Below are 109,479 nucleotides of genomic sequence, written 5' to 3'. Positions count from 1 at the left end.
GGAAAACAGCCCGTGCAGATAGCTGCCCGTCACGCGGCCATCCGCGCTGATGGCCCCGTCGGGGTCGGGGACATGGGCAAAGGGGCGTGCGCAGTCCGGGCCGTCGGTGCGGCCCATGTGGATCTCGTATCCCGACACGGGCTGGCCCAGGGCGGTGCCGGTCACGCGGGTCAGCCGCTTGTCGGGGGCCATGACGGTGGTCACGTCCAAAAGGCCCAGCCCCGCCACCTGCCCTGCCACCCCGTCCGCGCCCGACGGATCGTCGATCGTCCGGCCCAGCATCTGATAGCCACCGCAGATGCCCAGCACATGCCCGCCGCGCCGGTGATGCGCGGCCAGGTCGATGTCCCAGCCCTGCGCCCGCAGGAAGGCCAGATCGCCCAGGGTCGATTTCGTGCCCGGCACGATCACCAGACCGGCGTCGCCGGGGATCGCCTGTCCCGGCGCCAGCATGGTCAGGCGCAGGCCGGGTTCCGCCGCCAGCGGGTCCAGGTCGTCGAAATTGGCGATGCGCGACAGGGTCAGGCAGACGACATGCAGCCCCGTCCCGCCACTGGCGCGCAGATCGACCGCATCCTCCGCCGGAAGGCGGTGCGCGTCCGCGAACCACGGCACGACGCCGAAGCCGCGCCAGCCGGTGCGCGCCTCGATCATGCGGTAGCCGTCGTCGAACAGGCGCGGGTCGCCGCGGAACTTGTTGACCAGGAACCCGCGGATCATCGCGGCGTCGCCAGCGTCGATCACGGCTTGGGTGCCGACGATCTGGGCGATGACCCCGCCGCGGTCGATGTCGCCCGCCAGCACGACGGGCACCCCCGCCGCGCGGGCAAAGCCCATGTTGGCGATGTCGCGGGGGCGCAGGTTGACCTCGGCGGGGCTGCCCGCCCCTTCGACGATCACCAGGTCATGGGCGGCCGACAGGCGGGCAAAGCTGTCCAGAACCCCACCCAGCAGGCGAGGCTTCAGCCCCTGGTAATCGCGCGCCTCGGCCCGGCCGATGGCGCGGCCCTGCAGGATCACCTGCGCGCCGCGGTCGGTCTCGGGCTTCAGCAGGACCGGGTTCATGTCGGTATGCGGCTCCAGCCCGCAGGCGCGGGCCTGCAGGGCCTGGGCGCGACCGATCTCTCCGCCGTCGGCGGTGACGGCGGCATTGTTGGACATGTTCTGCGGCTTGAAGGGCGCGACGGACAGGCCGCGGCGGGTCGCGGCGCGGCACAGGCCCGCCACCAGCATCGACTTGCCGACATTCGAGCCGGTGCCCTGGATCATCACCGCAACCATCGGACACTCTTGCTTGCCATCACCCTGACAGGTGACTAGATAGGCGCGTCCGCAAATGAAAGGCCGAAAGCCGTGGAAAACGTCATCCTGACCGTCCATCTGATCCTGGCAGTGATGCTGGCCGGGGTCGTCCTGCTGCAGCGTTCCGAAGGGGGCGGGCTGGGCATGGGCGGCGGTGGCGGTGCCGGTGGCGGCGTCATGTCGGGCCGCCAGGCGGCCAACGTGCTGACCCGGGTGACGTGGATCCTGGGCGTGGCGATCTTCGCGACCTCGATCGCTCTGACGATCCTGGCGGCGCGCCAGGCCAACAACAGCTCGATCATGGACCAGTTCGGCGGCCAGGCCCCGACCGAGGCACCGGCGACCGGACTGCCGGGTCTGCCGGCCTATACCCCGCCGCCCTCGACCGCGGGCAACCCGCTGACCCCGCCCAGCCCCGATGCGGCGACCGACGCCCCGGCGACCCAGGCCCCCGCGACGGAGGCCCCGGCGACAGACGCGGCCGTGACCCCGGCCCCCGCGGCCCAGACCCCGGCAGAGGCACCCGCGACGGCACCCGCCGACGCGCTGACCCCGCCTGCCCCCGACGCCCAGGCACCCGCCGCGACGGCCCCGGCGGCGGCGCCCGACGCCGCGGCGGAACCCGCCACCCCGGACACCGCGCCCGCACCGGCGAACTGACGACAGACACCACTGCGGGGGGCGCCAGGCGCCCCCCTTCCACTTGCGGTCCGTTGCGGCCACGGGGCGAATCGGTTATTTCGTGGGTCCCGTGATCGTCGTCATTCGGACGGCCCGCTAAGACAGAATTGCACATCACGGGGGCCTCATGGCGCGTTACATCTTCATCACCGGCGGCGTCGTATCCTCGCTTGGCAAGGGGCTGGCTTCGGCGGCGTTGGGGGCGCTGCTGCAGGCGCGGGGGTTCACCGTCCGGCTGCGCAAGCTGGACCCGTATCTGAACGTCGACCCCGGCACGATGAGCCCGTTCGAGCATGGCGAGGTCTTCGTCACCGATGACGGGGCCGAGACCGACCTGGACCTGGGCCATTACGAACGATTCACCGGCGTCGCCGCGCGCCGCACCGACAGCATCAGCAGCGGGCGCGTCTATTCCAACGTGCTGGAGAAGGAACGCCGGGGCGAATACCTTGGCAAGACCATCCAGGTGATCCCGCACGTCACCAACGAGATCAAGGACTTCCTTGCAATCGGCGACGACGAGGTCGACTTCATGCTGTGCGAGATCGGCGGCACGGTCGGCGACATCGAGGGCCTGCCCTTCTTCGAGGCGATCCGCCAGTTCATCCACGAGCGGCCGCGCGGCGAATGCATCCTGATGCACCTGACCCTGCTGCCCTATCTGGCCGCCAGCGGCGAGCTGAAGACCAAGCCGACCCAGCACAGCGTCAAGGAGCTGCAGTCCATCGGCCTGGCCCCCGACGTGCTGGTCTGCCGCTCGGAACACCCGATCCCGGAAAAGGAACGCGCCAAGATCGCGCTGTTCTGCAACGTGCGTCCCGATGCGGTCATCCCGGCCTATGACCTCAAGACCATCTATCAGGCGCCCCTGGCCTATCACCGTGCGGGTCTGGACCGGGCCGTACTGGACGCCTTCCAGATCAGCCCCGCGCCGCGCCCCGACCTGTCGCGGTGGGAGGACGTGATGGACCGGCTGGAGCATGCCGAGGGGCAGGTGAACATCGCCATCGTCGGCAAGTACACCCAGCTGGAGGACGCCTACAAATCCATCGCCGAGGCGCTGACCCATGGCGGGATGGCCAACAAGGTCCGCGTCAAGGCCGACTGGGTCGACAGCGAAAAACTGGAGGGCGAGGGCGCGCATCTTCTGGACGGTTATCACGGGATCATCGTGCCCGGCGGCTTCGGCGAACGCGGGACCGAGGGGATGGTCGCCGCCGCCCGTTATGCCCGTGAGAAGAAGGTGCCCTATCTGGGCATCTGCCTGGGGATGCAGATGGCCGTGATCGAGGCCGCGAGGAACCTGGCCGACATGCCCGACGCGGGTTCCGAGGAGTTCGACCACGAGGCCGGGCAGACGCGGTTCACCCCGGTCGTCTATCACCTCAAGGAATGGGTGCAGGGGAACTATACCGTCAGCCGCAAGGTCGGCGACGACAAGGGCGGCACCATGCGCCTCGGCTCCTACACCGCCGTCCTGTCCCAGGGGTCGCGGATTTCGGACGTCTATGGCGGCGCAACCGAGATCGAGGATCGCCACCGCCATCGCTATGAGGTCGACGCGACCTATCGCGCGCAACTGGAGGCCGCGGGCCTGCGCTTTTCGGGCATGTCGCCCGACGGCAAGCTGCCCGAGGTCGTGGAATATGCCGACCACCCGTGGTTCATCGGCGTGCAGTCCCACCCCGAGCTGAAATCCAAGCCCTTCGAACCCGCGCCCCTGTTCGCAGGCTTCGTCCGCGCGGCGATGGAGGAAGGGCGGCTGGTCTGACCGCGCCCGCGCCCGACCCGGACCGGCTTGCCGCCGCGCTGTCCCTGACGGCGCGGCGGTATGCGTTCGCGCGGGTCGAACCGGTGGCCGGGCATCCGCTGGCCGGGTTCTTTCGCCGCGACGTGGCGGCGCTGGCGCGGGCGGCGGTGGCCGGGCGTCCCGAACGCCTGCTGGTGCGGGCCAGCACCGGTGCGCCGGGTTGGGCGGCGGTGCCTTGGGTCGCGTGGTTCGCGCCGCATGTGACGCGCAGCATGCGCCACGGGCTTTACGTCGCCTGCTTCGTGAACGCCCCGGACGAACGGATCGTGCTGTCGCTGCAGCATGGCGCGGCGGACGCGCTGCGCGAGCATGGCCACGACGCGGGCCTGCGCCATCTGCGCGACCGGGCGGCACGCACGCGGGACGGCCTGCCGGGACACGGCTTTGACACGAGGCCCATCGCATTGGGGTCGGACGCGACGCTGCCGCAGGGCTATCAGGCGGGCTGCGTTCTGTCGCGCAGTTGGGATGCGGCTGCGCCCGATCCGGAGGGGTTCGACAGGGCGCTGATACGGATGCTGGACCTGTATCGCGCGCTGGTCTAGCGGGTGCCTGCGCGGCGGGTGGACAGGATCAGGTTCGTCTCGGATGTCATGACGCCGTCCAGGTCGCGGATGCGGCGCAGGACGTCGTCCAGTTCCGACAGCGACCCCGCCGCCAGGTCCACGATCAGATCCCACCGCCCGTTCGTCGAATGCACCGCCGTCACCTGCGCCATCGCGGTCAGGCGGGCCATGATGCGGTCTGCGCCCCGCCCCTCGATCCCGATCAGCATCAGGCCGCGGACCGGCGCATCCTGCGCATCGGCGCGGGTGATGGCGGTGAAGCCCAGGATCTCCTGCCGCTCCAGCAGCCGGGCCAGGCGCAGGCGGACGGTCGCGCGGCTGACGCCCAGCCTGTCCGCCAAGTGCAGCACAGAAGCGCGCCCGTCTCGGCGCAGCTGCGCGATCAGCGCCTGATCCAGATCGTCCACAATGGCACCATTCCCCGTCAATATGGGCAATGATCCCGCCATTCCTGCTGCCTGTCCAGTTGAAACCGACCCATATCGCGCAGCATCATGGACGAAACCCTGCAGGAGAAGACCGATGACCCCGCCTTCGCGCCAGGCGCTTGTTCCCTTTGTCAGCGTCGATCACATGATGCAGCTGGTCCATCACGTGGGCATCGAGCCGCTGCTGGTCGAACTGGCCGACGCGATCGAGGCCGACTTCCGCCGCTGGCCCGATTTCGACAAGACCCCCCGCGTCGCCAGCCATTCCGACATCGGCGTGATCGAGTTGATGCCGACATCCGACGGACAGCATTACGGGTTCAAATACGTGAACGGCCATCCCGGCAACATGCGCCAGGGGCTGCAGACGGTCACCGCCTTCGGCGTGCTGGCCGATGTCGCGACCGGCTATCCGCTGCTGCTGTCCGAGATGACCATCCTGACCGCGCTGCGCACCGCCGCGACCAGCGCCATGGCCGCCCGCTGGCTGGCCCCGCACGATTCGCGGGTGATGGCGATGATCGGGAACGGCGCGCAGGCCGAGTTCCAGGCCCTGGCCTTCAAGGCGATCTGCGGCATCACCGAGGTGCGCCTTTACGACGTTGATCCTGCCGCCACCGCGAAATGCGCGGCGAACCTGGCCGGGCGCGGGCTGCGCGTCGTCCCCTCTGCCAGTGCCGAGGAGGCGATCCTGGGCGCGCAGATCGTGACGACCTGCACCGCAGACAAGCAATATGCGACCATCCTGTCGGACAACATGGTGGGCGCGGGCGTGCATCTGAACGCGGTCGGCGGCGATTGCCCCGGCAAGACCGAGCTGCACCGGGACATCCTGCTGCGCGCCGGGATCTTTGTCGAATACCCGCCCCAGACCCGCGTCGAGGGAGAGATCCAGCAGCTGGACCCCGACCATCCCGTGACCGAACTGTGGCAGGTCATCGCGGGCCACGTGCCCGGCCGCACCCACGCCGACCAGGTCACCCTGTTCGACAGCGTGGGATTCGCGATCGAGGATTTCAGCGCCCTGCGCCACATCCACAAGCGCCTGCAGGGCACGGGGCTGTTCCTGGACCTGGACATGATCGCCGATCCCGACGACCCGCGCGACCTGTTCGGTATGCTGTGTCGCGCAGCACCCCGGCAGGACGCCGCCTGATGTGATCGCCTGCGGCACGATCGCGAATTGCGAAGCCGCAGGTTCCGCCTTAGCTGATCGGCATGTCCATCCAGATCACCCGCCCCATCGGCCCGATCCTGCTGCTTGACGACGTCGCCCTGGGGCGGATGTCGCTGTCGGCCCTGTTCATCATGCCGGGCGATCAGTCCCCGGCCCCGGTCGCCGCGCCCTCAGGTCCGGTCGCGCCTGTGGCGCTGGCCCGCTATGACGGCGCCACCGTCTGGCGGGCGCGATTCGCGCTGCCTGCGGACCGGGCCTCGACCTATGACTGGGACGGCCAGCGGTTCGAGGTCGCGGGCGATCTGACCGGGGACCTGCGGCTGGCCTATGTCTCGTGCAACGGCGAGGAGGTGGGCGACATGGACCGCGAGGGGTCCGAGCGCAACGCCATGTGGGCGCGCCTGCGCGACGATCACCGCCGCGCGCCCTTCGCGCTGCTGCTGCATGGTGGCGATCAGGTCTATGCCGACGAGGTCACCGAGGGCCACCCGCTCAGCAACGACTGGCCCGACCGCGTCCCCGACAGCCCCGCGCCCGACGCGCTGGACGGCCTGCGCGCGCATCTGCGCCAGCGGTTCTTCGACCGCTATGCCGCGCTTTATGGTGCGCCCGAGCTGGCTTGGCTTGCCGCACGGGTGCCGTCGCTGATGCAGTGGGACGATCACGACATCTGCGACGGGTGGGGCTCGCTTCCCCGGTCGCGCACCGAATCGGCGGTGGGACAGGCGCTGTTCGCCGCCGCGCGCGACAGCTTCCTGCTGTTCCAGCACGGCACCGTGGCGGGCGATCTGCCCGCCCGCTTCGCCGACCCGCAGGGCGGGCATCTGGGATGGGTGATCAACGCGCCCGGCCTGCGGCTGCTGGCGCCCGACATGCGGTCCGAACGCACGCGGCGCGACATCATGGGGCCGGCCGGCTGGCAGATGATGGACGCGGAGGCGCGTCGCCAGACGCAGGGCCGCACCATGCTGATGTCCAGCGTGCCGTTGCTGGGGCCCCGCATGTCGATCCTGGAATCGCTGATGGTGGCCATTCCGCGGATGCAGAAATACGAGGACGACCTGCGCGACCAGTGGCAAAGCCGCACCCATCGCGACGAATGGCGCCGCATCCTGCGCCTGGTGCGCGACATGGCGCGCCGCGACGGCCATGACGTGACCGCCCTGTCGGGCGAGATCCACCTGGCCACACGGGCCGAGATGGACCTGGGCGGCGGGCTGCACCTGCATCAGCTGGTGGCCTCGGGCATCGCGCATCGCGCGCCGCCAAAGGGCTGGGCCCGGTTTCTGGGCGCATTGGCCTGGCTGGGAGAGGACCCGCTGCCGGACCATCCGATCCGCATCCGGCCCCTGCCCGGACAGCGCCACCGCTACATCGCGCAGCGCAACTTCCTGGTGCTGGACCGCCGCAAGGGCGCATGGCAGGCGGCCTGGGACCTGGAGGACAGCGGGCGTACCCCTGCCCTGCCGCTCTAGAACGACAAAGGCCGCCCGATGGGGCGGCCTTTGGCTCTCGGATCATGGTGCCGCAGAAGGGACTCGAACCCCCGACCCCATCATTACGAATGATGTGCTCTACCAGCTGAGCTACTGCGGCATTCTGGTCATGGCGCGCGGATAGCATCTTCGCGCCATGACGAAAAGGGGTCAGCTGCGAAAAATTCGCATCACCGGATCAGCGCCGTGCGCGGGTGTCCGTCCAGTCCGCCGCATCCGTCGGTTCGACATCGGGGCGGACCATGACCGGTTCCGTGGCCGGGGTGGCAGCCTGCTCCGGTTCCGGCAGCGGCGCGGGCTGTGGTATGGGCTCTGGTTCGGTGACCAGCACAGGCTCGGGCGTGGTCACGGTCGAGGACGGCTCGTCGATGACCCGATAGTCGCTTTCGCGCGGGACCATGCCGGGGGCGACGACCGCCTGCTCGACCCGACGCGGGGCGGGCTTGCCTTCGGGCTCTGCCGGGCCGGGCGGGTGCGGCTGCACGGGTTCGGTCAGGTCAGGCACGTCATCGGCGGGCTTGGGCGCACCGACCAGTAGCGGCAGCATCTCGGCCCCGGTGGCCGATGTCGTGCTGTGCCGCGTCTCGGGTTCGCGCCAGGTCAGCGTGTCAAAGCCGCCACAGCTGTCGCAGACCGGGGCCCAGGCCTGCATGACATTGTGGCACTTGTCGCAGCACCACTGGGGTCCACGCGATGCCGACAGGGCACGGGTCAGCCAGCCACGCACGACGCTGTCATCGGCGCCCTCGCCGCGTTCGACGGCAGCCATGATCGACAGGGTCCGCACGGTCGGATGCTTTTCCGCCAGATCGCCCAAGGCGCGGCGCGCGCCGGGAAAGTCCTCTGCGGCCAGCAGCAGTTCGGCCTTCAGCAGGCGGGTTTCCTCGTGATCGGCGTTCTTCTTGATCAGCGCGTCAAAGCGGCGCAGGCGGGCAGCCGGGGTCTCGTCCGGGACGATCTCGGCATAGGCGGCCGCGACGTCGGGATGCGGACGCACCGACCAGGTCTTCTCCAGGATCCGCGAGGCGTTGCGGTAATCCTTCTGCGCGACATAGCTGCGCGCGGCCAGAACGGCGGCGGGGACCAGGTCCGGCGACGCCTTGGCGGCCGAGATCGCCGCCTCGCGCGCGCTGATGGAATTGCCGTGCGCCAGCACGTCGCTGGCCTCCTGCAGGGCCAGGACGGCATCACGGCGCAGCGCCACGTCCTTGGGCAGGTCGCCCTGCGTGCGCTTGTCCCTCAGGGTCTGGCGGGCACCCTTCCAGTCCTGTTCCCGGGTCTGCAGGTCCAGCAGGGTGTCTTGAACCTCCTTGTGGCGCGGCTTCAGTGCATAAGCCTTCTGCGCCAGCAGCAGCGCCTTGTGGGTGTCACCCTCGGCCAGCTTCTGGCGCATCAGCCCGCGAATGCCCACAAAGCGGGTGCGGTCGTCGTCCAGCAGCGTGCGATAGATGCCGATGGCCTTGCCGGTGTCGCCCGACGTCTCGGCCGCCTGCGCGGCCAGAAGGTTCGTCAGATGCGGCTGGTTCAGGTACTTCGCGGCCTTGGCGGCCTTGTCCTGCGCCAGCTTCCCCTCGCCCGAGGCGACGGCCAGCATGCCCTCGCCAAAGGCGGCATAGCCCTTGCGCTCGCGCGAGCGGGCGAAATGGCGGTTGATGGCGGTCTCGTCGCCCACCAGGAACCGCAGGACGGCCAGTGCCAGTCCCAGCAGCTTGAAGATCAGCCATGCGGCGATCATCAGCACGAACAGCGCCACCAGCGCCTTCAGCGGCGATAGCGCGTATTCGATGCCGCCATATTCGATGCGCAGCACCTGCCCGGTTTCGGACAGTTGGACCGCCCCCAGGGCCAAGGCCAGGACGACGGCAAAGAAGAACAGAATTTTGAGCAGTGACAACAGCATCGGGCGGCCCTCAGTTCGTGCCCGAGGACAGGTCGGACAATGCCGCCCGTGCCTGGGAATAGGCGGTTGCGCGGGACAGCCAGTCGGCCATCGCGGGGGCTGCCGTGGCGGGCTCCGGCAGGGCCTGCATCTGCGTCAGCGCGGCGTCAATCCGGCCCGCCTGCACGTCGGCATCGGCCCGCGACAGGATCGCGTCAGCATCGTCGCCCTCGCGCGGCTCGACCGACCGGGCGCCCGTCTGGGCGCGCAGGAAGTTGGTCAGCAGGTTCCCCTCGCCGCTGGCGCTGGTGTCACGCAGGCTGGCGCGCAGCGCGGCACGCGCGGCCTCGGGGAAATCGGCCTGCAGTTCGGTCAGGCTGGGCACCTGCGCCTGCAGTGCTTCGGGCGTGTCCAGCCCCGCACCTTCCAGCGCTTCGCGAGCCTGGTCGGGCGTCACGCCCGCGTCCAGTGCGGTCTGAAGCGCGGCGATGGCGGCCACGGCCTCGGCCCGGCGGGTGCTTTCGGTGGCGGCACTCTGCAGCTCCTCGGCCTGGGCGCGGGTCTGGTCCAAGCTGGATTGCGCCTCGGCGGCGGCTGCCTCGATCTGCTGCTGCAATTCGGCTGCGGCCTCGGGGTCGAAGGCCGGGCGGGCCGCCAGTTCGTCCAGGCGGGCCTGCTGTTCGTCCAGACGGTCGCGCAGGGCGGCAAGCTCCTCCGTGCCAGCAGCCGGCGTCGCGTCGCCATCGGCCTGCGGGGCATCCGCTTCGGGGGCGGGCTGACCAAGGGCCGCGACCTGCTCCTCCAGCGCCTCGATGCGGGGCATCAGATCGTCGGGCACGCCACCGGCAGCCGGGGCCGCGGCGATCGCCTGTTCGGCGGCCTCGCGTCCGGCCTGCGAGGCTGCGTCGATCATCGCCTGATCGTCACCCTGCTGCGCCATCGGCGCGGCAGGCACCCAACCCGCGGGCAGATGCGGCAGCGCATAGATCGTGGCGGCGGACCCCAGCCCAGCCGCGACGACGCCACCCAGAACCACGGGCCAGAAGCCGGTCTTGCGCACCGGCGTCGCCGCTTTCGCAGGCGTCGTGTGCGGGGGCACGCTGTCGGTCTTGGGCTGATCGGATTTGGGCTGATCGGATTTGGGGGCGAAGGGGGTGTCCTTCGGCGCAGCTTTTGCACGCGTGCCGGGCGCGGGCTTCTTCTCTGCCGCGGGCATGGTGTCGGTGCCGTCGCCCACCAGGGCCGACGACGCGGGGCGAACTTCTCCGGGCTGGCCCGCCTGCGCGGGGGTGCCTGCGCCGACGGGCGCGTGGTCGATCACGCCGACATGGGCAGGGATCTTACGGATCTCGGGTCCGGTAGTGGATTCGTTGGCCGGGGACTTGTCCCCGCGGATGGTGTCTTTCGGTGTCTTCACGTCCCTGTCCCCGTCTTGTGCCCGTATGGATGGCGGTCGCGCGGCACATGCGCCGGCCGCAGCCTAATCAGCGCGGGCTGAACGCTCAACCCGCCCATCTCAGCTTTGTTCCGCAGCCAGCATCGCGCGGATTGCCGCATCCATCGCCCGCCCTGACGGCTGGTCGGCGACCGCCCGGCGCGCGGCGGGCGCGGTCCAGGCCGCGGCCGCGGCATCGCTGATCGCGACCAGCCACAAGGGCGCCCGCGCCCCCGCCGCCATCCCCGCCAGAAGCCGCGCCGATCGCGGCGAATAGACCGGCACCACCACCGGGCGCGCGCCCATCAGCGCCGCGCGGGCGCGGGCCGTCAGGGGCTGGGGCCGCTGGTCATAGACGACGATTCCCGGCACGGCCAGCCGCTGTGCCAGGTGCCGCCCATGCGGATGGACCAACGGAACCGGACTGGCAGCGATCAGGGGCACCAGGCTGTCGGCGGTGCCCCCCCCCTGGATCACCGCGAATCCCGCGTCGCGCGCCACTTGGCCCGTGCGTTCACCGACGCAGATCGCGGGCCGGCCGCGCCCCGGCCCCGCGGACGCCACCGCATGGGCCGAAGTGAAGACCAGACCCGGCGCCTGTGCCAGGGCCGCGCCGTCATGGTCCACCGGCACGATCTGCAGGATCGGTGCCACGATGACATCCGCGCCGATCCGCGCGGCGGTACGCTGGGAATCGTCGCCCGGGCGGGTCAACAGCAGGATCGGGCGGGGCGCGGGCGGCATTGGCATCCTGTCGGGCGGGTGTTACGCCCCTGTGGGTACGCGTCCCCCCTCATCCGGGCAAGAGCCATGACCGAGACGATCTTTCTGGGCATCGAAAGCAGCTGCGACGACACCGCCGCCGCGGTGGTCACCGGCGACCGGCGCATCCTGTCCAGCGTGGTCAGCAGCCAGTCCGACCTGCATGCCGATTTCGGCGGCGTCGTGCCCGAGATCGCGGCCCGCGCGCATGCCGAACGCCTGGACCTGGTCGTCGAACAGGCGCTGGCTGATGCCGGGCTGGGTCTGGACGCGCTGACGGGCGTCGCGGTCACCGCCGGGCCCGGCCTGATCGGCGGCGTGATGGCGGGCGTGATGTGCGCCAAGGGCATCGCCGCGGGCACCGGCCTGCCGCTGGTGGGAGTGAACCACCTGGCAGGCCACGCCCTGACCCCGCGTCTGACCGACGGGATCGACTATTCCTATCTGATGCTGCTGGTGTCGGGCGGGCATTGCCAGTTCCTGCGCGTGGACGGGCCGGACGCCTTCACCCGCCTTGGCGGCACCATCGACGACGCGCCCGGAGAGGCCTTTGACAAGGTCGCGAAACTGCTGGCCCTGCCGCAGCCCGGCGGCCCGCATGTCGAGGCCGAGGCGGCAGGCGGCGACGCCCATCGCATCTCCCTGCCCCGCCCGCTGCTGGACCGCCCCGGCTGCGACATGAGCTTTTCGGGGCTGAAGACCGCTGTGCTGCGCGCCCGCGACACGCTGATCGCGGATCAGGGAGGCCTGCGCGCCGCCGACCGGCGCGACCTGTGCGCGGCCTTCCAGTCGGCCGTCGCCGATGTGCTGGCGGAAAAGTCGCGCCGCGCGCTGGCGCTGTCGCCGGTGCCGGTGCTGGCCGTCGCCGGGGGTGTCGCCGCGAACGGCGAGATTCGCGCGGCGTTGGAACAGGTCGCGACACGCGCCGGCGCGCGTTTCCTGGCCCCGCCCCTGCGCCTGTGCACCGACAACGGCGCGATGATCGCATGGGCCGGGATCGAGCGGTTCCGCATGGGTCAGCGTGACGACATGACGCTGTCGGCGCGCCCGCGCTGGCCGCTGGATCAAGGCGCCGCGCCCATGCTGGGCAGCGGCAAGCGGGGGGCCAAGGCATGATCGGCATTCTGGGCGCGGGCGCCTTTGGCACGGCGCTGGCCGTGGCGCTGACCGCCAACGGGCCGGTGACCCTGTGGGGCCGCCGCATCGACTGGCAGGGGGAAAACCCGCGTCTGCCCGGCGTGGCCATGCCCGATGCGGTGACCGTGACGCAGGACCTGGACGCCGCGCTGGCCTGCGACACGATCCTGCTGGCGCTGCCCGCGCAGGCCCTGGGGTCGTTCCTGGACGAACAGGGCCCGCGCCTGGCGGGCAAGGCTCTGGTCAGCACCGCCAAGGGGATCGACCTGCACCATCTGACCGGGCCGTCCGCGCTGATCGCGCAGGCGGCGCCCGATGCGGTGGTCGCGGTGCTGACCGGGCCGTCCTTTGCCGCCGACATCGCGCGTGGGTTGCCCACGGCGCTGACGCTGGCCTGTGCGGACGGGGCCGCGGCGCAGGTGCTGCAGGACCGCCTGTCGACGCCGGTCCTGCGGCTTTACCGCACGACGGACGTGACTGGGGCCGAACTGGGCGGCGCGCTGAAGAACGTGATCGCCATCGCCGCGGGCACGGTGATCGGCGCGGGCCTGGGCGACAGCGCGCGCGCCGCCATCATCACCCGCGGCTTTGCCGAGATGACGCGGCTGGCCATCCATCTGGGCGCGCGGCCCGAGACGCTGACCGGGCTGTCCGGCCTAGGCGACCTGACGCTGACCTGCACCTCTGCGGGGTCGCGGAACTTCCGGTTCGGCTGTGCGATCGGGTCGGGATCGGCCTGGGACAGCGCCACCACCGTCGAAGGTGCCGCCACCGCCCGCGCCTTGGCGCTGATGGCGGCGCGCGACGGGCTGGACCTGCCCATCGCCGCGATGGTCGCCCGCCTTGCCGAGGGGCGCGTTTCGGTGGAAAAGGCCATGGACCACCTGCTGAGCCGACCCCTAAAGGAGGAATGATGCCACTGTTCGCCGTGATCTGCCGGGACAAGCCCGGTGCGCTGCAAGTCCGTCTGGACACCCGCGACGCCCATCTGGCCCATATCCGCGACAGCGGCATCGTGGCGATGGCCGGTCCCCTGATGGAGGACGGGCAGATGTGCGGATCGCTGGTCGTCCTGGACACCGACGATCTGGACGCCGCGCAGGCCTGGGCCGCGGCCGATCCCTACAAGGCGGCGGGGCTGTTCGCCTCGGTCGACGTGATCGCCTGGAACAAGGTCATCGGCTGATGGCGCATTGGCTGTTCAAGTCCGAACCCGACGTCTTCGGCTGGGACGACCTGGTCGCCCGGGGCGACGCGGGGGAGCAATGGGACGGGGTGCGCAACTATCAGGCGCGCAACAACATGCGCGCGATGCAGGTGGGCGAACTGGGCCTGTTCTATCATTCCAACATCGGCAAGGAGGCCGTGGGCATCGTCGAGGTGATCGCCCTCGCCCATCCCGACACCACCGCGTCCGACCCGAAATGGGAATGCGTTGACATCCGCGCGGTGCGCAAGCTGCCCCGCGCGATCAGCCTGGACGAGGCCAAGGCCGAACCCCGGCTGCGCGACATGGTGCTGGTGAACAATTCGCGCCTGTCCGTGCAGCCGGTCAGCGATGCGGAATGGGCGGTGATCCTGGAACTGGCGGGCGACCGGGGCTGACGGCGTCGGTTGCGGCGCGCGACCGGCCCGCCAAGGCGCCGGATCGCGGCCGCGCTGCGGGCACACCCCGTCCCCGCGATGGTTCCGGGCTTCTGCCCTCGCCCCAGCATAGGGGCGCGCGGGGGCGGCTGGCAAAGGCCGAACGCGTCCAGTTTTACGCGTTTGCGCTTCAATCCCGGGCGGTCGCGCGCTAGGGTCGCGGCCGTTCCCATCCCTGCACATCCCCTTGGAGGTCCCATGTCCCAACGTCTGCATCTTGTCTTCGGAGGAGAGCTGGTCGACCCGTCCAGCACCAAGTTCCGCGACCCTTCGCAGATCCACATGGTCGGCATCTTCCCCGATTACGACAGCGCCTTCGCCGCCTGGAAATCCGAGGCGCAGCGCACCGTCGACAGCGCCCATACCCGCTATTTCATCGCCCATCTGCACCGCCTGCGCGACGAGGAACGCGCCGTCAGCGCGACCGAGGAACTGGGCGACTGATGGCCACGGCGGGGTCCGGGCTGGGCCAGCTGGGGCTGTGGCTGCATCTGCGCGGCCGCCGCGGCGACGGCCCCGCCCTGCCCGCCATCCCCGCCGGCACCGGCCCCGCGCTGGCCATCCACACCAGCGCCGACGCCCTGCGCGCCGAACCCCAGATCCTGGGCCGCCTGTCGCGTGCGCGGCCCGGCCTGCGCCTGGTGCGCCTGTCGGCCCAGGGACCGGACGATCCGGGCGACGACCCGGCGCTGGTGTCGCAGGTGCTGGACCGGGCACGGCCGCGTGCCGTCCTGCTCTTGGGCACTGACCTGCCGCCGGCGCTGATCGCGGCCGCCGTCGCGCGCCAGATCCCGGTCATCCTGGCCGAATTCCGGCTGACCGGCAACGATCTGGGCTGGGGCCTGCATGCCCGGATGCGTCGCCAGCTGCTGTCGCAGATGCGGGCGGTGATGGTCTGCGACGCGACCAGCCTCGATCTGGCCCGGCGCATGGGCCTTGGCGCGGGCGATCTGGCGATGACCGGCCCCGTATCCGAGATCCGCGAACCGCTGCGCTGTTCGGAAACCGAACGGGCATCGATGGCCCAGCAGATGAACGGCCGCCACGCGTGGTTCGCGGCCAGCCTGCCCCCGGCCGAGGAACAGGCCATCCTATCCGCCCATCAGGCCGCCTTGCGCCGGTCGCACCGGGCCTTGCTGATCATCGCGCCCGATGATCCAAGGCGCATCGACGGCCTGGCCCGCGACATCGAGGCCTGCGGCCTGACCGTCGCCCGCCGCAGCGAGGACGAGGATTTCGGCGACGAGATCCAGGTCCTGCTGACCGACGGCCCGACCGAGATGGGCCTGTGGTACCGGCTGGCGCCCGTCAGCTTCATGGGCGGCACCCTGTCGGGCGACGCCGACGCGATGCGCCACCCCTTCGAACCCGCAGCCTTGGGATCGGCCATCGTGCACGGGCCGCAGGACGGACCGCATGCGACCGAATGGCAGCAGCTGACCGGCGCCCATGCGGTGCGTCAGGTCCGCACCGCGGACGACCTTGCCCAGGCCGTCACCGAACTGACCCAGCCGGAAACCATCGCCACGCTGGCCAGCAATGCCTGGATGGTCAGCACCGGCGGCGCCGATGTCGCGATCCGCATCGCCGACCGGGTGATCGCCGCCCTTGACCCTGTCGAAAGCCCCGCCCCATGACGATGACCCGCGCCCCCGGCTTCTGGTTCCGCACCCCACCCACCGCCACGGCCCGCCTGCTGGCGCCCCTGGGGGCGGCCTATGCCCGCGCCACGGCCCGCCGCCTGGCGCAGGGTGTGCGGGCGCGGGTCGGCGTGCCGGTCATCTGCGTGGGCAACCTGAACGCGGGCGGGACCGGCAAGACGCCCACGGTGATCCACCTGCAGATGGCGCTGGCCGCGCGCGGGGTGGCGGCGCATGTCGTCTCCAAGGGCTATGGCGGGTCGGCCACGGGGCCGCTGCGCGTGGACGAACGGCGCCACGACGCGGCCCTGACCGGGGACGAGCCGCTGCTGATGGCGGCGTTCGGCCCGGTCTGGGTCGCGGGCGACCGCGTGGCGGGGGCGCGGACCGCGGCGGCCGACGGCGCGCAGGCGATCATCCTGGACGACGGCTTCCAGGACCCGGCCTTGGCGCATGACTTGGGCATCGTCGTGGTGGACGCGGCCAAGGGGTTCGGCAACGGGCTGTGCATCCCCGCAGGTCCGCTGCGCGAGCCGGTGGCCGTGGGGCTGGCGCGGGCCGACCTGCTGCTTTCCATCGGACCGGATGCGGCGCAGGCGGGGTTTGCCCCGCCCCCCGGCGCGCCGGTACATCTGCGCGGTCAGCTGGCACCGTTGCAGATGGGGTTCGACTGGCGCGGCCACCGGGTGCTGGCCTTTGCCGGCATCGGCCACCCCGAGAAGTTCTTTGCCACCTTGACGGGCTTGGGCGCCCAGATCGTCCGGGCCGAGGCGCTGGACGACCATCAGCCCTTCACCCCGGCGCTGTTGACCCGGCTGGAGACCGAGGCCCGGCTGGTCGGCGCGCAGCTGGTCACCACCGAAAAGGACGCGGCCCGCCTGCCCCGTCCTTTCCGCCCCAAGGTGATGGCGCTGCCCGTGCGGCTGGCCCTGGCTGACGACGCGCCGCTGACGGCCGCGCTGGACCGGCTGTTTGAAATCGCGCCCGCGATGCCGATATAAGGGCGAACGATGCCCGAAAGGATCACCATGTCGCCCACTGCCAAAAGCCGGCTGAGCTTTTACCTGCTGCTGCTGCTGACGCTGTACGCGGCCCTGGCTGGCGCGGGCTGAGGGGGCATCATGTCGCAACGTTTCGGCGGGCGCTTTTCGCCCGACGCGCAGCCGGGGACGCGCCCGGGCGCATCCCTGCCCCCCACCCCCCGCCACCCGCACGAGGGTCGGCCCAAGTGGATCACCCTGGCGGCGACGCCCTTCCTGCTGGGGGCGTTCTTCCAGGGGGCCACGGGGATGGTCACCGACCTTGCAGCCTTCGGCCTGGTTGCCAGCGGCATGGTCCTGACGCGCGAGGGGCTGGTCGCGCAGGCGACCTATGCCGCGCGTCGCGTGGCCAAGCGCCCGGCCATTCCGCGCAAGCTGTTCGGCGGCGTGCTGGCAGGGATCGGTCTGGGCCTGGGGGCCGCCGAACCGGGGGTCTGGGCCGAGGCCGGGTTGATCGGCATGGCCGGTCTGGCCCTGCACCAGCTGTCCTTCGGCCTGGACCCGTGGCGCGACAAGACCGCGGCGGGCGTGGACAGCTTTCAGCAGGATCGCGCACAGCGCATGATCGACGAGGCCGAGGGCCATCTGGACCAGATGCGCGACGCGATCGCCCGCAGCGGCGACCGCCGGCTGGTGGCGCGCGTCGCGATGTTCGACGCATCCGTGCGGCACCTGTTCGACCGGGTGCGCGACAATCCCGCCGGGCTGGCATCCGCGCGGCGCTATCTGGGCGTCTACCTGATGGGCGCGCGCGACGCGACGATCCGCTTTGCCGACCTCTATGCGCGGACGCAGGACCAGAAGGCGAGGCGCGACTATGAGGTGTTCCTGGACGATCTGGAAAAGGACTTCATCGCCCGCGCCGACCGGCTGATGGACGGCGACCGCGATGCGCTGGATGTCGAGATGTCGGTCCTGCGCGACCGGTTGGCCCGCGAGGGGCTGACCGGCGCCGCGACGCGCGTCGACCCCGCCGAACGCCCCGCCCTGCAAAGCGCCGAGGCGCAGACGCTGGACGATCTGCTGCGCACCCCGTTCCCGGGACAGAAGGTCCCGCGCGACTGATGCCCCGCTTTGCCCTGCAGGTCGAATATGACGGCGCGCCCTTTGCCGGATGGCAGGCGCAGGCCGACCAGCCCAGCGTCCAGGGCGCGATCGAAGCCGCGCTGGCGCGGCTGGACCCCGGGTTCGCCACCCGCCGCATCGCCGCCGCCGGGCGCACCGATGCGGGCGTGCATGCCACCGGACAGGTGGCCCATGCCGACCTGGATCGCGAATGGGACCCCTTCCGCCTGTCCGAGGCACTGAACTGGCACCTGAAGCCCGCGCCCGTCGCCATCCTGCGGGCGGCGCGGGTGCCGGATGATTTCCACGCCCGGTTCTCGGCCGTGGAGCGGCGCTATCTGTTCCGGCTGGTGGCGCGGCGGGCGCCGCTGACGCATGGGCGCGGACAGGTGTGGCAGGTGCTGAACCCGCTGGACGTGGATGCGATGCGGGCGGGCGCGGCGCATCTGGTCGGGCATCACGACTTTACCACGTTCCGGTCGTCGATCTGTCAGGCGAAAAGCCCGGTGAAGTCGCTGGACGAGATCAGGATCGAGGTCGCAGACATCCCGCAGGGATACGAATACCGCTTTCACCTGCGCGCGCGATCCTTCCTGCACAACCAGGTCCGGTCCATCGTGGGGACGCTGGAACGGGTCGGCGCGGGATCATGGGCGCCGGAACGGGTGGGACAGGCGCTGGCGGCGCGCGACCGGGCGGCCTGCGGGCCGGTCTGTCCGCCCCACGGCCTGTACCTGACCGGGGTGGGCTATCCCTGCGACCCCTTCGACGGGCCGATCGGCAGGTAGGACTGACCGCGACGGCGACGGCGCGGGCGTTCGTCGCGGCGCGAGATCACGATCTTGAGCGTGTTCCACAGGATCCACAGGTCCAGCCGCAGGCTGCGATGGCGCTGATAGATCAGGTCGATCTTCAGCTTGGCCGGCAGGCAGCGGCGGTAATAGGCCATCTCGGTCGCCTCGGCCGACTTGCAGCGGGCCAGGATGCGGTCCTCGTGGCGGTGATAGATCAGCGTGGCCAGCCCGGTGACGCCGGGGCGCGAATGCAGCACCTGGGCATAGACGGCGGGAAAGCGTTCGACATATTCGCGCAATGGCGGGCGGGGTCCGACAAAGCTCATGTCGCCGCGCAGGATGTTGAACAGCTGCGGAAGCTCGTCGATGCGCGACCGGCGCAGGAAGCGGCCCATCGGCGTGATGCGCCACGCCTTGTGCGCGCCGGTGGCCCCGAAATCGTCCTCCTCGCACAGCATGGTGCGGAATTTCCACTGCGTGAAGGGCTGGTTCGGGGCGCGCATGCGGTGCGCGGCATAAAGGATCGGCCGGCCCTGCAGCAGCAACAGCAATCCCGCGACCGTCAGCATCACGACCGACAGCGGCACCAGCAGGATCAGCACCAGGATCAGGTCGAACGCGCGCTTGGAGACCGGCATGGGATTGACGCCGGGAGCCCGCGCCTCGCCGATGAACCATGCCATCCGGGGCGCGCTGAGCGGTCCCAGATGCGCGGCATCGGCCTTTTCCCAATCATGGTGGATCGTCACGACACCGTCCGCATTGCACATTTCACGCCAGTCAACCTCATCGCGACTAGCACGACATGCAAGCATTGGAAACGGGTGCGGCGCTTTCCTGCGCACTGACTTGCGCGGGCATGGCACTTCGGCCACTGTCGGGGCGAAAGAGGCGGAGGCCCGGCGACACGATGCGGAAATTTCTGGTCCTTCTGGACGACAGCAGGGAATGCCTGAACGCGATGCGCTTCGCCGCGATGCGCGCGGCCAAGTCCCAGGGGGCGGCGGTCGTGATCCTGTCGGTCATTCCCGCCGAGGAGATCCAGCACGGATTCGGCGTGGCCGACGTGATGCGCGCCGAGGCCCGCGAGCGGATCGAGGCGCATTTCGAGGTCTTTGCCAAATGGATGCGGTCGCGCCCCGGGGTCGAGCCGGAGCTGGTCATCCGCGAGGGCGACACCGCCGAGGAGCTGCTGGCCCAGATCACCGAGGACGGAGAGATCGGCGTGGTCGTGCTGGGCCTGTCCTCGGACAAGAGCAGCACCAACCCGGTCCTGACGCGGCTGATGCGCGATCCGACCGCCCTGCCCTGCGCCATTTCGCTGGTGCCCGGCGATCTGTCCAAGGAGCGGCTGGAGGCCATCACCTGAGAGCCCCGGCGGCTTGACCCAAGCGCCCCGGATCGCCATATCGGGATCAAAGGAGCGCCCCCATGTTCATCCAGACCGAGACGACGCCGAACCCCGCAACGCTGAAATTCCTGCCCGGAGAGACGGTGCTGGGCAGCGGCACGGCCGATTTCCCGACCCCCGAGACCGGGGCCGCATCGCCCCTGGCGCGGCGAATCTTTGCGGTGGACGGCGTGACCGGCGTGTTTCTGGGCCGTGATTTCGTGACCGTCACCAAGGCCGACCAGGTGCCGTGGGATCACCTGAAGCCGTCCGTCCTGGGCGCGATCATGGAGCATTTTCAGTCGGGCGCCCCGGCGATCGAGGGCGCGGCGGCGGACACGGGCGGCCATGTCGCCCATGAGGCCGGCCCGGACGCCGAGATCGTGGTGCAGATCAAGGAACTGCTGGATACGCGCGTCCGCCCGGCGGTTGCGCAGGACGGCGGCGACATCACCTTCCACGGTTTTGATCGCGGCATCGTCTATCTGCACATGCAGGGGGCCTGCGCGGGCTGCCCGTCCTCGACCCTGACGCTGAAGATGGGGATCGAGAACCTGCTGCGTCATTACATCCCCGAGGTCGTCGAGGTCAGGCCCGTTGCCTGACCGGATCACCTCCGATCCAGTGGTCCTGGGATTCGATACATCGGCCGCGCATTGCGCGGCCGCTTTGCTGCGCGGCGATGCGGTCTTGGCGGCGGTCCATGAGGACATGACCAAGGGCCAGGCGGAGCGCCTGATGCCGATGCTGGAGGAGATGCTGGCCGGCGCGGGCCTGGGCTGGGGCGACCTGGACGCGATCGGCGTGGGCACGGGGCCGGGCAACTTCACCGGCATCCGGGTGGCGGTGGCGGCGGCCCGCGGACTGGCCCTGTCCCTGGGCATCCCCGCCATCGGGGTCGAGGCGCCCGAGGCGCTGGCCTGGGGCCTGCCGCGGCCCTGCCGGGTGGTGATCGCGGGGCGGGGCGACATGGTCATCTGGCAGGACTTTGCCGAGGGCGCGGAGGGCCGGCCGCAGCAGACTGCGGCCGGCGCGCTGCCGCCCGGCCCCGCGCAGGCTGCGCCTGCGACAGGAATTGCCGAGGGTGTGGCGCGCCTGGCCGCGGCCCGCGCGCATCTGCCGCAGCCCCGCCCCGCGCCGGTCTATCTGCGGCCGGCGGACGCGGCGCCCGCCCGCGATGCGCCCCCGGTGATCCTGGCGTGACGCCCGAGGATCTGGCCGCGCTGCATGCGCGATGCTTCGACAGCCCGCGCCCCTGGTCGGCCGACGAGTTCGCCAGCCTTCTGGCGGGTCGTGGGACGTTCCTGCTGGAGGCGCCGCACGGTTTCCTGATGGGGCGCGCCATCGCCGGCGAGGCCGAGTTGCTGACCGTGGCCGTGGACCCGCAGGCGCGGCGGGCGGGCACGGGCCGCGCGCTGGTTGCCGCATTCGCGGGCAAAGCGGCGGCGATGGGGGCCGAGGAGGCCTTTCTGGAGGTCGCGCATGACAACCTTGCGGCACGGCGGCTGTATCAGGCCACGGGATGGCTGGAAGCGGGCGTCCGGCGGCGATATTACGGGCCTGCGATGGACGCGATCGTGATGCGTCTGACGCTGCGTGCGACCCAAGAAGGCGGTTGACCGGACCCCGTGCGATGCGCCCTAATCGGGCGATCAGCGGGCCCGTTGAATCGCCCGCGAAAAACAGGATGAGGTTCCTTTATGTCCCTGATGAAATCGCTGCTGGCGGGCTCGGCCCTGGCCGTGCTGTCGACCGGCGCGGCGCTGGCCGATCCGGCGCTGATCTATGACCTGGGCGGCAAGTTCGACAAGTCGTTCAACGAGGCGGCGTTCGGCGGCGCGCAGCGTTGGGTCGAGGAGACCGGCGGCACCTATCGCGAGCTGGAGATGCAGTCCGAGGCGCAGCGCGAGCAGGCGCTCCGCCGCTTGGCCGAGAGCGGATCGAACCCCATCGTCATGACCGGCTTCGCCTTCGGCGACGTGCTGACCAAGGTCGCGGGCGACTATCCGGACACGAAATTCGCCATCATCGACATGGTGGTCGAGGCGCCGAACGTGCAGTCGGTCGTCTTCACCGAGGAGCAGGGCAGCTATCTGGCCGGCGTAATGGCCGGGATGGCGTCCGAATCCGGCACGGTCGGCTTCATCGGCGGCATGGACATCCCGCTGATCCGCAAGTTCGAATGCGGCTTTGCCCAGGGGTTCAAGTCGGTCCAGCCCGAGGGCTCGGTCGTCAGCAACTATACCGGCACGACGCCCGCGGCCTGGAACGACCCGGTCAAGGGCGGTGAGCTGGCGCGCGCGCAGAAGTCGCAGGGTGCCGACGTGATCTATGCGGCCGCGGGCGGCACCGGCATCGGCGTGCTGCAGGCCGCCGCGGACGAGGGCATCCTGGCCATCGGCGTGGACAGCAACCAGAACGCGCTGCATCCGGGCAAGATCCTGACCTCGATGGTCAAGCGCGTGGACAACGCGGTCTTCGACGCCTTCACCGCGGGCACCGACCTGGAGCCGGGCGTCAAGGTCATGGACCTGGCCGCGGGCGGCGTGGACGTCGCCATCGACGAGAACAACGCCGAGCTGGTCACCGCCGAGATGCAGGCCGCCGTGGACGAGGCCAAGGCCGCCATCGCCTCGGGCGAGGTCACGGTGCACGACTTCATGACCGACAACGCCTGCCCGGCCTCGTAATGACCGCCGCAAGCGACATGATGGGGGGGCGGTCGGCGACGGCCGCCCCCGCTGCCATCGAGCTGCGGGGCATCTCGAAGGCGTTCGGGGCGGTTCAGGCGAACCGCGACATCAGCCTGTCGGTGCCGCGCGGCACGATCCACGGCATCATCGGAGAGAACGGCGCGGGCAAGTCGACGCTGATGTCGATCCTCTACGGCTTCTACAAGCCCGACGAGGGCCAGATCCTGGTGGGCGGTCAGCCGATCACCATCAGCGACAGCCAGACCGCGATCCGCGCGGGCATCGGCATGGTGTTCCAGCATTTCAAGCTGGTGCAGAACTTCACCGTGCTGGAGAACATCATCCTGGGCGTCGAGGATGGCGCCCTGCTGCGCCCGTCCCTGTCCAAGGCGCGCGGCGTCCTGAAGCGCCTGGCCGCCGAGTACCAGCTGAACGTGGACCCCGACGAGGTGGTGGAAAACCTTTCCGTCGGGCACCAGCAGCGGGTCGAGATCCTCAAGGCGCTGTATCGCCAGGCCGACATCCTGATCCTGGACGAACCCACCGGCGTGCTGACGCCCGCCGAGGCCGACCATTTGTTCCGCATCCTCAAGGGGCTGCGCGACGAGGGCAAGACGATCATCCTGATCACGCACAAGCTGCGCGAGATCATGGAGATCACCGACAACGTGTCCGTGATGCGCCGCGGCGAGATGGTCGCCTCGGTCCGGACCGCCCAGACCAGCCCCGAACAGCTGGCCGAGCTGATGGTCGGTCGCAAGGTGCTGCTGAACGTGGACAAGCAGCCCGCGCGCCCGCAGGCCCCGGTCCTGGAGGTGCGCGGCCTGACCATGGTCGATGCCGAGGGGGTGGAACGCCTGCGCGGCATCGACCTGGACATCCGCGCCGGAGAGATCCTGGGCATCGCGGGGGTCAGCGGCAACGGCCAGACGCAGCTGCTGGAGATCCTGGGCGGATACCCGGAAAAGGGCGCCAGGGTCACGGGCGACGTGCGCATGAACGGCGCCGCCCTGCCCCTGACCGGGTCGGGCTGCGATGCCGGTCAGCGCCGCCGCGACGGCGTGGGCCACATCCCCGAGGACCGTCAGGTCGAAGGCCTGATCATGGATTTCGCCGCGTGGGAGAACGTGGCCTTCGGCTGGCACGACGCGCCCGAGTTTAACAAGGGCTGGCTGATGGACAACGACGCCATCCGCCGCGACGCCCAGGCCAAGATGGAGCGGTTCGACGTGCGCCCGCGCGACTGCCATCTGGCGGCGCGCAACTTCTCGGGCGGGAACCAGCAGAAGATCGTCGTCGCCCGCGAGATCGAGCGCAATCCCGACCTGCTGCTGATCGGCCAGCCCACGCGCGGCGTCGATATCGGCGCGATCGAGTTCATCCACAAGCAGATCGTGGCGCTGCGTGACGCGGGCAAGGCGATCCTGCTGGTCAGTGTCGAGCTGGACGAGATCCTGGCCCTGTCCGACCGCGTGGCCGTGATGTTCGACGGCCGCATCATGGGCGAACGCCTGCCCGCACAGACCACCACCGGGGAACTGGGCCTGCTGATGGCGGGCATCACCGACACCAGGAACGTCCCCGACGATGCGGGCATCCCGCCGGGAACCGCCCATGACCTGCCGGAGGGACGCGCCTGATGGACAAGATGCCGAAATGGGCGGACGTCATCCTGACGCCGCTGATCTCTCTGGTGCTGGCGATGGGCATTTCCGCGCTGGTGATCCTGGCCATCGGGGAAAGCCCCTGGATGGCGCTGACCACGATGGTCGAAGGGGCGCTCGGCTCCAGCTATGGCTGGGGCTTCACGCTGTATTACGCGACGAACTTCATCTTCACGGGGCTGGCGGTGATGGTCGCCTATCACGCCGCCCTGTTCAACATCGGCGGCGAGGGGCAGGCGGCGATGGGCGGCCTGGGGGTCGCGCTGGTGCTGCTGTTCCTGCCGCTGCCGCATTGGGCGATCGCCCTGCCGGTGGCGATGCTGGGCGCCGCGGCCTTCGGGGCGGCCTGGGCGTTCATCCCCGCGATCCTGCAGGCGAAACGCGGCAGCCACATCGTGATCACCACGATCATGTTCAACTTCATCGCCGCGGCCACGCTGAACTATGTGCTGGTGAACCAGCTGCGCCCGACGGGCAGCATGGACCCGGCCTCCGCCCGCTTCCCCGAGGCCACGAACCTGCCCGCGCTGACCGACATCGCGGCGGGCATGGGCTTTGAATGGGGCCGCAACACGCCGGTCAACGTGACCTTCCTGGTGGCGCTGGCGGCCTGCTTCCTGGTCTGGGTGCTGATCTGGCGCACGCGGCTTGGCTATCAGATCCGCGCCTTCGGCAAGTCCGAACCGGGCGCGGTCTATGCGGGCATCAACCCGGTGCGCATCACCGTCATCGCCATGCTGATCTCAGGCGCGCTGGCGGGGATGATGGCCATCAACAACGTGATGGGCGAATCCGAACGCCTGGTCCTGAACGCGGTCGAGGGTGCGGGATTCATCGGCATCGCGGTCGCGCTGATGGGTCGCAACCACCCCTTGGGCATCCTGCTGGCGGCACTGCTGTTCGGCTTCCTGTATCAGGGTGGCGGAGAGCTGGCGCTGTGGACCACCATCCCGCGTGAGCTGATCATCGTCATCCAGGCCCTGGTGATCCTGTTCACCGGCGCGCTGGACAACATGGTCCGCATGCCGCTGGAACGGTTGTTCCTGACCATGAAACGGACCAGCCGGGGGGCGGTGAAATGAACATCCGCGACTCGCTGATCGCAATGATCGTCCTGGCCATCTGCCTGGTCTGGGCCTTTGCCGACGGCGCCGCCGCCCAGCAGGGCATCGGCAGCGCGCTGCGCCTGATGACGCCGCTGCTGCTGGCCTGCCTGGCGGGGCTTTATTCCGAACGCGCCGGGGTCTTCGACATCGGGCTGGAGGGCAAGATGCTGATGGCAGCCTTCACCGCCGCATCGGTCGCCTACATCACCGGCAGCGCATGGCTGGGCCTGGCCGCGGGCATCGCCGGGTCGCTTGCGCTGTCGCTGATCCATGGCCTCGCCTCGATCACCTTCATGGGCAACCAGCTGATCTCGGGCGTGGCGATCAACTTCCTGGCCTCGGGGCTGACGGTGCTGGTCGGACAGAACGCCTTCGGGCTGGGCGGGCGCACGCCGGCCCTGACCGGTGCGGGGCGGTTCAACCCGATCACCCTGCCCGGCGCCGAGGCGCTGCGCGATGTCCCGGTGCTGGGCCCGATCTATTCAGGGCTGATCTCGGGGCAGACGATCCTGGTCTATGTGGCCTTCGCACTGGTGCCGATCACATGGTGGGTGCTGTACCGCACCCGGTTCGGCCTGCGCCTGCGCGCGGTGGGGGAAAACCCCGCCTCGGTCGATACGGCGGGCGTGTCTGTCACACGTCTGCGCTATACCGCGGTGGCCATCGCAGGGGTGCTGTGCGGCATCGCGGGCGCCTATCTGGCGACCGGCCTGTCGGCGGGCTTCGTCAAGGAGATGACCGCCGGGCGCGGCTTCATCGCGCTGGCAGCGCTGATCTTTGCCAAGTGGCGGCCGTGGCAGGCGCTGTTCGCGACCTTCCTGTTCGGCCTGCTGGAGGCGATCGCCAACCTCTATCCGAACCTGGACCTGGGGATCATCACGGTGCCGTCCATGTTCATGAACGCGCTGCCCTATATCCTGACGGTGGTGATCCTGGCCGGTTTCGTCGGCCGCGCCATCCCGCCCCGCGCCGGAGGAGAGCCCTATGTCAAGGAGCGCTGAGCTGGCCGCCCTGATCCGCGACCGCGCGGGTCAGGAGGCGCCCGAATACGGCCTGATCCTGGGGTCCGGTCTGGGCCATCTGTCCTCCACGGTGGACGGCGTGGCGATCCCCTATGACGACCTGCCGGGCTTTCCCCATGCGGGCGTGTCGGGCCATGTGCCCCAGCTGGTCATCGGCCAGCTGGAGGGGGTGCGGGTCGCGGTCTTCGGGGGGCGGTCGCATTACTATGAATCCGGGCGGGCGGACGCGATGCGTCTGCCGCTGGAGGTGCTGGCGGCCCTGGGATGCGACAAGCTGATCCTGACCAACGCCGCCGGGTCGCTGCGCCCCGACATCCCGACCGGCGGGCTGATGCTGCTGAACGACCACATCGCGTTTGCCGGCACCAACCCCCTGATCGGAGAGGCGACCGACGCGCGCTTTGTGCCCATGACCGACGCGCATGACGCCACGATGCGCGCGGCCCTGCTGGCGGCCGCCGAGGCCGAAGGGGTGGAGCTGCCAGAGGGCGTCTACTGCTGGTTCTCGGGGCCCAGCTTCGAAACCCCGGCCGAGATTCGCGCCGCCCGCACGCTTGGCGCCGATGCCGTGGGCATGTCGACGGTGCCCGAGATCATCCTGGCACGGTTCCTGGGCCTCAGGGCGGCGGCAATCTCGGTCGTCACCAACATGGGGGCGGGGCTGTCCGATGAATCGATCAGCCACGACCACACCAAGGCAATGGCCCCCCTGGGCGCGGCCAAGCTGGAAACCGTGCTGCGCCGTTTCCTGAAGGATCAGGCCAGGTAGCGGGCGAACCAGTCCAGCGTCCGCTGCCACGCCAGTTCCGCGGCCTCAGGGTCGTATCGCGGCGTGGAATCATTGTGGAAGCCGTGGTTGGTGCCCGGATAGACATGCGCCTCATAGGTCTTGCCGGCCTCGGTCAGCGCGGCCTCGTAGGCGGGCCAGGTGGCGTTGACGTTGTCGTCGATCTCGGCGAACTGGAACAGCAGCGGCACCTCGATCTTGGGAACGTCCGCCACGGGGGCCTGCCGGCCATAAAAGGGCACCGACGCGCCCAGTTCCGGATAGGCCACCGCCAGCGCGTTGCACACGCCCCCGCCATAGCAGAAGCCCACCGCGCCGACCTTGCCCGTCGACTGCTCATGCGCCATCAGATGTTCGGCCCCCGCAAAGAAATCGTTCATCAGCAGGGTCGGATCGACCTCGGCCTGCAGGGCGCGCCCCTCCTCGTCATTGCCGGGATAGCCGCCCTTGGAGGTCAGCCCGTCCGGCGCCAGCGCCAGATAGCCCGCCTTGGCCAGGCGCCGCGCGACATCCTCGATGTAGGGGTTCAGGCCGCGGTTCTCGTGGATCACCAGCACCGCGGGCCAGGGCCCCTCGCCCGCCGGGGCCACATGATAGGCACGAACCTCGCCATGCCCCTCGGGCGACGGATAGGTCACGTATTCGGGCAGGATGTCGGGGTCGGTAAAGCTGACCTGCTGTGCCAGCGCATAGTTCGGCCGCAGCATGTTCAACAGCGCCAGCGCCGTGACGCCGCCGACCGCGAACTTGCCAGCCCGGTCCAGGAACTGCCGCTTGGTGATGCGGCCGTGGGCATAGAAATCGTACAGCTCCAGCAGTTCCTGCGGGAAATCCTTGGCACTCATCCGGGTCATCGCGCTCTCCTGACATGGGGTCGCAGTCAGACTAGGCCAGCCCGCCCCCCTGCCCGATCACAAATCGGCGACCGCCCTGCGCGCGGGGCCCGCATCCGCCGTCCGCGACGAACCGCCCGCGGTCATCCGGGCCAGCCCCGCCTCGACCAATCCGGTGGCGGCGTCCAGGTCGGACAGGTCGTCCAGTGCGACGATCTGTCCGCGCCCGTCGTCATGACGCGACCGGTGCTTGTCATAGCGGGGGTCGTAATGATCGCGCAGCAACCCCTCGGACAGATGCTGCCACCGGCCCTGGGCCAGCGCCTGCCGCCAGCCCTCGACACGCTCGGCGGGGTGCAGGGGGGCCATCAGGTCCAATATCGCGGCAACGCGCGCGGGATCGTCGACCATGTCGCGATAGGTCGCGGCGGTAAACGCCGCGCGCGCGGCGACCGGCACCTGCATCTGCAGGCGGGGCGCGGCGCAGATCGCCTGCCACATTGCCTTGGGGACGGTGATCTGGCCGATGCGGCTGCTCTCGGCCTCGATCAGCAGGGGGCGGGCGGGATCCAGACGCTCCAGCGCGACGGCCAGGCGTCCTTCGAACATTTTCTGGCTGGGCTGGCCCTCGGGGTGGCCGCCGAACAGGCTGCCGCGATGGTTGGCCAGCCCCTCCAGGTCGATCACCTGATGGCCGCGCTGCGCCAGCCGCTGCAGGATAGCGGTCTTGGCGCTGCCCGTGTTGCCGTCCAGCACGATCACCGGGGCCGCGATCGGACCGTTCTGCACCCGGTCCACGACCAGCGACCGCCATGCCTTGTAGCCGCCCTGAACCCGCGCCACGCGCCAGCCGATCTGGCTCAGGATCGTGCCGAAGCTGCCCGAGCGCTGCCCACCGCGCCAGCAATAGACCAGCGGCTGCCACGCGCCGCCCCGATCGGCCAGCGGCCCCTGCAGGTGTCGCGCCGCATTGGCCGCGACCAGCGCCGCGCCCAGCTTGCGGGCGTCAAAGGGTGACACCTGCTTGTAGATCGTGCCCACGCGGGCGCGTTCCGCATCCGACAGGACCGGCAGGTTGATCGCTCCGGGCAGGTGATCCTCGGCGTATTCCGCCGGGGCGCGGACATCGATGATGTCGTCGAACCCGGCCAGAACCGGGTCCGCCGCGCTGGCAAGCGTCAGATCCAAGATCAGAAGACGTAGACGGGCGTGCCGATGGGCACCTGGTCGAACAGGCTCATCACGGCCTCGTTGCGCATGCGCAGGCAGCCGTTGGAGACCGCCCGCCCGATCGATCCGGGATCGGTCGTGCCATGGATGCGGATGGCGGTGTCGTTGCCCCGGTCGTCATACAGGTACAGCGCCCGCGCCCCTAGGGGGTTCTGCGGACCGCCGGGCATGCCGTCGGCGTATTTGGCATAGGCGCCGGGGTTGCGTTCGATCATGTCGTCGGTCGGGCGCCAGCTGGGCCATTCGACCTTGCGGCCGATCGTGGCCTTGCCCTTCCAGACCAGTTCGGCCGTGCCGACGGCGACGCCGTAGCGGACCGCCTTGCCCGGTGCGACCACGTGATACAGGAAGAAATCGCGGCTGACGACGACGATGCTGCCGGTCTCGAAATCGTCCCGGATCTCGACCTCGATGGGGGCATAGGGATCGACCGCCGCCTCCTGGGCGCCGGCCAGCGTCGGGGCCAGGGCGGGTGCGGCCACCAGCAGGGCGGCCAGAGAGATCATCTGACGACGGTTCATGGCGCAGTTCCAATCGGTTTGCTTTTCCCCCGGATACAGCGAAACGCCCCCGGCCCGCAACTCACGAGGCCGTTCGGCCGCCTCGCGGCCTTGACCGCGCGTCCCCCGCGCCACATCTGTCACCCATGACACAAGCCGCAGCCCCGATCCCCGCCGATGGCCTGCCCGTCACCCGCCTGGCCATCCAGGGCATGAGCTGCGCGGCCTGTTCGGGACGCGTGGGCCGCGTGCTGTCGGCCCGCCCCGACGTGGCGGATGCGCAGGTGAACCTGGCCACGCACCGCGCCCAGGTCAGCCACGATCCCGCCCTGACCCCGCAGGCCTTGGCGCAAATCGTGACGGATCTGGGCTATCCCGCGACCGTCATCGCCGACCGCGCGCCACCACCCCCGGACGAGGCCCCGGCCCTGCGCCGCGCGGCCCTGACCGCCGCCGCCCTGACCCTGCCCGTCGCGGTGGTCGAGATGGGCGGCCATCTGGTCCCGGCCTTCCACCACTGGCTGCATGCGCTGGTTCCCATGCGCGCGTTGTGGGTCGTGCAGATGATCCTGACGCTGGCGGTGCTGGCAGGACCGGGGCGGCGGTTCTTCGGCACGGGGCTTGCCGCCCTGCGCCGCGGCGCCCCCGAGATGAACAGCCTGGTGGCGCTTGGCGCGGGCACGGCCTTTGCCTTTTCCGCCGTCGTGACCCTGGCCCCCGGCCTGGTCCCCGCCGCCTCGCGCCAGGTGTGGTTCGAGGCCGCGGCGGTGATCGTCACCCTGATCCTGACCGGCCGCTGGCTGGAGGCGCGCGCCAAGGGCCAGGCCGGCGCCGCGATCCGCGCACTGCTGGCCCTGACGCCCGATCACGCGACGGCGCTGCGGGACGGGCATCCGGTGCGTGTCGCGGTGGCCGACCTGCAGCCGGGCAATCTGGTGCAGCTGGCACCCGGCGAACGCATCGCGCTGGACGGCGTGCTGACCGAAGGCGCGGGCCATGTCGACGAATCCATGCTGACGGGCGAACCCGTCCCGGTGCTGCGCGCGCCCGGCGACACGGTGACCGGCGGCACGGTCAACGGCGCGGCCGCGCTGACCTATCGCGTCACGGCCACGGGGCCGGACACCGTGCTGTCGCGGATCGTGGCCCTGGTCGAAGAGGCGCAGGCCGCCCGCCTGCCGGTGCAGGCGCTGGTCGACCGGGTCACGCGGATCTTCGTTCCGGTGGTGATGGGCCTGGCGGTGCTGGCCTTTGCGCTGTGGCTGACCTTTGGTCCCGACCTTGCGCATGCGGTCGTGGCGGCGGTGTCGGTGCTGATTATCGCCTGCCCCTGCGCGATGGGCCTGGCGGTGCCGATGTCGATCATGGTGGGCAGCGGGCGCGGCGCGCGGCTTGGCATCCTGTTCCGCCAGGGCGATGCCCTGCAGAAACTGGCGGGCGCGCGGGTGGTGGCCTTTGACAAGACCGGGACGCTGACGCAAGGCCGCCCCCGCGTGACGCAGATCTGGACCCACGGCATCGACCGCGACGCGGCCCTGCGCCTGACCGCCACGGCCGAGGCCCGATCCGAACACCCCCTGGGCCGCGCGATCCTGGCCGAGGCAGGCGGCATGACGCTGCCCCCGGCGCAATCGGTGACCGCCCTGCCCGGACGCGGCCTGACCGCCACGGTCGAGGGGCGGTCGCTGCTGATCGGCAACGCCTCCGCGCTGCAGGCGGCGGGCATCGTGCCGGACGCCGCCCTGATCCGCCATGCCGATGCCGCATCGACCGATGGCACGACCCCGGTGCACCTGGCCGCCGACGGCCGCCACGTGGCGACATTCGCGCTGGCCGATCCCGAACGCCCGGAATCCGCCGCGGCCATCGCCGCCCTGCGCGACATGGGTCTGCGGACCCAGATGCTGTCGGGCGACCTGCCCGCCACGGCGCAGGCCATGGGCGCGCGGCTTGGCATCGACCGGGCGCAGGGCGGGCTGACCCCCGACGACAAGCTGACCGCGATCCGCGCGATGGGGCCGGGCACCGTCTTCGTAGGTGACGGCATCAACGATGCGCCGGCGCTGGCCGCCGCCGACACGGGCATCGCCATCGGCACCGGGACCGACATCGCCATCGAGGCCGCCGATGCGGTCCTGATGGCGGGCGATCCGCAGGGCGTCGCCCGCGCGATCCGCCTGTCGCGCGCCGTGATGCGCAACATCCGCCAGAACCTGTTCTGGGCATTCGCCTACAATGCCGCGCTGATCCCGGTTGCCATGGGCGCGCTGGTGCCCTTTGGTGGGCCGCAACTGTCGCCCATGCTGGGGGCCGGCGCGATGGCGCTGTCCTCTGTCTTCGTGGTGACCAATGCCCTGCGCCTGAGGACTGCCGCATGATCCTGACCCGCCGCCACCTGTTGACCGCCGCCGCCGCCGCCACGCTGGTCCGCCCCGCCCAGGCACAGGCGCTGCCGCGCATCCTGTGCTTTGGCGACAGCCTGACCGCCGGTTTCGGCCTGGGCCCGACCGAGGGGCTGGTCCCGCAGCTGTCGGCCTGGCTGGCCGATGCAGGGCGCCCGGCGGACCTGATCGATGCGGGGCTGTCGGGGGACACGACCTATGGCGGCCGCGTGCGGATCGAGCTGTCGATGCGCCGCCACCGCCCCGATGCCGTCATGGTCGAGCTGGGCGGCAACGACATGCTGCGCCGCTGGCAGCCCGCCGATGCCGAGGCGAACCTGGACGCGATCCTGCAGACCGCGGGCAGCGGCGGGCGGCCCCTGCTGCTGGTCGGCATCCACGCCCCGGCGGGCCAGCCCGACTGGCGCCGCGCCTGGAGCGGGATCTGGCCGCGTTTGGCCGAACGCCACGGCGCGCTGCTGCTGCAGGATCTGTATGCGCCGCTGGCACAGGTGCCCGCGACCGACAGGGCGCCGCTGCTGCTGCGGGACGGGGTTCACCCGTCTGCCCAGGGCGTGACGCTGATCGTCCGGCACCTGGGTCCGGTGGCCGCCCAACTGGTCGAACGGGCGGCCTGAGGCCCTCAGTGGCCCTGATGGTCGCCGTGGTCGTGATCGGCGGGGGCGGCATCCTCGCGCTGGTTGTCGACGACGACCTGCACCTCCTCGGTGCCGCAATCGCCGAAATCCATCGACAGGGTCAGCGTGTCGCCATCGGCCAGCGGTTCGGCCAGGCCCAGCATCATGATGTGGTCGCCGCCGCGGTTCAGGGCGTGGGTCTGACCGGCGGCGACGGCGATCCCGTCCTCGATCCGGGTCATCTTCATGACGCCGCCTTCCTCGACATGGGTGTGCAGCTCGACCCGCTCGGCCGCGTCGGACGACACGCCCTGCAGGGTGCAGGCGACCTGACGGTGGTTTTCCAGCTGCATGAAGACCGCGCCCACCTTGGGGTTGGTGCTGCGCGCATAGGCGTCGTTGGCGTGCATGCCGTCATGGGCAAGGGCGGCCACCGGGGACAGCACCGCGACGGCGGCCAGGATCGACAGTTTCATTCGGCAAGGTCCTTGGATGGGGCCGGGGCGCGCACAGGCCGCACCGCACGGGCCGGGGGTTCCGAACATGCAAAAGCCCCGCCGGAACGGCAGGGCCATGCATCATCCGACGATCATCGGATCAGGCGGTCGCGGCAGCCGATTCGGCCTTGACCAGGTCGCGCTTGATCTTCTGGGCGCGGTCCGACAGCTCGGTGTCCTTGGCTTTGGCCAGGAAGGCGTCCAGGCCGCCACGGTGATCGACCGAACGCAGCGCCGCGGCCGAGATGCGCAGCGAGTAGCCGCGGCCCAGCTTTTCGGACAGCAGCGTGACCTCGTTCAGGTTCGGCAGGAACCGGCGACGGGTCTTGTTGTTGGCATGGCTGACATTGTTACCGCTCATCGGGCCTTTGCCGGTCAGTTCGCAGACGCGCGACATGGTGTGTTCCTTCGTCTCAGCTGTGCGGGCGGGGGGTCCGTCCCAATGTGAAAAGGCGCCGCGAGGCAGCGCCCGGAATTCCGTTCGCGGGTGGCTACCGCATGAGGGGCGCGTCGTCAAGCCTTGTCAGGTGATTCCATAGCCGCGCTCCAGCGCGATCAGGCGCTCCTTGCGCCACAGGCCGCCCGCATATCCGGTCATGGTGCCATCTGTGCCGATGACCCGGTGACAGGGCACGACCAGCGCCAGCCGGTTCGCCCCATTGGCCGCCGCGACCGCGCGGACGGCGGTCGGATGGCCGATGGCCGCGGCAAGCTGCGCATAGCTGCGCGTTCGGCCCGCGGGAATCGCCTGCAGTTCCTGCCAGACGCGGGTCTGGAACGGCGTGCCGCGCAGGCGCACCGGCAGGTCCAGCCGCCCGTCGCTGCCCGCGAAGAACCGGGCCAAAGCGGCCTCGGCCCGGTCGGTCACCGCGGTGCGGCCCAGCCCGATCCGCCCCCCCACCATCACCGACAGCCGCCGCAGCCCCTGGGACAGCGCCTTGCGGTCGGTGAATTCCAGCAGGTGCAGGGCGTCGTCATCGGCGATGGCGATCATCCCGCCCAGGGGCGTATCGATCCAGTCCGCGCGCAGGTCCGCGGCCCCCCGCATCTGGTGCGGCGCATGCCCGAACAGGCGTGCAAAGGCCTGCCGGAACCCCGATGCCGAATCGAACCCCGCGTCCAGCTGTGCGTCGATCATCCTGCCTCCTTGCGTCAATGTGGTCAGGCCCGCGCGCAGTCGTGCCGCGCGCGCCAGCTGCAGAAAGCTGGTGCCCAGATGCTGGCGGAACAGCCGCCGCACGGTCGAGGGGTCATGGCCCAGGGCGGTCAGGTCCGCCTCGGACCAGCGGCGGGCGGGGTCGGCGGCCAGCGCCGCGCCCAACGTGGCGACCAGCGGCGGCACCTGCCCTTCGGGACGGCAGCGCAGGCAAGGGCGAAACCCCGCGGCCCGCGCGGCGGCGGCATCCGCGAACCAGCGGCAGTTGTCGCGCCGCGGCTTGCGCGCCGGGCAGCTCAGCCGGCAAAAGATCCCGGTCGAGGTGACGCCGACCAGCGCCCGCCCGTCATATCCCGGATCGCGCGCCAGCAGCGCGGCATACAGATCGTCATGGTCCGGCATCGCCCCCTCCTGTGCGGACCGGTCTAGCCGATTCGCGGACAGGGCGCGGCGCGTTTTCGGGCATTTCATCGCGGCTGCCGCAACCAGTCCAGCATCTGGCGCGCCGCCTCGACCGGGGGCAGCGCGCCTTGGGTGACACGGGCGCCCAGATCACCGATGCGCACGCGGGCGTCCGGGGCGTCCAGCTGCGCCAGCAGCCCGCCCTGCAGTTCGGCCATGAACCAGTCGCGCGCCTGTTCGGCCCGGATGCGGTCGAAATGACCGGCCTCGCGGCGCCAGTCGGCCAGATGGCGCATGCAGGACCAGGCTTCGGGCAGGCCCGCGCCGGTGGTCGCGCTGACCGGCATGGCCTTGGGAAAGCCGTCGGGGTCCTGCGGGCGCTTGCGCAGCAGGCGCAGCGCGCCCGCGTAATCGGCCACCGTCCGGCGCGCGGGTGGCAGCAGGTCGCCGTCGGCCTTGTTCACCAGGATCAGGTCGGCCATCTCCATGATGCCGCGCTTGACCCCCTGCAATTCGTCGCCGCCCGCAGGCGCCAGCAGCAGGATGAACAGGTCCGACATCTGTGCGACCAGGGTTTCGGACTGGCCGACGCCCACCGTCTCGATCAGGACCACGTCATGGCCCGCGGCCTCGCACAGGCGGATCGCCTCGCGCGTGCGGCGGGCGACGCCGCCCAGATGTGCGCTGGAGGGGCTGGGCCGGACATAGGCGCGCGGGTTGCGCGACAGAAGCTCCATCCGCGTCTTGTCCCCCAGGATCGAACCGCCCGACCGGGTCGAGGACGGATCGACCGCCAGCACCGCGACGCGCAGCCCCTGTTCGGTCAGCATCGTGCCGAACGCCTCGATGAAGGTCGACTTGCCCACCCCCGGCGTGCCTGACAGGCCGATGCGCAGGGCCGTGCTGTCGGGCAGCGCCGCGATCAGGCGGCCTGCGCGGTCGCGATGGTCGGGGCGGGTCGATTCCACCAGGGTGATCGCGCGCGACAGCGCCCGCCGATCGCCCCGCAGCAAGGGTGTCAGAAGATCGTCCGTCGTCATCGCCGCCTTGTCCCGCTTTGCGCGAGACACTGGACCAGGCAACGCCGGGGGGCAACCCCGTCGACCTTGTGCCATGGGCCGGCAAGGCGTAATCTGGCGCCATCCCGCGTGGAGGTCCCGTCATGCCCATCCTGTCCCGCCGCACCGTCCTGATGGGCGCCGCGGCCGTGATGCTGCCCCTGGGGGTGCGGGCTGCGCCGCCGTCGGGCTGGCGGCTGATGATGGTCGAATCGCCCGCCTGCCACCATTGCCGCGCCTGGCATGCCCAGATCGGGCCGGGCTATGCGGCCTCGGCCGCGGGGCGGGCTGCGCCGATCCTGCATGTCGACGTGGATGGCCCCTATCCCGATGGGCTGGCACTGGCACGACGACCTTGGATCACGCCCACCTTCGTGCTGCTGTCGGACGGATCCGAGGCGGGCCGGATCGAGGGTTATGTCGGCCAGCGCTATTTCTATCCCGTGCTGGAGGAGATGATGCGCGGTGCGGGACTGACACTGGGCGCGTGATATTCCCGCGGTGGCGGCGCGCCGGGCTTTCTGTCGCTGTCGGCATGCGCTAGTCAGGCACCCAGACAATTTGCGAAGGTGCCGCCATGCATGACATCCGTGCGATCCGTGACAATCCCGATGCCTTCGAGGCGGCGCTGAACCGCCGCGGGCTGACCGGCCTGACCGCGCAGATCCTGTCGTTGGACGAGGCCCGCCGCGGTCGCATCGCCGCCGCCGAGACCGCGCAGGCTGACCAGAACAAGGCCAGCAAGGACGTGGGCGCAGCCAAGGCGCGGGGCGACGACGCCGAGTTCGAGCGTCTGCGCGCGCTGGTCGCCACGACCAAGGCCGACATCGCCCGCATGCAGGCAGAGGCCGCCGATCTGGACGCGCAGCTGCGCGACCTACTGCTGGGCATTCCGAACCTGCCGCTGGACCGTGTCCCCGAGGGCCGGGACGAGGACGACAATGTCGAGCTGCGCCGGTGGGGCACGCCTGCGGCCCTGGACTTTGCCCCGGTCGAGCATTTCCAGATCCCCGGCGTCGTGCCGGGCATGGATTTCCAGACCGGCGCCAAGCTGTCCGGCAGCCGCTTCGTCGTGCTGAAGGGGGCGGTCGCGCGCATCCATCGCGCACTGGCGCAGTTCATGGTCGACCTGCATGTCGACCAGCACGGGCTGGAGGAGACCTGGACCCCCGTCCTGGTGCTGGAACAGATGATGCTGGGCACCGGCCAGCTGCCCAAGTTCGGAGAAGACAGCTATCTGACCCGCGAAGGGTACTGGCTGATCCCCACATCCGAGGTGACGCTGACGAACACCGTGAACGGCGACCTGCTGGACCAGGCCGCCCTGCCCCGCCGCATGGTCGCGCACAGCCAGTGCTTCCGATCCGAGGCAGGCAGCGCGGGCCGCGACACCACCGGCATGCTGCGCCAGCACCAGTTCGAGAAGGTCGAGATGGTGTCGATCACCGACGCCGATACCGGTCTGGCCGAACATGACCGCATGACCCGCTGCGCCGAGGCCGTGCTGGAGGCGCTGGAGCTGCCCTATCGCACGATGATCCTGTGCACCGGCGACATGGGCGCGGGCGCGCGCATCACCCACGACCTGGAGGTCTGGCTGCCCGGACAGGACCGCTATCGCGAGATCAGCAGCGTCAGCTATTGCGGCGACTATCAGGGACGGCGGATGAACGCGCGCTATCGCCCGGCAGGCGGGGGCAAGCCGGAATTCGTGCACACCCTGAACGGGTCCGGCCTGGCCGTCGGGCGCGCGCTGATCGCGGTGCTGGAAAACGGCCAGCAGGCCGACGGATCGGTCCGCCTGCCCGCGGTCCTGCACCCCTATCTGAAGGGCGCGACCACGCTGACTGGCCAGGGATCGCTGGCCTGACACCCCGATTGCGGACGGCGCGAAACTGCCGCAGGCCGGCGCGCGTTGGCCTGCATGACACGGATCGGTTCAGTCTTGCATCTGGTGGTCGCCGCGATCTTCGTCATCTGCGGCGTGATCTTCGCGATGCAGCCCGATGCGCGCATCATCACGGACGCGGCGCGTCTGGCGGCGCCGCTGCTGCCGCCCGTCGCGCCGACCAGCATCGCCATTCCCCACCTGTACCTGAACCCCGACAACCTGTTGATGTGGATGCTGCTGATCGCCGTCTGGATGATGGTGATGCTGGATGCCGTCGGACAGTGGATCGACCCGTCTGATGACGAGCCGATCCGCGCGGGCCGACCGCGCGTGTGGCCGATGCTGCTGGGGGCGCTGGTCCTGGCATCGGTCTGGCCACTGCTGATCGACAATCCGGGCGTGCTGACCCTGGCCTCCGTGGCCGGGGCCGTCGCCGCGACGGTGGGCGCCCGGCGCGCGGCGGGTCGGCATCGCCCCGCAATCGGCTTTCTGGCCGGATGGGCCACTGCCCTGGCCTCGGCCGCGCTGGCGGAGCTGACCGCCGTGCAGTTCGGCCTGTCCGCACAGATCGTGTCGGCCGTGGCGATCCTGCCCGCCGCGGCCCTCGGCATGGCCGCGCAGATGTGGATCGGCCCAAGCGTGGGCTATTCCGTGGCGCTGATCTGGGCATTCTGCGGGCTGGCCATCTCGACCATGGGCAGCGATCCCATGATCGCGCTGGCCGCGATCATCGGGATCAGCGCGATGGCCACGGTGCTGATCCGCGCGGCCAGCTGAGCCGGGTCAGCTGCCCTTGGGTTTCTGGCGATGCTTGTGCTTGGACAGCGCACCAGACTGCACGATCTTGGTAGCCTTGGCCTTGTAGGGGTTCTCGCCGCCCTGATCGCGGAAGAACAGGCGGATCGGCGTGCCGGGCATGTCGAAATCGGTCCGCAGCCCATTGATCAGATACCGCTGATAGCTGGTGGGGATCTGGTCGGTATGTGTCGATTTCACGATGAACGCAGGCGGACGCGTCTTGACCTGCGTCATGTAGCGCAGGCGGATGCGGCGGCCGCCGGGGGCCGGGGGCGGATGGCTTTCGGTCATCGCACCCAGCCACTGGTTCAGGCGGGCGGTCGGCACGCGGCGGTTCCAGACCTCATGCGCCTTGATGACGGCGTTGTGCAGGCGGTCCAGCCCCTTGCCGGTCTTGGCCGACACGGTGATCAGCGGCGCGCCACGCAGCTGCGGCAGCAGCTTTTCGAAACTGGCGCGCATCTCGTTCAGCTTGTGGGACTTGTCGTCCTCTGTGTCCCACTTGTTCACGGCGATGACGACGGCGCGGCCCTCGGTCTCGGCGAAATCGGCAATGCGCAGATCCTGGGTCTCGAAGGGGATCTCGACGTCCAGCAGGACGACGACGACCTCGGCAAAGCGCACGGCCCGCAGGCCGTCGGCCACCGAGAGCTTCTCCAGCTTCTCGGTCACGCGGGCGCGCTTGCGCATGCCGGCCGTGTCGAAGATGCGCATGGGCGTGCCCATGAAGTTCGTGGTCACGCTGATCGAATCGCGGGTGATCCCGGCCTCGGGGCCGGTCAGTAGGCGGTCCTGCCCCAGGATCTTGTTGATCAGCGTCGACTTGCCCGCATTGGGGCGGCCGATCACGGCGATCTGCAGGGGACGGGCCTCGGACGGGCGCCAGTCCTCGGAACCCTCGCCCGATTCGGCGTCCTCCTCGGACAGGTCCAGGTCTGTCACGGCCTCGATCGGGGCGGGACGCTCGGCCTCGATCCGGTCGGCCAGGGGCATCAGCACGCCATAAAGGTCGTCCATCCCCTCGCCATGCTCGGCCGAGATGCGCAGGGGCTCGCCCAGGCCAAGGGCATAGGCCTCCATGGCCCCCGCCTCTCCGGCGCGGCCCTCGGACTTATTGGCGGCGACGATGACGTGCTTGGCGCGGCGGCGCAGGATCTCGGCGAAATACTCGTCGGCCGCGGTGATGCCGATGCGCGCGTCGACGACGAACAGGCAGATGTCGGCCTCGTCAACGGCGCGTTCGGTCAGGCGGCGCATGCGCCCCTGAAGGCTGTCATCCTCGGCCATCTCCAGGCCCGCGCTGTCGATCACGACAAAGCGCAGGTCGCCAAGGCGGCCCGCGCCCTCGCGGATGTCGCGGGTCACGCCGGGCTGGTCATCGACCAGCGCAAGTTTCTTGCCAACCAGGCGGTTGAACAGGGTGGACTTGCCCACATTGGGCCGCCCGACGATCGCAAGGGTGAATGTCATCTGAACGCATGCAACTGGCCGTTGCGCGCAACGACGTAAAGGGTTTGACCGGCGACCACCGGGGCCGATGCCGCCCCACCGGGGATCGCCACCTGACCGACCAGCGCGCCGGAGGCGGGATCGAAGCTGCGCAACATGCCATCGCTGGAGGCGATATGCAACCGCCCCCCGGCCAGCACGGGACCGTAATGCGCGTGGACCGCATCCTGACGCCGCACGCGCTGCGTGGTGTAATACGGCAGGGGCTGGCGCCAGACGACGCCGCCCGTCGCCGCATCCAGCCGGACCAGCTGGGCCTGGTCGTTCACGGCAAAGACCGACCCGCCCGCGACGACGACCGGGCTGTTGGCGCCCTCGTCCGCGGTCCAGTCGTTCAGGCCGGTCGACAGCTCGACCGCGCTGATGCGCCCGGAAGAGGTGCCCGAATAGACGCGCCCGCCCGCGATCACCGGATCGCCGGTCACGTCACGGACCACCGCGATGGCGCGTCCGGGACGGGTGCCCGCGATCTGCGACGTCCAGTTGGTCAGGCCCGACTGGCGGTCCACCGCCACGATCTGCCCCGACGAGAACGGGAACACCACCGTGTCGCCCTGCACGGCCGGGACCGACACGCCCATGACGCCCGACCCCGACGGCGTGCCCGCCGCCTGCCACAGCACGCGCCCGTCGCTGGCGCGCACGGCCCAGCCCACGGCGTTCCGGGCCGCGACATAGACCACGCCGTCCTGCACGGCCGGGCCGCCGCCGATAGAGGCCTCGACCCGCTGGCGCCAAAGCACGGCGCCGCTGGCCGCGTCCAGCGCGACCAGTTCGCCGAAACCGGTGGTGACGAAGACGCGACCGCCCTCATAGGCCAGACCTCCGCCCGAGGCGCTGTCGACATTCTCCAGCGCGGGCGTCACGTCGGTGGACCAGGCGCGCCCGCCGTTCAGCGCGGTCGCGGTGACGCGGGCGCGGCTGTCCAGGGTGAAGACCCGGCCCGCCGCCACGACGGGGTCGGCGGTAATGCGGTGACGACGGGTTTCGCCCTGGCCGATCGATGCGGACCACAGGGCCGTGCCGCCCGCGCCCAGGGCCAGATGGCCCGGCGCATGGGCGGCGTTGCCGCCGCGATGGGTCCATTCGCCGTTGGTGACCGGGGCGGACAGGGACAGCGCGGTGCCGGTGATGCCCGCCGCACCCTCGACCGCGGGACCGTCGGCCGAGATGACGGCCAGGGGGTCCAGGCGCTCTCCGGGCAGGATGATTTCGCGGTCGCCGCAGCCGGCAAGTCCCAGTCCGGCGGCCATCGCCAAGGTCAGTCGCAGCATGGCGGTCATCCCTGTCTCTCAGTCCGTTATTCGGTCGGTTCGGGCGTCTCGCCCAAGGCGATCATCATCTCGGACAGGCGACGACGCAAGGCCTCGGTCAGGCCGTCCTTGTCCTGGATCTGGCGGATCAGGGTGATCGCATCCTCGGGGCGCCCGGCACCGATCAGGGCCACGGCCTTCTGTTCCAGCGCCAGCAGCTCGAACGGTGCACCGGCGCGCGACAGGCGGGTCAGGATGGCGTCGCGTTCGGCCGCATCCATCTGTGCGCCCTGTGCCATCACCAGCTTCAGCTGCGCCAGCTCTCCCAGCACGCTGTCGGGCTGGGCATCGGCCACGCCCTGCAGCGCCTGTGCGCGGGCATCGGGATCGGTCTGCGCGCCCGCGGCCAGCAGCCCGGTCAGCGCCTGCCGCCCGGCCGAGCCGCGCGGATCGACGGCCAGAACGGCGGCGGGGTCGTTCTGGGCCTCGGCCGCCAGGATCGCATCGCCCCAGGCCTGCGCCGCGGCGCGGTCCTGGGCGGCGCTGTATTCGCGCCAAGCGGTAAATCCGACCACCGCCACGATCACCAGGACCACGATCCAGCCGTAACGGCGCATCGCCCCGTACAGGCGGTCGCGCCGCAGCTCTTCGGTGACTTCGTCGATGAAGGTGTCGCTCTGGTTGGCCATGCCCGCCCTGCCGATCTGTCCTGTGTTCCCGTGGTCTTATACCGCGATGGGCGGAAATGCCAATGCCGGCGCGGGCGCCACGCAAAAGGCCCGCCACAGGGGGCGGGCCTTTCGATCGATGCGTCAGACCTCACATGCGCGAGGCGACGTTCTCCCAGTTCACCAGCTTGTCCAGGAAGTTCTCCAGGTACTTGGGGCGCGCGTTGCGGAAGTCGATGTAGTAGCTGTGCTCCCACACGTCGCAGCCCAGCAGCGCCGTCTGACCGGTGCACAGCGGGTTCACGCCGTTCTCGGTCTTGGTGATCTCCAGCCTGCCGTCGGCATTCTTGACCAGCCAGACCCAGCCCGACCCGAACTGGCCGACGCCGGCCTCGGCGAACTTCTTCTTGAACTCCTCGACGGAACCGAAGCTGTCCTTGATCGCGGCTTCAAGGTTGGCGGGCATCGGGCCGGGGTTCGGGCCCATCATCTCCCAGAACTGGGCGTGGTTCCAATGCTGGCTGGCATTGTTGAAGATGCCGTTCTGCGCCACGGCGCCCTTCTGATAGGTGCCCTTGACGATATCCTCCAGCGACTTGCCTTCCCACTCGGTCCCGGCCACCAGCTCGTTCAACTTGGTGACATAGGCGTTGTGGTGCTTGTCGTGGTGATACTCCAGCGTCTCGCGCGACATGCCGCCGGCTTCCAGGGCATCGTGCGAATAGGGAAGATCGGGAAGGGTGAAGGCCATTTTGCGGTCCTTTCGAAAGGGTTGGTTCGGCTCGGCGCGAACGGTCGCGCATTCGGGGGACCAACGCAAGGGGTGGACCGGGGTTCCGATCCCCCCTTGCGCCAAGGTGGTCAGCGCGGCGCCAGCTGGCTGCCCGGCATGGCCGCATTGGTCAGGATCAGCGACAGGTAGTCCGCTGTCGAGCGAAAGCCGATCACGCGGAACCCGCCGTCCACCCGCCAGAAGGCTGCGGCGGTCTGCGCCATGCGCGTGCGGCGCAAGACGCCTGACGGCAAGGCCGCGGCATCGACCGGGGCGAGTTTCGCGATCACGTCCGCGGCATGGGGGCCCATCACGTCAAAGACCGCACGGGCATCCGACACGTCGGCCACCAGCCCGTGTTCACCCGTCAGCGCCTGCGTCAGGTCCGACAGCGCGGCGGAAAGGTCCGATGCGGGCAGGATCAGCAACAGCTCGTCCGGCGACATCCACGCCATGGTGCGGCTGCCGTCGGTCACGGTGCCGGTCGCGTCGGGGATGGCCAGGCCCGCGGCCTCGGCCAGGGCGTCGCCCGCGCGGTCCAGATCGGCCCGGATGGTGATCATGCCCAGGCCCGCGACGGGGGTGATGGTAGCCAGCGCTTCAGCCATTCTGACGGCTTCCTTCCTTGTCGTAGAAGACCGGATCGACGATCCGCGCCTGCATCACCGCACCGTCCGGCATCGGGAAATCCAGGACCTGCCCCATGCGGGCCGGACCGTGGCGGACCAGGCCCATCGCGATGGGCTTGTCCAGCGTCGGCGAGTGATAGCTGGAGGTGATGCGCCCCTGGGTCTTGCGCTGGCCGTTGCCGTTCGTGCCGTCCGCCACCGCATAGGCGCCGTCGGGTATGACCTTGCCGGACAGGCTCTCCAGCCCCACCAGCTTCCAGCGGGTGCCGTCGGTCATGTGGCTGCGGCGTTGGGCGCGCTTGCCGATATAGTCGGCCTTCTTTTTGGATATCGCCCAGTCCAGCCCCAGATCCTGGGGGATGATGGTGCCGTCGGTCTCGTCCCCGATCATGATGAAGCCCTTTTCGGCGCGCATCACGTGCATGGCCTCGGTCCCGTATGGGGTGATGCCCAGATCGCGGCCGACCTCGTGCAGACGCTCCCACAGCTCCAGCCCGCGATTGGCGGGCACCGCGATCTCATAGCTGAGCTCACCCGAGAAGCTGATGCGGAAGATGCGGGCGGGGATGCCCGCGATGTCGCCTTCGGCCCATTGCATGAAGGGCAGCGCCTCGGCCGACAGATCGATGCTGCCCGGCAGGCGTTCCAGCAGGGCGCGGGCCTTGGGTCCGGCCACGGCGATCTGGGCGAACTGTTCGGTCAGGTTGGCGGTATAGACCTTCCAGTCCCACCATTCGCATTGCAGCCAGTCCTCCATGTGCCCATGGATGCGGTCCGCGCCGCCGGTGGTGGTGTGGCACAGCCAGGTGTCGTCGGACAGGCGCGCCACGACGCCGTCATCCATCAGGAAGCCGTTCTCGTTGCACATCAGGCCATAGCGGCATTTGCCGACCGGCAGGGTGGACATCATGTTGGTGTACAGCATGTCCAGGAACCGCCCCGCATCGGGCCCCTTGACGATGATCTTGCCCAGGGTCGAGGCGTCCAGCGTGCCGACGCCGGCCCGCACCGCCAGGATCTCGCGGTTGACGGCGGCGTGGCGATCCTCGGTCGCGCGGGGATAGGCATAGGGGCGGCGCCAGTGGCCCACCGGCTCCCAGCTGGCGCCGTTGCGGTCGTGCCATGCGTGGATCGGCGTCTTGCGCAGCGGCTGGAAGGCCTCGTCCTTGGCCTCGGCCGCGATGGTGGCCAGGGTCAGCGGCGTGTAGGGCGGACGGAACGTGGTGGTGCCGGTCGCCTGGATGGGCTGGTTCAGCGCGTTGGACAGCACCGCCAAGCCGTTGATGTTGGACAGCTTACCCTGGTCGGTCGCCATGCCAAGCGTGGTATAGCGCTTGGTGTGCTCCACGCTGGCATAGCCCTCCTGGGCGGCCAGTTCGACATCGGTGACCTTCACGTCGTTCTGGAAATCCAGCCACATCTTGGCGCGCAGCTTGTAGGGCGCGCGGGCGGGCATGACCCAGACAGGCATGGTCACACCCGCAGGGCTTTCCAGATCGCCGGCGCAGTGCAGATCACCATTGGCGGCCCCCACGACGGTCACGTTGCCCTGCCCGTCCGCACCCAGGGGCGGGCGGTCGGGGTCGGGGCGGAACATCGATTGCGCCTCGTCCCAGGTCAGCTTGCCGCCGCAATGCGAATAGAGATGCACGACCGGCGACCAGCCGCCCGACATGGCCACCACGTCACAATCGACGGTCTGGCGCGGCGCGCCGTCGCCTTGGTGGTCACACAGCACCACTCCCTCGACATGCTTGCCCCCCTTGACCTTGGCGACGGCCGTGCCGGTCAGGACGGTGATGCCCGCGGCCCGCGCGGCCTGGGGCAGCGCCCCGTCGGCGGTGGGACGGGCATCGATGATGGCCGGCACCTCCAGCCCCGCGGCATGGGCCGTCAGGGCGGTGCGATAGGCGTCGTCGTTGTTCGTGACCACGACGATGCGCCGCCCCGGTGCCACGGCGTAATCGGTGATGAAGTCGCGGACGGCGCTGGCCAGCATCACGCCCGGCACGTCGTTGCAGGCAAAGGACAAGGGACGCTCCAGCGCGCCGGTCGCAGCGATCACCCGGCCCGCCCGGATGCGCCACAGGCGCTGGCGGGGAATGCCCTGGTTCGGGTCGTGATCGGCCAGCGATTCCCGCGCGATCAGATAGCCGTGGTCGTAAAGGCCGGTGGCCATGGTGTTGCTGCGCAGGGTGACGGTGTCACGGCCTTGCAGGTCGGCCAGCAGCGCGTCGATGGCGGCCTGTCCGCCGTCGTGGTCGGTGGGCGTGCGCCCGCCCCAATGGGCGCCCTGTTCCAGGACCAGGACCGTGCCGCCCGCCAGTGCCGCGTCGCGTGCAGCGGTCAGGCCCGCGATGCCGCCGCCGACCACGACCGTATCGGCAAAGCCGTAGGCCTGTTCATAGCGGTCCGGATCGGGGTCGGTCGGTGCCCGGCCCAGGCCCGCGCTGCGGCGGATGATCGGTTCGAACAGGTGCTTCCAGAAGGGGCGCGGATGGATGAAGGTCTTGTAGTAGAAGCCCGCCGGAAAGACAGGCGACAGCCAATTGTTCACCGCGCCCACATCGGCATCCAGGCTGGGCCAGCAGTTCTGGCTGCGCGTGACCATGCCGTGGGTCAGGGGCGTGGTGGTGGTGCGCTGGTTCGGTTCGAACCGGCCGCCCTGGCCCAGGCCCAGCAGCGCGTTCGGCTCCTCGGCGCCCGAGGCCAGGGGACCGCGTGGGCGGTGATACTTGAAGGACCGGCCCATCAGCATCTGGCCGTTGGCCAGAAGCGCCGAGGCGATGGTGTCGCCGGTCAGCCCGCGCAGGTGGCGGCCGTCAAAGCGGAACGGCACCTGCCAGGCACGGTCGATGCGGCGGCCACCGGCGGGCAGTCGGAAGGGGGGCGTGTGGGTCATTCGGCGATGCCTTCGGCGGGGGTCCAGTCGGGTGTCCAGTCGGGGCGGACCTTGCGGATCGCCTCCACGATCTGGGCAGGGGGATGGGGCGTCTGCGCCCTGTAGGTTCCGAACACCTGCAGCGTGGCGGTGCAGCGCGCGGCCAGGAACCACTTTCCGCAGCCATAGGCATGGCGCCAGCGTTCGAAATGCACGCCCTTGGCGTTCTTGCGCGCGAACAGGTAGCTTTCGAACTCCTCGTCGGTGCCGTTCGGGCCGATGCGGGCCAGGTGCGCCTCTCCGCCGGGATGCAGTTCGGTTTCCTCGGCGTTCACACCGCAATAGGGACAGGTCAGGATCAGCATCGGGCTTCCTTGGGGTGCGAGAGTTGCGGATGCGAAAAGGCACCGCAGCGGCGCAAGCCGGCGGTGCCGTCTGTCCGACATGCCGTCGGACGCAGGCCGGGGGCTGACCGCCCCCGGACCCCCGTGGTCGCGCGGGACGACCGGGCCGTCCCGCGCGTCAGGGCATCAGTTGGCCGGAGCCGGGGTTGCCGGTTCGGCAGGGGCGTCGACGGCCGCGGGGCTGTCGGTCTCGACAGAGACGGCAGGGGCGTCGGCCGCAGGTTCGGCCGCCGGCGTGTCGACGCTGATGTTGGTCGTGTCGCCTTCGACCGGGTCGGTCGTGGCAACGCCGGTCGGTTCGCCTGACATGAAGAAGAACAGCAGTGCAACGACGACGACGATGCCGCCGACGATGAAGTAGAGGCCATTGTTGTTGCGGTCAGCCATGATGAACCCTTTCGGTCGGACCTGTCATGGCAAGGCAATTCGCGGATGGCGTCCGGGGTTCCGTCGCGGGAAAACATCGGCGCGCCCTCGCCTAATGCGCGACGCCGGCGGCGACCGATTCGTCGATGAACCGGCCTTCGCGGAAGCGGTTCAACCCGAAATCGGCGGCCAGCGGACCCGGCGTTCCCTTGGCGACCAGCTCGGCCATCGCCCAGCCGGAACCGGGGATCGCCTTGAACCCGCCGGTGCCCCACCCGCAGTTCACGAAGATGCCGCCCACCGGGGTCGACGACAGGATCGGGGACCGGTCGCCGGTCATGTCGACGATGCCGCCCCATTGGCGCAGCATCTTCAGGCGGCTGATCATCGGGAAGGTCTCGATCAGGGCGCGGACGGTTTCCTCGACATGCTGCCAGGAGCCGCGCTGTGTAAAGTTGTTGAACCCGTCGGTGCCGCCGCCGATCACCATCTCTCCCTTGTCGGACTGCGACATGTAGCCGTGGACGGTGTTTGCCATCACGACCACATCCATGCAGGGCTTGATCGGTTCGCTGACAAGCGCCTGCAGCGCGACGCTTTCGATGGGCAGGCGGAACCCGGCCATGGCCGCCAGCTGGCTGGAATGGCCCGCGACCACGATCGCCAGCTTGTCGCAGCCGATGCGCCCCTTGGAGGTGTTGACGGCGCGGACCTGCCCGCCCTCGGTCTCGACCCCCGTCACCTCGCAGTTCTGGATGATGTGCATGCCCATGTCGGAACAGGCCCGCGCATAGCCCCAGGCCACCGCGTCATGGCGCGCCGTGCCCCCGCGGGCCTGATAAAGGCCGCCCAGCACCGGATAGCGCGGCCCGTCCAGATTGATGATCGGCACCTTGGCCTTCAGCTGCTGGGGGTCCAGCCATTCGGTCTGAACGCCCTGCAGGTTGTTGGCATAGACGGTGCGCTTGTAGCCGCGGATCTCGTGCTCGGTCTGGGCCAGCATGATCAGCCCGCGCGGGCTGAACATGATGTTGTAGTTCAGGTCCTGGGACAGGGTCTCGTACAGGCTGCGCGACTTTTCATAGATCGCCGCCGACGGGTCCTGCAGATAGTTCGATCGGATGATGGTCGTGTTGCGACCCGTGTTGCCGCCGCCCAGCCAGCCCTTCTCGATCACCGCGACGTCGGTGATGCCGAAGTTCTTGCCCAGGTAATAGGCCGTCGCCAACCCGTGCCCGCCCGCACCGACCACGATCACCTTGTAGCGCGATTTCGGTTCCGGGCTGGCCCAGGCCCGCGTCCAGCCCTTGTGCTGACGCAGCGCCTCGCGGGCGATGGCAAAGACGGAATAGCGTCGGGCGCGGGGGGCTTCGGGCATGGTGCCTCTCAGGAAACGGGTTGCCTGCACCATGGCTGCGGCGGGCCCGACCCTCAAGGCGGCTTGCGGCAGATCGCGGCGAAATGCGACATGCGACATTCGGACAGCCCTGTCGCAGCGCGCTTTCGGTCCGCCGCCATCCGCGCTAGGAACGGGGCCAACCGGAGGTGACGCATGTTCTGGATCCTGGCTGCCGCCCTGACGGCCATCACGGCCCTTGCCATCCTGTCGCCCCTGCGGCGGGGCCGCGAGGGTGCCGCCCCTGCCGCGGCCTACGACCTGCGCGTCTATCGCGACCAGCTGGCCGAGGTCGAACGCGACCTGGACCGCGGCGTGATCGGCCCCGACGACGCGCAGCGCCTGCGCGCCGAGATCGGGCGCAAGGTGCTGGACGCCGACCGTCGCGCCGCGCTGTCGGCCCCTGCCGCGCGCGGCGGACGCGCGCTGTGGCCCGCGGTCGCGCTGGTCGCGATGCTGGCCGGTGCCGTGGCGCTGTATCTGCGCGAGGGCGTTCCGGGCGCCCCCGACATGCCGCTGGCCGAACGCTTTGCCGCCGCCGACGCCGCCTATCGCGACCGCCCCAGCCAGGCCGAGGCCGAGGCGGCGGCCCCCGGCCGTCCCGCGCCCGACCTGTCGCAGGCCGATCCCGAATACCTGGCGATGATCGACCAGCTGCGCGACGCCGTCGGGCGCAACCCGGACGACCAGCAGGGTCTGGCGCTGCTGGCCAGCAACGAGATGCGCCTCGGCAACCTGGCCGCCGCCCGCGCGGCCCAGCAGCGGCTGGTCGACCTTCGCGGCGATCAGGCCGATGCCGTCCAGCTGATGCAGCTGGCCACGCTGATGGTCGATGCCGCAGGCGGCGTCGTCACCCCCGAGGCCGAGGCCGTCCTGCGGCGCGCCCTGACGCTGGACCCCACGCAGCCGCAGGCCCGCTATCTGCAGGGCGTCCTGCTGATCCAGAACGGCCGCCCCGATCGGGCCTTTCCGCTGTGGCGCGGCCTGCTGGACGAGGGCCCCGAGGGTGCGCCCTGGATCGCCCCGATCCGCGCCGCGATCCAGGATCTGGCGTGGCTGGCGGGCGATGACGAATACCGCGCGCCGGCACCCCCCGCAACGGACCTGCCCGGCCCCGATGCCGACGCCCTGGCCGCGGCCGAGGACCTGTCCCCCGAGGATCGTGCCCGCATGATCCAGGACATGGTCGACCGCCTGCAGCAGCGCCTGGCGACGGAGGGCGGCTCTCCCGAGGAATGGGCGCGGCTGATCGCGGCGCTGGCGATGCTGGACCAGCGCGACCAGGCGACCGCGATCCTGACCGAGGCCCGCCAGCGTTTCGGCGGCGCCCCCGACGCCCTGGCCCCGATCGAACGGGCCGCGACCGAAGCGGGGCTGGACGGATGATCCACGAGGACATGACCGATTTCGCCGCCGCCCTGCCCCGCTTCGGCGCGCTGGCCGGGCTGGACCTGGGCACCAAGACCATCGGCGTCGCCGTCAGCGACGGCATGCGGGGCGTGGCGTCCCCCATCACCACGATCCGCCGGACCAAGTTCACCCAGGATGCGCAGGCGCTGCTGACACTGATCGCGGACCGGGGGCTGGCCGGACTGGTCCTGGGCCTGCCGCGCAACATGGACGGCTCCGAAGGGCCGCGCGCCCAAGCCACCCGCGCCTTCGCGCGCAACATGACCCGGCTGACCGACCTGCCCATCGCCTACTGGGACGAACGCCTCTCCACGGTCGCCGCCGAACGCGCCCTCCTTGAGGGCGACACCTCGCGCAAGCGCCGGGCCGAGGTCATCGACCAGGTCGCCGCGGGCTACATCCTGCAGGGCGCCCTCGACCGCCTGCGCCACATCGCGACCCATGGATAAGGGCGCGACCGCCGCGCGTCAGCGCGGCCATGGGCCAAGCGGCAGCGTCCGGGCCGGGCTCCGCACGGCCCGTCCCCCGCGACCCGAACGATGCTCCGCGCATCAGAAAGACAGCCGCTGATGATCGAAAGCCCCTGCATCAAGCTGTGCCGCATCGACGCGGACCGCAACCTGTGCCTCGGCTGCCACCGAACCCTGGCCGAGATCGCGGCTTGGGGCCGCATGACCCCCGATGCCCGCGCCCGCGTCATGGCCGTGCTGCCCGCGCGTCAGGACGCCTCGGACATGCCCCGCCGCGGGTCATAGGCGTTCTCGCGCCGCCATTCCTCGAAGAACGCCGCCAGCTTGGCGTCCACCTTGGCCGGCATGGCGATGCGCAGCTCGACATGCTGATCGCCGCCGTTCACGCCGCGCCCCCGCAGCCGCAGCCGCTGCCCCGAGTTCGCGCCCCGCGGGATGGTCAGGTTGACGGGCCCGTCGATGGTCGGGGCCGCGACCTTGCCGCCCAGCACCGCCTCGTCCAGGCTGATCGGCAGGATCAGGTGGATGTCGTCGCCGTCGCGCGTGAACTGGGGATGCTCGGCGACCCGAACCTCAAGATAGGCGTCGCCGGGCTCTCCCCGGCCGATGCCGGGTTCGCCCTTGCCGCGCAGGCGGATCACCTGGCCGTCGCGCACGCCCTTGGGGATGGTGACCTCCAGCGTGCCGCCCTGCGGCAGGGTGATGCGGTTGCGCCCGCCGCGGACCGCGGTCAGGAAATCCACCTGCAGCGCCAGCCGCAGGTCCTGGCCGCGCATGTCGGACGCGCGCCCGCCGCCGAACCCGCCAAAGCCCCCGAACCCGCCAAAACCGCCGCCGCCCCGCGGAGAGGCGCGCTGTCCGAACAGGTCGGCAAAGACATCCGACAGGTCCGGATCGCCGCCATGGCCGGGCGCGTCACCGAACGGGTTGCCGCCCGCCCCCGGGCGACCCTGCCAGCGGGATGCCTGTTCCTGGCCCTGGGCATTGATCTCGCCCGCGTCAAAGCGGCGGCGCTGGTCGGCATCCTTCAGCAGGTCATAGGCCGCCGAGGCCGCCGCGAACCGCTTGGCGGCGGCCGGATCCTGGTTCAGGTCCGGGTGATCGGTCTTCGCGATGCGCCGATAGGCCTTCTTGATCTCATCGGCACTGGCGCTTCGCGACACGCCGAGTGCTGCATAGGGATCGCCTGCCATGCCTGGTCCTTCGTGTTCATCCGTCCTGTCGGTAAGATAGAGACGGTCGGGTTCACATCAATAGGGCAGCGGGTGGGCGCGGTGCAGGCGCTCGATCCCGCGACGCAGCTCGTCGGGCAGATCCCGGTCCAGACCCGCGATCAGATGGCGCAGCTGATCCATCGTCGTGGCACCGATGATCGGCACCACCTTGAAGGGCCGCGTCAGCTGCCAGGCGATGACCATATGCACCACGTCCCAGCCATGCTCCACCGCCAGGCGGCCATAGGCCTCTGCCGCGGCCACCCCGCGGTCGGTCTTTCGCCCACCCAGGTTGCCCTGCCCGCCGGTAGCCTTGTCGACCGCCGCGCGGCTGCCCTCGGGCATCGCGCCCGAGGCGTATTTTCCGGTCAGCAGACCCGCCGCCAGCGGCGAATAGGACAGCAGCGTGACGTCCTCGTTCACCGCGACCTCGGCCAGATCGGTGTCGTAGAGACGATAAAGCGGCGAATACTCGTTCTGGATCGCGGCCATCCGCGGCCCGCCGATCTCATCGGCCACGTCGCACCACCGCGTCAGGCCCCAGGCCGATTCGTTCGACAGGCCCACGGCGCGGATCTTGCCCGCATCGACCGCATCCGACAGCGCGCCCAGCACGTCGCGCATATGCGCCAGCGTCTGCGCCTTGTCCTGGCCCGACGGATCGAAGGCCCAGTTCTGCCGGAACCCATAGGATCCGCGCACCGGCCAGTGCAGCTGATAGAGGTCGATCCGGTCCGTCTGCAGCCGGCGCAGCGAGGCGTCGATGCAGGCCGTGACCGTCGCCCCGTCGAACGGCGCCCCGTCGCGGACCATCTGGCTGGGTCCGGTGATCTTGGTCGCGATCTCGACCCGGTCGCGGTTGCCGGTCCGCGCCAGCCAGCGCCCGATGATCTCCTCGGACAGGCCGACCGTCTCGCGGCGGACGGGGTTCACGGGATACATCTCGGCGCAGTCCATGAAGGTCATCGCGACCTCCAGGGCGGCATCCATCTGCGCATGGGCCTCCGCCTCGGCGGTCTGGTTGCCGAAGGTCATCGTCCCCAGGCAGATCCGGCTGACCTCGACCGCGCTGCCGCCCAGTTTCACACGTTCCATCGGACCACTTCCCTGTTTGCGATTTCGGGCGCAGGCTAGCGATCCCCCCGCCGGGCGCAAGCCCGCGTCGGACATGAAAAAAAGGACACCCCCGAAGGGGCGTCCTGACATGACTGAAATGAGGCCATAGCGCCCGCTAACCGTCCCGACAGGCACGACGTGCGCAAGACATCGCATAAGAGCAAATGACCCCGCGGGACTATAGCCCCGTAAGGCTATGTTGCCCCGCTGCAACGACAGTCAGGAAAGCCCCCCTTGCCGTACCCGCCGGCTGCTCTTAAATGGGCGAACAAATCTGTTCACCCCGTATCGTTTTCGCTGTTCCAGGTGTCTTCCGGATGTCCGTGCACGCCCTTGCCCAGATCGACGATGCCCTGTCGGTGCTGGCACCCCGCGGCTTCACCCTGGGGTTGCATATCCGCTATTCGCGCCCGGTCAGGCGCGTGTCGACCTATCCCTCGCAGTGGATCCAGACCTATACCCGCTGCAATCTGGGCGTCGGCGACCCGATGGTCATGTGGTGCGTCCTGAACGAGGGCCAGATCCGGTGGAGCGCCCTGACCCGCCTGCTGCCCGATCCGCTGAATGTGATGGGCCAGGCGCGCGATCACGGCCTGACCTACGGCGCGGCGCTGTCCTACGGCCCGGCCGAATCGCGGTCCTATATCGGCGCGTCCCATGGCGAGCGCGAGTTCACGGATGCCGAGATCGCCAGCATGGCCGACCTGCTGAAACGCGCGCATGACATGGTCGACCGCACCGCCTCGCTGCGCCCGATCCTGGTCGACGCGCTGGAGGCGATCGCCTGCGGCATGACCTATGACCAGGCCTGCGAGGCGCTTGGCATCTCGCGCACCGCGCTGCGCTATCGACTGCGCATGGCGCGCACCGCCCTGGGGGTCGAGGACAATCCCCATGCGATCCGCAAGGCCATCGATGCGGGGCTGCTGAACGGGATCAGCGTGTCCGGGCTCAGCAAGGGGCTGCCCACCGGGCCCGACCAGGACTAGGCCGACTTGCGCCGGCGCCATTTCAGCCGCTTGGGCCAGTGCCAGCGACGGATCAGGCCCTTGCGCTTGCCCAAAGGCTCAAAGATCTTGTCGGGCCCCTCGGGGTCCAGGATCTCGTTCTCGGCCAACCAGGCCTCGAAGCCGCTCAGCTCGGGGATCTCGTAGGGGATCAGGGTGCGGCCCTGCCCCTGCGTGCCGCGATTGGCATCGATCATCGCGATCAGGCTGCCATGTTCCTTGATGCCCTGCGTGACCTGATCGGGCGTCATCGCCAGATGTTCCGCCAGCAGGTCGTCGCGCAGCGCGGTGATCGTGGCGCGCGTCGCCTCGGCGCCCGGACGTTCGGCGGCCAGCATCACGTCGCATTCCGTGTCCAGCCGCATCGAGCGGTTGTTGAAGTTCGACGACCCGACCCGCAGATAGGTGTCGTCGACGATCGTCACCTTGGCATGGACATAGATCTCGGCACCCGCATCCGTCACCGGGTGATAGATGCGCAGCCGGTCGCGATGGTCCAGCTTGCGCAGCGCCTCGACCAGCTGGGCGCGGGCGGTGTCCATCGCCATCGGCTCCAGCCAGCCCTGGGCGCTGACCGGGTTGATGATGACGATCTCGGGGGGATCGTCCTCGGCCAGGCGCTTGGCGATGGCCTGGGCGATGCGGCGGGACGCGAAATACTGACTTTCGGCATAGATGACCCGTTTCGCCCGCGCGATCAGGTCCAGATACATCTGCTCGACCTCGTAGGCCGGCTGGACGTCGGGAATGTCCGGACGGGTCCGCGCGATGGCCAGCGCCACGTCGCGGAACGTGGGCTTGATCGCGTCGGGCCAGCATCCCGACGCGTCGCTGACCGCCGACAGCTCCTCGCCGCAGGCGATGCGCCAGCGGTCGCGGGCCAGATCGCCCATCGCCCGCGCGGCGGGTCCGTCAAAGGCGCTGGTCGCGTCGTGCCAAGGCTTCATCAGCTTGCCGCTGGCGCTGGTGCGGCGCGGATCGTCGTCCTTGTGTTCGCGTGTGTCCCACCGGCCCTCGGTCATGTCGATGCCGCCGCAGAAAGCCAGGCAGTCGTCGATGACAACGATCTTGTGGTGATGCGAACTGGCCAGCGGATGCTTGCCGTCCAGGCGCAGCGTGATGCGCGGATGCATCTTCCAGCGCAGGATCGTCAACAACGTGCTGCCCCGGAACATCGCCTTGAAGGCACCGGTGTCCCATCGCAGCAGGCGCACGTGCAGCGTGGGGCGGCGGCGGGCCAACCACATCACGAAATCGCCAAGGGCCGGGGGGCCGCCGTCCGCGGCGTCGCCCAGATGGATGCGGGCGTCAAAGTCCCAACCGATCATCAGGATCGAGTGGCGCGCTTGCAGCATGGCCTGGCGCACGGCACGGAAATATTCGTCGGCATCGGCGATGAACGCGAACCGCCCCGATTGTTCGACCCGCCAGCAGTTCCATCCCGGACGGGCCAGCCGATCACTCGAAGCATCCATGTTGTCCCGCCGTCCCTTTTGCTGCTGCCCCGCCATGCGGCGCGTCAGCGCAACACGAAGGGCGACCTTCGGTTCCATTAAGGAAGTGTTTGCCGCACGATCAAGGTCGACCGCGCGGCAGCGATCCGACCCTAGCCGAACAGCGCGTTGCAGATCAACAGCATGGCCAGCGACGATCCCCAGGCCAGCGTGGTCGGCACCGACCACAGCAGCATCTGGTGCTTGGCCTGCTTGACGCCCAGCATCCGGTTGATGACCCAGAAGTAGCTGTCGTTGAAATAGCCGAAGACCATCGACCCGATGGCCGCGGCCTGGGCGGCAAAGACCATGTTCACGTCCGGCATGTTCATCAGGATCGGCGCCGAGATCGACGCGCCCGTGATCATCGCGACCGTGCCCGAACCCTGGATCAGGCGCACCAGAGAGCTGATCACGAAGGGGATCAGCACCGCCGGGATGGCAAGACCGGCCACCGCCTGGCCGATCACGTCGCCCGCGCCCGAATCGCGCAGGACCGAACCCAGGGCCCCGCCCGCACCGGTCACCAGCAGGATGATGCCCGCGCTTTCGACGCCCTGCTCCATGTAGCCCAGCACCTCGTCGCGCGGACGGCCGGGCAGCAGGGTATAGATCGACACCAGAAGGCCGATGGCCACCGCGATCACCGGGTTGCCGAAGAAGGACATCGCCTGCACCAGCAGGTTCGTCTCCAGCGCCGGGTCGCCCGAGGTGCGCACGACCGCCGTGGCAATGGTGTTCAGGAAGATCAGCACGATCGGCAGCAGCAGCGGCAGCACCGACAGGCCCAGGGACGGCAGGACCTTCTGGCGGTCGTCCACGGCCTCCTCGAACTGACGATAGGCGGCCGAGAGGTCCTCGCCGGTGTCGGTCTGGATCATCCGCTCGATCCGGGGGCCCATGGCGCGGGCATAGAAGACGATGACCGCCATGCCGGGGATCGTGAAGACGATGCCCCACAGGATCATCAGCCCCAGATCGACGCCATAGATGCCCGCGACGCCCAGGGGGCCGGGGGTCGGCGGCACGGCATGGTGGGTCAGCATCAGACCGCCCGCCAGCGCGATGCCAAGCGTCAGCACCGACTTGCCCGACGACCGCGCCAGCGCCTTGACCAGCGGCGACAGGATCACGAAGGCGCTGTCGCAGAAGATCGGGATTGACACGATATAGCCCGTCAGGACCATCGCCCAGTCCTCGCGCTTCTTCCCGACCCACCGGATCAGCGAATAGGCCATCTGCTCGGCCGCGCCCGACACCTCCAGGATGCGGCCCATCATCACGCCGAAGCCGATGACCAGGCCGATGGTGGACAGCGTGCGGCCGAAACCGGTGGTGATCGAATTGATCACCTCGGCGGGCATCATGCCGCCGATCAGGCCCGACACGGACGCGGCGATGACCAGCGCGATGATTGCGTGGACCTTGGTCTTCACGACCAGGAAGATCAGCAGGAAGATGGCAAAGCCAAGTCCTGCGATCAGCTGGAACTCCATTCCGGGTTCAGCCATGGGTTACTCCTCCACTGCGCCCGGCATGGGGCGCCTCCAGTTGAAAACGCTCAGCGATCCGCCAGAAACTGCGTCAGGATCGCGTCGAAATCGGTATCCGCGTCAAAGCCCAAGGCGCGCGCGCGGGTCACGTCGAAGGCGCCGGGCCAGCTGCAGACGATGGCCTCGATGCGCGCATCGCGGGTCAGGGCCACGCGGGCGCGGGCCTCGACGCCCACCAGCCGCTCCAGGCTGTCCAGCATCTGGGCCGGGGTCGCGGTGATGCCCGGCAGGTCCATGACGCGGTTGATGCCCAGATCGGCGGCGGGGATGCGGCCCGCGCGGACCAGGTTCGTGACCGCCACGCCCGGAGAGCTGATCCACAGCCGCGTGTCCAGCGGCACCGGGCATTCCGACGCCTGCCCCGCAACCGGTTCGCGGATGATCCCCGACACAAAGCTGGAGGCCGCCGAATTGGGCGCGCCGGGGCGCACGCAGATCGTGGGCAGGCGCACGGTCAGCCCGTCGACGAAGCCCTTGCGGCTGTATTCGCTGACCAGCAGTTCGCCGATGGCCTTGCCGCAGCCGTATGAGGACTGGGGCATGAGGGCCATGGTCGGCGGCACGATCTGCGGCATCTCTCCGCCAAAGACGGCCAGCGAGCTGGTGAAGACGAAGCGCGGCGCGCGGTCCAGCTTGCGGCAGGCCTCCAGCAGCAGGCGCGTGGCGTCGACGTTGATGTGCAGGCCGGTGTCGAAATCCTCCTCGGACTGGCCCGACAGCACGGCAGCCAGGTGATAGACGGTGTCCGCGCCCCCGGACAGCGCGCGGGCCACGGCGTCCGCGTCGTCGATGGAACCGACCAGGCTCTCCACCCGCGCGTCATCGACCGGGCAGGCCACCCGGTCCAGCGACACGATGCGTTCCGCGCCGTCCTTCAGCAGGGCCGCGATCAGGCGCGCGCCCAGAAAACCGGCGCCGCCGGTCACAACGATGGTCATAGGCTCTCTCCCTTCAGGTCGGGGGCCAGGATCACCTGCACCCCCATCTCGCGCAGGGCGTCCGCCGCGCCTGCGTCGATGCCCGCATCGGTCACGACCGTGTCGAAGACCGAGACGGGCAGGATGTTCATCGCCGCCACCGCGCCGTATTTCGTCGAATCCGACACCAGCACGGCGCGCCGCGCGCGATCGACCGCGACGCGCTTGACCGGGCCCTTGGCCTCGGAGGGCGAACTGAGCCCCGCCACCGTCCAGGACGAGGTCGAGATGAAGGCGATGTCATAGTTGAACCGCGCCAGCGCCTCGGACGCCGCACCGCCCACGCAGGACTGGTTCGCGCGTTCCACCAGCCCGCCGCTGTGATAAAGCGTGCAGTCCGAATGCGTGGACAGCCAGGCGCAGATGACGAAGTCGTTCGTGACCACCGTCAGTCCCCGCCGCCCGGCGATCTGGCGCGCCAATTCCAGCAGCGTCGTGCCCGCGTCCAGATAGATCACCATGCCGTCGCGGACCAGATCGGCCGCCGCCTGCCCCACCGCGCGCTTGGCCCCGGTGTTCATCGCGGCCTTCTGCAGATGCGGCAGCTCCTGCGCCAGACGGCGCGACAGGCGCACGCCGCCGGTGACCGAGGAGACGCGGCCCGCCTCCTCCAGTGCCTGGATGTCGCGGCGCACGGTCATGTGCGACACGCCCATGCGCTCGACCAGGTCGGCGATGCTGACGATGTCGCGTTCGGCCAGGCAGGACAGGATGAACTGCTGGCGTTCGGCCGGGATCATGACACCGCGCGCAGATAGGGCGCGGCCCAGCCCAGACCGTCCTCGGTCCGGCCGCGCGGGTTGTATTCGCAGCCCATCGGCCCGTCAAAGCCGGTCCGATCGAAGGCCGCGAAGATCTCGGCATAGTTCAGCTCGCCCGTGTCGGGTTCGTGGCGGTCAGGGACGCCCGCGATCTGGACATGGCCATAGGCGCCCTTCAGCCGCTCGATCCGGCGGATGATGTCGCCGTCCATGATCTGCGTGTGATAGACGTCGAACTGCAGCAGCACGTTGCGGCGGTCCAGGCCTTCGATCAGGGCCAGCGTCGGGTCCTGATGGGCGATGAAATAGCCCGGCACGTCGCGGCTGTTCAACGGCTCGATGCTGATGAAGAGGCCCGCCCCGGCGGCCATGTCGGCGGCCTCGCGCAGGTTCTCGGTCCAGACCGCCTCGCAGGCGGCGCGGTCGGGCTCATCGGCGGTGATGCCCGACATCACGTGGATGCGCGGGCAGCCCAGGCCCGTGGCATAGGTGATCGCCTGCTCCACGCTGGCGCGGAACTCGGCGCGCTTGCCCGGACGCGCGGCAAAGCCCTTCTCTCCCGCCGCCCAATCGCCCGCGGGCGCGTTGATCAGCGACAGGCGCAGGCCGTTGCGGTCCAGCCGGGTCTTCACCACCTCGATGGGGTGGTCATAGGGGAACAGGAACTCGACGGTGTCGAAGCCCGCGGCCCCCGCCCGGTCGAACCGGTCCAGAAAGGGCGCGTCGGTGAACAGCATCGAGAGGTTCGCGGCAATGCGGGTCATGTCAGTATCCTCCGCCCAGTTCGGCGATCTCGGCCTCGGTCAGGTAATGCAGCTTCTCGCCGCGCAGGATGAACTGCAGCTTGGCGGTCTCCTCCAGCTCCTCGGCATTGTTCACGGCATCGTCGATGTCGCGGCCCAGCACGACGACCCCGTGCGAGGCCAGCAGGAAGGCCTGCGCGCTACTGCCCTTCGCCGCGGCGGCCAGGTCCAGCCCGATCTGCGGCGATCCGGGGCGCGAATAGGGGATGACCGGCATGTGCCCGATGCGCATGACGTAATAGGGGGTGAAGGGCCGGATCGCGTTGTCGCGGGGCAGCCCCTCCAGGCAGGACAGCGCCGTCAGATAGGTCGAATGCAGATGCACGATGGCCCCCGCCTGCGGCCGCACGTCATAGAGCGCGCGGTGAAAGGCGAATTCCTTGGAGGGCTTCGGCCCTGGCAGCGGCTCGCCATCCGCGCTGATCACCGACAGCGCATCGGCGGACAGGCGGCCCAGGCTGCTGCCCGTGGGAGTCACGGTGAAGCCGCCATCGGGATTGCGGACCGACACGTTGCCTGCCCCGCCCACGGAATAGCCGCGCTCGAACAGGCTGCGGCACAGCATCACCATGCGGTCGGCGGCGCTCATGCGGAGACCTCCTGCGCGTCGGTGAAGAAGGTCTCGGCCCCGAAATTGCCGGATTTCAGCGCCAGCGACAGCGGCTTGTCCACCGCGCGGACCCAAGGCACGCCGGGCGCGATCTGCGGCCCGATGGCAAAGCCCGTGACCTTCAGCGCCTGCGTGACCGAGCCCGAGGTCTCTCCTCCCGCGACGATGAAGCGGGTGATGCCGCCCTGCGCCAGACGCGCGGCGACGGCGGCGAAGGTGCGTTCGACCGCCTCGGAGGCGGCGGCGCCGTGCTGCGCCTGGATCGCGCGCAGGCGCGCCGGATCGGCGGTCGCGGTGATCATCGGCGCGCGGCCCTGCGGCTGCGCCAGCACCCATTCGGCCAGCGCGACGCCATAGGTGTCGGCATCGGCCAGGCAGCGGTCGACCTCCACGTCCAGCGTCGGCGCCAGCGCGCGATAGGCCGCGACCTGCCGGTTCGTCATCACGGAACACGACCCCGAGATCACCACCGCCGGCCCCGCCAGCGGCGCGCCCGCGTCCTGGGCCTGGGCATCGGCCCCGCCCGACACCGCGCGCGCGATGCCGTATCCCAGCCCCGACCCGCCGGTGACCAGCGCCATGTCCGCCACGGCCTGCCCAAGGGTCGCCAGATGCGCGTCGCCGATCGCGTCCAGCACGACGTAGCGCACCCCCTCGGCCCGCAGTGCGGCGATGCGGTCGCGCACCGCCTGCGGCCCCTGATCGACGGTCGCCGCATCGACCAGCCCGCAGCGGCCCTGCGCCTGCCCTTCCATCAGCCGGATCAGGCTGCTGTCGCGCATGGGCGTGATCGGGTGATCGCGCATGCCTGAATCTTGCAGCAAGTCCTGACCCACGAACAGGTGGCCCAGATAGACCGATCGCCCGTTCACCGGCAGCGCCGGGCAGATCACCGTGATGTCGGTCCCCAGGGCCGCCATCAGCGCATCGGCCACCGGGCCGATATTGCCTGCGGCCGTCGAATCGAAGGTCGAGCAGTATTTCTGATAGATCTGCGCGCAGCCCCGCGCGCGCAGCCAGTCCAGCGCCGCCAGGCTGTCGGCCACGGCCTCGGCCGCCGGGTTCGACCGGCTTTTGAGCGAGATCACCACCGCATCGGCATCGACCTGCGCGTCGGCGTCCGGCACGCCGATCATCTGCGTGGTGGTCAGCCCGCCCGCGACCAGGAACCCGGCGATGTCGGTCGCGCCGGTGAAATCATCCGCGATGACGCCGATCTTCATGCCTTCCCCTCCGGCAGGGTGATGCCCGAGAAGGTCTTGATCACCGCGCTGTCATCCTCGCGCCCATGGCCCATGTTCGAGGCCTGCTGGAACATCGCGAAGGCGGTCGAGGCCAGGGGCAGCGGAAAGCCCAGGGCGCGGCCGGTTTCCGTCACCAGCCCCAGATCCTTGACGAAGATGTCCACGGCCGAGGTCGGGGTATAGTCGCCATCGACCACATGCTTCATCCGGTTCTCGAACATCCAGGAATTGCCGGCGGCGTTGGTCACCACGTCATACATCGTGTCCAGCGGGATGCCCGCGCGGGCAGCCAACGCCATCGCCTCGGCGCCGACGGCGATATGCACGCCCGCCAGCAGCTGGTGGATGACCTTGACCGTGGCGCCCTGGCCGATGTCAGGCCCGATGCGATAGGTCTTGGCGGCCACTGCCTCCAGCACCGGGGCCAGCGCGTCGAAGGCCGCATCCGGCCCCGAGGCCATCACCGTCATCGCCCCCTGCGCGGCCTTGGCGGCCCCGCCCGACACCGGCGCGTCCAGCATCAGGATGCCGCGCGCCGCCAGATCGGCGCCCAGGGTGCGCGCATCATCCGCCGATTGGGTGCAGCTGACCATGATCGCGCCGCCGGGTGCGATGCGGTCGGCAACGCCTCCCTGCCCCAGGATCACCTGACGCGCCTGCGCGCCGTTCACGACCAGCACGATCACCGCGTCGAAATCGCCGCCGAGGCCCGCGACGCCATCCGCCACGCCCTCGGCCCCCTGGGCCGCAAAGGCGTCACGCCGCCCCGCGTCCAGGTCGATGCCGCTGGTGGCCAGTCCGGCACGCAGGCAGGACAGCGCCGCCCCCATGCCCATGGACCCAAGGCCTACGACGCATACTCGATAGCGGGACGGGACGGACATCTGTGCTTCTCCCTGATCAGATTGGGGCGCAGTCAGTCACAAACACGCGCGCAATGCAACAATTTATCTCAATAAGTCACGTTTTTTAACATACCCGCTCATCGTTGCGGTGATAGTTTTTTTCCGTTCCCGCAGATTTCACGGCCCGGCGGCCACCGGACGGATTTACACCGTCGCGCGCCCGGCGTTCTGTCGGCACCGGATCGCAACACCGGAGGGGACGACATGGCGACATCACTGGTACTGGAACGCAAGGGTCAGCTGGCGCTGCGCGACATCGCGCTGGATCAGGACCTGTCGCCCACTGACGTGCGCATCGCGGTCCATACGGTCGGCATCTGCGGGTCGGACGTGCATTACTATACCCACGGCAAGATCGGCCCCTTCGTGGTCGAGCAGCCGATGGTCCTGGGGCACGAGGCATCGGGCACCGTGGTCGAGGTCGGCGCCCAGGTCACGCACCTGAAGCCCGGCGACAGGGTCTGCATGGAGCCCGGCATTCCCGATGCGACCTCGCGCGCGGCCAAGCTGGGCATCTACAACGTCGATCCGGCGGTGCGGTTCTGGGCCACCCCACCCGTGCATGGCTGCCTGACGCCGCAGGTCGTGCATCCGGCGGCCTATACCTACCGGCTGCCCGATCAGGTCTCGTTCGCGCAGGGCGCGATGGTCGAGCCCTTCGCGATCGGCATGCAGGCCGCGTTGCGGGCGCGCATCCAGCCAGGCGACATCGGCTTGGTCACCGGCGCCGGGCCCATCGGCATGATGACCGCGCTGGCGGCGCTAGCGGGGGGCTGCGCCAAGGTGCTGGTCGCGGACCTGGCCCAGCCCAAGCTGGATATCATCGGCGCCTATCCGGGCATCGAGACCGTCAACATCCGCACCACCCCCGCAGCCCAGGCGATCGCCGAGGCCACCGATGGATGGGGCGCGGACGTCGTCTTCGAATGTTCCGGGGCGGCCCCCGCGATCCTAGGCCTGCCGGCGCTGGCGCGTCCGGGCGGCGCGGTCGTGCTGGTCGGCATGCCGGTCGATCCGGTGCCGGTCGACATCGTCGGCCTGCAGGCCAAGGAGCTGCGCATCGAGACGGTGTTCCGCTATGCCAACGTCTATGACCGCGCGATATCGCTGATCGCGGCGGGCAAGGTCGACCTGTCGCCGCTGATCTCGGCCACGATCCCGTTCGCGGACAGCATCGCCGCCTTCGACCGCGCGGTCGAGGCGCGCGACACCGACGTCAAGATCCAGATCCGCATGCCAGACTGAAACGCGCCTGAAAAGTATGACCGCCGCCCCGGCGTTTTGGAATGGCTGCAGCCCTGGGTTGCAGCCATTTCCCATCGGGCAAGGCACCAGTCGCGCGGCCATGCTGCATGGCAGCATTTTCATGCCGCGGTTCCCGTCCCGCTGACATGATGATTTTTCGGCACCCGGTGTCAAAAAAGTATCTGAAGATTCGCCGTGCCGTCGTGGCCCCGTCCCGACCACCCGTGCTAGCAAAGGTCCAGCGCCTTGGAGGGCCGGCATCGCAGCAGCGGGCCGTGCTGGCGCGGAGAGGGGGAACGCGATGCAGCCAGATCTGGAACTGGTCCATATCCGCAAGGGTGAATCCTTTGCCGCGTGGCAGCACGGCTATCCCTTCCGCACGGTCCGCTGGCACTTCCATCCGGAATACGAGATCCACCTGGTCGTGGCGACCTCGGGCAAGTTCTATATCGGCGACCATGTCGGCGAATTCGGGCCCGGCCAGCTGATCATGACCGGACCGAACCTGCCCCAGAACTGGATCAGCGACATCCGTCCCGGACAGATCGTGCCCTGCCGCACCAAGGTCATCCAGTTCCCCGAAAGCTTTATCGAGGCCGCCCGCGGGGCATTCCCCGAACTGGAATCGGCCCGGCACCTGCTGGAGCGCAGCCGCCGGGGCCTGCTGTTCGACGACGACACCTCGCGTGCGGTGATGCCGCTGATGGGCAAGCTGATCGACGCGCGCGGCGTGCGCCGGCTGGGGCTGTTCTTCCAGATCCTGGACCTGCTGGCGACGGCGCCCAAGGCGCAGACGCTGGCCAGCCTGAGCTTTGTCATGGACATGCAGCGGGCCGAGGAATCGGACATGAACCGCGCCCTGGGCCATCTGCGGGAAAACCTGCTGGACGCGGTCAGCGAAACGGAACTGGCCGACCTGACCGGACAGAGCCAAAGCGCGTTCTCGCGGTCGTTCAAGCGCCATACCGGGACCACGCTGGTCCGCTATCGCAACCAGATGCGGATCGACCTGGCCTGTCACATGCTGCTGTCGGACCCCGACGCCAAGGTCGCTGATATCTGCTTTGACGTGGGCTTTTCGAACCTGTCGAACTTCAACCGCCATTTCCTCAAGCTGAAGAAGATGTCGCCATCGGAATTCCGCGCGACCTTCGCCGCCAACCAGACGATCCGCATGGCCAGCTGAACCCGCCACACCACCCCATACCCTGCGCGACGCGGTTCCCCATGCGGGCCGCGACCGGAGGGGGACTGCCGACTGCACATCGAAGGGAGGACTATGATGAATACCTTGCTCAAGACCGTATCCGCCGCCGCGCTGGGCTTTGTCGCCTCGGCCGGCCTTGCCGCCGCCCAGGACGACACGCTGAAGATCGGCATGACGTTCCAGGAGATGAACAACCCCTATTTCGTGTCCATGCAGGAGGCCCTGAACGAGGCCGCCGCCCAGATCGGCGCCGAGGTCATCGTGACCGACGCGGGCCATGACGTGGCCAAGCAGATCTCGGATGTCGAGGACATGCTGCAGCAGGGCATCGACATCCTGCTGCTGAACCCCACCGACAGCGCAGGCGTCGAATCGGCGGTGCGCATGGCCAAGGACCAGGGCGTGATCGTGGTCGCGGTCGACGCCAACGCCAACGGCCCGGTCGACACCTTCGTGGGCTCCAAGAACCGCGACGCGGGCTATCAGTCCTGCGCCTATCTAGCCGAAGCCCTGGGCGGCCAGGGAGAGGTCGCCATCCTGGACGGCATCCCGGTCGTGCCGATCCTGCAGCGCGTCGAGGGCTGCAAGGAGGCCCTGGCCGAGCACGAGGGCATCACCCTGGTCGACACCCAGAACGGCCGCCAGGACCGGTCCGTCGCCCTGGGCGTGGTCGAGAACATGATCCAGTCGCACCAGAACCTGGCCGGCATCTTCTCGGTCAACGACGGCGGTGCGATGGGTGCGCTGGCCGCGATCCAGGGGTCGGGCCGCGACATCAAGCTGACCTCGGTCGACGGCGCCCCCGAGGCGGTCAAGGCCATCGCCGACGGCGGCCCGTTCATCCAGACCACCGCGCAGTTCCCGCGCGACCAGGTCCGCGTGGGCCTGGGCATGGCGCTGGCCCAGTACTGGGGCGCGCGCGTGGTACCGACCGAGGTGCCGATCGACGTGCGCACGGTCGATGCCGAGAACGCGGCCGACTTTAGCTGGTGACGGACCCGGCCGCGCCCCCGACGGGGCGCGGTCGAACGAAAGGGGGCAAGATGCTGGAACTCAGGGGAATACGCAAAAGCTTCGGCCGGATCGAGGTCCTGCATGGTGTGGACCTGCATGTCCGCGCCGGAGAGGTGCACGCCCTTCTGGGCGAGAACGGCGCCGGGAAATCGACGCTGATGAAGATCGTCAGCGGCATCATCCAGCCCTCGGACGGCCAGATCCTGATCGACGGAGAGCCGCGCAGCTTTGCCACCTATGACGCGGCGATCGCGGCGGGCGTCGGCATCGTGTTTCAGGAATTCAGCCTGATCCCCGGCCTGACCGCGGTCGAGAACATGTTCCTGGCCCGCGAGATGCGCGGCCCCCTGGGCCTTCTGGACCGCAAGGCGATGCGGGTCCGCGCGCAGGCGATCCTGCGGCGGCTTGAGGTCGACCTGCCGCTGGACGTGCCCATCGCCCGCCTGTCGGTCGCCGAACAGCAGTTCGTCGAGATCGCCAAGGCGCTGTCGCTGGACGCCCGCATCCTGGTCCTGGACGAACCCACCGCGACCCTGACCCCGTCCGAGACCGAACACCTGTTCAAGGTCATGCGCGAACTGCGCGCCGCCGGGGTGGCCATCGTCTTCATCTCGCATCACCTGGACGAGATCTTCGAGATCTGCGACCGCATCACCGTGCTGCGCGACGGCGAATATGTCGGCAGCACCGATGTCGCCGACGTCACCATCGACCGCCTGGTCGAGATGATGGTCGGCCGCCGCATCGAGAACAGCTTTCCCCCCAAGCCCGCCCGCGACCCCGCGGCCCCCGTCGTGCTGGAGGCGGTGGAGGTGCAGCTGCGTCGCGGCGGCCCGGTATCGTCCTTTCAGCTGCGCGCCGGAGAGATCCTGGGCTTTGCCGGGCTGGTCGGATCGGGGCGCACCGAGACCGTCCTGTCGATCCTGGGCGAATATCCCGCCGCGCGCTGCAAGATCCGCGTGGACGGCGCCGAGGCGCGCCTGCGCGACCCGGCCGACGGGCTGGCCCGCGGCATCGGCCTTCTGCCCGAAAGCCGCAAGGAACAGGGGCTGATCACGGCCTTTTCCATCCTGCAGAACGTGTCGGTGAACAACTACGGCAAATATCGCCAGGCCCATTGGTTCATCGACTTCAAGAAGGAGCTGGCCTCGACCCAGGCCGCGATGGAGCAGGTGCGCGTCAAGGCCCAGGGCCCCCGCGCCCGCGTCGACACCCTGTCGGGCGGCAACCAGCAGAAGGTCGTCATCGCCCGCTGGCTGAACCACCAGATGCGGGTGCTGATCTTCGACGAACCCACGCGCGGCATCGACGTCGGCGCAAAGGCCGAAATCTATCAGCTGATGCGCCGGTTCACGGCGCAGGGATACGCCATCATCATGATCTCGTCAGAATTGCCGGAAGTCATCGGCATGGCCGACCGGGTCTGCGTCTTCCGCTCTGGCGGGATCGTCGCGACGGTCGAGGGCGACGCGATCACCTCGGAAGGGATCATGACACATGCAACCACGGGAAAGGTCCACCATGTCGCATGACGCAAACACCGCCAGGCACCGCGCCTTCGACTGGCTGCTGCATTCGCCCCTGGCGCTGCCCCTGGTCGGGCTGATCGTGGTGTCGGTGCTGATGGCCTTCGCCAGCGACAATTTCTTCACCGTCAACAACATCCTGAACGTGCTGCGGCAGGTGTCGGTCGTGGGCATCCTGGCGGTGGGCATGACCTTCGTCATCCTGACCGGCGGAATCGACCTGTCGGTAGGTGCGGTCATGGCGCTGGCGGGCACGGTCGCGGCCGGCATCATGGTCAACATGGGCCTGCCCGGCGGGGTGGGCATCGCCGCCGCCCTGCTGGTCGGGCTGGGGCTGGGGCTGTTCAACGGCGTGCTGGTGGCTTGGGGCAAGATGCCCGCGATCATCGTGACCCTGGCCACGATGGGCATCGCCCGCGGGCTGGGCCTGATCTATTCGGGCGGCTATCCGATCAGCGGGCTGCCGGGCTGGGTGTCCTGGTTCGGCGTGGGCCGGGTGGGCATCATGCCCGTGCCGGTGATCATCATGATCGTCGTCTATGCACTGGCCTGGCTGCTGCTGCAGCGCACGCCCTTCGGCCGCCACGTCTATGCCATCGGCGGCAACGAGACCGCCGCCCGCCTGTCCGGCGTGCGCACCCGGCTGGTCAAGCTGGCGGTCTATGCCATCTCGGGGCTGACCGCGTCGCTGGCCGCCATCGTGCTGACCGGCCGCCTGATGAGCGGCCAGCCCAACGCCGGGGTGGGATTCGAGCTGGACGCCATCGCCGCGGTTGTCCTGGGCGGCACGGCCATCGCCGGTGGGCGCGGGCTGATCCTGGGCACGCTGATCGGCGCGGTGCTGCTGGGCATCCTGAACAACGGCCTGAACCTGGTGGGCATCAACCCCTACATGCAGGACGTGATCAAGGGCCTGATCATCCTGCTGGCGATCTATATCGGGCGGGAATGGCGCTGATGGACCGGTACCTGATCGGCATCGACGTCGGCACCGGATCGGCGCGGGCGGGCGTATTCGACGCCACGGGCGCCGCGCTTGGCACCGGAAAATGCGACATCGCCATGCACCGCCCCGACGGGGTGATCGCCGAACAGTCCAGCGCGCAGGTCTGGGACGCGGTCTGCGCCGCGACCCGCGCCGCGGTGGCCCAGGCCGGGATCGACCCGGCCCGCGTGGCAGGCATCGGGTTCGACGCGACCTGTTCGCTGGTGGTGGTGGGCGATACGCCCCTGGGCGTGGGCGACCCCGCCCATCCCGACCGCGACATCATCGTCTGGATGGACCACCGCGCGGTCGACCAGGCGGCGCGCATCAATGCGGGCGGGCACGACGTCCTGCGCTATGTCGGCGGGCGCATCTCTCCCGAAATGGAGACGCCCAAGCTGCTGTGGCTGCGCGAAAACCGGCCCCAGGTCTTTGACGCGGCGCGCCATTTCTTCGACCTGACCGATTTTTTGACCTGGAAGGCCACGGACAGCACCGCGCGGTCGACCTGCACGGTGACCTGCAAATGGACCTATCTGGCGCATGAGGGCCGGTGGGACGGCGATTACTTCCGCGCCATCGGCCTGGGCGTGCTGGCCGACGAAGGCTTCGTCCGCATCGGCACGCAGGTCGTGCCGCCCGCCACGCCCCTTGGCGCGGGCCTGACCGCCGATGCGGCGCGCGCCATGGGCCTGCGGCCCGGCATCGCCGTCGGCGCAGGGCTGATCGACGCGCATGCGGGCGGGGTCGGCACCGTCGCCGCGATGGGCGATCCGGTCGACACGGTGGGCTATGTGTTCGGCACATCGTCCTGCACCATGACCACGACGCGGAACCCGGCCTTCGTGCCGGGCGTCTGGGGGCCCTATTTCTCGGCCATGGTGCCGGGCATGTGGCTGAACGAAGGCGGGCAGTCGGTCGCGGGCGCGGCCATCGACCACCTGCTGCGCCTGCACCCCGCCCACGACCAGGCGACCGATGCGGCCCGCGCGCAGGGCCGGTCCCTGCCCGAATGGCTGGCGGACCAGGCCGCGCCCGACGCCGTGCGGCAGGCGGCCCACCTGCATGTAGTGCCCGAATTCCTGGGCAACCGTGCGCCCTTTGCCGACCCCCATGCCCGCGCCATCGTCAGCGGCCAGGGGATGGATACGGACCTGGCGTCCCTGATCTCGCTGTATGTCGCGGGGGTCTGCGGGCTGGGTTACGGCCTGCGCCAGATCATCGCGACCCAGGCCGCCCACGGGGCACCGGTCGCGCGCATCGCCATCAGCGGGGGCGCGGGCCGCCATCCGCTGATCCGCAAGCTGCTGGCCGATGCGACCGGCCTGCCCGTGGATGCCGCGGCGGCGGACGAGCCCGTGCTGCTGGGCGCGGCCATGCTGGGCGCGGTCGCGGGCGGGGTGTTCCCCGACCTGGCATCGGCCATGCCCGCCATGTCGCGCGTCCTGACCACCCATCACCCCGACCCCGACAGCCAGCGGCTGCACGCCGCGCGCCATCGGGCCTTCCTGACGCTTCAGGCCACCGCCCGCGACCTGCGCGGCGACATCGACGCCGCATTGAGAGGAGACCACGATGCCCTTCACGGATAGATCCGTCATCATCACCGGCGCAGGCAAGGGCATCGGCCGGGCCACCGCCATCCTGCTGGCCGAACGCGGCGCGCGGGTCACGGCCATCAGCCGCACGCAATCCGACCTGGACAGCCTGGACGCCCGGGCCATCGTGGCCGACCTGTCCGACCCCGCGGCGGCGCGCGATGCCATGGCCCAGGCCGGGACCTGCGACTTCCTGGTCAACTGCGCCGGCACCAACGTGCTGGAGGGGCTGCTGGATCTGACCGACGCGGGCTATGACACGGTGATGGACATCAACCTGCGCAGCGCGCTGATCTGCGCGCAGGAGTTCGCCCGCGCCCGGATCGCCGCGGGCGGCGGCGGCGCCATCGTCAACGTCACCAGCATCGCGGGCCATCGCGGATTCCCCGACCACGTCGCCTATGCCGCGTCCAAGGCCGGGCTGGAGGGCGCGACCCGCGTCATGGCGCGCGAACTGGGCCCCCACGGCATCCGCGCCGTGGCCATTGCGCCCACCGTCACGCTGACCGAACTGGCCGCCGCCGCCTGGAGCGCGCCAGCCAAGCGCGACCCGATGATGGCCCGCCACCCTATGGGCCGCTTTGCCGAGGCCGAGGACGTGGCCCGCGCCATCGCGCTGCTGCTGTCGGACGATGCGGGCCTGATCACCGGGGCGGTCCTGCCCCTTGACGGCGGCTTCCTGGCCGTCTGACCGAACACCATCCCAAGGAGAATACCATGTCCCAAGACCTGCACGGCAAGGTTGCCGCGATCACCGGGGCCGCATCGGGCATCGGGCTGGCCGCCACGCGCGCACTGCTGGAGGCGGGTGCCCGCGTGGTGCTGGTCGACCGCAACGCCGACGCGCTGGACGCGCTGACGCGCGAGCTGGGCGCAGACGCGATCGCCCAGGTCACCGACCTGCTGGACGCGGACAGCTGCAACGCGATGGTGCCGCAGATCCTGGACAAGGTCGGCCAGATCGACATCATGCTGTGCAACGCGGGCAGCTATATCGGCGGCGATCTGGTCGACACCAACCCGGCCGCCATCGACCGCATGCTGAACCTGAACGTCAACGCGGTGATGAAGAACGTCCATGCGGTGGCCCCCCACATGATCGAACGCGGCACGGGCGACATCATCGTCACCAGTTCCATCGCCGGACACGCGCCGATCCACGTCGAGCCGGTCTATACCGCGTCGAAATGGGCCGTGACCTGTTTCGTCCAGACCATGCGCCGCCAGCTGATGGGCCATGGCGTGCGGGTGGGACAGGTCTCTCCGGGGCCGGTCATCTCGGCCCTGCTGGCGGATTGGGAACCCGAACGCCTGCAGCGCATGAAGGATGCCGGCGCCCTGATCGAACCGGTCGAGGTCGCGGACGCGCTGATGTACATGCTGACGCGCCCGCGCAACGTGACGATCCGCGACATGATCGTGCTGCCCAGCAACTTCGACGTCTAGGCGAACGCCTCGCTGGTGCCGCGCGACAGGTGCCCCCCGGTGGGATCGCCCACCGGGACGCCGTCCTGCGCGATGGTCCGGCCGCGCAGCAGGGTGCGGACCGGCCAGCCGGTGATCTCCATCCCCTCGTAGGGCGTGTAGTCGCAGCCGTGGTTCAGCTGCGCCTGCCGGATCGGCCGGGTCAGGGTCGGGTCCCACAGCGCCAGGTCGGCATCCGCGCCGATGGCGATGCTGCCCTTCTGCGGATAAAGGCCATAGAGCCGCGCGGGGTTGGTCGCGGTCAGCGCCACGAACCGCTGCAGGCTGATGCGCCCCTTGCCGACACCTTCGGAAAACAGGATCGGCAGGCGGGTTTCGACCCCCGGGAGGCCGTTCGGCACGTATTTGAACGACGATCGCGCGCGGGGCGTGTCCTTGCCGGTGGCGTCGATGCGGAACGGGCAATGGTCGGACGAAAAGATGTCGAAGGTCCCGTCCCGCAGCCCCTGCCAGATCGCCGCCTGGCTGTCCGCATCGCGCGGCGGTGGGGAACAGACGTATTTCGCGCCGTCGAAATCCATGTTCAGCCCGCGCAGGTCGTCGGCGGTCAGGGCGACATATTGGGGGCAGGTTTCGGCGTGAACTTTTAGGCCGCGGGCACGGGCCCACTGGATCTGCTCCATCGGGTCGCGGCCTGACACGTGGACGATCACCACCGGCACGTCGATCAGCTGGGCGTGGCTGATGGCCCGGTGCGTGGCCTCGCGTTCGGCGATCTGGGCATGGGCCTGACCGTGGTAATAGGGCGCGGTGCGGCCCTCGGCCTCCAGGCGGCGGGTCAGGTGGCGGATCGCGTCATGCCCCTCGGCATGGACCATGACCAGGGCGCGTTCGCGGCGCGCCACCTCGAACACGTCCAGGATCTGGGCGTCGTTCAGGACCAGGTCGTCATAGGTCATGAAGACCTTGAAGGACGTGTATCCGTCGCGGACCAGCGCCGGCAATTCTTGCCCCAGGACCTGGGGGGTGGGGTCGCTGACGATCAGGTGGAACGACACGTCGGTGTGGCAATGCCCCTTCGCCTTCTGGTGGTACTCCTCGACGCAGGCGCGCAACGACTGTCCTTTGATCTGCAGCGCAAAGGGCAGCACGGTCGTGTTGCCCCCCGCCGCCGCCGACCGGGTGCCGCTGGCGAAGCCGTCCGCCATGGTCGTGCCGTCCGAGGTCGGCTGGTCCAGATGCACATGCGCGTCGATCCCGCCCGGCAGGACCAGCAGCCCCGTGGCGTCGATCCGGTCGGCCCCGGTCAGCCCCTGCCCGATCTGCGCGATGCGCCCGTCGCGGATGCCGATATCGGCGGCATAGCTGTCGGCGGCGGTGACGACCGTGCCGCCCGCGATGACCAGGTCCAGCCCGCTCATGCGACGATCCGGGCCAGCGCGTCGGTCAGGCGGTCGACCTGATCCAGCGTGTTGTAATGCACCATCGACACGCGCAGCACGCCGCCGTCCTGATCCTCGCCCAGATGCTCGACCAGGCGGCGCGAATGGAAATCGCCGAAGCGCATGGCGATGCCGTGATCGTCCATCGCGCGGGCGACGGCGCCGGAATCGATGCCGTCGAACTTGAACGCGATGGTTGGCACGCGGGTGCTGTCGCGGTTGACGGCCTGCCCCATGACGCGGCAGTCGTTGCGCCCCGACAGCCAAACCAGCAGGCGATCGGTCAGCGCATCCTCCTGCGCGGTGATCAGATCGAAGGCGGCCTCCAGCAGGGCGCGGTCGTCGCCCGTGGCGCCGTGATGGCGGGCCAGCGTGGTCAGGTATTCAAGGATGCCGTCGGTGGCATAGGCGGCCTCATAGCTGGGATTGCCGGGCTCCAGCTTGGCCGAAACCTTATCCTTGCCATAGAAGTAATGGTACAGCCCGTCCAGTTCGGCCAGCAAGTCGTATTTCCCGTACATCAGCGCGCCGTGCGGGCCATAGGCCTTGTACAGGCTGAAGACATAGTAATCGACATCCCAGGCCTGCACGTCGATCAGCCGGTGCGGCGCATAGGCGACCGCATCGACGCAGATCCGTGCGCCGCGGTCATGGACGAAGCGCGCGAAATCCGCGACGGGATGCACCTGCCCCAGGATGTTTGACACATGCGTCACGCAGACCAGACGGGTGCGGTCGGTCATCAGCGGGGCCAGATCGGCCAGCTGCAGGTCCATCGTGTCCGCGTTCAGCGGCCAGACCTTGATGACGACGCCGAACTCCTCCAGCCGGGTCCAGGGGCCGATGTTGCTTTCGTGATCGGCCATGGTGACGATGACCTCGTCGCCCGGCACGAACTGGCGGCGCATGGCCTGCATCAGGTTGCCCATCAGCACCGTGGTCGAGGGACCGAAGACGATCTCCTCGGGGCGGGCGGCATTGACCAGCGTCGCGGCGGCGCGACGGCCCGCCATCAGCGCCTCGGCCGCGGCCTGCGACACCGCATAGCTGCCCCCAATCTGGACGTTGCGGTGCGTCAGGAACTCGACCATGCGGTCCAGCGCGGGCTGAGCGATCTGCGCGCCGCCGGCATTGTCGAAGAACACCCAGTCCTGCGTCAGGCCGGGGAATTGGGACTGCACATAGGCCATGTCCAGCTGTGTCATCGGGGTCGTCCTTCAGTGGTTCAGCACGGCGCCCAGGAAATTGCGCGTGCGTGGTTCTTGGGGGTCGGACAGCACCTGCGCGGGCGGTCCCTGTTCGACGATCTGGCCCGCATCCATGAAGATGACGCGGTCGGCCACCTGGGACGCGAATCCCATCTCGTGCGTGACGACGATCATGGTGGTGCCCGTCCGGGCCAGATCGCGCATGACGTCCAGCACCTCGCCCACCATTTCGGGGTCCAGCGCGCTGGTCGGTTCGTCAAACAGCATCACCTGCGGCTCCATCGCCAGCGCCCGAGCGATGGCGACGCGCTGCTGCTGGCCGCCGGACAGATGCTCGGGGTACTTGTCGGCCTGGCTGGAAATGCCCACGCGGGCCAGCAGGCGGTCGGCCTGGGCCGCGGCATCCGCCCGCGTGGTGCGGCGCACGCGGCGGGGCGCCAGCATGACGTTTTCACGCACCGTCAAATGCGGGAACAGGTTGAAGGACTGGAACACCATCCCGACCTCGGCACGCACGCGGGCCAGCGCGCGGCCGGTGGTGACGGGGGTGCCGTCCACGCGGATCTCGCTTGCGGGGTCGAACCCCTCCAGCCGGTTGATGCAGCGGATCAGGGTCGATTTGCCGGACCCCGACGGACCGATGATGCAGACGACCTCGCCCTTGGCGACGTCCAGGTCGATGCCGCGCAGGGCCTCGAAGCTGCCATAGGATTTCCGCAGGTTGCGGATGCTGACGAAACCGGCCATCTCAGCGCCTCCGTGCCGTAAAGCGGCGTTCCATGCGCGACACCAACGCGACCAGCGGCCACAGGAACGCGATATAGATCACCGCCGCCACGATCAGCGGCGTGGGGTTCGCGGCCAGGGCCTGCGCCTGCGTCGCCTGCTTCAGCAGGTCGGGCATGGCCACGACCGATGCCAGCGCGGTGTCCTTGACCACGTTGATCGAATTGTTGGTCAGCGGCGGGATGACGATCCGCACCGCTTGCGGCAGGATCACGTCGGCCATGGTCTGGCGCCCGTTCAGGCCCAGGGCGGCGGAGGCCTCGAACTGGCCCTTGGGGATCGCCTCGATGCCGGCGCGAAAGATCTCGGCCGTATAGGCGCCCGACACCAGCGTCAGCGCGCTCATGGCGGATGCGAAGGGCGACAGGCGCAGGCCCACGAAGGGCAGTGCGTAATAGACGATGATCAGCAGCACCAGCAGCGGGATCGACCGGAAGATGTCGATATAGAGCCGTGTCACGAACCGGACAGGGCCGGGCCCGTACAGCCGCGCCATGGCGAGGCCAAGGCCCAGCACCAGCCCCGCGACGATGCTGGCCGCCCCCAGCTGCAGCGTGATCCACAGACCCTGCAGCAGCATGGGAAAGGTCCGCCGCATCACCTCGGCGTTCAGGAAGGTGTCGAAGATATCCATGTGCATCCCTTCGGGTCCGGGACGGGCCCGGACCCGGCTGTCGGATCAGTTGAGCGTCGGCATCGGCAGAACGGTGACGGTGGACGACTCCGCATCGGGGGCGACGCCGAACCATTTCTCGTGCAGCTCGGCCACCACGCCCTCGGTCTTCAGCGCGTCCAGGATGGTGTTGACCTCCGTCGCCAGTTCGGCGTCCTTGGCGAACATCATCGAATACTTCTCTCCGGTCGGGATGCGTTCGACGACGGCCAGCTGCGGCTTGTCCTTGACGTAGTACTGCAGCGCCGGGATGTCCGACACGTACCCGTCGATCCGCCCCGCCTGCAGGTCCAGCATCGCGGGCGCCAGCCCCTCATAGCGGCGGATGTCGGCGAACCCGTATTCGGCCTGGTTCTCGGTCGCCCACATGTCGCCGGTCGATCCGGTGTCCACGCCGACGACCTTGTCCTTCATCTCGGCCAGCGATTTCGGCCCCTCGGCCAGGGCGGTCAGCGACTGGTCGCTGTCGTAATAGGGCTGGGCGAAGGTCACCGATTCCAGGCGTTCGTCGGTGATGGTGATGGAGCTGGTCGCGATGTCGATCCGCCCCGACTGCACGGCAGAGAACAGCCCGTTGAAGGGAATGTTCACCGTCTCGACCTCGGCGCCCATGCGGTCGGCCACGGCGGCGACCAGGTCGATCTCGAAGCCCACGAACTGGCCGGCATCGTCCTGGAACTCCCACGGGACGTTGCCGATGTTGGCGCCCACCGTCAGGGTCTCCTGTGCCGAGGCGGCAAGGGCCGAACCGGCAAGCAGCACCAGTGCCACGGCCGTGCGGCGCATCCTTTTTCCGTGCATGATCATCTCCCCGTCTTTATGATTCTGGATTGACCGGCCAAACCGGTCTGACCAGTATCAAGCCACGGGCCGATCCGGTTTGCAATGGCCGTGGTTCCTGTGCAGATGGATGGCGGACACGATGCCGACGGAAAGGGCAATGCGCGGGTGATGTGGGACAAGGGACCGGTGACGCAGACCATCGCGCGTCGCCTGCAGGAGATGATCCGGTCGGGCGAACTCAAGGCCGGAGAGCGGCTGCCGTCGCAGCGGGTGCTGTCGGAACAGCTGAATGTGTCGCGCCCGTCGCTGCGCGAGGCGCTGCTGACGCTGGAGACGTTGGGCCTGGTCCAGACCCTGCCCGCGCGGGGGACCTTTGTGATGGACCCGGCAACGCGGCCCGCGCAGACGACATGGCGCTATGACGATGCCCACGATCTGCGCGAGGTGTTCCAGACCCGCCTGTTGATCGAGGGAGAGCTGGCGCGGCTGGCCGCATCCGCCATCACCCCCGATGCGCTGGCCGGCCTGCAATCGGCCGCCGCCCAGTTCGAGCAGGCTTGGGCGCAGGGCGACTTGGTCGCCCATGTGGACGCGGACCTGGCCCTGCATCAGGGCATCGCGCAGGCCTGCCCGAACCGGATGCTGGCCACGTTGTACAGCACCGTCAGCCAGCTGCTGACCGAGACGCAGCGCCAGCCGATCCCGAACACCGACCCCGATCGCATGGCGCAGTCCATCGCCGAACACCGCGCCATCCTTGCCGCGATGGAACGGCGCGATCCCGACGCGGCGCAGGCGCATATGCGCGACCACATCCGCAACACCGCGCGCTGCGCGGGCCTGCAGATCTAGCGCCCCGAACGCTCTGCGCGCGCTTTTTGGCAAAACCCGCTTGACGGCCCTGCGCCAGTCTTTTAGATCGCCGCTACTCGTGGCGGAGTAGCTCAGTTGGTTAGAGCAGCGGAATCATAATCCGCGTGTCGGGGGTTCGAGTCCCTCCTCCGCTACCAGTCATCCCCCAGATGCAATCTTGTGAATCCTGCCCCAGGTGGCCTGCGGGCATCTTTTCGTTTTGGGCTCACAGGGCCCCCTCGCTGCCGGAATACATCACGCCCAGGACGCGATGGGCGGCGTCGGTCCGACAGGTCCATGGCGCCTCGGCCCCGGTGACGGCGGCCTGAACATCGGCGCCTGCCTGCGTTTCGGTCACGCTGACGACGGTGACGGCGGACAGGCCCCTGCCCACCTGGGCCGCGATGGCCGCGCGGCAGGCGGTGGCGGCGGGGCCGGTCAGGTCGTCACCGGCGCAGGCGGCCAGCGGCAGCGCCGCCAGCAGGGCAAGGATGGTCTTGGCGGTCATGCGGCGGCCTTCCGATCCAGCGGTGATTCGCGCAGACCAGTCAACCATGCCGGCCGCGACCCGGCTATCGGATTGGCGACATGCGAAAGGGCCCGCGGCGATGCCACGGGCCCCTGTCGTCACGCCGGATCGGCGATCATTCGGCCGGCATCGCCTCGACCGAGATGCGGACCTCGACCTCGTCGGACACGGCGGGGGCGAACATGCCGGCGTTGAAGTCGCTGCGCAGCAGGGTGGTGGTCGCGTCAAAGCCCAGCCAGGGCTTGTTCTCCATCGGGTGGGTGCCCTGCTGGTTCAGCGTGGTGTCCAGCACGACCTCCTTGGTGACGCCGTTCAGGGTCAGATCGCCGGTGATCAGCGCGGTGGTGTCGCCGGTGACCTCGATGCCGGTGGACTTGAAGGTCACCTCGGGGGCGGCACCCTCGGCGCCGAAGAAGTCGGGCGACAGGAAGTGCTCGTCACGGCCTGCAAAGCCGGTCATCAGCGAAGCGACCGGGAACGTCGCCTCGACCGAGGATGCGGCCGGGTCCTCGGCGTCGAACATGATCGTGCCGGTGATGTCGCCGAACATGCCCGTCGTGGTCGAGAAGCCCAGGTGGCTGTAGTCGAACACGATCTGGCTGTGCGAGGTGTCCAGGCTGTAGGTTTCGGGCGCTGCCAGGGCGGCACCGGCGACGAGGGCGAAAGCGGCGGTCAGGGCGGTCGTTTTCAGCATCGGAATCTCCGTTTGTTGTGGGGGCACCATCCTTGGAAGCGGCCCGTGGGGCAACTAGCGATGCGCGAACAGGGGCTGTCAGCCAGCGCACATCACCGTGTGGCGGTCAGCGCGACGGTCAGGTCCACCTGGAACCCCACCGTGCTTTCGTCGGCATATCCCGCCCCCACCTGCCAGTCGCGGCGGTCCATCACGGCCTGCCCCTGCATCACGGCGACGCCGTCCGTGATGGTCAGATCGAAGGGCAGCGTGACGGGCATCTGCTGGTCGCGCAGGCGCAGCGGTCCTTCGGCGACATAGCCCGCGCCCTCGGGTCGGATCGTGCCCTCGAAGACGGCGGTGGGATGGGCGGCGACGTCAAAGAACTCAGCCCCCTTGGCCTGGTCGGTGACGGTGCCGATGGTGACGCTGTCCATGTTGATGGTCACCGTCACGGCGCCCGTGCCGCTGTCCGGGTCGAACGTGATCGCCGCCGTCCAGTCGGCAAAGCTGCCGGTCACGGTCGATCCCATCTGGCGCACGGCAAAGCCGAGTTCACCGTCGGTGACCTGCCATTCGGACGCCGCCTGTTCCAGCGTCGCCACCGGGGCCGCGTCGCGCGGCGCGGTGGCCAGCGCATAGGCCGCCCCCGCCCCGAAGACCGCCACCGCGACCAGCGCCGGCAGCGCGTGGCGGGCGGCGATGCCCCGGCCCGCGGGCACGCCCCGCGTCATGCGGCCCAGCACCCCGTCGCGGTCGATCACCGCATGCTTGATGGCGCCCGCCACATGCAGGACCACCGACCCGATCAGCAAGAAGGCAAAGACGTGATGCACCTGGGCCATGACCATCGCCAGGGCGGGCGATTTCGGCACCAGCGGCAGCCCCTGCCCCAGGGGCCACAGGATCGGCGCGAACCCGTCGGTCGCGGCATGTTCGATCCAGCCCGTCACCGGCACCAGCACCATCGACCCGTAAAGCGTCCAATGCACCGCCTCGGCCAGCAGGGTCTCCAGCCGGCGTTCGGGGTGGACGGGGGCGGGGCGCGTCTGGGTCAGCGCCCAGCCGATGCGCGCCAGCGCCACGACCAGCGCCGCAAGACCCAGCGTCTTGTGGAACGAGAACACCTGCACCTTGAGCGCCATCTGCTCCAGCGGGATGCGTTCGGCCCACAGGCCCAGGGCGATGTTGGACAGGATGATCAGGGCGGTCAGCCAGTGCAGGCTGCGGGCGACGCTGCCATAGCTGGATTTGGTATTCTGGCGCATGGGGGGCCTTCGATGCGGATTTTTCCCCTGATAGCGCGTTTCGCGGATGCGCGGCACTGCCTTGGCCGCACATCCGCTGTGCGGGGCGTCACAATTCGACGACGCGCCGCTCGATCATCGCGGTCTGCGCCGCCAGCCCCATGCGCACGGCCCAGATGCCGTCCTGGACGCTGACGTCGGGGCGGTCGCGCTGGCCGCGGACAAGTTCCAAGAACCCCCGGTGCTGATAGAAGGTCGAGCCGTTGTGATCCCCCGCATCCAGCAGCGTCGGGTCCACGGGGATCACGTGGACCTGCGGCCCGCGGGGTTCGCGGGGCGACACGACGACCTGCGCCACGGGCGGATCGCCCAGATGCGCGGGCCAGAAGCGGGTGGGACCCGGCACAAAGGCCTCGATCTTGCCGCGGGGGCCCACGGCGCTGATCTCCTCCTGCCAGCGCGATCCTTCGGCGAACATGCACAGCTCCAGCATGGCGCGGGTGCCGTCGGCAAAGTCCACCGCGACATAGCCGTGGTCGAAGATGTCGGGCGTCCGGCCGTCATGCACCTCGTCCAGGTGGTTCAGCGCCTGCCCGCCGGTCGCCATCACGCGGACCGGGTCAGACCCCAGCGCCAGCCGCATCAGGTCGAAGAAATGGCAACACTTCTCGACGAACGTCCCGCCGCTGTAGCGGTTGAAGCGGTTCCACTGCCCGACCTTGGACAGGAACGGATAGCGGTGTTCGCGGATGCTCAGCATGCGGATGCCGCCGGTGGCCTCCTGGGCCATCTCCAGCAGCCGGGCGACGGGGGGCATGTAGCGGTATTCCATCGCGACCCAGACCGGCGCCGCGTGCCGTGCGGCCAGTTCCGCCACCGCCGCCGCGTCCGACGCCTGGGTGAACAGCGGCTTTTCCACCAGCACCGGCAGCGGCCTGTGCGCGGCCACGGCCTGCAGCTGTTCGACATGGCGGTGGTTCGGGCTGGCGATCAGCAGGCAGTCCAGCCCCGGATGCGCCAGCAGGTCGGCCACGCTGTCCACCATGCGCGCACCGGGGGCCAGCGCCGCGGCGCGGGCGCGCATGGCGGCGTCGGGTTCGAAGATGGCACCGATGGCGGTGCCGGGCAGCAGGGCGATGTTGCGCAGGTGTTCCTGGCCCATCATCCCGCAGCCGATCACGCCATAGGTGATCACGCGGCTGTCTTGCATGGTCATGGGATCTCCTTAGACGAGGCGCTGGACGTAGAGCGCGCGGTCGGTGTCGTACCAGGTGCGCGAGAATTCGACCGCGTCCTGGGTCCGCGCCCAGGACAGGCGCTGGATGAAGGCGGTCGTGCTGCCGGGGCGGGGCGTGAAATCGGGCGGCGCCCAGTCGGGCACAATGCCCAGGCCGACGCGATCCTCGGCCCGGGTGATCCACAGCTTCAGCGCCCGCTTGTAGGTCAGGTACAGCGAATCCTGGACCATCTCGGGGGGAATGGCCCCGGCCCCGCCGTCCAGCCAGATCTCCTCGACCGCGATGGGGGTGTCGTCCAGGAACCGCAGGCGCCGGAACCGGGTGCCGTGATCGGCGCTGCCATAGGCGGGCTGGCCGGCATCCTTGGGATGCGATCCGACCGACAGCAGACGCGCGCGCGGCAGGCCGCCCCCGCCCTGCGCATGTTCCAGCCGGAACATCGAATAGACCGCCCGCGTCGGTTCGCCCGCCCGGATGTAGTTCCCCGATCCCTGCCGACGGTCCAGCAGGCCCTGCGCCTCCAGTTCGGCCAGCGCCTTGCGCAGGGTCCGCACGGTGGTGTCATGCGCCTGGGCCATCTGGCGTTCGGGCGGCAGCTTCTGGCCATCGACCAGACGACCCGCGGCGATGTCGCGAATCATCATCTCGGTGATCTGCAGGTGGATCGGCAACGCGTCCGACCGATGTTCGCCTGCCCCTGCCACGACCGTCCCCCGGTAAATTGATACACCATTGATTTACACGATGGGGGACGCTATGCAAAGGGAAATCCGACGCCGTCCCGGGAGGAAACCATGACCGTCGTCCCCGTCACCTCAGCCGATCTGGATGCCGTCGAGGTCGCCTGGTTCGCGGCGCTGTGTTCCGACGATTACCGCCATCTGGGCGTGCCCGACGGGTCGCTGCGGTCAAGCTGGGCGCATTGCTCGGACATCGTGCGCACCGCCGAACGGCAGGGCTTCGGCAACATCCTGTGCCCGTCCAGCTATCAGGTCGGACAGGACACGCTGTCCTTCGTCGCGGGCTGCGCGCCGATCACCCAGCACATCAACATGCTGGCTGCCGTCCGCTGCGGAGAGATGCAGCCGATCATGCTGGCCCGCACCATCGCCACCCTGGACCACATGCTGGAAGGCCGCCTGACGGTCAACATCATCAGCAGCGATTTCCCCGGCCAGCAGGAGCCCAGCCCCTTCCGCTATCAGCGCAGTCGCGAGGTGGTCGAGATCCTGAAGCAGGCCTGGACGCAGGGCGAAATCAACTATCAGGGTCAGGTCTATGATTTCAGCGGCCTGACCACCGATCCTGTCCAGCCCTATCAGACGGGCGGGCCGATGCTCTATTTCGGCGGGTATTCCCCCGACGCGCTGGACCTGTGCGGCCAGCATTGCGACGTCTATCTGATGTGGCCGGAAAAGACCGAGGACATCGCCGACCGGATGCGCGCCGCCCATGCCGCGGCCGAGAAATACGGCCGCACGCTGGATTACGGCTTTCGCGCCCATGTGATCGTCCGCGACACCGAGGCCGAGGCCCGCGAATATGCCCGCGACCTGGTCAGCCAGCTGGACGATGACCAGGGTCGGCTGATCCGCGAACGCGCGCTGGACGCGGGCTCGCTCGGCGTCAGCCGCCAGGCGCGCAACCGAGAGCTGGCCGATCTGGAAGGCTATATCGAGCCCAACCTGTGGACCGGCGTGGGCCGGGCGCGGTCGGGCTGCGGCGCGGCCATCGTCGGATCGACCGACCAGGTCCTGACCAAGCTTGAGGAGCTGCGTCGCATGGGCATCCGCGCCTTCATCCTGTCGGGCTATCCCCACAAGGACGAGGCCTGCCATTTCGGCAGCCGCGTCCTGCCCCAGATGAATACCTGCCAGTTGAACCGTGTCTGGGGCCGCGTGCCCGACACCACCCCCGCAACGCCCCTGGGCACCGGCGAAAGGCGCTGAGATGAACCGTGTGACGCTGACCGACGATCTGAGCCTGTCGCGGCTGGTCTATGGCATGTGGCGGATCGGCGACGATGCCGACACCTCGCCCACCCATGTCCAGGCCAAGATCGAGGCCTGCCTGGACCAGGGCATCACCACGATGGACCAGGCCGACATCTATGGCGCCTATACCGCCGAAGGCATCCTGGGCGCCGCCCTGCGCGCCAGCCCCGGCCTGCGCGACCGGATCGAGATCGTCACGAAATGCGACATCATCGCACCGATCGGCAAATACGCCGACGCGGCCTGCAAGCATTACGACACGTCCGGCGATCACATCCGCGCCGCGGTCGACACGTCGCTGCGCGACATGGGCACGGACCGGATCGACCTGCTGCTGATCCACCGACCCGACCCGCTGATGGACCCTGATGAGACGGGCCGTGCACTTGACGGCTTGGTATTCCAGGGCAAGGTCCGCGCGGTGGGCGTGTCGAATTTTCGTCCCTGGGACGTGGAACTGCTGCAGGGGTCGATGCAGACCCGGTTGGTCACCAACCAGATCGAGGTGTCGCTGGCCGCGATCCAGCCCTTCACCAACGGCGACCTGGCCTTTCATCAGCGCCGCCGCGACCCGGTCATGGCCTGGTCGCCCCTGGGCGGCGGCAGCCTGATGACCGGTCACGGACCCGTCGCGGCCGAACTGGACGCGCTGGCGGCGGAATTCGGCGTGGACCGCGCGGCGGTGGCTGTTGCGTTCCTGTTGCGCCACCCCGCGACCATCCTGCCGGTCATGGGCACCAATTCGCTTGCACGGATCGCCCGGATCGCCGATGCCGAAAAGGTCCGGCTGGACCGCGTGCAGTGGTTCCGCCTTTACCAAGCAGCCCTTGGGCAAGAGGTGCCATGACGCGACCGATCCCGCACAGCTTCGTTCCCGATCCGCAGAACGGGCGGCTGCTGCGCGATGCCTTTGGCCGCTTTGCGACCGGGGTCACGGTGGTGACCGCCGCGACCGAGGGCGGCTGCGCGGCGATGACCGCCAACAGTTTCTCGTCCATCTCGATGGACCCGCCGCTGGTGATGTGGTCGCCGGCGCTGGCCAGCTCGCGCTTTCCGGTCTTTGCGCAGGCGCGCCATTTCGCCATCCACGTGCTGGCCGCCGACCAGGCCGACCTGGCCTGGACAGTCGCGCGCAACCGCAACGCGCTGGACCATGCGGGCCTGTCCGCGAACGCGCATGGCGTCCCGGTGCTGGACCGCTGCCTGGCCCGGTTCGATTGCGACCTGTTCGCCATGCACGAGGCGGGCGACCACATGATCATCGTCGGTCGCGTCCTGCACGCCCAGATCACCGAAGGCGATCCGCTGGCCTTCTTCGGCGGGCAAATCGCCGGGATCGCCAGAGGCTGACCGACCGCGGCGCCGGGCAGGAGGAGGCCCGGCACCGTCACGAAACGGGGGAGGAGACACCAAAGATGCGCCTGCTGACGGGCCTTGTCCGGCCATTGTCCCGGATCAACGAACAGCTGCTGCGCGCGGGGCGCGCGGTGGGCATCGTGGCCATCGGCCTGATGGTCGTGGTGACCATCGTGCAGGTCGTCGCACGCTATGGCTTCAACAGCGCCTTGGCTTGGCCGGACGAGGCCGCGCGGTTCTGCATGCTGTGGATGACCGGCCTGATGGCGCCGACCGCGTTCCGGCGCGGGGGCTTTGTCGCAATAGACTTTCTTCCCGCCATGCTGCCCGCGACGGCCGCGCGGCTGCTGAACCTGATCCTGCTGGCCGTGTCGCTGGTGGTGCTGGTTGTCGCGGTGCAGATCGGCTGGCGCGAGGTGACCGGCCTGGGCGGACGTTTTGCCAGCGCATCGCTGTTCCTGCCCATGTCGCTGGATTTCAGCGACTGGTACCGGGTGCCGCGGTCCTGGATGATGGCGTCGATCCCGGTCGGGCTGATGCTGCTGATTTCCGTGAATGTCGAACTGATCCTGCGCATCCTGGCGCAATTGGGCGGTGCCCGCGACCTGCCCCCGATCGAGGGGCTGGATGCGGGCCTGCGGGGGGCCGAGTGATGCTGATCCTGTTTCTGCCGCTGTTCCTGACCTTTCTGCTGATCGGCCTGCCGGTGTTCTTCGGGATGCTGGCGGCGCCGGGCATCCTGCTGATGCTGAACGGACAGGAACGCGACCTGACGCTGCTGTACCGCAACCTCTACAACGGCATGGACAGCTTTCCGCTGATGGCGATCCCGTTCTTCATGCTGGCGGGCGAGCTGATGAACCGCGGCGGCATCACGCTGCGCCTGGTCGAATTCGCCCAGGCCCTGATGGGGCATTTCCGCGGCGGCCTGGCGCATGTGAACATCCTGTCGTCGATGCTGTTCGCGGGCCTGTCGGGGTCGGCCGTGGCCGACACCTCGGCGCTTGGGTCCATGCTGATCCCGGCGATGGAGAAGCAGGGCTATACCCGCCGCTTCGCCGCCGCGATCACCGCGGCCAGCTCGGTCATCGGGCCGATCATCCCGCCGTCGGGGATCATGATCATCTATGCCTATGTGATGGGCGAAAGCGTCGCGGCGCTGTTCCTGGCGGGCATCGTGCCCGGCATCCTGGTGGGCGTGGGCCTGATGATCGCGGTCAAGGTCATGGCCGACCGCTACGACTTTCCCATCGCCGCGCCGCGCCAAAGCTGGGGCCAGCGCGGACAGGCCAGCCTCAAGGCGTTCTTTCCGCTGATGACCCCGGTCATCATCCTGGGCGGCATCCTGGGCGGCGTCTTCACGCCCACCGAGGCCGCCGCCGTCGCCGCCGTCTATGCGCTGGTCATCAGCCTGTTCGTGCTGCGCACGATGAAGATCGCGGAACTGCCGGACGTCCTGGGCCGCGCGGCGCTGACCTCGGCGGTGGTGCTGCTGCTGGTGGGTGCGGCGATGTCGTTCAAGACGGTGATCTCGCTGTCGCAGACGCCGCAGATGATGGCCGACTGGATCCTGACGCTGACCGCCGACCCGCTGATCCTGCTGCTGATGATCAACCTGTTCCTGTTCGTCGTCGGCATGTTCCTGGACGCGGGCCCCGCGATCATCATCCTGGCGCCGATCCTGGGGCCGGTCTTCACCGGCATGGGCGTCGACAGCGTGCATTTCGCGATCATCATGTGCGTCAACCTGACGGTGGGCCTGGCCACGCCGCCCATGGGGCTGGTGCTGTTCGTGGCCTCTGCGGTGTCGGGCGAAAAGGTCATGACCATCGCCCGCGCCATCCTGCCGTTCCTGCTGGTCGAGGTGCTGGTGATCTTCCTGATCACCTATGTCCCGGCTATTTCCATGACCATCCCGCGCCTGACCGGCTTTGCGGACTGAGACCACCAAGGGAGGATACCATGCTGAAACCCGCACTGACCCTGGCCGCCGCCCTGGCGCTGGCCACCCCCGTCATGGCCCAGGAATACACCCTGCGCGCCGTGGCCAACTCGAACGAGAACGACGAGGATTTCGACGGCCTGCAGGTCTTCAAGTCGCATGTCGAGGCGGCCTCCAACGGCGCCATCGCGGTCGAGATCTTCATGGGAACGCAGCTCTGCTCGAACGGTGCGGAATGCCTGCAGGGCGTGGCCGACGGCTCGATCGACGTCTACATCTCGACCTCGGACGGGGCGGCGGGGCTGTTTCCCTATCTGCAGGTCCTGGACCTGCCCTACATTATGGCCGACGACCGGGTGGCCGAACGCGTCCTGACGGGCGATTTCACCCGCCAGCTGCGCGACATGACGCTGGAGGATTCGGGCGGGATGCTGCGGCTGATGACCATCGGCAACACCGGAGGCTGGCGCAACTTCGCCAACACCAAGCGCCGCATCCAAACGCCCGCCGACCTGTCGGGCCTGAAGATGCGCACCGTGGTGGCCGACCTGCCGCAGGAGCTGGTGCGCGCGCTGGACGCCTCGCCCACGCCGATCCCCTGGGCGGAACTGTTCACCTCGCTGCAGACCAACGTGGTCGAGGGCACCGCGAACGGCATCACCGACATCATGTCGATGCGTTTCCCCGAAGCCGGGCTGCAATACCTGACGCTGGACGGCCATGCCTACATGGGCGCGATGTGGTGGATGTCGAACGAACGCTTCATGGAGATGCCCGAGGACATGCGCGCCATCGTCGTCGACGGGTTCGCCCAGCTGCAGCAGGCGACCTTCGCCTCGCCCAAGCGCAAGTCCATCGCGGCCTATGAGGAGTTCCGCGCCGGCGGCGGCGAGGTCTATGTCCCCACGGCCGAGGAGAAGGCCGCCTTCACCGAGGCCGCGGCCCCGGTCTATGACTGGTTCACCGGCAATGTCGACGGTGGCGAGGAGATCCTGGCCAGCTTCCGCGAGGCGGTGTCCCAGGCCGAGACCGCGCTGGCCGAGGAACGCGCCCGCGACATCCAGTAACCCCTGCCGGGGGCCGCGACCCGGCCCCCTTGGACGCCCATGACCCGCACCGACATCCCCCTTGCCGCCCGCGCGCGCGCCCTGGCGCCCGGCCTGATGCTGGCCGTCACCGTCGCCATGGCGGCGCAGTTCCTGTCCGGCCATTACGGCGTGCCGGTGATGCTGATGGCGATCCTGCTGGGCATGCCGCTGCATTTCCTGGCCGAGGACGACCGCGCCGGTCCCGGCATCGACTTTGCCGCCCGCACCCTGCTGCGCGCGGGGGTCGCGCTGCTGGGCCTGCGGGTGTCGCTGGACATGGTCGCCGCGATCGGTTGGCCCTTCGTCGCGCTGGTCGCGGGATCGGTCGCGGCGGTGATCCTGGGATCGGTCGCGCTGGTGCGCAGGCTGGGCCAGGACCGCGCCTTTGGCCTGCTGACCGGCGGGTCGGTGGCGATCTGCGGGGCATCGGCGGCGATGGCCATCGCATCCGTCCTGCCCGCGCGGGACAGCGCGGAACGCGACCTGTCCTTTACCGTGATCACCGTCACGGTCATGTCGACCTTCGCGATGATCGTCTATCCGATGCTGGCGGCGGGCCTGGGTTTGGACCAGCACCAGACCGGCCTGTTCCTGGGTGCCACGATCCATGACGTGGCCCAGGTCGTGGGCGCGGGCTATTCCGTCTCCGAGGAGACAGGCGACATCGCCACCGTGGTCAAGCTGATCCGCGTGACGCTCTTGGCGCCCGTCGTGCTGATTGCGGCGCTGGTCCTGCGCCGTGCCGCGCCCGCGGGGGCCGCGCGCCCGCCGCTGCTGCCGGGCTTCGTGCTGGTGTTTCTGGTGCTGGCGGCGGCCAATTCGGCGCATCTGGTGCCGCTGCCCGTGACCGATGCCGCCTCGACCCTGTCGCGGGCCCTGCTGGTCGCCGCCGTGGCCGCGGTCGGCATGAAGACCGCGCTGGCGCGCATGGCGCAGGTCGGCGCCGCCGCCATCGCCATGCTGCTGGTCCAGACCGCCGCATTGGCCACCCTGATCGCGGTGCCGCTGATGCTGGGACTGGTGTGACGGGCGGTTGCCCCCTGCCCCGCTTTCGGGCCATCTGATCCGGACCGGAGGGGATCATGGCCTTTCACCTGGACGACTTTCTGCCTTATCGCCTGGCCGTCGCGGCCCAGCAGGTCAGCCGCCGTTTCGCCCGCCTCTATGCGGCCGAGGCCGGGCTGACGATTCCCGAATGGCGGGTGCTGGCGCATCTGAACCATTCCGGTTCCGTCAGCGTCCGCGACATCCACACCCGCGTCAATCTGGACAAGTCGGTCGTCAGCCGGGCGGCGACGCGGCTGGAACAGGCCGGTCTGGTCGCCAAGTCGGACCATGCGGGCGACCGCCGCCTGATCGCATTGGAACTGACCCCGCAAGGGCGCGATCTGATGGATCGGTTGGGCCAGGTCGCGCAAGCGTTTCAGGATCGCCTGCTGGCGGAACTGGGATCTGACGCGGCCGCCCTGTCCGCGGCGCTGGACCAACTGGCGCAGGATCCCGACGCGCCGTGACCCATGAAAAAGGCCGGGCGCATGGCCGGCCTGTTCAACACGGGATCATCGGATCAGCCGTCGGTCACCGGCTCGATCCCGTCGACCATCAGCAGCGTCCCGTCCGTGGCGCTGAAGATCAACTCGGTCGGCAGGCCGCCGCGTTCCCCGCTGACGATCAGCGTCTCGGGGCCGCGGAGGACGACGACATTCTCGTAGCCCTGGGCGGACAGGCTGTCGATGACCTCCTGGTCGGTCGCGAACCCGTCCAGGGTCGGGAACTGGACCTCCTCCATGGTGGTCATCCCCTCCGTCGGCACGGCGGTCTGGGCCAGGGAAGCCGTCGCCATCAGGGCGGTCAGGACGGCGGCCACGCCGCCCAGCTTCAGGGATGCGATTGCATTGGTCATCGTACTCTCCTGTGATTCGCTGCGGTCGATGCCGCTGTCACGGACCCAACCTTTGGGCGGACGAACGGTTCAATCACGCCCGTGTCACGGGGGCTGCTGATGATTTCGTGTGCCGATGTGATCGGCAGCCGACAGCCTGCGCCGGAACCTGCCCAGATCCGGCGACCCCAGGGCGGGTTTCAGGCAGGGTCTTGCCGGTATGGCGGTCGTGGACGGTGCGGGTCGGGTCATTCCCGATCGCTCGGTCTAGCGTCCTGCCGACGTTGCCCGGATCACCACCGGGTACGCTGAAAAAGGAAACGACATGATCCGCAAGATCGCATTCGCCATAGGTCTGGGCCTGCTGCCCGCCGCCGTTGTCGCCCAGGATGCCGCAGCGCCCGCACAGGACGCCCCCGCGCAGACCGCCCCCGCCGATCCCGGCACCACGTACGAGGCCGCGCGCAATCAGCTGGGCATCCTGCAGTACTGCCAGGAGCAGGGCTTCACCGGGGCCGAGGCCGTCGAGGCCCAGGGCAAGCTGGTCGGCCTTCTGCAGGGCGGTGACGAGGCCGTCGGCAGCGCCGCCGAGGAAAAGGGCGCCCAAGGCACCGTGTCCGTCGGCGGAACCGAGGTGTCCCTGGCCGACGCCGTCGAAGAGCGCGGCAGCACCGTCGAGGCGACCTGCCAGCAGATCGAGGCCGCCGTCAACGAGATCGCGCCCACTCTGCCCGCAGGCTAAGCCTTACGCCCACGACAATTGAAAACGGGCCGGCGATCGCCGGCCCGTTTTTCTATGGCGCATCGGTGGCGTCGTGCGTCGCGACCAGTTCGGCCGTAACCGCGCGGGCGGCGGGGCCATCCTCGGCGGCGGCACCCGCCTCGACCAGTTCGCGGGCCTCGTCCTCGTCCTCGTCGGTCAGGGCGGGGGGTTCGTCGCCGGCCAGGAAGTTGCCGAACTTCTCCCACCCGGGGATGTGTTCGGCCAGCACGCGGATCACCACCAGCACCGGCACCGCGATGATCATCCCGATGACCGACCACAGCCAGGCCCACAGCGCGACGCCCAGGAACACCACGACCGTGTTCATCTGAAGCCGCCGCGACACGAAGTAGGGCGTGATGATCTGCCCCTCCAGCGATGTCAGGCCCAGATAGCTTGCGGCGACCATCGCCGGCCAGAACAGCCCCGGCATCACCACCAGCGCCACGATCCCCGATATGGCGACCCCGGTGATCGCCCCCAGATAGGGGATGAAGTTCAGAAGGAACGCCCCGATCCCGAACAGAAGCGGGCCCGGCATCCCCCAGGCCCACATCGTCAGCCCCACCGCCAAGCCAAGCCCCGCATTGATGATGGTGATGGCGCCCAGATAGTTGCCAAGCGAATCCTCGATCTGGCGCAGGGCCAGGTAGGCGCCGCGCTTGTCGCGCATGCGGTCGAAGCTTTGGACGATCTTCAGATACAGCAGGTCGCCGGACGCGATCAGGAAGAACAGCAGGATCAGCGTGAAGAGCACCTGCCCCATCAGCAGCGGCGCCATGTGCATGACGGTGCCCAGGGTCGTCTCGCCCTCCTGCTGGATGCGGATGGCGGGGGGTTCCTCGGGGCCGGGATCAGTGCTCTGCGCCTCGTCGATGCGTGCGGCGGCCTCGCGCAGGTCCGACAGGCTGTCGCGGACGCTGTCGAACTTCTGCTCCAGCTGTGCGCTGATGATGGGCATGTTGCTCATCGCCCGGCTCAGCGGACCACTGGCGGCATAGGCGATCACCCCCACGGCCAGCAGGATCGACAGGGTGATGCCCGCCGCGGTCGCCGCATCCGGGATGCCGCGGCGTTCGGCAAATCGGCGCAGGGGCGTGAAGACGAAGAACAGCAGCATCGCCATGGTGACGGGCATCAGGAAATCGCGTCCCGCAGCGATGGCGGCGAAGGCCATGACCAGAAAGATGCCGATCACGGCCCAGTTCGCCAGAACCGGGACCTTGCTGTCGGCGCGTTGTGAAAACCGTGGAAAAAGATGTCCTTCAGGACCTGGCATGTCGAACCCCCGATGCGGGCGCCGCGTTCCCCAACGCCGGTGGCACCCGTGTGCTGTGCAAACGCAGGCGGCGGCCCGGATGTTCCGAACCGCCGCGTTCACGTTATTCCGGATCGGCCTGGATCAGACCGGATGATCGCCCGATGCGTCGATGACGCGGGTGGGAAGGCCCATCTCTCCCAGCAGTTCCAGGAAGGGCCGCGCGGGCAGATCCTCGACATTGGCCATCTTGCCCGCGTCCCACGGACCGCGCGCGATCAGGATCGCCGCCGCGACCGGCGGCACGCCCGCGGTATAGCTGATGCCTTGGCTGCCGACTTCCTCGAAGGCCTCCTTGTGGTCGGCGACGTTGTAGATGAAGACCTCGGCCTCCTTGCCGTCGCGGGTACCGCGGACCAGGTCGCCGATGCAGGTCTTGCCCTCATAGTCGGGGGCGAGGCTTGCCGGGTCGGGCAGCACGGCCTTGACCACCTTCAGCGGCACCACGTCCGTGCCGTCGGCCAGCGTGACCGGCTGTTCCGACAGCAGGCCCAGCTTCTGCAGGACGGTGAAGACGTTGATGTAATGCTCTCCGAACCCCATCCAGAACCGGACGTCGGCCTGCGGATAGCGGGCCGACAGGCTGTGGACCTCGTCATGGCCCGACAGATAGGCGGTGCGCTTGCCCACCACGGGCAGGTCCCATTCGCGGCCGACCTCGAACATGCGGTTTTCCTGCCAGGCGCCCTTCTGCCAGGAATAGACCGTGCCGGTGAACTCGCGGAAATTGATCTCGGGGTCGAAATTCGTGGCGAACCAGCGGCCGTGCGACCCGGCGTTAATATCCACGATGTCGATGCTGTCGACCTTGTCGAAATACTCGTCCTCAGCCAGGCGCGCATAGGCGTTGACCACGCCCGGATCGAAGCCCGCGCCAAGGATGGCGGTGATGCCCGCCTTGGCCACGTCCTCGCGGCGCTTCCATTCATAGTTGCCGTACCAGGGCGGCGTCTCGCAGATCTTGGCCGGATCCTCGTGGATGGCCGTGTCGATGTAGGCGGCGCCCGTGCGGATGCAGCCCTCAAGGACGGTCATGTTGATGAAGGCCGTGCCCACATTGATGACGATGCCCGCATCCACCTGCCGGATCAGCGCCTCGACCGCGTCCGCGTCCATGGCGTCCAGCGCGTGGCTGGTCCAGGCCATGTCATGGCCCTTCTCGCGCAAGGACTGGATGATCGCGTCGGCCTTGGCCTGCGTGCGGTTCGCGATGTGCAGGTCGCCGAACTCGGCCGCCCATTGCGCGACCTTGTGGGCCGTGACCTGCGCCACGCCGCCCGCACCGATGATGAGCACGTTCTTCTTCGCCAATTCTGTCTCCTTCAGGTGGCAGAGGATGGGTGGCCTTAGGACAGGCTGCCTTTGTATTCGTCGTAACCGAAGCTGCGGACGGTGCGGATCGTTCCGTCCTCCTCGCGGCGCGCGATGGCGGGCATGGCGACGCCGTTGAACCAGTTCTTCTTGACCATCGTGTATCCGGCCGCATCCTGGATGCTGACCCGGTCGCCGATCTGCAGGGGCCGGTCAAAGCCCGCCTCTCCGAAGATGTCGCCCGCCAGACAGGTCTTGCCCGCGACCTGGTACCGGTGGTCACCCTCCTGCGGCAGGCGGGCGTCCTGGCGATAGATCAGCAGGTCCAGCATATGCGCCTCGGTCGAGCTGTCCACGATCGCCACGGGCTTGCCGGTGTCGATGATGTCCAGGACGCTGACCTCCAGCGTGGTGGTGTTGGTGATGCTGGCCTCTCCGGGCTCTAGATAGGCCTGCACGCCGAAGCGGTCCTGGAATGCCTTCAGGCGGTCGGCCAGCCGGTCCAGCGGATAGCCCTCGCCGGTGAAGTGGATGCCGCCGCCCAAAGACACCCAGTCCAGACGCTTCAGGATGGCACCGAACTCGTCCTCGATCCGGGTCAGCTGGCGGTCGAACAGGTCGAAGTCGCCGTTCTCGCAATTGTAGTGGATCATCACGCCGCTGATGCGGTCCAGCGCGGATTCCAGCCGCTCCACTTCGCCTTCGCCCAGGCGGGAAAACGGCCGCGCCGGGTCGGCCAGATCGAAGCCGCTGGTCGAGAAGCGCGGGTTCAGCCGCAGGCCGGTCGCGATGCCCGCGGCCTTGGCGCCGAAACGGTCCAGCTGCGACAGGCTGTTGAAGATGATCTTGTCGGCGTAACCCACCGCCTCGTCGATCTCGTGATCAGCCCAGGCCACGGAATAGGCGTGGGTCTCCTTGCCGAAGGTCTCATGCCCCAGGCGCAGCTCATAGAGCGACGAGGACGTAGTCCCGTCCATGTAGTCGCGCATCAGGTCGAAGACCGACCAGGTGGCAAAGCATTTCAGCGCCAGCAGCGCCTTGGCCCCCGATGCCTCGCGCAGCCGGGCCACCTTCTCCATGTTGGCGCGCAGGCGGGCCATGTCGATCAGGTAATGCGGCGTCTGCGGCAGGGTCATGGTCAACCTTACGTCAAGAAACACGGGGGGCGGGTCGCGAAGCCGCGATATAGCCACGCCCCCCGCTTTTCGCAAGGAACCATGACGGCCGGGTGACGGGACCTAGCGCCCCGTCAGGTCGGCGGCAAAGCGGCGCAGCTCTCGCTTGACCAGTTCCAGCTCGGCCCGCAGGGCGGCGATCTCGGCGGTCAGATCCTCGTCCAGGGGCTGGCCCGCCATCAGCGACAGCCGCGCCAGGACCTGCCCATCCGGCCCGCTGTCCGGTCCCGGCCCCGCCGCCGTCTTCAGCAGCAGCGTCTGCACCCCGTCCGACAGGACCTGGGCCGGCAGGTCCGCCTCGACCAGCCAGCGGCCGGGGCCGTCGGCGGTCACGCGCGCCTCGGCCAGGACCTCGGCGTGCTGGATCAGCACGACCCGGATGCCGGGTGCGTCGATGCCCGTCAGCGCGCCGCGCCAGATGCCGCCCTTCAGGCCGTGATTGTCGAAATGCGGCATGGCCATATCCTCAGATCTGGGCGCGGGGATGGCGCGACAGGATGACATCGCGCAGGCCGACCGCGTTCATGAAGGGCGCCTCGAAGATCAGGTCCAGCCATGCCTTCTCGACCGACCGGGCGGACAGTTCGGCATAGCCTAGGTCGAACTCGACGATGCGGTCGCAATGGCGGCCCTCGATCGGCTCGCCCATCTTGCGCAGCATGGTTTCGGTGTTCGGACCCTGCTGGATGTTCAGCCGGGCATAGACCGCGATGGGGCGTTCCGCCTGCAGCGTCGCGTCCAGCCGGATGATGTGATGCCCGCCCAGATCACGCAGCGCCTCGACCGGCAGCGACAGCGAGAACGACAGGAAGCTGCCGGAAAACCCCATCACCTCCAGCGCCAGCCCGTAATCGGACAGGTCGGTGGCGCGGCGGTTGCGCACCTGCCGCAGGATCAGCGCACGTTCGGCGCAGTCGTGGAACAGCGCCACCTCGGGGGACAGCCATCGGCCCGCTTCCGGGGCGATCAGCGCGGGGGCGGCATGGCGCGCCTGCAGGATCTGGGGCCGCCAGCGCCAGTCGGTGCCCGCCGGCAGATCGATGCGCGACAGGGAATCGCGGGCGCCCACGCTGCGCGCGTCGGCCGCGTGCAGCAGACGCGACAGCACCTGATGCAGGTCGCGGGCCTCGTCGCGCAGGTCGGGATCCAGGGGCCGGTCGCGGCGCGTGACCGATTTCAGCATCCGCGACCATTGCCGGGCCGCGTGGCCGCGCCGGCGGCGCGACAGCCAGCTGGTCTCATGGCGCGACATGGACGCGACCCCCGGTCTGGCGCCGGTCATCCCGGACAAGGCGACGATTCGTCATGCGGCACGGCCCGTATGCTGGAAACCCCTGGCCTTGGGGATAGACCGTGACGGGCCGCCGGACAACCCTGACGCGTGCCGTTCAGGCCACCAGCGCGTCCAGCCGGGCGGCGCAGATGAAGTCGTTGTCGGTCAGCCCGCCGGCCTCGTGCGTGGTGAAGGTCACCGTGCAATAGCCCCAGCCGAAGGCGATGTCGGGATGGTGGCCCTGCTTGTTGCCCAGCCATGCGGCCAGGTTCGCCATCTCCACCGCCTTGGCGAACCCCTTGAAGGTGAAGCGCCGGGTGATGGCGGTGCCATCGTCCGATAGGGTCCAGTCCGTCAGCCGGGTCAGCATGGTGGCGGCGGTCGCCGGGTCGTGCGGTGCCACGCCCCCCTTGCAGGGTTCGCAGTCGCGGGCGGCAAGATCGCAGGTGGTCATGGCATCGGTCCTTTCAGGCGGCGGTCTTGGGCGGGTATTTCGGTGCGTGCAGCCCCAGGGCGCGGGCCTGGGCGATGTCGGCCAACAGGTCGCGCCGGGCGGCGGCGAACAGGTCGTCCAGATCGTCTATCACGAAATAGACCGGCTGGTGGATATCGATCCGATACGGCGTGCGCAGGATGTCGATCACGTCGAAGGGCCGCTGTTCCGCCTGCCCGGAAATGGCCCAGGGCAGTTCGGTGACCGAACTGGCCAGCCCCGACCCCAGGGCCTTTAGCTGGCCATCCTCGCGCATCAGCCCGAATTCGATCGAGAACCAATACAGGCGGATCAGCCAGGCATAATCGGCCTTGTCGCAGCGCGTTCCCGCCGCGCCGATGGCCTGGCTGAAGGCGGCAAAGGCCGGATCGGTCAGCAGCGGCGTGTGGCCGAAGATCTCGTGGAAGATGTCCGGCTCCTCAATGTAGTCGAAATGCTTGCGCTTGCGGATGAAGCTGGCGGCCGGGAACGTCCGGTCGGCCAGCATGCCGAAGAACCGCCCGAACCCGATCAGCGCCGGCACGGGTTCCACCCGCCACCCGGTCAGCGCGCCCAGCTTGGCCGACACCTCGGGGCATTGCGGCACACGGTCCTGCGGCAGGTCCAGCAGGTCCAGACCCCGCAGATAGGGCGAGGCCATCCGGTCCCGCACGGCGGGCAACTGCTGGGCCATCAGGTCGCGCCAGACGGCATCCTCCTCGGCGTCATAGGCGATGAAACCCCGGTCATCGGCGACCTTGGCGGCATATTCGGTCGATTTCGGCATGGCACGTCCTCCTCTGGGGTCCAGATTACCGGATGCGGGGGAAAAACCTTGCCGGAATGGGTTGTCCATCCGGCTTTGGCGGCACATCATTTCGCAGACCGCCGCAACAGGGGAAACCGATGCCCGATCTGGACGACGCCGACCGCCGCATCCTGCGCCTGATGCAGCAGGACGCGACCCTGTCGACCCAGGGGCTGGCCGATGCGGCGGGCCTGTCGACATCGCCCGCGTGGCGGCGGCTGCGGCGGCTGATCGAGACCGGGGTGATCGACCGGCAGGTGGCGCTGGTCCCGCCGGCCAAGGCCGGGCTGCATGCCCTGGCCTATGTCCAGGTGTCGCTGCTGGACCATACCGAGGCGACGCTGGCGCGGTTCGACCGCTTCGTGCAGACCGAGGCGCAGATCCTGGAATGCGCGACCATCACCGGCACCTTCGACTATCAGCTGAAGATCGTGGCGACCGACCCCGAGGGGCTGGAACATTTCCTGATGCGCCGGATGCTGTCCTTGGGCATCATCCGCAGCACGGTGACGCATTTCGTGCTGCGTCAGACGAAATACACGACCGCCCTGCCCCTGTGATCACAGCAGCGGCGATGCCAGCGCCAGGGCGTTGTTGCGGATGCGCCGCCACGGCGACCAGGCGCGCACCTGGTCCAACGTGATCGCGTCGGCCCGCGCGACATAGCTGGCCTGCCGCGCATCCAGCAGCCCGACGAATTCCGGGTCATAGACCGCCATGTTGACCTCATAGTTCAGCTCGAAGCTGCGACGGTCCAGGTTCGCGCTGCCGATCATCGCCATGCGCCCGTCCACGGTCAGGATCTTGGAATGCAGCAGGCCGTCGCGGAACAGCATCAGCCGGACCCCGGCGGCCAGCAGACCGTAATAGAAGCCCTGGCTAGTCGCCCCCACGATCAGGCTGTCGTTGCGGGCGGGCAGGATCATGGTGACCTGCACCCCGCGCCGCGCCGCCGCCCGGATCGCCGCGTCCAGCGCATCGTCGGGGACATAATACGGCGTGGTGATCACCACCCGGTCGCGTGCCGCATGCAGCATCGCGGACAGGCAGTCCGACACGCTGCCCGCGCGCAGGTCGGGGCCGGTTGCCACCACCTGCGCCGCGACGCCGGGATCGGCCACCGGTGCCACCGGCTGCAGCATGGGGCCCAGATCGCGGCCGGTATAGCTCATCCAGTCCGACAGGAAGACGCCCTGCAGCTGGCGCACCGCCGGTCCCTCGACCCGAACCAGGATGTCGACCCAAGGGGCAAAGCGCGCCTTGATCGCGAACGCCATGTCCGCGCAGTTGCGGCTGCCGGTGAAGGCCACGGCATTGTCGATCACCAGGATCTTGCGGTGGTTGCGCAGGTCCAGACGCTGGAACAGGATGCTGATGAAGGGCAGGCCCCAGGGAAAGGCGGTGACGCATTCCACGCCCGCCTGGCTCATCCGGTCCCACAGCTCCGACCGGACCAGCGACCGCGACCCAAGGGCGTCGACGATGACGCGGCATTGCACGCCGCGATCCTCGGCGCGGCACAGGGCCTGGGCGACCTTGGTGCCGCTGGCATCGGGCAGCCAGATGTAGAACAGCAGATGCACATGATCGGTCGCCGCATCGATGGCCGCGACCAGCTCGTCGATCGCCCCGTCGCTCTCCTCCAGCAGCTGCAGGCTGTTGCCCTGGACGGCCTGCATGCCGCCCACCGCCTCGTTCGCGGCGATGATCGGGCCCGCCGGGTCGGACCGGTCGGCGCGGACGGCGGGCACGGCGGTGCGCAGGCCGGTCAGGCGGTCGCGCACGTCGGACATGCGCTGGACCTCGGCCTGCTTCATGCGGACCTCTCCGAACAGCAGATAGGCCGCGATCCCCAAAAGCGGCACCGCCTCGACGACCATGATCCAGGCCAGCCGCACCGAGGGCTCGACCCTGGGACGCAGCAGCACGCGGGCGATGATCACCAGCGACAGGGTCGTGTGCGTGAAAAAGAACAGGGTCGTCCACATGCCCGGCATCATCAGCCGCCCCCCCGGCAATTGCAATTCCCCGCGTGGGGCCCTATCTGGGGGCCTGAAACAGCCAAGGCCATTCGCGATGAACTGGATCACGAACTACGTCCGCCCGCGCATCAACTCGCTGTTCTCGCGGCGCGAAGTCCCCGAGAACCTGTGGACGAAATGCCCCGAATGCGGGACGATGCTGTTCCACCGCGAATTGTCGGACAACCTGAACGTCTGCACGAACTGCGATCACCACATGGCGATCACGCCGCGAGACCGCTTCGGTGCGCTGTTCGACGGCGGCGCCTTCGTCGAGGTCAAGGTCCCCGAGCCCATCGCAGACCCGCTGCAGTTCCGCGATCAGAAGAAATACCCCGACCGCATGAAGGCCGCGCAGAAATCCACCGGCGAAAAGGAGGCCATGCTGGTCGCCGAGGGAGAGATCGGCCGCACCCCGGTCATCGCCGTGGGCCAGGACTTCAGCTTCATGGGCGGGTCCATGGGCATGTATGTGGGCAATGCGATCGTGGCGGCCGCCGAACGGGCGATCAAGGTTCGAAAGCCGATGATCCTCTTCTCCGCAGCGGGCGGCGCCCGCATGCAGGAGGGGATCCTGTCCCTGATGCAGATGCCCCGCACCACCGTCGCGGTCGAGATGCTGCGCGAGGCCGGCATCCCCTACATCGTCGTGCTGACCCACCCGACCACGGGCGGCGTCACCGCCAGCTATGCCATGCTGGGCGACATCCACATCGCCGAACCCAACGCGCTGATCTGCTTTGCCGGCCCGCGCGTGATTGAACAGACGATCCGCGAGAAGCTGCCCGAAGGGTTCCAGCGCGCCGAATACCTGCTGGAACACGGCATGCTGGACCGCGTGACCCATCGCGGCAAGCTGCGCGACGAACTGGTCTCGATCCTGCGGATGCTGGGCGGCCTGCCCGCCCCCACCCGCGCCGACCTGCCAGCGCCCGAACCGGTCAACGACCCGATCCCGGCGCCGGCTCCCACGCCTGCGCCGGCCCCGGCCGAGTAATTCTTCTTTGTCGAAATACCCCGGGGGTCCGGGGGCTGGCCCCCGGTGCATGACATGACCACATCCGATGCGATCCTGTCGCGCCTCATGGCGCTGCACCCCAAGGTGATCGACCTGTCGCTGGACCGCATGCACCGGCTGCTGGCGGCCTTGGGCCATCCCCAACGCGCCATCCCCCCGGTCATCCATATCGCGGGCACGAACGGCAAGGGCAGCACCCAGGCCATGATGCGCGCCGGGCTCGAGGCCGGGGGCGCGCGCGTCCATGCCTATACCTCGCCGCATCTGGCGCAGTTCCGCGAGCGCATCCGCCTGGCCGGCAGCCTGATCGCCGACGACGCCCTGGCCGCCCTTCTGGCCGAGGTCGAGGCCGCCAATGACGGCCAGCCCATCACCTTCTTCGAGATCACGACCGCCGCCGCCTTCCTGGCCTTCGCCCGCAGCCCCGCCGACTACACCCTGCTCGAGGTCGGCCTGGGCGGCCGGCTGGACGCCACCAATGTCATCGACGCGCCGCGCCTGACGGTCATCACGCCGGTCTCGATCGACCACACCCAGTACTTGGGAGAGACGCTGCCCCTGATCGCCGCCGAAAAGGCCGGCATCATCAAGCCCCGCGTCCCCGTCATCGTCGGCCCCCAGGACGACGATGCCCTGCGCGTGATCGAGGCGCGCGCCATGGGCCTGTCCGCGCCCATCGTCGCACATGGCCAGCACTGGATGATCCAGCCCGAACGCGACGGCATGGTGTTCCAGGACGATCACGGGCTGTGGGACCTGCCCCGCCCGAAGCTGATCGGCCCGCACCAGGTCCAGAACGCGGGCACCGCGCTGGCCGCCCTGCGCGCGCTTGGTGCCACCGACGCGCAGGCCCGCGCCGCCGTCACGCAGGCCGAATGGCCCGCCCGGATGCAGCGCCTGCGCCACGGTCCGCTGGTCGATCTGGCCCAGGGGGCAGAGCTGTGGCTGGACGGCGGGCACAACCCGGCGGGCGGGCAGGCGCTGGCCGCGACCCTGGCCGCGATGCCCGCACGCCCGACGCATCTGGTCTGCGGCATGCTGAACACCAAGGATGTCGCGGGCTATCTGCGTCCGCTGGCCGACCACGCCGCCGGCCTGACCGCCATCGACATCCCCGGAGAGCCGAACACCCTGCCCGCCACCCAGACCGCCGACGCCGCGCGCCAGGTCGGCATGACCGCGCATGTGGCCCAGGATGCCGCGCAGGCGGTGGAACGGCTGGTGACCCGCCACCCCGGCGCGCGTATCCTGATCTGCGGATCCCTGTATCTGGCCGGGCGCATCCTGCGCGACAACGGCTAGGCCACGCCCGAACCCAAGGACAGCACATGACCCAGATCCGAGACAGCCGCGCCGCCATCCTGCGGGGCGTCATGAACCGCTGCCCGTCCTGCGGAGAGGGGCAGCTGATGCAGGGCTATCTGAAGGTGAACCCGGTCTGCGCGCATTGCCAGGCGCCCCTGTCCCGCTATCCGGCGGCGGACGGGCCGGCGTTCTTCACCATGACGGTGATGCTGCTGGTGCTGATCCCGCTGTTCGGCATCATCTGGAACGTCTGGCGCCCCGAACCCGCGACGCTACTGGCGGTCACCGGGCTGATCACCACGGTGATGACACTTGTGCTGCTGCGCCTGATCAAGGGCGCCTTCATCGGCTATCTGTGGGCCAAGGACGAACAGGACCGGGGCGCCTGACGGCCCCCGGTCCCCGCCGTCACGCCCAGTCCCAGGGCGTCGTGAACTGGCCCAGCCTCTCGCGGACCTGATCCTCGGCGACGTTGCCCTCGCGCGACAGGCGGGCGACCAACCCGCGCTTCTTGTCCTCGCGCACCTCGACCACGCGGGCGCCGGTGCCCTGCAGGGCTGCGTCATAGACGCGGCTGATGGCCAGGCGGCGCAGGCTAGGCTTGAAGATCTTGCCGACCGCGGTCTTGGGCAGCTCCGACAGGATCTCGATATGCTTGGGGACGGCGGCGCGTTCATGGATGTGGTCGCGGGCATGGGCCGCCAGTTCGTCCACGGTCACCGTGGCTCCGCCAACCAGTTCCACATAGACGCAGGGCAGTTCGCCCGCGAAGGCGTCGGGCTGGCCGATGGCGCCGGCGAACGCGACGGCGGGGTGCGACAGCATCCCCTCCTCGATCTCGGCGGGGTCGATGTTGTGGCCGCCGCGGATGATCAGGTCCTTGGCCCGCCCGGTGATCCACAGATAGCCGTCCGCGTCGATCCGGCCCAGATCGCCCGTGCGCAGGTACCGATCGTCGGCGAACAGCTTATGGTTCTTGTCGGCCTCGGTATAGGTCGAGCCGGGGAAGACGCCGGGATTGGCGACGCAGATCTCTCCGACGACATCGGTGGGGCATTCATGCACCCGGCCCGCATCGTCGTGGTTCAGGATGCGCACATGCGTGTGCGGCAGCGGGATGCCCACCGAGCCCACCTTCTTCAGCCCGTCCACCGGGTTGCAGCTGACCAGGCAGGTGGCCTCGGTCAGGCCGTAGCCTTCGGCGATCTCCACCCCGGTGGCCGCCTTGAAGCGGTTATACAGCTCGATCGGCAGCGGCGCCGAACCCGAGATGGCGGTCTTCAGGCTGCCCACATCGGCGTTGACCGGACGCTGCATCAGGGCGGCGATGGCCGTGGGCACGGTGATCAGGAACGTCGCCTGCCACCGCTCGATCAGCTTCCAGAAGTTGTCGAAGACCCCGTCGCCCCGGTATCCGGCGGGCGTGGGCATCACCACATGCGCGCCTGACGCGATGCAGGACATCAGCACCGGATAGGCCGCAAAGACATGGAACATCGGCAGCGGGCACATCAGCACGTCGGTCTCATCGAACAGCAGCGTGCCCCCCAGCCAGCCGTTATAGATCATGCCGCTGTACTTGTGCTGCGCGACCTTGGGCGTGCCGGTGGTGCCGCCGGTGTGGAAATAGGCGGCGACGCGATCCTGCTTGGGGTCGTCGAAATCCAGGGCGGTGTGCTTCCTCGCGCTGGTCGCGGCCTCGAAATCCAGGACCTTGGCCTTGTGCCGGACCTTCACCTTGGGGCGGATCAGCGGCACGATAAAGCGTTTCAGGCCGCGCAGATGGCGGTTCAGGTCGACCTCGACCACATGGGTGACGTTCGGGGCCTGGGCCACCGCCTCGGCGGCCTTCTGCGCCACGTCGGTCTTGGGGAAGGCCTTCAGCGTGACCAGCACCTTGGCATTCGTCTCGCGCAGGATGCCGGCGATCTGGGTTGCATCCAGCAGCGGGTTGATCGGGTTCACGATCCCCGCCGTGGCCCCGGCCAGCAGGACCACCGGCGTCTCGATGCTGTTGGGCAGAAGGTACGCGACGGTGTCGGTTGGCCCCACGCCCAGGCTGCGGAACAGGTTGGCGGTTTCGGTCACGCGTTCCAGAAGGTCCTGCCAGGACAGGGTGACGGCGTGGTCCTTGGGCCCGGACAGCAGCTGGAACGAGATCGCGGGCCGCTGCGGGAACCGCTCGGCCGTGCGCGACAGGAATTCATAGATCGTGACCGGCAGGCCGCGCGCGTCAAAGCTGCCTTCCTGTTCGATCCTGTCGCGGTCCGCATAGCTGCCGAACTTGCCCATCTGGTCCCCCTGCTGTCGGGCCGCATCGGCTGCGGCCCCTCCCTGCGGGTCAGGATGGTCCGACAAGGCCGGGCGGGGCAAGTCCCGACCGGTCCGCCGCATGTGAAAACGCCGCGTCAACCGATGGCCGACGCGGCGTCATGACGGTCCGACCGGGGTGGTCAGTCCGCGGCGGGAATGCGCAGGACCTGGCCCGGATAGATCTTGTCGGGATCGCTCAGCATCGGGCGGTTCGCCTCGAAGATCGCGGCGTACTTGTTCGCGTTGCCCAGGTGCTCCTTGGCGATGGCGGACAGGGTCTCTCCCTTCTTCACGGTGTGGAAGACGGGTTGGGGGGAGTCGGCGGGCAGGTCGGCCTCGACCTTGGCGATGCCCTCGATGTTGCCGACGGCCAGGATCAGCTTTTCCAGTGTCTCGCGGTCGGCGCCCTTGGATTCGACGACCACCGTGTCGCCGCGCAGGCGCAGGTGCACGTCGTCGCCGTCCAGGTTCAGCGCGCGCAGTTCCGCCTTCAGCGCCGCGACCTTGCGCTGCGTGTCGTCCTGGGCCGCGGGCTGCGCGGCGGCGGGGGCTGCGGCAGGGGCCGCGACGGCGGGCTTGGGCGTGGCGGCCTCGGCCTTGCCGAAGACCGACTTGCCCGCGTCTTTCACGAAATCCCAGATGGCCATGTGCAAAGGTCCTTGTGATGTTCCGCCACCGAACGACCGCCATGTCGGCACAGTTCCGCCAAACCAGGGCGCCATGGCCGCATCGGGGCGAAAGCGCTTGTTAACCCGGGGCGGCTATAAGAACCAAGGCGCGCTTGGAAACGGGGTCACCGCAGGGCATGACGAACTGGACAGGATACGGACGGGGATCGCTGATGATCCTGGGCGCGGCGCTGCTGGCGGGATGCGCGGCCACCCCGCAGGCGCCGGTGGGACACGACCCCCACGCGGTCCAGGTCGGCCCGCCCGGACCCGCGCAATGCGGCGCGACGGCGCCGGACCGGAACGCGATGGCGGCGCAGGTGAGCAACCGCGCGCGGGCCCGCGCCGGCCTGACGCCGCTGCGCGCCGACCCCCAGCTGGCCCGGGTCGCGGCGCGCCATGCCTGCGACATGGCGCAGCGCGGGCGCATGACCCATCTGGGCAGCACCACCACCGGACCCGCCATGCGCCTGAAGCAGGCGGGCTATCAGCCCACCGTCTCGGCCGAGAATATCGCCGCGGGGCCGTTCTCGCTGCCGCGGGTGCTGTCGGAATGGACGGCCTCGCCGGGGCATCACGCCAACATCATGCTGCCGCAGGTGCGCGATTTCGGCGTGGGACAGGCGACGTCCCAGGACGGGCGCACGACCTATTGGGCCGCCGTCTATGCGGCCCCCCGTTAGGCCGCGGGCATGACCTGCGGCCCGACCCGTTCGGATGACCACAACGAAGAGGATCGGATGACCCGACATTTCAACCGCATCGCCGCGCTGGCGCTGATCGTGGCCGGCGCATGGCCGGCCCATGCGTCGACATCCTGCGCCACGCCCCCGCCCCGGGCCAGCCAGGCGATCGCGTCCTCCGTCAGCCAGATGCGGGCCCAGGCCGGGCTGGGCGCGGTGACGGTTGATCCCGCGTTGACGGCGGCGGCGACCCGCCAGGCGTGCGAGATGGCCGCCCGCGGCAGGCTCAGCCATCGGGGCGGCGGGGGCGTCAAGGCGCGCGCCCGGTCGGCGGGCTATGCCGCCTCCATCGTGGCCGAGAACATCGCCGCGGGCCAGCGCGACGCGGGCGCCGCGATGCGCAGCTGGGCGCGGTCGGCGGGGCACCGGTCGAACATGCTGCATGCGCGGGTGCGCCACGTGGGCATCGGCCAGGCGCTGGCGGCGGACGGGCGGACGGTGTTCTGGGCGATGGTGCTGGCCGCCCCGCGCTAGGCGGGGTCGGCCGGCCTGTCGCCCGGCCCGTCGGTGAACTGCATCCGCGCCAGGCGCGCATAGAGCCCGCCCTGCGCGACCAGTTCGTCATGGCTGCCGGTGGCCACGATCCGGCCCTGATCCAGGACCACGATCCGGTCGGCCTTCTTGACCGTCGCCAGGCGGTGGGCCACGACGACGGTCGTGCGCCCCTCGGCCAGTCGGCTGACGGCGGCCTGGACCAGTGATTCGGATTCCGCGTCCAGCGCGCTGGTCGCCTCGTCCAGCAGCAGGACCGGCGCGTCGCGCAGGATCGCGCGGGCGATGGCCACGCGCTGGCGCTGACCGCCGGACAGCATCACGCCGCGTTCACCCAATGCGGTGTCATATCCCTGCGGCAGGGCCGCGATGAAGTCATGCGCATGCGCCGCCCGCGCCGCGGCCTGCACCTGCGCGTCGGTCGCGTCGGGGCGGCCAAGGCGGATGTTGTCGGCGGCGGATGCGGCAAAGATCACCGGGTCCTGGGGAACCAGCGCGATATGGCTGCGCAGATCGACGCGCGCCAGCTGGCGCAGGTCGGTGCCGTCCATCGTCACGCGACCCGATTGCGGGTCCCAGAACCGCTGGATCAGCTGGATCACGGTCGTCTTGCCCGCCCCAGACGGGCCGACCAGCGCCACGGTCTCCCCCGGCCGGATGGTCAGGTCGATCCCGTGCAGGGCCGGGGCGTCGGGACGCGAGGGAAAGCTGAAGGCCACCCCCTCCAGCACGATCTCTCCGCGCACGGGCAGCAGCAGGGGCACCGGGCGCGCCGGATCGGTCAGCGTGTCTGTCGCGGACAGCAGTTCGGCCAGGCGTTCGGTCGCCCCGGCGGCGCGTTGCAGTTCGCCCCAGATCTCGGACAGCGCGCCAGCCGCGCCCGCGACCAGGATCGCATAGATCACGAACTGCACCAGCTGGCCCGCGGTCATCACCCCGTCCTGGACGTCGCGGGCACCGACCCACAGCACGCCGATCACGCCCGCAAAGATCAGGAAGATCACGATGGCGGTCATCACCGCGCGGGTGCCGATGCGGGTACGGGCCACGACATAGGACTGTTCGGTCACCTCGTCAAAGCGCACCATGCTGCGCGCCTCGGCGGTGTAGGCCTGGATGGTCTGGGCGGCCAGCAGGGTTTCGGAGGCGGTGCCCGAGGATGCGGCGATCCAGTCCTGGTTGGCGCGCGACAGGGCGCGCAGGCGGCGTCCCAGCACGATGATCGGGATCAGGATGGCGGGCACGATCAGCAGCACCAGTCCCATCAGCTTGACCGAGGTCCAGGCCAGCATCGCCATGCCCCCCGCCAGGATCAGCATGTTGCGCAGCGCGATGGACAGCGACGACCCCACGACCGACTGGATCAGCGTGGTGTCGGTGGTGATGCGCGACAGGATTTCCCCTGTCATCACGCGTTCGAAGAAGGCGGGCGACAGGGTGATCACGCGGGCATAGACGGCCTTGCGGATGTCGGCCACGACCCGTTCGCCCAGCCGTGTCACGAAGAAGTACCGCGCCGCCGTGCCCAGGGCCAGCAGCGCCACAATCATCAGGGCCGCGCCGAAATACTTGTCCAGAAGGCCCGCGCCGTCGTCGAAATTGTCGACCACCCGGCGTGCGGCCAGTGGCAGGATCAGGCTGATCGCCGATGTCAGCACCAGCGCTACCAGCGCCAGCACCATCTGCCCGCGATAGGGCCGGACGAACGGCCAAAGCGCGCCAAGCGCCCCCACCCGCCGGCTGGTGGGCCGGTCTTCCAGATTGCTTGCGCCGCGTGCCATGCTTGCCCGTCTTTGTCCGTTGCCGCCCCGGTTTAGGGGGCCGCCGCCCCAAGGACAAGCGTGCGCCCTGTCACAGGACCAGCCGCCCCTGGGCCAGCGCCTTGTGCAGCAGGTCCACCGCCGCGGCCAGCTTGCCGTCGATCACCTGAAGATAGCGGGTCCAGTCGTCCATCCCGCCCAGATCGGCCGCCCCGTCGGAGATGCCGCGCAGCCCGATCAGCGGCACGCCGAAATTCTGGGCGGCGCGCAGGTGGGCAAAGGTCTCCATGTCGACCATGTCCTCCTCGATCGCGGCATAGGCCGGGCCGCTGACGGTGTCGGCGCCGGTGGACAGGCTGGCCACCGGCAGGCCGGGGATGCGGTGCGGCAGGTCGATCACCCGCGGCAGGTCCAGAAGCGGCGTGCAGCCCCTCGCGAACCCCAGCGCGCTGGCATCCATGTCGCGCCAGGCGACGGCGCCCACCTGATAGACCTCGGTCTGGGCCAGACGCGCGGACCCGGCCGACCCCAGCGACACGATCAACCGGGGCAGCCGGTCCATGCGGGCCAGCGCGGCGGTCAGCTGCACCGCGGCCTCGATCGGGCCGATGCCGGTCATCAGCGGCTGGATGCGCGCGCGCAGGGCCGGGCCGTATTCGGGCTGGGCGGCCATCACGAACAGGATCGGCAGGTCGGTCATCGGCGCACCTTCGTCAGCGGGGATCGCGTCGGGCGTCGCACGGGCACGCCGCGGTGGTCAAGGCCGCAGACCCTTGCGGGCACGGGCCGCGCCGTGGCAGGGGTGCATCGGTCACAGGACAGGGGCACGCCATGGGCAAGGTCAGCGATCTTTACCGCCAGCGCATCGCATCGGGCGCGCTGCGCCACGACGACGCGCAGGCAGCGGTGCTGCCGCACATGGACCGCGTTCTGGGTCAGCTGCAGGCGGCACCGCCGCAGAAACCGCGATCGGCGTGGCGGGCCTTTTTGGGCGTGGGCAGCCCCGATCCGGTGCCCGCGGTGCAGGGGTTGTATCTGTGGGGCGGCGTGGGGCGCGGCAAGTCCATGCTGATGGACCTGATGGCCGACGCGGCAGGCGACATTCCCACCCGGCGGGTGCATTTCCACGAATTCATGCAGGAGATCCAGGCCGGCCTGAACGAGGCACGCAAGCGCGGAGAGCAGGACACCGTCCGCCCCGTGGCCGAGGCCGTGGCGGCGCAGGTCCGCCTGCTGTGCTTTGACGAGATGCAGATCACCGACATCGCCGACGCGATGATCGTGGGGCGGCTGTTCCAGGTTCTGTTCGACCAGGGGGTGACGGTGGTCACAACGTCGAACCGCGAACCGGACGACCTGTACAAGCATGGGCTGAACCGCCAGCTGTTCCTGCCCTTCATCGCGCTGATCCGCCAGCGGATGGAGGTGGTGTGCCTGGACAGCCGCACCGACTATCGCCAGAACCGCCAGGGCGGCCAGGTCTGGTTCGCCCCCGCCGATGCGGCGGCACGGGCCGAACTGGACGCCGTCTGGGCCGAGTTGACCGGCGACGCCACGCCCGAACCGCTGGTCCTGACCGTGCAGGGGCGCCAGGTCACCCTGCCCGCCCATGTCGGGCGTGCGGCACGGTCCAGCTTCTGGGACCTGTGCGGCAAGCCGCTTGGGCCCGCGGATTACCTGGCGGTGGCACGCGCGGTCGACGTGCTGCTGATCGACGGCGTGCCGCGGCTGTCGGCGTCGAACTATAACGAGGCCAAGCGCTTCGTGACGCTGATCGACGCGCTTTACGAGGCGCGGGTCCGACTGATCGCCAGCGGCGCGGACCAGCCCGAACAGCTGTACAACGAGGGCGAAGGCAGCTTCGAGTTCGAACGAACCGCATCCCGCCTGCGCGAGATGCAGGACGCCGCGTGGGGTCGGCGTGACCCGGCGGGGGACTAGACCCCCATCGTCCGCCGTCCGCGCTGGACCAACGCGCGCAGCTCCTCCAGCGTCATCGCGCCGAACGCGGCCTCGTCCCCGCAAATGAAGCTTGGCGTCCCCATCAGCCCCATGTGGTCGCCCAGCAGGTGGCTGTAGGTGATGTGGCGTTCGACGGCATCGGCCTGCATGCCCGTGCGGATCGCGGCCTCGTCCAGGCCCAGATCGCGGACAACGCGCATCACGGTCGCCTCCTCGGCGCGGGCGCGCATGCCCAGCAGGGCGGCGTGCAGCCGCCAGTAGTTCCCCGTGGGCAGCGTCGCCAACGACGCGCGCGCCGCGAATTCCGATCCGGGACCGAAGACCGGCCATTCGCGCAGCACCACCCGCAGCTGCGGGTCCGACCGGACCAGTTCCGACATCAGCGGCAGCATCGTCTTGCAGTGCGGACAGTTGTAATCGAAGAACTCGGTCAGGGTGATGTTGCCGTCGGGATTGCCCAGCACCGGTGCGGTCGGGTCGCGTTCCAGCGCCTGGCGCAACTCCTCGGGCATCGGGTTGGGGCGGTCCTGCGCAAAGGCGGGCATCGCCGCGAAGGCGCCGGCAGAGGCCAGAAGGAAACGGCGGGTCGGCATGGCTTGTCCTTTCGGCGGGTCCGGGGTCAGATGTCCTTCGGCCTAACCGACGGCGGACAGATGCGTAAATCCAGATATACCGAACCAGAGGTCACGATGGCGTCAGACCCCGACCCGGTCTGCCCGCTGTGCCTGCGCCCGATCCCGCCCGACGTGCCGCAAAGCCGCCATCACCTGATCCCCAAGCTGCGCGGCGGCAAGGGGGGCCCCACGGTGCTGCTGCACCACATCTGCCACAAGACGATCCACAAGACCCTGCGCGAGACGGAGCTGGCGCGAAACGTGAACACGGTCGAGGCGCTGCGCACCCATCCCGACCTGGCCCCGTTCTGGGCCTGGATCGCCCGCCGCCCGCCGGGGTTTTCCGGAAAGACGCGCTGATACCATCGGTTTTTCCGCTTTGCGGAAGCGTGATTCGGGCGCACCCTGAGACAGTCGTCCCCTGCGA

General features: G+C 69.3%; 114 protein-coding genes and 2 tRNA genes (1 of these 116 cut by a window edge). 59 read left to right on the top strand and 57 right to left on the bottom strand.

The window, feature by feature from the left end; translation table 11 throughout:
• On the bottom strand, positions 1-1,281 hold the 5' portion of the coding sequence (locus LZ686_RS13385) for a cobyric acid synthase (RefSeq protein WP_349548114.1). It extends 150 nt beyond the left edge of the window; the window shows 1,281 of its 1,431 coding nt (coding positions 1-1,281); it begins with the start codon at positions 1,279-1,281; its stop codon lies off the left edge, out of view.
• Between the two features lie 72 nt (positions 1,282-1,353).
• Between LZ686_RS13385 and secG the strand changes: the two genes are divergently transcribed.
• From secG to LZ686_RS13370, 3 genes are all read left to right on the top strand, one after another.
• A complete protein-coding gene (gene secG / locus LZ686_RS13380) occupies positions 1,354-1,962 on the top strand; it encodes a preprotein translocase subunit SecG (protein ID WP_349548113.1) in 609 nt (202 codons plus the stop codon).
• Between the two features lie 148 nt (positions 1,963-2,110).
• Positions 2,111-3,754, top strand: a complete 1,644-nt coding sequence (pyrG, locus tag LZ686_RS13375) for a CTP synthase (protein ID WP_045983291.1) — start codon at positions 2,111-2,113, stop codon at positions 3,752-3,754.
• A complete protein-coding gene (locus tag LZ686_RS13370) occupies positions 3,643-4,338 on the top strand; it encodes an MrcB family domain-containing protein (RefSeq protein ID WP_349548112.1) in 696 nt (231 codons plus the stop codon). Before pyrG ends, LZ686_RS13370 begins: the two co-directional genes overlap by 112 nt.
• Here the strand turns inward: LZ686_RS13370 and LZ686_RS13365 are convergent.
• Positions 4,335-4,766, bottom strand: coding sequence for an Lrp/AsnC family transcriptional regulator (locus LZ686_RS13365; protein ID WP_045983293.1), 432 nt, complete (start codon positions 4,764-4,766; stop codon positions 4,335-4,337). The two genes, LZ686_RS13370 and LZ686_RS13365, sit on opposite strands and share 4 nt — an antisense overlap.
• Before the next feature lie 115 nt (positions 4,767-4,881).
• Between LZ686_RS13365 and ocd the strand changes: the two genes are divergently transcribed.
• Together ocd and LZ686_RS13355 are read left to right on the top strand one after the other, a co-directional pair.
• The gene (ocd, locus tag LZ686_RS13360; RefSeq protein WP_349548111.1) at positions 4,882-5,943 is read left to right on the top strand and encodes an ornithine cyclodeaminase; all 1,062 of its coding nucleotides are present in this window, start codon (positions 4,882-4,884) and stop codon (positions 5,941-5,943) included.
• A 62-nt stretch (positions 5,944-6,005) separates the two neighbouring features.
• The gene (locus tag LZ686_RS13355; RefSeq protein WP_349548110.1) at positions 6,006-7,439 is read left to right on the top strand and encodes an alkaline phosphatase D family protein; all 1,434 of its coding nucleotides are present in this window, start codon (positions 6,006-6,008) and stop codon (positions 7,437-7,439) included.
• Between the two features lie 45 nt (positions 7,440-7,484).
• On the opposite strand, the gene LZ686_RS13350 is transcribed toward LZ686_RS13355, so the two are convergent.
• The 4 genes from LZ686_RS13350 to LZ686_RS13335 all read right to left on the bottom strand — a co-directional run bounded on the left by LZ686_RS13350 (position 7,485) and on the right by LZ686_RS13335 (position 11,518).
• Positions 7,485-7,560 (bottom strand) — tRNA-Thr (locus LZ686_RS13350).
• A gap of 78 nt (positions 7,561-7,638) precedes the next feature.
• Positions 7,639-9,360 (bottom strand): heme biosynthesis HemY N-terminal domain-containing protein, encoded by a 1,722-nt coding sequence (locus LZ686_RS13345; protein ID WP_349548109.1) that lies wholly within the window; start codon positions 9,358-9,360, stop codon positions 7,639-7,641.
• Between the two features lie 10 nt (positions 9,361-9,370).
• Positions 9,371-10,756 (bottom strand): hypothetical protein, encoded by a 1,386-nt coding sequence (locus LZ686_RS13340; RefSeq protein WP_349548108.1) that lies wholly within the window; start codon positions 10,754-10,756, stop codon positions 9,371-9,373.
• Between the two features lie 99 nt (positions 10,757-10,855).
• Positions 10,856-11,518 (bottom strand): uroporphyrinogen-III synthase, encoded by a 663-nt coding sequence (locus LZ686_RS13335; protein ID WP_349548107.1) that lies wholly within the window; start codon positions 11,516-11,518, stop codon positions 10,856-10,858.
• 66 nt (positions 11,519-11,584) lie between these two features.
• Between LZ686_RS13335 and tsaD the strand changes: the two genes are divergently transcribed.
• The 9 genes from tsaD (at position 11,585) to truA (ending at position 18,850) form a co-directional block, all read left to right on the top strand.
• Positions 11,585-12,652, top strand: coding sequence for a tRNA (adenosine(37)-N6)-threonylcarbamoyltransferase complex transferase subunit TsaD (tsaD, locus tag LZ686_RS13330; protein ID WP_349548106.1), 1,068 nt, complete (start codon positions 11,585-11,587; stop codon positions 12,650-12,652).
• Positions 12,649-13,587, top strand: a complete 939-nt coding sequence (locus LZ686_RS13325; protein ID WP_349548105.1) for an NAD(P)H-dependent glycerol-3-phosphate dehydrogenase — start codon at positions 12,649-12,651, stop codon at positions 13,585-13,587. The genes tsaD and LZ686_RS13325 overlap by 4 nt, the downstream gene beginning before the upstream one ends.
• Positions 13,587-13,859, top strand: a complete 273-nt coding sequence (locus LZ686_RS13320) for a YciI family protein (RefSeq protein WP_045983301.1) — start codon at positions 13,587-13,589, stop codon at positions 13,857-13,859. Before LZ686_RS13325 ends, LZ686_RS13320 begins: the two co-directional genes overlap by 1 nt.
• Positions 13,859-14,278 carry an EVE domain-containing protein gene (locus tag LZ686_RS13315; RefSeq protein WP_127899155.1) on the top strand — a complete coding sequence of 140 codons (420 nt, stop codon included), beginning with the start codon at positions 13,859-13,861 and terminating at the stop codon, positions 14,276-14,278. Before LZ686_RS13320 ends, LZ686_RS13315 begins: the two co-directional genes overlap by 1 nt.
• A gap of 237 nt (positions 14,279-14,515) precedes the next feature.
• A complete protein-coding gene (locus LZ686_RS13310) occupies positions 14,516-14,761 on the top strand; it encodes a DUF4170 domain-containing protein (RefSeq protein ID WP_045983303.1) in 246 nt (81 codons plus the stop codon).
• Positions 14,761-15,954, top strand: coding sequence for a 3-deoxy-D-manno-octulosonic acid transferase (locus tag LZ686_RS13305; protein ID WP_349548104.1), 1,194 nt, complete (start codon positions 14,761-14,763; stop codon positions 15,952-15,954). The genes LZ686_RS13310 and LZ686_RS13305 overlap by 1 nt, the downstream gene beginning before the upstream one ends.
• A gap of 2 nt (positions 15,955-15,956) precedes the next feature.
• The gene (gene lpxK, locus LZ686_RS13300) at positions 15,957-16,958 is read left to right on the top strand and encodes a tetraacyldisaccharide 4'-kinase (protein WP_349548133.1); all 1,002 of its coding nucleotides are present in this window, start codon (positions 15,957-15,959) and stop codon (positions 16,956-16,958) included.
• A 120-nt stretch (positions 16,959-17,078) separates the two neighbouring features.
• Positions 17,079-18,062 carry a 5-bromo-4-chloroindolyl phosphate hydrolysis family protein gene (locus LZ686_RS13295; RefSeq protein WP_295165561.1) on the top strand — a complete coding sequence of 328 codons (984 nt, stop codon included), beginning with the start codon at positions 17,079-17,081 and terminating at the stop codon, positions 18,060-18,062.
• Positions 18,062-18,850, top strand: coding sequence for a tRNA pseudouridine(38-40) synthase TruA (gene truA / locus LZ686_RS13290; protein ID WP_349548103.1), 789 nt, complete (start codon positions 18,062-18,064; stop codon positions 18,848-18,850). The genes LZ686_RS13295 and truA overlap by 1 nt, the downstream gene beginning before the upstream one ends.
• On the opposite strand, the gene LZ686_RS13285 is transcribed toward truA, so the two are convergent.
• Positions 18,811-19,605 (bottom strand): sugar transferase, encoded by a 795-nt coding sequence (locus LZ686_RS13285; protein ID WP_084693897.1) that lies wholly within the window; start codon positions 19,603-19,605, stop codon positions 18,811-18,813. The genes truA and LZ686_RS13285 overlap by 40 nt on opposite strands.
• Before the next feature lie 161 nt (positions 19,606-19,766).
• Between LZ686_RS13285 and LZ686_RS13280 the strand changes: the two genes are divergently transcribed.
• From LZ686_RS13280 to LZ686_RS13240, 9 genes are all read left to right on the top strand, one after another.
• The gene (locus LZ686_RS13280; RefSeq protein ID WP_042250295.1) at positions 19,767-20,225 is read left to right on the top strand and encodes a universal stress protein; all 459 of its coding nucleotides are present in this window, start codon (positions 19,767-19,769) and stop codon (positions 20,223-20,225) included.
• Between the two features lie 62 nt (positions 20,226-20,287).
• On the top strand, positions 20,288-20,851 hold the full coding sequence (locus LZ686_RS13275; protein WP_046001314.1) for a NifU family protein: 564 nt from the start codon (positions 20,288-20,290) through the stop codon (positions 20,849-20,851).
• A complete protein-coding gene (gene tsaB, locus LZ686_RS13270; protein ID WP_349548102.1) occupies positions 20,844-21,449 on the top strand; it encodes a tRNA (adenosine(37)-N6)-threonylcarbamoyltransferase complex dimerization subunit type 1 TsaB in 606 nt (201 codons plus the stop codon). Before LZ686_RS13275 ends, tsaB begins: the two co-directional genes overlap by 8 nt.
• Positions 21,446-21,865 carry a GNAT family N-acetyltransferase gene (locus LZ686_RS13265; protein WP_349548101.1) on the top strand — a complete coding sequence of 140 codons (420 nt, stop codon included), beginning with the start codon at positions 21,446-21,448 and terminating at the stop codon, positions 21,863-21,865. Before tsaB ends, LZ686_RS13265 begins: the two co-directional genes overlap by 4 nt.
• 81 nt (positions 21,866-21,946) lie before the next feature.
• Entirely contained in the window at positions 21,947-22,936 is a 990-nt protein-coding gene (locus tag LZ686_RS13260; RefSeq protein ID WP_349548100.1) for a BMP family lipoprotein, read from the top strand.
• Positions 22,936-24,579, top strand: a complete 1,644-nt coding sequence (locus LZ686_RS13255; protein WP_349548099.1) for an ABC transporter ATP-binding protein — start codon at positions 22,936-22,938, stop codon at positions 24,577-24,579. The genes LZ686_RS13260 and LZ686_RS13255 overlap by 1 nt, the downstream gene beginning before the upstream one ends.
• Positions 24,579-25,685: an ABC transporter permease gene (locus LZ686_RS13250; protein WP_349548098.1), complete on the top strand. Its 1,107-nt coding sequence runs from the start codon at positions 24,579-24,581 to the stop codon at positions 25,683-25,685. Before LZ686_RS13255 ends, LZ686_RS13250 begins: the two co-directional genes overlap by 1 nt.
• Entirely contained in the window at positions 25,682-26,710 is a 1,029-nt protein-coding gene (locus tag LZ686_RS13245) for an ABC transporter permease (RefSeq protein ID WP_349548097.1), read from the top strand. The genes LZ686_RS13250 and LZ686_RS13245 overlap by 4 nt, the downstream gene beginning before the upstream one ends.
• Entirely contained in the window at positions 26,694-27,500 is an 807-nt protein-coding gene (locus tag LZ686_RS13240; protein ID WP_349548096.1) for a purine-nucleoside phosphorylase, read from the top strand. Before LZ686_RS13245 ends, LZ686_RS13240 begins: the two co-directional genes overlap by 17 nt.
• On the opposite strand, the gene yghX is transcribed toward LZ686_RS13240, so the two are convergent.
• Genes yghX through LZ686_RS13225 form a run of 3 tightly spaced genes read right to left on the bottom strand, consistent with a single transcriptional unit; the run spans position 27,488 to position 30,102 of the window.
• Positions 27,488-28,372 (bottom strand): YghX family hydrolase, encoded by an 885-nt coding sequence (yghX, locus tag LZ686_RS13235; protein ID WP_349548095.1) that lies wholly within the window; start codon positions 28,370-28,372, stop codon positions 27,488-27,490. The two genes, LZ686_RS13240 and yghX, sit on opposite strands and share 13 nt — an antisense overlap.
• Positions 28,373-28,429: 57 nt before the next feature.
• Positions 28,430-29,539 (bottom strand): tRNA 2-selenouridine(34) synthase MnmH, encoded by a 1,110-nt coding sequence (gene mnmH, locus LZ686_RS13230; protein ID WP_349548094.1) that lies wholly within the window; start codon positions 29,537-29,539, stop codon positions 28,430-28,432.
• Positions 29,540-29,541: 2 nt separating this feature from the next.
• Positions 29,542-30,102: a L,D-transpeptidase gene (locus LZ686_RS13225; protein ID WP_046001308.1), complete on the bottom strand. Its 561-nt coding sequence runs from the start codon at positions 30,100-30,102 to the stop codon at positions 29,542-29,544.
• 125 nt (positions 30,103-30,227) lie between these two features.
• Between LZ686_RS13225 and LZ686_RS13220 the strand changes: the two genes are divergently transcribed.
• Positions 30,228-32,459: a heavy metal translocating P-type ATPase gene (locus LZ686_RS13220; protein ID WP_349548093.1), complete on the top strand. Its 2,232-nt coding sequence runs from the start codon at positions 30,228-30,230 to the stop codon at positions 32,457-32,459.
• On the top strand, positions 32,456-33,100 hold the full coding sequence (locus tag LZ686_RS13215; RefSeq protein WP_217845407.1) for an arylesterase: 645 nt from the start codon (positions 32,456-32,458) through the stop codon (positions 33,098-33,100). Before LZ686_RS13220 ends, LZ686_RS13215 begins: the two co-directional genes overlap by 4 nt.
• 5 nt (positions 33,101-33,105) lie before the next feature.
• On the opposite strand, the gene LZ686_RS13210 is transcribed toward LZ686_RS13215, so the two are convergent.
• The 4 genes from LZ686_RS13210 to meaB all read right to left on the bottom strand — a co-directional run bounded on the left by LZ686_RS13210 (position 33,106) and on the right by meaB (position 36,195).
• Positions 33,106-33,576, bottom strand: coding sequence for a copper chaperone PCu(A)C (locus LZ686_RS13210; RefSeq protein WP_045984182.1), 471 nt, complete (start codon positions 33,574-33,576; stop codon positions 33,106-33,108).
• 121 nt (positions 33,577-33,697) lie between these two features.
• Entirely contained in the window at positions 33,698-33,994 is a 297-nt protein-coding gene (rpmB, locus tag LZ686_RS13205) for a 50S ribosomal protein L28 (RefSeq protein ID WP_046001306.1), read from the bottom strand.
• A gap of 126 nt (positions 33,995-34,120) precedes the next feature.
• The gene (locus LZ686_RS13200) at positions 34,121-35,155 is read right to left on the bottom strand and encodes a bifunctional transcriptional activator/DNA repair enzyme AdaA (RefSeq protein ID WP_349548092.1); all 1,035 of its coding nucleotides are present in this window, start codon (positions 35,153-35,155) and stop codon (positions 34,121-34,123) included.
• A 65-nt stretch (positions 35,156-35,220) separates the two neighbouring features.
• The gene (gene meaB, locus LZ686_RS13195) at positions 35,221-36,195 is read right to left on the bottom strand and encodes a methylmalonyl Co-A mutase-associated GTPase MeaB (protein WP_349548091.1); all 975 of its coding nucleotides are present in this window, start codon (positions 36,193-36,195) and stop codon (positions 35,221-35,223) included.
• A 122-nt stretch (positions 36,196-36,317) separates the two neighbouring features.
• On the opposite strand from meaB, the gene LZ686_RS13190 reads away from it, so the two are divergent.
• The 3 genes from LZ686_RS13190 to LZ686_RS13180 all read left to right on the top strand — a co-directional run bounded on the left by LZ686_RS13190 (position 36,318) and on the right by LZ686_RS13180 (position 38,881).
• Positions 36,318-36,704, top strand: a complete 387-nt coding sequence (locus LZ686_RS13190; RefSeq protein WP_052715326.1) for a hypothetical protein — start codon at positions 36,318-36,320, stop codon at positions 36,702-36,704.
• 86 nt (positions 36,705-36,790) lie between these two features.
• On the top strand, positions 36,791-38,083 hold the full coding sequence (gene serS / locus LZ686_RS13185) for a serine--tRNA ligase (protein ID WP_349548090.1): 1,293 nt from the start codon (positions 36,791-36,793) through the stop codon (positions 38,081-38,083).
• Positions 38,084-38,137: 54 nt separating this feature from the next.
• Positions 38,138-38,881, top strand: a complete 744-nt coding sequence (locus tag LZ686_RS13180; RefSeq protein WP_127899170.1) for a hypothetical protein — start codon at positions 38,138-38,140, stop codon at positions 38,879-38,881.
• Positions 38,882-38,887: 6 nt separating this feature from the next.
• On the opposite strand, the gene der is transcribed toward LZ686_RS13180, so the two are convergent.
• The 9 genes from der to LZ686_RS13135 all read right to left on the bottom strand — a co-directional run bounded on the left by der (position 38,888) and on the right by LZ686_RS13135 (position 48,762).
• Positions 38,888-40,372, bottom strand: coding sequence for a ribosome biogenesis GTPase Der (gene der, locus LZ686_RS13175; protein WP_046001301.1), 1,485 nt, complete (start codon positions 40,370-40,372; stop codon positions 38,888-38,890).
• On the bottom strand, positions 40,369-41,685 hold the full coding sequence (locus LZ686_RS13170) for an outer membrane protein assembly factor BamB family protein (protein WP_045983618.1): 1,317 nt from the start codon (positions 41,683-41,685) through the stop codon (positions 40,369-40,371). The genes der and LZ686_RS13170 overlap by 4 nt, the downstream gene beginning before the upstream one ends.
• Positions 41,686-41,711: 26 nt before the next feature.
• Positions 41,712-42,353 (bottom strand): tetratricopeptide repeat protein, encoded by a 642-nt coding sequence (locus tag LZ686_RS13165; RefSeq protein ID WP_349548089.1) that lies wholly within the window; start codon positions 42,351-42,353, stop codon positions 41,712-41,714.
• Between the two features lie 130 nt (positions 42,354-42,483).
• Complete coding sequence (locus tag LZ686_RS13160) at positions 42,484-43,083, bottom strand: superoxide dismutase (RefSeq protein WP_349548088.1); 600 nt, start codon at positions 43,081-43,083, stop codon at positions 42,484-42,486.
• 110 nt (positions 43,084-43,193) lie between these two features.
• Positions 43,194-43,712 (bottom strand): sarcosine oxidase subunit gamma, encoded by a 519-nt coding sequence (locus LZ686_RS13155; protein WP_349548087.1) that lies wholly within the window; start codon positions 43,710-43,712, stop codon positions 43,194-43,196.
• A complete protein-coding gene (locus tag LZ686_RS13150) occupies positions 43,705-46,635 on the bottom strand; it encodes a sarcosine oxidase subunit alpha family protein (RefSeq protein ID WP_349548086.1) in 2,931 nt (976 codons plus the stop codon). Before LZ686_RS13150 ends, LZ686_RS13155 begins: the two co-directional genes overlap by 8 nt.
• Entirely contained in the window at positions 46,632-46,979 is a 348-nt protein-coding gene (locus LZ686_RS13145; RefSeq protein ID WP_046001297.1) for a sarcosine oxidase subunit delta, read from the bottom strand. Before LZ686_RS13145 ends, LZ686_RS13150 begins: the two co-directional genes overlap by 4 nt.
• Before the next feature lie 165 nt (positions 46,980-47,144).
• Complete coding sequence (locus LZ686_RS13140) at positions 47,145-47,405, bottom strand: hypothetical protein (protein WP_046001296.1); 261 nt, start codon at positions 47,403-47,405, stop codon at positions 47,145-47,147.
• Between the two features lie 91 nt (positions 47,406-47,496).
• Positions 47,497-48,762, bottom strand: coding sequence for a sarcosine oxidase subunit beta family protein (locus tag LZ686_RS13135; RefSeq protein ID WP_084693896.1), 1,266 nt, complete (start codon positions 48,760-48,762; stop codon positions 47,497-47,499).
• A gap of 174 nt (positions 48,763-48,936) precedes the next feature.
• Between LZ686_RS13135 and ccmI the strand changes: the two genes are divergently transcribed.
• From ccmI to LZ686_RS13120, 3 genes are all read left to right on the top strand, one after another.
• Positions 48,937-50,166: a c-type cytochrome biogenesis protein CcmI gene (ccmI, locus tag LZ686_RS13130; protein ID WP_349548085.1), complete on the top strand. Its 1,230-nt coding sequence runs from the start codon at positions 48,937-48,939 to the stop codon at positions 50,164-50,166.
• Entirely contained in the window at positions 50,163-50,639 is a 477-nt protein-coding gene (gene ruvX, locus LZ686_RS13125) for a Holliday junction resolvase RuvX (RefSeq protein WP_045983362.1), read from the top strand. The genes ccmI and ruvX overlap by 4 nt, the downstream gene beginning before the upstream one ends.
• Positions 50,640-50,759: 120 nt before the next feature.
• Positions 50,760-50,945: a DUF1289 domain-containing protein gene (locus LZ686_RS13120; protein WP_045983361.1), complete on the top strand. Its 186-nt coding sequence runs from the start codon at positions 50,760-50,762 to the stop codon at positions 50,943-50,945.
• Here the strand turns inward: LZ686_RS13120 and LZ686_RS13115 are convergent.
• Both LZ686_RS13115 and LZ686_RS13110 read right to left on the bottom strand, forming a co-directional pair.
• Entirely contained in the window at positions 50,909-51,853 is a 945-nt protein-coding gene (locus LZ686_RS13115; protein WP_349548084.1) for a DnaJ C-terminal domain-containing protein, read from the bottom strand. The genes LZ686_RS13120 and LZ686_RS13115 overlap by 37 nt on opposite strands.
• A 57-nt stretch (positions 51,854-51,910) precedes the next feature.
• Positions 51,911-52,969 carry an aldo/keto reductase gene (locus tag LZ686_RS13110; RefSeq protein WP_349548083.1) on the bottom strand — a complete coding sequence of 353 codons (1,059 nt, stop codon included), beginning with the start codon at positions 52,967-52,969 and terminating at the stop codon, positions 51,911-51,913.
• A 338-nt stretch (positions 52,970-53,307) separates the two neighbouring features.
• Between LZ686_RS13110 and LZ686_RS13105 the strand changes: the two genes are divergently transcribed.
• Complete coding sequence (locus LZ686_RS13105; protein WP_045983358.1) at positions 53,308-53,979, top strand: helix-turn-helix transcriptional regulator; 672 nt, start codon at positions 53,308-53,310, stop codon at positions 53,977-53,979.
• On the opposite strand, the gene LZ686_RS13100 is transcribed toward LZ686_RS13105, so the two are convergent.
• The 8 genes from LZ686_RS13100 to ltnD all read right to left on the bottom strand — a co-directional run bounded on the left by LZ686_RS13100 (position 53,976) and on the right by ltnD (position 62,322).
• The gene (locus tag LZ686_RS13100) at positions 53,976-55,472 is read right to left on the bottom strand and encodes a phospholipase D-like domain-containing protein (RefSeq protein WP_045983364.1); all 1,497 of its coding nucleotides are present in this window, start codon (positions 55,470-55,472) and stop codon (positions 53,976-53,978) included. The genes LZ686_RS13105 and LZ686_RS13100 overlap by 4 nt on opposite strands.
• A gap of 131 nt (positions 55,473-55,603) precedes the next feature.
• The gene (locus LZ686_RS13095; protein ID WP_198143191.1) at positions 55,604-57,001 is read right to left on the bottom strand and encodes a GntP family permease; all 1,398 of its coding nucleotides are present in this window, start codon (positions 56,999-57,001) and stop codon (positions 55,604-55,606) included.
• 50 nt (positions 57,002-57,051) lie between these two features.
• Positions 57,052-57,981 (bottom strand): D-erythronate dehydrogenase, encoded by a 930-nt coding sequence (denD, locus tag LZ686_RS13090; RefSeq protein WP_349548082.1) that lies wholly within the window; start codon positions 57,979-57,981, stop codon positions 57,052-57,054.
• Entirely contained in the window at positions 57,978-58,760 is a 783-nt protein-coding gene (locus LZ686_RS13085; protein WP_349548081.1) for a DeoR family transcriptional regulator, read from the bottom strand. The genes denD and LZ686_RS13085 overlap by 4 nt, the downstream gene beginning before the upstream one ends.
• Complete coding sequence (gene otnI / locus LZ686_RS13080; RefSeq protein WP_349548080.1) at positions 58,757-59,545, bottom strand: 2-oxo-tetronate isomerase; 789 nt, start codon at positions 59,543-59,545, stop codon at positions 58,757-58,759. Before otnI ends, LZ686_RS13085 begins: the two co-directional genes overlap by 4 nt.
• A gap of 1 nt (position 59,546) precedes the next feature.
• Positions 59,547-60,173 (bottom strand): 3-oxo-tetronate 4-phosphate decarboxylase, encoded by a 627-nt coding sequence (gene otnC, locus LZ686_RS13075; RefSeq protein ID WP_349548079.1) that lies wholly within the window; start codon positions 60,171-60,173, stop codon positions 59,547-59,549.
• Positions 60,170-61,417, bottom strand: a complete 1,248-nt coding sequence (gene otnK / locus LZ686_RS13070) for a 3-oxo-tetronate kinase (protein WP_349548078.1) — start codon at positions 61,415-61,417, stop codon at positions 60,170-60,172. Before otnK ends, otnC begins: the two co-directional genes overlap by 4 nt.
• A complete protein-coding gene (ltnD, locus tag LZ686_RS13065) occupies positions 61,414-62,322 on the bottom strand; it encodes an L-threonate dehydrogenase (protein ID WP_349548077.1) in 909 nt (302 codons plus the stop codon). Before ltnD ends, otnK begins: the two co-directional genes overlap by 4 nt.
• A gap of 225 nt (positions 62,323-62,547) precedes the next feature.
• Here ltnD and LZ686_RS13060 point away from each other — a divergent pair, with 225 nt between their 5' ends.
• From LZ686_RS13060 to LZ686_RS13025, 8 genes are all read left to right on the top strand, one after another.
• On the top strand, positions 62,548-63,588 hold the full coding sequence (locus tag LZ686_RS13060; protein ID WP_349548076.1) for an NAD(P)-dependent alcohol dehydrogenase: 1,041 nt from the start codon (positions 62,548-62,550) through the stop codon (positions 63,586-63,588).
• A 301-nt stretch (positions 63,589-63,889) separates the two neighbouring features.
• Positions 63,890-64,774, top strand: a complete 885-nt coding sequence (locus LZ686_RS13055) for an AraC family transcriptional regulator (protein WP_045983349.1) — start codon at positions 63,890-63,892, stop codon at positions 64,772-64,774.
• Positions 64,775-64,870: 96 nt separating this feature from the next.
• Positions 64,871-65,788 (top strand): ABC transporter substrate-binding protein, encoded by a 918-nt coding sequence (locus LZ686_RS13050; protein WP_046001452.1) that lies wholly within the window; start codon positions 64,871-64,873, stop codon positions 65,786-65,788.
• Positions 65,789-65,838: 50 nt separating this feature from the next.
• On the top strand, positions 65,839-67,341 hold the full coding sequence (locus LZ686_RS13045) for a sugar ABC transporter ATP-binding protein (RefSeq protein ID WP_139599201.1): 1,503 nt from the start codon (positions 65,839-65,841) through the stop codon (positions 67,339-67,341).
• Complete coding sequence (locus tag LZ686_RS13040; protein ID WP_217845386.1) at positions 67,331-68,293, top strand: ABC transporter permease; 963 nt, start codon at positions 67,331-67,333, stop codon at positions 68,291-68,293. The genes LZ686_RS13045 and LZ686_RS13040 overlap by 11 nt, the downstream gene beginning before the upstream one ends.
• Positions 68,293-69,912, top strand: coding sequence for an FGGY-family carbohydrate kinase (locus LZ686_RS13035; protein WP_349548075.1), 1,620 nt, complete (start codon positions 68,293-68,295; stop codon positions 69,910-69,912). The genes LZ686_RS13040 and LZ686_RS13035 overlap by 1 nt, the downstream gene beginning before the upstream one ends.
• Positions 69,896-70,609, top strand: coding sequence for an SDR family oxidoreductase (locus LZ686_RS13030; RefSeq protein ID WP_139599202.1), 714 nt, complete (start codon positions 69,896-69,898; stop codon positions 70,607-70,609). Before LZ686_RS13035 ends, LZ686_RS13030 begins: the two co-directional genes overlap by 17 nt.
• A 26-nt stretch (positions 70,610-70,635) precedes the next feature.
• Positions 70,636-71,364 (top strand): SDR family oxidoreductase, encoded by a 729-nt coding sequence (locus LZ686_RS13025; protein ID WP_046001279.1) that lies wholly within the window; start codon positions 70,636-70,638, stop codon positions 71,362-71,364.
• Here LZ686_RS13025 and hydA read toward each other — a convergent pair.
• Genes hydA through LZ686_RS13000 form a run of 5 tightly spaced genes read right to left on the bottom strand, consistent with a single transcriptional unit; the run spans position 71,361 to position 76,238 of the window.
• Positions 71,361-72,764, bottom strand: coding sequence for a dihydropyrimidinase (hydA, locus tag LZ686_RS13020; protein ID WP_349548074.1), 1,404 nt, complete (start codon positions 72,762-72,764; stop codon positions 71,361-71,363). The genes LZ686_RS13025 and hydA overlap by 4 nt on opposite strands.
• A complete protein-coding gene (locus tag LZ686_RS13015) occupies positions 72,761-73,990 on the bottom strand; it encodes a cysteine desulfurase-like protein (protein ID WP_349548073.1) in 1,230 nt (409 codons plus the stop codon). Before LZ686_RS13015 ends, hydA begins: the two co-directional genes overlap by 4 nt.
• A 12-nt stretch (positions 73,991-74,002) precedes the next feature.
• Complete coding sequence (locus LZ686_RS13010; protein ID WP_127899191.1) at positions 74,003-74,740, bottom strand: amino acid ABC transporter ATP-binding protein; 738 nt, start codon at positions 74,738-74,740, stop codon at positions 74,003-74,005.
• Between the two features lies 1 nt (position 74,741).
• The gene (locus tag LZ686_RS13005) at positions 74,742-75,413 is read right to left on the bottom strand and encodes an amino acid ABC transporter permease (RefSeq protein ID WP_349548072.1); all 672 of its coding nucleotides are present in this window, start codon (positions 75,411-75,413) and stop codon (positions 74,742-74,744) included.
• A gap of 45 nt (positions 75,414-75,458) precedes the next feature.
• The gene (locus LZ686_RS13000) at positions 75,459-76,238 is read right to left on the bottom strand and encodes an ABC transporter substrate-binding protein (protein WP_349548071.1); all 780 of its coding nucleotides are present in this window, start codon (positions 76,236-76,238) and stop codon (positions 75,459-75,461) included.
• Positions 76,239-76,337: 99 nt separating this feature from the next.
• On the opposite strand from LZ686_RS13000, the gene LZ686_RS12995 reads away from it, so the two are divergent.
• Positions 76,338-77,087 (top strand): FadR/GntR family transcriptional regulator, encoded by a 750-nt coding sequence (locus tag LZ686_RS12995; RefSeq protein ID WP_232303368.1) that lies wholly within the window; start codon positions 76,338-76,340, stop codon positions 77,085-77,087.
• Between the two features lie 81 nt (positions 77,088-77,168).
• Positions 77,169-77,245, top strand: a tRNA-Met gene (locus LZ686_RS12990).
• A gap of 68 nt (positions 77,246-77,313) precedes the next feature.
• Here LZ686_RS12990 and LZ686_RS12985 read toward each other — a convergent pair.
• The 5 genes from LZ686_RS12985 to LZ686_RS12965 form a co-directional block, all read right to left on the bottom strand.
• Positions 77,314-77,595 carry a hypothetical protein gene (locus tag LZ686_RS12985; protein ID WP_349548070.1) on the bottom strand — a complete coding sequence of 94 codons (282 nt, stop codon included), beginning with the start codon at positions 77,593-77,595 and terminating at the stop codon, positions 77,314-77,316.
• Positions 77,596-77,731: 136 nt separating this feature from the next.
• Entirely contained in the window at positions 77,732-78,310 is a 579-nt protein-coding gene (locus tag LZ686_RS12980) for a YceI family protein (protein ID WP_187427299.1), read from the bottom strand.
• A 92-nt stretch (positions 78,311-78,402) separates the two neighbouring features.
• Entirely contained in the window at positions 78,403-79,557 is a 1,155-nt protein-coding gene (locus tag LZ686_RS12975; RefSeq protein WP_349548069.1) for a cytochrome b/b6 domain-containing protein, read from the bottom strand.
• Between the two features lie 88 nt (positions 79,558-79,645).
• Positions 79,646-80,752 (bottom strand): Gfo/Idh/MocA family protein, encoded by a 1,107-nt coding sequence (locus tag LZ686_RS12970; protein ID WP_371705721.1) that lies wholly within the window; start codon positions 80,750-80,752, stop codon positions 79,646-79,648.
• Between the two features lie 9 nt (positions 80,753-80,761).
• The gene (locus LZ686_RS12965; RefSeq protein WP_349548068.1) at positions 80,762-81,478 is read right to left on the bottom strand and encodes a GntR family transcriptional regulator; all 717 of its coding nucleotides are present in this window, start codon (positions 81,476-81,478) and stop codon (positions 80,762-80,764) included.
• 90 nt (positions 81,479-81,568) lie between these two features.
• On the opposite strand from LZ686_RS12965, the gene LZ686_RS12960 reads away from it, so the two are divergent.
• The 8 genes from LZ686_RS12960 (at position 81,569) to LZ686_RS12925 (ending at position 88,668) form a co-directional block, all read left to right on the top strand.
• The gene (locus LZ686_RS12960) at positions 81,569-82,723 is read left to right on the top strand and encodes an LLM class flavin-dependent oxidoreductase (protein ID WP_349548067.1); all 1,155 of its coding nucleotides are present in this window, start codon (positions 81,569-81,571) and stop codon (positions 82,721-82,723) included.
• A gap of 1 nt (position 82,724) precedes the next feature.
• On the top strand, positions 82,725-83,615 hold the full coding sequence (locus LZ686_RS12955; RefSeq protein ID WP_349548066.1) for an aldo/keto reductase: 891 nt from the start codon (positions 82,725-82,727) through the stop codon (positions 83,613-83,615).
• Positions 83,612-84,118, top strand: a complete 507-nt coding sequence (locus LZ686_RS12950) for a flavin reductase family protein (protein ID WP_045982416.1) — start codon at positions 83,612-83,614, stop codon at positions 84,116-84,118. Before LZ686_RS12955 ends, LZ686_RS12950 begins: the two co-directional genes overlap by 4 nt.
• Before the next feature lie 65 nt (positions 84,119-84,183).
• Positions 84,184-84,777, top strand: a complete 594-nt coding sequence (locus LZ686_RS12945) for a TRAP transporter small permease (RefSeq protein WP_349548065.1) — start codon at positions 84,184-84,186, stop codon at positions 84,775-84,777.
• Positions 84,777-86,066: a TRAP transporter large permease gene (locus tag LZ686_RS12940; RefSeq protein WP_045982414.1), complete on the top strand. Its 1,290-nt coding sequence runs from the start codon at positions 84,777-84,779 to the stop codon at positions 86,064-86,066. Before LZ686_RS12945 ends, LZ686_RS12940 begins: the two co-directional genes overlap by 1 nt.
• A 20-nt stretch (positions 86,067-86,086) precedes the next feature.
• Positions 86,087-87,133: a TRAP transporter substrate-binding protein gene (locus LZ686_RS12935; protein ID WP_304613713.1), complete on the top strand. Its 1,047-nt coding sequence runs from the start codon at positions 86,087-86,089 to the stop codon at positions 87,131-87,133.
• A 39-nt stretch (positions 87,134-87,172) separates the two neighbouring features.
• The gene (locus tag LZ686_RS12930; protein ID WP_349548064.1) at positions 87,173-88,180 is read left to right on the top strand and encodes a YeiH family protein; all 1,008 of its coding nucleotides are present in this window, start codon (positions 87,173-87,175) and stop codon (positions 88,178-88,180) included.
• 56 nt (positions 88,181-88,236) lie between these two features.
• Positions 88,237-88,668, top strand: coding sequence for a MarR family winged helix-turn-helix transcriptional regulator (locus LZ686_RS12925; RefSeq protein ID WP_349548063.1), 432 nt, complete (start codon positions 88,237-88,239; stop codon positions 88,666-88,668).
• Positions 88,669-88,721: 53 nt separating this feature from the next.
• On the opposite strand, the gene LZ686_RS12920 is transcribed toward LZ686_RS12925, so the two are convergent.
• Positions 88,722-89,057, bottom strand: a complete 336-nt coding sequence (locus tag LZ686_RS12920) for a hypothetical protein (protein ID WP_349548062.1) — start codon at positions 89,055-89,057, stop codon at positions 88,722-88,724.
• A 304-nt stretch (positions 89,058-89,361) separates the two neighbouring features.
• Between LZ686_RS12920 and LZ686_RS12915 the strand changes: the two genes are divergently transcribed.
• Entirely contained in the window at positions 89,362-89,778 is a 417-nt protein-coding gene (locus tag LZ686_RS12915; protein WP_349548061.1) for a pore-forming ESAT-6 family protein, read from the top strand.
• A gap of 52 nt (positions 89,779-89,830) precedes the next feature.
• Here the strand turns inward: LZ686_RS12915 and LZ686_RS12910 are convergent, their stop codons facing one another.
• From LZ686_RS12910 to phhA, 7 genes are all read right to left on the bottom strand, one after another.
• Positions 89,831-91,078, bottom strand: a complete 1,248-nt coding sequence (locus tag LZ686_RS12910) for an AI-2E family transporter (protein ID WP_148910913.1) — start codon at positions 91,076-91,078, stop codon at positions 89,831-89,833.
• A gap of 123 nt (positions 91,079-91,201) precedes the next feature.
• Positions 91,202-92,428 (bottom strand): saccharopine dehydrogenase family protein, encoded by a 1,227-nt coding sequence (locus LZ686_RS12905; RefSeq protein WP_339818145.1) that lies wholly within the window; start codon positions 92,426-92,428, stop codon positions 91,202-91,204.
• Between the two features lie 35 nt (positions 92,429-92,463).
• Entirely contained in the window at positions 92,464-93,558 is a 1,095-nt protein-coding gene (gene nspC, locus LZ686_RS12900) for a carboxynorspermidine decarboxylase (RefSeq protein WP_349548132.1), read from the bottom strand.
• 108 nt (positions 93,559-93,666) lie between these two features.
• The gene (locus tag LZ686_RS12895; RefSeq protein ID WP_349548060.1) at positions 93,667-94,059 is read right to left on the bottom strand and encodes a hypothetical protein; all 393 of its coding nucleotides are present in this window, start codon (positions 94,057-94,059) and stop codon (positions 93,667-93,669) included.
• Positions 94,060-94,069: 10 nt separating this feature from the next.
• A complete protein-coding gene (locus LZ686_RS12890) occupies positions 94,070-94,855 on the bottom strand; it encodes a DUF6478 family protein (protein WP_217845367.1) in 786 nt (261 codons plus the stop codon).
• A 136-nt stretch (positions 94,856-94,991) separates the two neighbouring features.
• A complete protein-coding gene (locus LZ686_RS12885) occupies positions 94,992-95,330 on the bottom strand; it encodes a 4a-hydroxytetrahydrobiopterin dehydratase (RefSeq protein WP_139599215.1) in 339 nt (112 codons plus the stop codon).
• Between the two features lie 13 nt (positions 95,331-95,343).
• Positions 95,344-96,135 (bottom strand): phenylalanine 4-monooxygenase, encoded by a 792-nt coding sequence (phhA, locus tag LZ686_RS12880; protein ID WP_046001259.1) that lies wholly within the window; start codon positions 96,133-96,135, stop codon positions 95,344-95,346.
• Positions 96,136-96,254: 119 nt separating this feature from the next.
• Here phhA and LZ686_RS12875 point away from each other — a divergent pair, with 119 nt between their 5' ends.
• The gene (locus tag LZ686_RS12875) at positions 96,255-96,716 is read left to right on the top strand and encodes an Lrp/AsnC family transcriptional regulator (protein ID WP_045982401.1); all 462 of its coding nucleotides are present in this window, start codon (positions 96,255-96,257) and stop codon (positions 96,714-96,716) included.
• Here LZ686_RS12875 and cls read toward each other — a convergent pair whose 3' ends face one another.
• Positions 96,717-98,144 (bottom strand): cardiolipin synthase, encoded by a 1,428-nt coding sequence (gene cls / locus LZ686_RS12870; protein ID WP_045982400.1) that lies wholly within the window; start codon positions 98,142-98,144, stop codon positions 96,717-96,719.
• Positions 98,145-98,232: 88 nt separating this feature from the next.
• Between cls and accD the strand changes: the two genes are divergently transcribed.
• From accD to LZ686_RS12855, 3 genes are read left to right on the top strand one after another with little or no spacing between them, the layout of a single operon-like run.
• A complete protein-coding gene (gene accD, locus LZ686_RS12865) occupies positions 98,233-99,174 on the top strand; it encodes an acetyl-CoA carboxylase, carboxyltransferase subunit beta (RefSeq protein ID WP_045982399.1) in 942 nt (313 codons plus the stop codon).
• A 54-nt stretch (positions 99,175-99,228) separates the two neighbouring features.
• Entirely contained in the window at positions 99,229-100,497 is a 1,269-nt protein-coding gene (locus tag LZ686_RS12860; RefSeq protein ID WP_349548059.1) for a bifunctional folylpolyglutamate synthase/dihydrofolate synthase, read from the top strand.
• A gap of 26 nt (positions 100,498-100,523) precedes the next feature.
• Entirely contained in the window at positions 100,524-100,889 is a 366-nt protein-coding gene (locus LZ686_RS12855; protein ID WP_045982397.1) for a DUF983 domain-containing protein, read from the top strand.
• A gap of 19 nt (positions 100,890-100,908) precedes the next feature.
• Here LZ686_RS12855 and LZ686_RS12850 read toward each other — a convergent pair whose 3' ends face one another.
• Together LZ686_RS12850 and lysM are read right to left on the bottom strand one after the other, a co-directional pair.
• On the bottom strand, positions 100,909-102,792 hold the full coding sequence (locus tag LZ686_RS12850; RefSeq protein ID WP_349548058.1) for an acyl-CoA synthetase: 1,884 nt from the start codon (positions 102,790-102,792) through the stop codon (positions 100,909-100,911).
• A gap of 161 nt (positions 102,793-102,953) precedes the next feature.
• Complete coding sequence (gene lysM, locus LZ686_RS12845; protein ID WP_349548057.1) at positions 102,954-103,460, bottom strand: peptidoglycan-binding protein LysM; 507 nt, start codon at positions 103,458-103,460, stop codon at positions 102,954-102,956.
• Between the two features lie 158 nt (positions 103,461-103,618).
• Here lysM and LZ686_RS12840 point away from each other — a divergent pair, with 158 nt between their 5' ends.
• Both LZ686_RS12840 and LZ686_RS12835 read left to right on the top strand, forming a co-directional pair.
• On the top strand, positions 103,619-104,164 hold the full coding sequence (locus tag LZ686_RS12840) for a CAP domain-containing protein (RefSeq protein ID WP_349548056.1): 546 nt from the start codon (positions 103,619-103,621) through the stop codon (positions 104,162-104,164).
• A 57-nt stretch (positions 104,165-104,221) separates the two neighbouring features.
• The gene (locus tag LZ686_RS12835) at positions 104,222-104,698 is read left to right on the top strand and encodes a CAP domain-containing protein (protein WP_349548055.1); all 477 of its coding nucleotides are present in this window, start codon (positions 104,222-104,224) and stop codon (positions 104,696-104,698) included.
• On the opposite strand, the gene LZ686_RS12830 is transcribed toward LZ686_RS12835, so the two are convergent.
• Positions 104,695-106,497, bottom strand: a complete 1,803-nt coding sequence (locus LZ686_RS12830; RefSeq protein WP_349548054.1) for an ABC transporter transmembrane domain-containing protein — start codon at positions 106,495-106,497, stop codon at positions 104,695-104,697. The genes LZ686_RS12835 and LZ686_RS12830 overlap by 4 nt on opposite strands.
• Positions 106,498-106,567: 70 nt before the next feature.
• A complete protein-coding gene (locus LZ686_RS12825; RefSeq protein WP_349548053.1) occupies positions 106,568-107,176 on the bottom strand; it encodes a 5'-methylthioadenosine/S-adenosylhomocysteine nucleosidase in 609 nt (202 codons plus the stop codon).
• 131 nt (positions 107,177-107,307) lie between these two features.
• Here LZ686_RS12825 and zapE point away from each other — a divergent pair, with 131 nt between their 5' ends.
• Complete coding sequence (gene zapE, locus LZ686_RS12820; RefSeq protein WP_349548052.1) at positions 107,308-108,417, top strand: cell division protein ZapE; 1,110 nt, start codon at positions 107,308-107,310, stop codon at positions 108,415-108,417.
• Here zapE and LZ686_RS12815 read toward each other — a convergent pair.
• Positions 108,414-109,031, bottom strand: coding sequence for a DsbA family protein (locus tag LZ686_RS12815; RefSeq protein ID WP_349548051.1), 618 nt, complete (start codon positions 109,029-109,031; stop codon positions 108,414-108,416). The genes zapE and LZ686_RS12815 overlap by 4 nt on opposite strands.
• Before the next feature lie 60 nt (positions 109,032-109,091).
• Here LZ686_RS12815 and LZ686_RS12810 point away from each other — a divergent pair, with 60 nt between their 5' ends.
• On the top strand, positions 109,092-109,412 hold the full coding sequence (locus tag LZ686_RS12810) for an HNH endonuclease family protein (RefSeq protein ID WP_232303365.1): 321 nt from the start codon (positions 109,092-109,094) through the stop codon (positions 109,410-109,412).
• Positions 109,413-109,479: the final 67 nt, after the last annotated feature.

Origin of the sequence: Paracoccus sp. NFXS7 (assembly GCF_040148865.1) — a bacterium.
In the GTDB taxonomy this organism is placed as follows: domain Bacteria; phylum Pseudomonadota; class Alphaproteobacteria; order Rhodobacterales; family Rhodobacteraceae; genus Paracoccus; species Paracoccus marcusii.
This window is presented reverse-complemented; position numbering and strand designations above follow the sequence as displayed.

Excerpts from the sequence above, each read along its gene's own strand:
- pyrG (WP_045983291.1), top strand. The coding sequence starts at position 2,111 with ATGGCGCGTTACATCTTCATCACCGGCGGCGTCGTATCCTCGCTTGGC.
- ocd (WP_349548111.1), top strand. The coding sequence starts at position 4,882 with ATGACCCCGCCTTCGCGCCAGGCGCTTGTTCCCTTTGTCAGCGTCGAT.
- LZ686_RS13355 (WP_349548110.1), top strand. The coding sequence starts at position 6,006 with ATGTCCATCCAGATCACCCGCCCCATCGGCCCGATCCTGCTGCTTGAC.
- LZ686_RS13345 (WP_349548109.1), bottom strand. The coding sequence starts at position 9,360 with ATGCTGTTGTCACTGCTCAAAATTCTGTTCTTCTTTGCCGTCGTCCTG.
- LZ686_RS13335 (WP_349548107.1), bottom strand. The coding sequence starts at position 11,518 with ATGCCGCCCGCGCCCCGCCCGATCCTGCTGTTGACCCGCCCGGGCGAC.
- tsaD (WP_349548106.1), top strand. The coding sequence starts at position 11,585 with ATGACCGAGACGATCTTTCTGGGCATCGAAAGCAGCTGCGACGACACC.
- LZ686_RS13325 (WP_349548105.1), top strand. The coding sequence starts at position 12,649 with ATGATCGGCATTCTGGGCGCGGGCGCCTTTGGCACGGCGCTGGCCGTG.
- LZ686_RS13320 (WP_045983301.1), top strand. The coding sequence starts at position 13,587 with ATGCCACTGTTCGCCGTGATCTGCCGGGACAAGCCCGGTGCGCTGCAA.
- LZ686_RS13315 (WP_127899155.1), top strand. The coding sequence starts at position 13,859 with ATGGCGCATTGGCTGTTCAAGTCCGAACCCGACGTCTTCGGCTGGGAC.
- LZ686_RS13310 (WP_045983303.1), top strand. The coding sequence starts at position 14,516 with ATGTCCCAACGTCTGCATCTTGTCTTCGGAGGAGAGCTGGTCGACCCG.
- LZ686_RS13305 (WP_349548104.1), top strand. The coding sequence starts at position 14,761 with ATGGCCACGGCGGGGTCCGGGCTGGGCCAGCTGGGGCTGTGGCTGCAT.
- lpxK (WP_349548133.1), top strand. The coding sequence starts at position 15,957 with ATGACCCGCGCCCCCGGCTTCTGGTTCCGCACCCCACCCACCGCCACG.
- LZ686_RS13295 (WP_295165561.1), top strand. The coding sequence starts at position 17,079 with ATGTCGCAACGTTTCGGCGGGCGCTTTTCGCCCGACGCGCAGCCGGGG.
- truA (WP_349548103.1), top strand. The coding sequence starts at position 18,062 with ATGCCCCGCTTTGCCCTGCAGGTCGAATATGACGGCGCGCCCTTTGCC.
- LZ686_RS13280 (WP_042250295.1), top strand. The coding sequence starts at position 19,767 with ATGCGGAAATTTCTGGTCCTTCTGGACGACAGCAGGGAATGCCTGAAC.
- LZ686_RS13275 (WP_046001314.1), top strand. The coding sequence starts at position 20,288 with ATGTTCATCCAGACCGAGACGACGCCGAACCCCGCAACGCTGAAATTC.
- LZ686_RS13260 (WP_349548100.1), top strand. The coding sequence starts at position 21,947 with ATGTCCCTGATGAAATCGCTGCTGGCGGGCTCGGCCCTGGCCGTGCTG.
- LZ686_RS13255 (WP_349548099.1), top strand. The coding sequence starts at position 22,936 with ATGACCGCCGCAAGCGACATGATGGGGGGGCGGTCGGCGACGGCCGCC.
- LZ686_RS13250 (WP_349548098.1), top strand. The coding sequence starts at position 24,579 with ATGGACAAGATGCCGAAATGGGCGGACGTCATCCTGACGCCGCTGATC.
- LZ686_RS13245 (WP_349548097.1), top strand. The coding sequence starts at position 25,682 with ATGAACATCCGCGACTCGCTGATCGCAATGATCGTCCTGGCCATCTGC.
- LZ686_RS13240 (WP_349548096.1), top strand. The coding sequence starts at position 26,694 with ATGTCAAGGAGCGCTGAGCTGGCCGCCCTGATCCGCGACCGCGCGGGT.
- yghX (WP_349548095.1), bottom strand. The coding sequence starts at position 28,372 with ATGACCCGGATGAGTGCCAAGGATTTCCCGCAGGAACTGCTGGAGCTG.
- LZ686_RS13225 (WP_046001308.1), bottom strand. The coding sequence starts at position 30,102 with ATGAACCGTCGTCAGATGATCTCTCTGGCCGCCCTGCTGGTGGCCGCA.
- LZ686_RS13220 (WP_349548093.1), top strand. The coding sequence starts at position 30,228 with ATGACACAAGCCGCAGCCCCGATCCCCGCCGATGGCCTGCCCGTCACC.
- LZ686_RS13215 (WP_217845407.1), top strand. The coding sequence starts at position 32,456 with ATGATCCTGACCCGCCGCCACCTGTTGACCGCCGCCGCCGCCGCCACG.
- LZ686_RS13210 (WP_045984182.1), bottom strand. The coding sequence starts at position 33,576 with ATGAAACTGTCGATCCTGGCCGCCGTCGCGGTGCTGTCCCCGGTGGCC.
- rpmB (WP_046001306.1), bottom strand. The coding sequence starts at position 33,994 with ATGTCGCGCGTCTGCGAACTGACCGGCAAAGGCCCGATGAGCGGTAAC.
- LZ686_RS13200 (WP_349548092.1), bottom strand. The coding sequence starts at position 35,155 with ATGCCGGACCATGACGATCTGTATGCCGCGCTGCTGGCGCGCGATCCG.
- meaB (WP_349548091.1), bottom strand. The coding sequence starts at position 36,195 with ATGACGACGGACGATCTTCTGACACCCTTGCTGCGGGGCGATCGGCGG.
- LZ686_RS13190 (WP_052715326.1), top strand. The coding sequence starts at position 36,318 with ATGCCCATCCTGTCCCGCCGCACCGTCCTGATGGGCGCCGCGGCCGTG.
- serS (WP_349548090.1), top strand. The coding sequence starts at position 36,791 with ATGCATGACATCCGTGCGATCCGTGACAATCCCGATGCCTTCGAGGCG.
- LZ686_RS13180 (WP_127899170.1), top strand. The coding sequence starts at position 38,138 with ATGACACGGATCGGTTCAGTCTTGCATCTGGTGGTCGCCGCGATCTTC.
- der (WP_046001301.1), bottom strand. The coding sequence starts at position 40,372 with ATGACATTCACCCTTGCGATCGTCGGGCGGCCCAATGTGGGCAAGTCC.
- LZ686_RS13170 (WP_045983618.1), bottom strand. The coding sequence starts at position 41,685 with ATGCTGCGACTGACCTTGGCGATGGCCGCCGGACTGGGACTTGCCGGC.
- LZ686_RS13165 (WP_349548089.1), bottom strand. The coding sequence starts at position 42,353 with ATGGCCAACCAGAGCGACACCTTCATCGACGAAGTCACCGAAGAGCTG.
- LZ686_RS13160 (WP_349548088.1), bottom strand. The coding sequence starts at position 43,083 with ATGGCCTTCACCCTTCCCGATCTTCCCTATTCGCACGATGCCCTGGAA.
- LZ686_RS13155 (WP_349548087.1), bottom strand. The coding sequence starts at position 43,712 with ATGGCTGAAGCGCTGGCTACCATCACCCCCGTCGCGGGCCTGGGCATG.
- LZ686_RS13150 (WP_349548086.1), bottom strand. The coding sequence starts at position 46,635 with ATGACCCACACGCCCCCCTTCCGACTGCCCGCCGGTGGCCGCCGCATC.
- LZ686_RS13145 (WP_046001297.1), bottom strand. The coding sequence starts at position 46,979 with ATGCTGATCCTGACCTGTCCCTATTGCGGTGTGAACGCCGAGGAAACC.
- LZ686_RS13140 (WP_046001296.1), bottom strand. The coding sequence starts at position 47,405 with ATGGCTGACCGCAACAACAATGGCCTCTACTTCATCGTCGGCGGCATC.
- LZ686_RS13135 (WP_084693896.1), bottom strand. The coding sequence starts at position 48,762 with ATGCCCGAAGCCCCCCGCGCCCGACGCTATTCCGTCTTTGCCATCGCC.
- ccmI (WP_349548085.1), top strand. The coding sequence starts at position 48,937 with ATGTTCTGGATCCTGGCTGCCGCCCTGACGGCCATCACGGCCCTTGCC.
- ruvX (WP_045983362.1), top strand. The coding sequence starts at position 50,163 with ATGATCCACGAGGACATGACCGATTTCGCCGCCGCCCTGCCCCGCTTC.
- LZ686_RS13120 (WP_045983361.1), top strand. The coding sequence starts at position 50,760 with ATGATCGAAAGCCCCTGCATCAAGCTGTGCCGCATCGACGCGGACCGC.
- LZ686_RS13115 (WP_349548084.1), bottom strand. The coding sequence starts at position 51,853 with ATGGCAGGCGATCCCTATGCAGCACTCGGCGTGTCGCGAAGCGCCAGT.
- LZ686_RS13110 (WP_349548083.1), bottom strand. The coding sequence starts at position 52,969 with ATGGAACGTGTGAAACTGGGCGGCAGCGCGGTCGAGGTCAGCCGGATC.
- LZ686_RS13105 (WP_045983358.1), top strand. The coding sequence starts at position 53,308 with ATGTCCGTGCACGCCCTTGCCCAGATCGACGATGCCCTGTCGGTGCTG.
- LZ686_RS13100 (WP_045983364.1), bottom strand. The coding sequence starts at position 55,472 with ATGGATGCTTCGAGTGATCGGCTGGCCCGTCCGGGATGGAACTGCTGG.
- LZ686_RS13095 (WP_198143191.1), bottom strand. The coding sequence starts at position 57,001 with ATGGCTGAACCCGGAATGGAGTTCCAGCTGATCGCAGGACTTGGCTTT.
- denD (WP_349548082.1), bottom strand. The coding sequence starts at position 57,981 with ATGACCATCGTTGTGACCGGCGGCGCCGGTTTTCTGGGCGCGCGCCTG.
- LZ686_RS13085 (WP_349548081.1), bottom strand. The coding sequence starts at position 58,760 with ATGATCCCGGCCGAACGCCAGCAGTTCATCCTGTCCTGCCTGGCCGAA.
- otnI (WP_349548080.1), bottom strand. The coding sequence starts at position 59,545 with ATGACCCGCATTGCCGCGAACCTCTCGATGCTGTTCACCGACGCGCCC.
- otnC (WP_349548079.1), bottom strand. The coding sequence starts at position 60,173 with ATGAGCGCCGCCGACCGCATGGTGATGCTGTGCCGCAGCCTGTTCGAG.
- otnK (WP_349548078.1), bottom strand. The coding sequence starts at position 61,417 with ATGAAGATCGGCGTCATCGCGGATGATTTCACCGGCGCGACCGACATC.
- ltnD (WP_349548077.1), bottom strand. The coding sequence starts at position 62,322 with ATGTCCGTCCCGTCCCGCTATCGAGTATGCGTCGTAGGCCTTGGGTCC.
- LZ686_RS13060 (WP_349548076.1), top strand. The coding sequence starts at position 62,548 with ATGGCGACATCACTGGTACTGGAACGCAAGGGTCAGCTGGCGCTGCGC.
- LZ686_RS13055 (WP_045983349.1), top strand. The coding sequence starts at position 63,890 with ATGCAGCCAGATCTGGAACTGGTCCATATCCGCAAGGGTGAATCCTTT.
- LZ686_RS13050 (WP_046001452.1), top strand. The coding sequence starts at position 64,871 with ATGAATACCTTGCTCAAGACCGTATCCGCCGCCGCGCTGGGCTTTGTC.
- LZ686_RS13045 (WP_139599201.1), top strand. The coding sequence starts at position 65,839 with ATGCTGGAACTCAGGGGAATACGCAAAAGCTTCGGCCGGATCGAGGTC.
- LZ686_RS13040 (WP_217845386.1), top strand. The coding sequence starts at position 67,331 with ATGTCGCATGACGCAAACACCGCCAGGCACCGCGCCTTCGACTGGCTG.
- LZ686_RS13035 (WP_349548075.1), top strand. The coding sequence starts at position 68,293 with ATGGACCGGTACCTGATCGGCATCGACGTCGGCACCGGATCGGCGCGG.
- LZ686_RS13030 (WP_139599202.1), top strand. The coding sequence starts at position 69,896 with ATGCCCTTCACGGATAGATCCGTCATCATCACCGGCGCAGGCAAGGGC.
- LZ686_RS13025 (WP_046001279.1), top strand. The coding sequence starts at position 70,636 with ATGTCCCAAGACCTGCACGGCAAGGTTGCCGCGATCACCGGGGCCGCA.
- hydA (WP_349548074.1), bottom strand. The coding sequence starts at position 72,764 with ATGAGCGGGCTGGACCTGGTCATCGCGGGCGGCACGGTCGTCACCGCC.
- LZ686_RS13015 (WP_349548073.1), bottom strand. The coding sequence starts at position 73,990 with ATGACACAGCTGGACATGGCCTATGTGCAGTCCCAATTCCCCGGCCTG.
- LZ686_RS13010 (WP_127899191.1), bottom strand. The coding sequence starts at position 74,740 with ATGGCCGGTTTCGTCAGCATCCGCAACCTGCGGAAATCCTATGGCAGC.
- LZ686_RS13005 (WP_349548072.1), bottom strand. The coding sequence starts at position 75,413 with ATGGATATCTTCGACACCTTCCTGAACGCCGAGGTGATGCGGCGGACC.
- LZ686_RS13000 (WP_349548071.1), bottom strand. The coding sequence starts at position 76,238 with ATGCGCCGCACGGCCGTGGCACTGGTGCTGCTTGCCGGTTCGGCCCTT.
- LZ686_RS12995 (WP_232303368.1), top strand. The coding sequence starts at position 76,338 with ATGGCCGTGGTTCCTGTGCAGATGGATGGCGGACACGATGCCGACGGA.
- LZ686_RS12985 (WP_349548070.1), bottom strand. The coding sequence starts at position 77,595 with ATGACCGCCAAGACCATCCTTGCCCTGCTGGCGGCGCTGCCGCTGGCC.
- LZ686_RS12980 (WP_187427299.1), bottom strand. The coding sequence starts at position 78,310 with ATGCTGAAAACGACCGCCCTGACCGCCGCTTTCGCCCTCGTCGCCGGT.
- LZ686_RS12975 (WP_349548069.1), bottom strand. The coding sequence starts at position 79,557 with ATGCGCCAGAATACCAAATCCAGCTATGGCAGCGTCGCCCGCAGCCTG.
- LZ686_RS12970 (WP_371705721.1), bottom strand. The coding sequence starts at position 80,752 with ATGACCATGCAAGACAGCCGCGTGATCACCTATGGCGTGATCGGCTGC.
- LZ686_RS12960 (WP_349548067.1), top strand. The coding sequence starts at position 81,569 with ATGACCGTCGTCCCCGTCACCTCAGCCGATCTGGATGCCGTCGAGGTC.
- LZ686_RS12955 (WP_349548066.1), top strand. The coding sequence starts at position 82,725 with ATGAACCGTGTGACGCTGACCGACGATCTGAGCCTGTCGCGGCTGGTC.
- LZ686_RS12950 (WP_045982416.1), top strand. The coding sequence starts at position 83,612 with ATGACGCGACCGATCCCGCACAGCTTCGTTCCCGATCCGCAGAACGGG.
- LZ686_RS12945 (WP_349548065.1), top strand. The coding sequence starts at position 84,184 with ATGCGCCTGCTGACGGGCCTTGTCCGGCCATTGTCCCGGATCAACGAA.
- LZ686_RS12940 (WP_045982414.1), top strand. The coding sequence starts at position 84,777 with ATGCTGATCCTGTTTCTGCCGCTGTTCCTGACCTTTCTGCTGATCGGC.
- LZ686_RS12935 (WP_304613713.1), top strand. The coding sequence starts at position 86,087 with ATGCTGAAACCCGCACTGACCCTGGCCGCCGCCCTGGCGCTGGCCACC.
- LZ686_RS12930 (WP_349548064.1), top strand. The coding sequence starts at position 87,173 with ATGACCCGCACCGACATCCCCCTTGCCGCCCGCGCGCGCGCCCTGGCG.
- LZ686_RS12925 (WP_349548063.1), top strand. The coding sequence starts at position 88,237 with ATGGCCTTTCACCTGGACGACTTTCTGCCTTATCGCCTGGCCGTCGCG.
- LZ686_RS12920 (WP_349548062.1), bottom strand. The coding sequence starts at position 89,057 with ATGACCAATGCAATCGCATCCCTGAAGCTGGGCGGCGTGGCCGCCGTC.
- LZ686_RS12915 (WP_349548061.1), top strand. The coding sequence starts at position 89,362 with ATGATCCGCAAGATCGCATTCGCCATAGGTCTGGGCCTGCTGCCCGCC.
- LZ686_RS12910 (WP_148910913.1), bottom strand. The coding sequence starts at position 91,078 with ATGCCAGGTCCTGAAGGACATCTTTTTCCACGGTTTTCACAACGCGCC.
- LZ686_RS12895 (WP_349548060.1), bottom strand. The coding sequence starts at position 94,059 with ATGCCGCATTTCGACAATCACGGCCTGAAGGGCGGCATCTGGCGCGGC.
- LZ686_RS12890 (WP_217845367.1), bottom strand. The coding sequence starts at position 94,855 with ATGTCGCGCCATGAGACCAGCTGGCTGTCGCGCCGCCGGCGCGGCCAC.
- LZ686_RS12885 (WP_139599215.1), bottom strand. The coding sequence starts at position 95,330 with ATGACCACCTGCGATCTTGCCGCCCGCGACTGCGAACCCTGCAAGGGG.
- phhA (WP_046001259.1), bottom strand. The coding sequence starts at position 96,135 with ATGCCGAAATCGACCGAATATGCCGCCAAGGTCGCCGATGACCGGGGT.
- LZ686_RS12875 (WP_045982401.1), top strand. The coding sequence starts at position 96,255 with ATGCCCGATCTGGACGACGCCGACCGCCGCATCCTGCGCCTGATGCAG.
- cls (WP_045982400.1), bottom strand. The coding sequence starts at position 98,144 with ATGTGGACGACCCTGTTCTTTTTCACGCACACGACCCTGTCGCTGGTG.
- accD (WP_045982399.1), top strand. The coding sequence starts at position 98,233 with ATGAACTGGATCACGAACTACGTCCGCCCGCGCATCAACTCGCTGTTC.
- LZ686_RS12860 (WP_349548059.1), top strand. The coding sequence starts at position 99,229 with ATGACCACATCCGATGCGATCCTGTCGCGCCTCATGGCGCTGCACCCC.
- LZ686_RS12855 (WP_045982397.1), top strand. The coding sequence starts at position 100,524 with ATGACCCAGATCCGAGACAGCCGCGCCGCCATCCTGCGGGGCGTCATG.
- LZ686_RS12850 (WP_349548058.1), bottom strand. The coding sequence starts at position 102,792 with ATGGGCAAGTTCGGCAGCTATGCGGACCGCGACAGGATCGAACAGGAA.
- lysM (WP_349548057.1), bottom strand. The coding sequence starts at position 103,460 with ATGGCCATCTGGGATTTCGTGAAAGACGCGGGCAAGTCGGTCTTCGGC.
- LZ686_RS12840 (WP_349548056.1), top strand. The coding sequence starts at position 103,619 with ATGACGAACTGGACAGGATACGGACGGGGATCGCTGATGATCCTGGGC.
- LZ686_RS12835 (WP_349548055.1), top strand. The coding sequence starts at position 104,222 with ATGACCCGACATTTCAACCGCATCGCCGCGCTGGCGCTGATCGTGGCC.
- LZ686_RS12830 (WP_349548054.1), bottom strand. The coding sequence starts at position 106,497 with ATGGCACGCGGCGCAAGCAATCTGGAAGACCGGCCCACCAGCCGGCGG.
- LZ686_RS12825 (WP_349548053.1), bottom strand. The coding sequence starts at position 107,176 with ATGACCGACCTGCCGATCCTGTTCGTGATGGCCGCCCAGCCCGAATAC.
- zapE (WP_349548052.1), top strand. The coding sequence starts at position 107,308 with ATGGGCAAGGTCAGCGATCTTTACCGCCAGCGCATCGCATCGGGCGCG.
- LZ686_RS12815 (WP_349548051.1), bottom strand. The coding sequence starts at position 109,031 with ATGCCGACCCGCCGTTTCCTTCTGGCCTCTGCCGGCGCCTTCGCGGCG.
- LZ686_RS12810 (WP_232303365.1), top strand. The coding sequence starts at position 109,092 with ATGCGTAAATCCAGATATACCGAACCAGAGGTCACGATGGCGTCAGAC.